The 115,343-nt window shown below is 52.2% G+C and carries 90 protein-coding genes and 1 tRNA gene (2 of these 91 running past the window's edge); 47 read left to right on the top strand and 44 right to left on the bottom strand.

What is annotated here, in order from left to right; genetic code table 11:
* The 5 genes from IPM50_03485 to IPM50_03465 all read left to right on the top strand — a co-directional run.
* On the top strand, positions 1 to 717 hold the end of the coding sequence (locus tag IPM50_03485) for a hypothetical protein (GenBank protein QQS33658.1). 1,404 nt of this gene lie to the left of the window's left edge; 717 of the gene's 2,121 nt are visible here — the last part of the coding sequence; the start codon falls outside the window, past its left edge; the stop codon is at positions 715 to 717.
* A 108-nt stretch (positions 718 to 825) separates the two neighbouring features.
* Positions 826 to 2,496 (top strand): bacillithiol biosynthesis cysteine-adding enzyme BshC, encoded by a 1,671-nt coding sequence (bshC, locus tag IPM50_03480; protein QQS33657.1) that lies wholly within the window; start codon positions 826 to 828, stop codon positions 2,494 to 2,496.
* Complete coding sequence (gene mutL / locus IPM50_03475) at positions 2,493 to 4,403, top strand: DNA mismatch repair endonuclease MutL (GenBank protein QQS33656.1); 1,911 nt, start codon at positions 2,493 to 2,495, stop codon at positions 4,401 to 4,403. The genes bshC and mutL overlap by 4 nt, the downstream gene beginning before the upstream one ends.
* 138 nt (positions 4,404 to 4,541) lie before the next feature.
* Positions 4,542 to 6,224 (top strand): sodium:solute symporter, encoded by a 1,683-nt coding sequence (locus IPM50_03470; GenBank protein ID QQS33655.1) that lies wholly within the window; start codon positions 4,542 to 4,544, stop codon positions 6,222 to 6,224.
* 11 nt (positions 6,225 to 6,235) lie between these two features.
* Positions 6,236 to 8,818, top strand: coding sequence for a PIG-L family deacetylase (locus IPM50_03465; GenBank protein QQS33654.1), 2,583 nt, complete (start codon positions 6,236 to 6,238; stop codon positions 8,816 to 8,818).
* 1 nt (position 8,819) lies between these two features.
* Here the strand turns inward: IPM50_03465 and IPM50_03460 are convergent, their stop codons facing one another.
* Genes IPM50_03460 through IPM50_03445 form a run of 4 tightly spaced genes read right to left on the bottom strand, consistent with a single transcriptional unit; the run spans position 8,820 to position 13,882 of the window.
* Positions 8,820 to 9,320 (bottom strand): biotin/lipoyl-binding protein, encoded by a 501-nt coding sequence (locus tag IPM50_03460; GenBank protein QQS33653.1) that lies wholly within the window; start codon positions 9,318 to 9,320, stop codon positions 8,820 to 8,822.
* Positions 9,321 to 9,361: 41 nt separating this feature from the next.
* Positions 9,362 to 10,663, bottom strand: coding sequence for an HlyC/CorC family transporter (locus IPM50_03455; GenBank protein QQS33652.1), 1,302 nt, complete (start codon positions 10,661 to 10,663; stop codon positions 9,362 to 9,364).
* Between the two features lie 42 nt (positions 10,664 to 10,705).
* A complete protein-coding gene (locus IPM50_03450) occupies positions 10,706 to 13,300 on the bottom strand; it encodes a serine/threonine protein kinase (protein ID QQS33651.1) in 2,595 nt (864 codons plus the stop codon).
* A 6-nt stretch (positions 13,301 to 13,306) separates the two neighbouring features.
* Positions 13,307 to 13,882, bottom strand: coding sequence for a sigma-70 family RNA polymerase sigma factor (locus tag IPM50_03445; protein ID QQS34446.1), 576 nt, complete (start codon positions 13,880 to 13,882; stop codon positions 13,307 to 13,309).
* A gap of 120 nt (positions 13,883 to 14,002) precedes the next feature.
* On the opposite strand from IPM50_03445, the gene IPM50_03440 reads away from it, so the two are divergent.
* On the top strand, positions 14,003 to 21,991 hold the full coding sequence (locus tag IPM50_03440; GenBank protein ID QQS33650.1) for a carboxypeptidase regulatory-like domain-containing protein: 7,989 nt from the start codon (positions 14,003 to 14,005) through the stop codon (positions 21,989 to 21,991).
* Positions 21,992 to 22,081: 90 nt separating this feature from the next.
* On the top strand, positions 22,082 to 29,119 hold the full coding sequence (locus tag IPM50_03435; GenBank protein QQS33649.1) for a CSLREA domain-containing protein: 7,038 nt from the start codon (positions 22,082 to 22,084) through the stop codon (positions 29,117 to 29,119).
* 3 nt (positions 29,120 to 29,122) lie between these two features.
* Here the strand turns inward: IPM50_03435 and zwf are convergent, their stop codons facing one another.
* Genes zwf through IPM50_03420 form a run of 3 tightly spaced genes read right to left on the bottom strand, consistent with a single transcriptional unit; the run spans position 29,123 to position 32,110 of the window.
* Entirely contained in the window at positions 29,123 to 30,700 is a 1,578-nt protein-coding gene (zwf, locus tag IPM50_03430; protein QQS33648.1) for a glucose-6-phosphate dehydrogenase, read from the bottom strand.
* A complete protein-coding gene (gene ybeY, locus IPM50_03425) occupies positions 30,693 to 31,145 on the bottom strand; it encodes an rRNA maturation RNase YbeY (protein ID QQS33647.1) in 453 nt (150 codons plus the stop codon). Before ybeY ends, zwf begins: the two co-directional genes overlap by 8 nt.
* Positions 31,142 to 32,110: a PhoH family protein gene (locus IPM50_03420; protein ID QQS33646.1), complete on the bottom strand. Its 969-nt coding sequence runs from the start codon at positions 32,108 to 32,110 to the stop codon at positions 31,142 to 31,144. The genes ybeY and IPM50_03420 overlap by 4 nt, the downstream gene beginning before the upstream one ends.
* Positions 32,111 to 32,727: 617 nt before the next feature.
* Between IPM50_03420 and atpD the strand changes: the two genes are divergently transcribed.
* The 5 genes from atpD to IPM50_03395 all read left to right on the top strand — a co-directional run bounded on the left by atpD (position 32,728) and on the right by IPM50_03395 (position 38,933).
* The gene (atpD, locus tag IPM50_03415; GenBank protein ID QQS33645.1) at positions 32,728 to 34,239 is read left to right on the top strand and encodes a F0F1 ATP synthase subunit beta; all 1,512 of its coding nucleotides are present in this window, start codon (positions 32,728 to 32,730) and stop codon (positions 34,237 to 34,239) included.
* Positions 34,240 to 34,286: 47 nt separating this feature from the next.
* Complete coding sequence (atpC, locus tag IPM50_03410) at positions 34,287 to 34,682, top strand: ATP synthase F1 subunit epsilon (protein ID QQS33644.1); 396 nt, start codon at positions 34,287 to 34,289, stop codon at positions 34,680 to 34,682.
* Positions 34,683 to 34,944: 262 nt separating this feature from the next.
* Entirely contained in the window at positions 34,945 to 36,915 is a 1,971-nt protein-coding gene (locus IPM50_03405) for a choice-of-anchor J domain-containing protein (GenBank protein QQS33643.1), read from the top strand.
* A 68-nt stretch (positions 36,916 to 36,983) separates the two neighbouring features.
* Positions 36,984 to 37,877, top strand: a complete 894-nt coding sequence (locus IPM50_03400) for a carboxypeptidase regulatory-like domain-containing protein (protein QQS33642.1) — start codon at positions 36,984 to 36,986, stop codon at positions 37,875 to 37,877.
* A 156-nt stretch (positions 37,878 to 38,033) separates the two neighbouring features.
* Complete coding sequence (locus IPM50_03395) at positions 38,034 to 38,933, top strand: ChaN family lipoprotein (protein QQS33641.1); 900 nt, start codon at positions 38,034 to 38,036, stop codon at positions 38,931 to 38,933.
* Here IPM50_03395 and IPM50_03390 read toward each other — a convergent pair.
* Together IPM50_03390 and IPM50_03385 are read right to left on the bottom strand one after the other, a co-directional pair.
* Complete coding sequence (locus IPM50_03390; GenBank protein QQS33640.1) at positions 38,930 to 39,304, bottom strand: hypothetical protein; 375 nt, start codon at positions 39,302 to 39,304, stop codon at positions 38,930 to 38,932. The genes IPM50_03395 and IPM50_03390 overlap by 4 nt on opposite strands.
* A gap of 29 nt (positions 39,305 to 39,333) precedes the next feature.
* Positions 39,334 to 39,822 carry a YraN family protein gene (locus IPM50_03385; protein QQS33639.1) on the bottom strand — a complete coding sequence of 163 codons (489 nt, stop codon included), beginning with the start codon at positions 39,820 to 39,822 and terminating at the stop codon, positions 39,334 to 39,336.
* A 16-nt stretch (positions 39,823 to 39,838) separates the two neighbouring features.
* Here IPM50_03385 and IPM50_03380 point away from each other — a divergent pair, with 16 nt between their 5' ends.
* The gene (locus tag IPM50_03380) at positions 39,839 to 41,122 is read left to right on the top strand and encodes a sorbosone dehydrogenase family protein (GenBank protein QQS33638.1); all 1,284 of its coding nucleotides are present in this window, start codon (positions 39,839 to 39,841) and stop codon (positions 41,120 to 41,122) included.
* Positions 41,123 to 41,212: 90 nt separating this feature from the next.
* Here the strand turns inward: IPM50_03380 and IPM50_03375 are convergent, their stop codons facing one another.
* Entirely contained in the window at positions 41,213 to 41,380 is a 168-nt protein-coding gene (locus IPM50_03375) for a hypothetical protein (GenBank protein ID QQS33637.1), read from the bottom strand.
* Positions 41,381 to 41,569: 189 nt separating this feature from the next.
* Positions 41,570 to 43,243, bottom strand: coding sequence for a methylmalonyl-CoA mutase family protein (locus IPM50_03370; protein QQS33636.1), 1,674 nt, complete (start codon positions 43,241 to 43,243; stop codon positions 41,570 to 41,572).
* Positions 43,244 to 43,350: 107 nt separating this feature from the next.
* On the opposite strand from IPM50_03370, the gene IPM50_03365 reads away from it, so the two are divergent.
* Positions 43,351 to 43,851: a hypothetical protein gene (locus IPM50_03365; protein QQS33635.1), complete on the top strand. Its 501-nt coding sequence runs from the start codon at positions 43,351 to 43,353 to the stop codon at positions 43,849 to 43,851.
* 113 nt (positions 43,852 to 43,964) lie between these two features.
* Positions 43,965 to 46,469: an LPS-assembly protein LptD gene (locus IPM50_03360; GenBank protein ID QQS33634.1), complete on the top strand. Its 2,505-nt coding sequence runs from the start codon at positions 43,965 to 43,967 to the stop codon at positions 46,467 to 46,469.
* Between the two features lie 61 nt (positions 46,470 to 46,530).
* Here IPM50_03360 and IPM50_03355 read toward each other — a convergent pair whose 3' ends face one another.
* Both IPM50_03355 and IPM50_03350 read right to left on the bottom strand, forming a co-directional pair.
* Positions 46,531 to 47,496, bottom strand: a complete 966-nt coding sequence (locus IPM50_03355) for a branched-chain amino acid transaminase (protein QQS34445.1) — start codon at positions 47,494 to 47,496, stop codon at positions 46,531 to 46,533.
* A gap of 102 nt (positions 47,497 to 47,598) precedes the next feature.
* A complete protein-coding gene (locus IPM50_03350) occupies positions 47,599 to 50,193 on the bottom strand; it encodes a PD40 domain-containing protein (protein QQS33633.1) in 2,595 nt (864 codons plus the stop codon).
* A 282-nt stretch (positions 50,194 to 50,475) separates the two neighbouring features.
* Between IPM50_03350 and lpxB the strand changes: the two genes are divergently transcribed.
* Positions 50,476 to 51,621, top strand: a complete 1,146-nt coding sequence (lpxB, locus tag IPM50_03345) for a lipid-A-disaccharide synthase (protein ID QQS33632.1) — start codon at positions 50,476 to 50,478, stop codon at positions 51,619 to 51,621.
* On the opposite strand, the gene lpxD is transcribed toward lpxB, so the two are convergent.
* Genes lpxD through pdhA form a run of 6 tightly spaced genes read right to left on the bottom strand, consistent with a single transcriptional unit; the run spans position 51,593 to position 57,142 of the window.
* Positions 51,593 to 52,609 (bottom strand): UDP-3-O-(3-hydroxymyristoyl)glucosamine N-acyltransferase, encoded by a 1,017-nt coding sequence (lpxD, locus tag IPM50_03340; GenBank protein ID QQS33631.1) that lies wholly within the window; start codon positions 52,607 to 52,609, stop codon positions 51,593 to 51,595. The two genes, lpxB and lpxD, sit on opposite strands and share 29 nt — an antisense overlap.
* A gap of 32 nt (positions 52,610 to 52,641) precedes the next feature.
* Entirely contained in the window at positions 52,642 to 52,938 is a 297-nt protein-coding gene (locus tag IPM50_03335; protein ID QQS33630.1) for a hypothetical protein, read from the bottom strand.
* A gap of 32 nt (positions 52,939 to 52,970) precedes the next feature.
* A complete protein-coding gene (locus IPM50_03330) occupies positions 52,971 to 53,966 on the bottom strand; it encodes a DMT family transporter (protein ID QQS33629.1) in 996 nt (331 codons plus the stop codon).
* The gene (locus IPM50_03325) at positions 53,896 to 55,179 is read right to left on the bottom strand and encodes a pyruvate dehydrogenase complex dihydrolipoamide acetyltransferase (protein ID QQS33628.1); all 1,284 of its coding nucleotides are present in this window, start codon (positions 55,177 to 55,179) and stop codon (positions 53,896 to 53,898) included. Before IPM50_03325 ends, IPM50_03330 begins: the two co-directional genes overlap by 71 nt.
* Before the next feature lie 31 nt (positions 55,180 to 55,210).
* Entirely contained in the window at positions 55,211 to 56,194 is a 984-nt protein-coding gene (locus IPM50_03320) for a pyruvate dehydrogenase complex E1 component subunit beta (GenBank protein ID QQS33627.1), read from the bottom strand.
* An 18-nt stretch (positions 56,195 to 56,212) separates the two neighbouring features.
* Positions 56,213 to 57,142: a pyruvate dehydrogenase (acetyl-transferring) E1 component subunit alpha gene (gene pdhA, locus IPM50_03315; protein QQS34444.1), complete on the bottom strand. Its 930-nt coding sequence runs from the start codon at positions 57,140 to 57,142 to the stop codon at positions 56,213 to 56,215.
* A gap of 325 nt (positions 57,143 to 57,467) precedes the next feature.
* Between pdhA and IPM50_03310 the strand changes: the two genes are divergently transcribed.
* The 4 genes from IPM50_03310 to IPM50_03295 are packed head-to-tail and all read left to right on the top strand — an operon-like array spanning position 57,468 to position 62,642.
* Positions 57,468 to 59,417 (top strand): thioredoxin family protein, encoded by a 1,950-nt coding sequence (locus tag IPM50_03310; GenBank protein QQS33626.1) that lies wholly within the window; start codon positions 57,468 to 57,470, stop codon positions 59,415 to 59,417.
* 15 nt (positions 59,418 to 59,432) lie between these two features.
* Positions 59,433 to 60,518 (top strand): hypothetical protein, encoded by a 1,086-nt coding sequence (locus IPM50_03305; GenBank protein QQS33625.1) that lies wholly within the window; start codon positions 59,433 to 59,435, stop codon positions 60,516 to 60,518.
* Positions 60,519 to 60,554: 36 nt separating this feature from the next.
* Positions 60,555 to 61,124 carry a cysteine dioxygenase family protein gene (locus tag IPM50_03300; GenBank protein ID QQS33624.1) on the top strand — a complete coding sequence of 190 codons (570 nt, stop codon included), beginning with the start codon at positions 60,555 to 60,557 and terminating at the stop codon, positions 61,122 to 61,124.
* Positions 61,125 to 61,139: 15 nt separating this feature from the next.
* On the top strand, positions 61,140 to 62,642 hold the full coding sequence (locus IPM50_03295) for a glycosyltransferase family 39 protein (GenBank protein ID QQS33623.1): 1,503 nt from the start codon (positions 61,140 to 61,142) through the stop codon (positions 62,640 to 62,642).
* Positions 62,643 to 62,648: 6 nt separating this feature from the next.
* Here IPM50_03295 and IPM50_03290 read toward each other — a convergent pair whose 3' ends face one another.
* From IPM50_03290 to IPM50_03280, 3 genes are all read right to left on the bottom strand, one after another.
* Complete coding sequence (locus tag IPM50_03290) at positions 62,649 to 64,046, bottom strand: cysteine--tRNA ligase (GenBank protein QQS33622.1); 1,398 nt, start codon at positions 64,044 to 64,046, stop codon at positions 62,649 to 62,651.
* A 410-nt stretch (positions 64,047 to 64,456) separates the two neighbouring features.
* Positions 64,457 to 64,873, bottom strand: coding sequence for a hypothetical protein (locus IPM50_03285; protein QQS33621.1), 417 nt, complete (start codon positions 64,871 to 64,873; stop codon positions 64,457 to 64,459).
* Between the two features lie 75 nt (positions 64,874 to 64,948).
* Positions 64,949 to 65,506 (bottom strand): HNH endonuclease, encoded by a 558-nt coding sequence (locus IPM50_03280; protein QQS33620.1) that lies wholly within the window; start codon positions 65,504 to 65,506, stop codon positions 64,949 to 64,951.
* A gap of 168 nt (positions 65,507 to 65,674) precedes the next feature.
* Here IPM50_03280 and IPM50_03275 point away from each other — a divergent pair, with 168 nt between their 5' ends.
* The gene (locus tag IPM50_03275) at positions 65,675 to 66,253 is read left to right on the top strand and encodes a hypothetical protein (protein QQS33619.1); all 579 of its coding nucleotides are present in this window, start codon (positions 65,675 to 65,677) and stop codon (positions 66,251 to 66,253) included.
* On the opposite strand, the gene thiL is transcribed toward IPM50_03275, so the two are convergent.
* Positions 66,250 to 67,206 (bottom strand): thiamine-phosphate kinase, encoded by a 957-nt coding sequence (gene thiL / locus IPM50_03270; protein QQS33618.1) that lies wholly within the window; start codon positions 67,204 to 67,206, stop codon positions 66,250 to 66,252. The two genes, IPM50_03275 and thiL, sit on opposite strands and share 4 nt — an antisense overlap.
* Before the next feature lie 82 nt (positions 67,207 to 67,288).
* On the opposite strand from thiL, the gene IPM50_03265 reads away from it, so the two are divergent.
* From IPM50_03265 to IPM50_03250, 4 genes are all read left to right on the top strand, one after another.
* Positions 67,289 to 67,774: a MerR family transcriptional regulator gene (locus tag IPM50_03265; GenBank protein ID QQS33617.1), complete on the top strand. Its 486-nt coding sequence runs from the start codon at positions 67,289 to 67,291 to the stop codon at positions 67,772 to 67,774.
* 51 nt (positions 67,775 to 67,825) lie between these two features.
* A tRNA-Pro gene (locus IPM50_03260) sits at positions 67,826 to 67,902 on the top strand.
* Positions 67,903 to 68,172: 270 nt separating this feature from the next.
* Positions 68,173 to 68,427 carry a helix-turn-helix domain-containing protein gene (locus IPM50_03255; GenBank protein ID QQS33616.1) on the top strand — a complete coding sequence of 85 codons (255 nt, stop codon included), beginning with the start codon at positions 68,173 to 68,175 and terminating at the stop codon, positions 68,425 to 68,427.
* Between the two features lie 4 nt (positions 68,428 to 68,431).
* Positions 68,432 to 69,502 carry a site-specific integrase gene (locus IPM50_03250; protein ID QQS33615.1) on the top strand — a complete coding sequence of 357 codons (1,071 nt, stop codon included), beginning with the start codon at positions 68,432 to 68,434 and terminating at the stop codon, positions 69,500 to 69,502.
* Between the two features lie 93 nt (positions 69,503 to 69,595).
* Here IPM50_03250 and IPM50_03245 read toward each other — a convergent pair whose 3' ends face one another.
* Genes IPM50_03245 through IPM50_03235 form a run of 3 tightly spaced genes read right to left on the bottom strand, consistent with a single transcriptional unit; the run spans position 69,596 to position 71,427 of the window.
* Positions 69,596 to 70,390 (bottom strand): ImmA/IrrE family metallo-endopeptidase, encoded by a 795-nt coding sequence (locus IPM50_03245; protein ID QQS33614.1) that lies wholly within the window; start codon positions 70,388 to 70,390, stop codon positions 69,596 to 69,598.
* A gap of 4 nt (positions 70,391 to 70,394) precedes the next feature.
* Entirely contained in the window at positions 70,395 to 70,826 is a 432-nt protein-coding gene (locus IPM50_03240) for a hypothetical protein (protein QQS33613.1), read from the bottom strand.
* Positions 70,819 to 71,427 carry a hypothetical protein gene (locus tag IPM50_03235; protein ID QQS33612.1) on the bottom strand — a complete coding sequence of 203 codons (609 nt, stop codon included), beginning with the start codon at positions 71,425 to 71,427 and terminating at the stop codon, positions 70,819 to 70,821. Before IPM50_03235 ends, IPM50_03240 begins: the two co-directional genes overlap by 8 nt.
* A gap of 131 nt (positions 71,428 to 71,558) precedes the next feature.
* Between IPM50_03235 and IPM50_03230 the strand changes: the two genes are divergently transcribed.
* Genes IPM50_03230 through IPM50_03220 form a run of 3 tightly spaced genes read left to right on the top strand, consistent with a single transcriptional unit; the run spans position 71,559 to position 74,421 of the window.
* On the top strand, positions 71,559 to 72,761 hold the full coding sequence (locus IPM50_03230; GenBank protein QQS33611.1) for an SAVED domain-containing protein: 1,203 nt from the start codon (positions 71,559 to 71,561) through the stop codon (positions 72,759 to 72,761).
* Positions 72,762 to 72,765: 4 nt separating this feature from the next.
* Positions 72,766 to 73,671, top strand: coding sequence for a nucleotidyltransferase domain-containing protein (locus IPM50_03225; GenBank protein ID QQS33610.1), 906 nt, complete (start codon positions 72,766 to 72,768; stop codon positions 73,669 to 73,671).
* Positions 73,672 to 74,421 carry a hypothetical protein gene (locus tag IPM50_03220; protein QQS33609.1) on the top strand — a complete coding sequence of 250 codons (750 nt, stop codon included), beginning with the start codon at positions 73,672 to 73,674 and terminating at the stop codon, positions 74,419 to 74,421.
* A gap of 64 nt (positions 74,422 to 74,485) precedes the next feature.
* On the opposite strand, the gene IPM50_03215 is transcribed toward IPM50_03220, so the two are convergent.
* The 5 genes from IPM50_03215 to IPM50_03195 all read right to left on the bottom strand — a co-directional run bounded on the left by IPM50_03215 (position 74,486) and on the right by IPM50_03195 (position 80,812).
* On the bottom strand, positions 74,486 to 74,770 hold the full coding sequence (locus IPM50_03215; GenBank protein ID QQS34443.1) for a CHAT domain-containing protein: 285 nt from the start codon (positions 74,768 to 74,770) through the stop codon (positions 74,486 to 74,488).
* A gap of 19 nt (positions 74,771 to 74,789) precedes the next feature.
* Positions 74,790 to 77,042: a CHAT domain-containing protein gene (locus IPM50_03210; protein ID QQS33608.1), complete on the bottom strand. Its 2,253-nt coding sequence runs from the start codon at positions 77,040 to 77,042 to the stop codon at positions 74,790 to 74,792.
* A gap of 246 nt (positions 77,043 to 77,288) precedes the next feature.
* A complete protein-coding gene (locus IPM50_03205; protein QQS33607.1) occupies positions 77,289 to 79,112 on the bottom strand; it encodes a S9 family peptidase in 1,824 nt (607 codons plus the stop codon).
* A 98-nt stretch (positions 79,113 to 79,210) separates the two neighbouring features.
* Positions 79,211 to 80,119: a hypothetical protein gene (locus IPM50_03200; protein ID QQS33606.1), complete on the bottom strand. Its 909-nt coding sequence runs from the start codon at positions 80,117 to 80,119 to the stop codon at positions 79,211 to 79,213.
* A complete protein-coding gene (locus IPM50_03195) occupies positions 80,120 to 80,812 on the bottom strand; it encodes a sigma-70 family RNA polymerase sigma factor (protein QQS33605.1) in 693 nt (230 codons plus the stop codon).
* 329 nt (positions 80,813 to 81,141) lie between these two features.
* Between IPM50_03195 and IPM50_03190 the strand changes: the two genes are divergently transcribed.
* From IPM50_03190 to IPM50_03155, 8 genes are all read left to right on the top strand, one after another.
* A complete protein-coding gene (locus IPM50_03190) occupies positions 81,142 to 81,447 on the top strand; it encodes a hypothetical protein (protein QQS33604.1) in 306 nt (101 codons plus the stop codon).
* 3 nt (positions 81,448 to 81,450) lie between these two features.
* Complete coding sequence (locus tag IPM50_03185) at positions 81,451 to 82,809, top strand: toll/interleukin-1 receptor domain-containing protein (protein QQS33603.1); 1,359 nt, start codon at positions 81,451 to 81,453, stop codon at positions 82,807 to 82,809.
* Positions 82,806 to 84,332 carry a hypothetical protein gene (locus IPM50_03180; protein QQS33602.1) on the top strand — a complete coding sequence of 509 codons (1,527 nt, stop codon included), beginning with the start codon at positions 82,806 to 82,808 and terminating at the stop codon, positions 84,330 to 84,332. The genes IPM50_03185 and IPM50_03180 overlap by 4 nt, the downstream gene beginning before the upstream one ends.
* A gap of 426 nt (positions 84,333 to 84,758) precedes the next feature.
* On the top strand, positions 84,759 to 85,160 hold the full coding sequence (locus IPM50_03175; GenBank protein QQS33601.1) for a single-stranded DNA-binding protein: 402 nt from the start codon (positions 84,759 to 84,761) through the stop codon (positions 85,158 to 85,160).
* Between the two features lie 101 nt (positions 85,161 to 85,261).
* Positions 85,262 to 85,633 (top strand): hypothetical protein, encoded by a 372-nt coding sequence (locus IPM50_03170; GenBank protein ID QQS34442.1) that lies wholly within the window; start codon positions 85,262 to 85,264, stop codon positions 85,631 to 85,633.
* Between the two features lie 151 nt (positions 85,634 to 85,784).
* On the top strand, positions 85,785 to 87,401 hold the full coding sequence (locus IPM50_03165) for a hypothetical protein (GenBank protein ID QQS33600.1): 1,617 nt from the start codon (positions 85,785 to 85,787) through the stop codon (positions 87,399 to 87,401).
* A gap of 135 nt (positions 87,402 to 87,536) precedes the next feature.
* Complete coding sequence (locus IPM50_03160; GenBank protein QQS33599.1) at positions 87,537 to 87,980, top strand: single-stranded DNA-binding protein; 444 nt, start codon at positions 87,537 to 87,539, stop codon at positions 87,978 to 87,980.
* Positions 87,981 to 88,060: 80 nt separating this feature from the next.
* Positions 88,061 to 88,714: a hypothetical protein gene (locus IPM50_03155; protein QQS33598.1), complete on the top strand. Its 654-nt coding sequence runs from the start codon at positions 88,061 to 88,063 to the stop codon at positions 88,712 to 88,714.
* 11 nt (positions 88,715 to 88,725) lie between these two features.
* Here IPM50_03155 and IPM50_03150 read toward each other — a convergent pair whose 3' ends face one another.
* Positions 88,726 to 88,983 (bottom strand): hypothetical protein, encoded by a 258-nt coding sequence (locus tag IPM50_03150; protein QQS33597.1) that lies wholly within the window; start codon positions 88,981 to 88,983, stop codon positions 88,726 to 88,728.
* A gap of 383 nt (positions 88,984 to 89,366) precedes the next feature.
* Between IPM50_03150 and IPM50_03145 the strand changes: the two genes are divergently transcribed.
* The 3 genes from IPM50_03145 (at position 89,367) to IPM50_03135 (ending at position 94,822) form a co-directional block, all read left to right on the top strand.
* Positions 89,367 to 90,044, top strand: coding sequence for a ribbon-helix-helix protein, CopG family (locus tag IPM50_03145; GenBank protein ID QQS33596.1), 678 nt, complete (start codon positions 89,367 to 89,369; stop codon positions 90,042 to 90,044).
* Positions 90,041 to 92,422, top strand: a complete 2,382-nt coding sequence (locus tag IPM50_03140; protein QQS33595.1) for a hypothetical protein — start codon at positions 90,041 to 90,043, stop codon at positions 92,420 to 92,422. Before IPM50_03145 ends, IPM50_03140 begins: the two co-directional genes overlap by 4 nt.
* 345 nt (positions 92,423 to 92,767) lie before the next feature.
* Positions 92,768 to 94,822 (top strand): hypothetical protein, encoded by a 2,055-nt coding sequence (locus tag IPM50_03135; GenBank protein ID QQS33594.1) that lies wholly within the window; start codon positions 92,768 to 92,770, stop codon positions 94,820 to 94,822.
* Positions 94,823 to 94,863: 41 nt separating this feature from the next.
* Here the strand turns inward: IPM50_03135 and IPM50_03130 are convergent, their stop codons facing one another.
* The 10 genes from IPM50_03130 to IPM50_03085 all read right to left on the bottom strand — a co-directional run bounded on the left by IPM50_03130 (position 94,864) and on the right by IPM50_03085 (position 105,235).
* Complete coding sequence (locus IPM50_03130; protein QQS33593.1) at positions 94,864 to 95,652, bottom strand: nucleotidyl transferase AbiEii/AbiGii toxin family protein; 789 nt, start codon at positions 95,650 to 95,652, stop codon at positions 94,864 to 94,866.
* The gene (locus IPM50_03125) at positions 95,652 to 96,470 is read right to left on the bottom strand and encodes a type IV toxin-antitoxin system AbiEi family antitoxin (GenBank protein QQS33592.1); all 819 of its coding nucleotides are present in this window, start codon (positions 96,468 to 96,470) and stop codon (positions 95,652 to 95,654) included. The genes IPM50_03130 and IPM50_03125 overlap by 1 nt, the downstream gene beginning before the upstream one ends.
* Before the next feature lie 56 nt (positions 96,471 to 96,526).
* Positions 96,527 to 96,916, bottom strand: a complete 390-nt coding sequence (locus tag IPM50_03120) for a hypothetical protein (protein ID QQS33591.1) — start codon at positions 96,914 to 96,916, stop codon at positions 96,527 to 96,529.
* Between the two features lie 140 nt (positions 96,917 to 97,056).
* Positions 97,057 to 99,075, bottom strand: a complete 2,019-nt coding sequence (locus tag IPM50_03115) for a type IV secretory system conjugative DNA transfer family protein (protein QQS33590.1) — start codon at positions 99,073 to 99,075, stop codon at positions 97,057 to 97,059.
* 11 nt (positions 99,076 to 99,086) lie between these two features.
* Positions 99,087 to 99,815: a hypothetical protein gene (locus IPM50_03110; GenBank protein QQS33589.1), complete on the bottom strand. Its 729-nt coding sequence runs from the start codon at positions 99,813 to 99,815 to the stop codon at positions 99,087 to 99,089.
* On the bottom strand, positions 99,812 to 100,900 hold the full coding sequence (locus IPM50_03105; protein QQS33588.1) for an AAA family ATPase: 1,089 nt from the start codon (positions 100,898 to 100,900) through the stop codon (positions 99,812 to 99,814). The genes IPM50_03110 and IPM50_03105 overlap by 4 nt, the downstream gene beginning before the upstream one ends.
* Entirely contained in the window at positions 100,897 to 102,231 is a 1,335-nt protein-coding gene (locus IPM50_03100) for a hypothetical protein (protein QQS33587.1), read from the bottom strand. The genes IPM50_03105 and IPM50_03100 overlap by 4 nt, the downstream gene beginning before the upstream one ends.
* A 12-nt stretch (positions 102,232 to 102,243) precedes the next feature.
* Positions 102,244 to 103,521 carry a hypothetical protein gene (locus IPM50_03095; GenBank protein ID QQS33586.1) on the bottom strand — a complete coding sequence of 426 codons (1,278 nt, stop codon included), beginning with the start codon at positions 103,519 to 103,521 and terminating at the stop codon, positions 102,244 to 102,246.
* Between the two features lie 20 nt (positions 103,522 to 103,541).
* Positions 103,542 to 104,336, bottom strand: a complete 795-nt coding sequence (locus tag IPM50_03090) for a hypothetical protein (protein ID QQS33585.1) — start codon at positions 104,334 to 104,336, stop codon at positions 103,542 to 103,544.
* 152 nt (positions 104,337 to 104,488) lie between these two features.
* The gene (locus IPM50_03085) at positions 104,489 to 105,235 is read right to left on the bottom strand and encodes a lytic transglycosylase domain-containing protein (protein ID QQS33584.1); all 747 of its coding nucleotides are present in this window, start codon (positions 105,233 to 105,235) and stop codon (positions 104,489 to 104,491) included.
* A gap of 276 nt (positions 105,236 to 105,511) precedes the next feature.
* Here IPM50_03085 and IPM50_03080 point away from each other — a divergent pair, with 276 nt between their 5' ends.
* From IPM50_03080 to IPM50_03060, 5 genes are all read left to right on the top strand, one after another.
* A complete protein-coding gene (locus IPM50_03080) occupies positions 105,512 to 105,853 on the top strand; it encodes a hypothetical protein (GenBank protein ID QQS33583.1) in 342 nt (113 codons plus the stop codon).
* A gap of 11 nt (positions 105,854 to 105,864) precedes the next feature.
* The gene (locus IPM50_03075; GenBank protein QQS33582.1) at positions 105,865 to 106,200 is read left to right on the top strand and encodes a hypothetical protein; all 336 of its coding nucleotides are present in this window, start codon (positions 105,865 to 105,867) and stop codon (positions 106,198 to 106,200) included.
* A 98-nt stretch (positions 106,201 to 106,298) separates the two neighbouring features.
* The gene (locus IPM50_03070; protein QQS33581.1) at positions 106,299 to 109,064 is read left to right on the top strand and encodes a hypothetical protein; all 2,766 of its coding nucleotides are present in this window, start codon (positions 106,299 to 106,301) and stop codon (positions 109,062 to 109,064) included.
* A complete protein-coding gene (locus IPM50_03065; protein QQS33580.1) occupies positions 109,061 to 109,993 on the top strand; it encodes a hypothetical protein in 933 nt (310 codons plus the stop codon). The genes IPM50_03070 and IPM50_03065 overlap by 4 nt, the downstream gene beginning before the upstream one ends.
* Before the next feature lie 43 nt (positions 109,994 to 110,036).
* Entirely contained in the window at positions 110,037 to 112,271 is a 2,235-nt protein-coding gene (locus IPM50_03060) for a hypothetical protein (protein ID QQS33579.1), read from the top strand.
* A gap of 50 nt (positions 112,272 to 112,321) precedes the next feature.
* Here the strand turns inward: IPM50_03060 and IPM50_03055 are convergent, their stop codons facing one another.
* Together IPM50_03055 and IPM50_03050 are read right to left on the bottom strand one after the other, a co-directional pair.
* On the bottom strand, positions 112,322 to 112,528 hold the full coding sequence (locus tag IPM50_03055; protein QQS33578.1) for a hypothetical protein: 207 nt from the start codon (positions 112,526 to 112,528) through the stop codon (positions 112,322 to 112,324).
* Positions 112,525 to 112,731 (bottom strand): hypothetical protein, encoded by a 207-nt coding sequence (locus tag IPM50_03050; GenBank protein QQS33577.1) that lies wholly within the window; start codon positions 112,729 to 112,731, stop codon positions 112,525 to 112,527. Before IPM50_03050 ends, IPM50_03055 begins: the two co-directional genes overlap by 4 nt.
* Before the next feature lie 528 nt (positions 112,732 to 113,259).
* Between IPM50_03050 and IPM50_03045 the strand changes: the two genes are divergently transcribed.
* The 3 genes in view from IPM50_03045 to IPM50_03035 are tightly spaced (at most 26 nt apart) and all read left to right on the top strand, a layout consistent with a single transcriptional unit that may run on beyond the window.
* A complete protein-coding gene (locus IPM50_03045; GenBank protein QQS33576.1) occupies positions 113,260 to 114,273 on the top strand; it encodes a hypothetical protein in 1,014 nt (337 codons plus the stop codon).
* Between the two features lie 26 nt (positions 114,274 to 114,299).
* Positions 114,300 to 115,271 carry a hypothetical protein gene (locus IPM50_03040; protein ID QQS33575.1) on the top strand — a complete coding sequence of 324 codons (972 nt, stop codon included), beginning with the start codon at positions 114,300 to 114,302 and terminating at the stop codon, positions 115,269 to 115,271.
* A 15-nt stretch (positions 115,272 to 115,286) separates the two neighbouring features.
* Positions 115,287 to 115,343 carry the start of a strawberry notch family protein gene (locus IPM50_03035; GenBank protein QQS33574.1) on the top strand. The gene runs 3,303 nt beyond the window's last position, so only the first 57 of its 3,360 coding nucleotides appear in the window; the start codon lies at positions 115,287 to 115,289; its stop codon lies off the right edge, out of view.

The following is a 115,343-nucleotide window of genomic DNA, read 5'->3' as shown; positions in this document are numbered from 1 at the left end:
GCCTCCACCACACCTTCACCGGCTGCCGCCGCGCCGAAACTGACCCCTACTTTGACAGACAAAGTACGTGCATTTGAAATACTGCCTGAAGGCAAGGGTTATCTTGCGGGAACAGAAAAGGGACTATTCCGCTCGACGGATCTTACTAAGGGCTGGGAAAAGCTGAATTTTGGTGCAGGTCTCAGCGAGAGCATCTTTGCGATCCACGTCCCGCCTTCGAAACCATCGACTATTTGGGCAGGGACTGCAACGACTGGCGTGGTCGTTTCTAACGACGGAGGAAAGACGTGGGAACGTACCGGCGGAGCGGTGGATAATGTGCCGGTAAGTTCTATAGTTTCGGACCCGACGCGTCCGGATTATGTTTACGTCGGCACGACACAGACTTTCTATCTTACCCGCGATGGCGGGAAGAATTGGACACGCCGCGGCGGCAATCTTTCGCTCGGCAATTTCAATTCGATCCTCATCAACCCCCGAAATCCTGATGAGATCATACTTTCGAGCTCAATGGATACGGAAGGCGGACTCTATATCTCCACAGATGCCGGCAACCGTTGGAAGCGGCTCGACACCAAGGATGTGAAGCTTGCCAGCCATCGATTTTGGTCGGTCGCATTTGACCCGAGAGACCCAAACCGCTTATTCGCGGCGACGCACTCATCCGGCGTTTATCGCATTGAGCGCGACGCGGTCGTATCGCAGACCGACAAATAATGCCGGTTCAGTGTTTGTGTTTTTGGGCGGTGCACTAAGCACCGCCCTTTGTATTTGGTTTGTGCATCACCGAAATCTATAATCTAGCGTATAGGAGGAGCGGCAATAGTGAGACCCGAACCCGGCGGCGCCGAAAGAGTGGGCGGGCCATTCACCATCGGAGCCATCGAGCAGCGGGAACTGCCGGGCCAGTCGCGCCTCTATCTCGACCTATTAGCAGGTTCTCCGTCAGTAAACGAATTCTACCCGAACGCTGGCTCTCGTGTCTCAGATCTGGCGAAGTTCGTTCCCTTGATGCTTCAGAGCTATTCGACAGACCGCGGTGCTCTTGCCGATGCGTTGATGGAGTTCAACCAGCGGGTAGGTTCCGGGGAGCGGACGATCGAAAACATCGAACTGCTTAGTTCAGCCGACTCAGTTGCGGTCGTAACAGGCCAGCAGGCAGGCCTTTTCACCGGACCGGCGTATACCATTTATAAAGCCGTTTCGGCGATAAACATCGCCGCCGAATTGTCGCGGCAAGGCATAAGCGCCGTTCCCGTTTTCTGGATCGCTTCCGAGGATCACGACCTCGATGAGGTCAGCAAGACCTTTGTCCTGATCGAAAATGGGACCGGCGAAGTTTCGTATCAGCCCGTGAACATTAATTCGGATTCGCCAGTCGGTTCGGTCGTTTTGGATGAGGGCATAGTACAGGCGATCGACGCAATGTTTGCGGCCATACCGCAAACGGCATTTACGAAAGAGATGCGCGAGGTCGTCGCATCTTGTTGGCAGCGGGGGCGAAATTGGAGTGATGCTTTTGCAGCAACTATCGCTCAACTTTTTTCCGCATTTGGACTTGTTCTGTTCGATCCTATGCAGCCCGCAATGCGGCGGCTCGCTGCGGATGGTTTCATTGCGGCGATCGAGAACGCGGATAAGATAACTGCTGCAGTTCGCGATCGCAATTCGCAGCTCGAATCGGCAGGCTATCACGCCCAGGTCCTCGTCGAAGATGTTCATTTTCCGATGTTCTTTATCGACGACACAGGAGCACGGTGGGCATTGCAGCGTACTGATGTCGGATTCAAATTGAAAGGCAGCGGCCGCGAGTTTTCACGTGAAGAGCTGCTTGAAATCGCACGAACGTCGCCGCAGAGTTTGAGTCCGGGCGTTCTGCTGCGGCCTGTAATTCAGGATATGATCCTGCCAACAGCGGCTTATGTGGGCGGTGCGGCGGAGGTCGCATATTTTGCGCAGAATTCGGCGGTTTATGACACACTCGGCCGCCCCGTTACATCCGTTATGCCGCGTCACACCGCGACCGTCGTCAGCAGCCGCGTTCAGCGGGCGATGGACAAACTGGGACTGAGTTTTTCGGACATCGTAAACGGCAAAGGCTCCCTTGTTTTGACGGCGGCCGAACTCGAGAACCCGGAAATGGTGAACGATTTCGACGTCGCTGAGAATGAGGTGATCGAACAATTGGAACGGCTCGGCCGGATCGCCGCCGACATTGCACAGCCGGTTTCCGACAGTTTTGCCAAGCGCGGGCGGAAGATCAGGTATCACATCGATGCGATGCGTCGGCTAGCTCTCGCGACAAAGCTCGAAAAGGACGAAGCGGCGAAACGCCGGGTCTCGATACTGCAAAATGAGTTGACGCCCTGCGGAGCCTTGCAGGAACGCTCGATAAACTTTCTGACGTTCCTAAATGAATATGGACCGTCCGCTATCGACGGCTTGATAGCGGCTTTTGACGCTGATGAACGCCGTCATTTGCTACTGAGATTATGAACAAGATCCGAATATTGCCGGACAATCTCGCGAACCAGATCGCCGCAGGCGAGGTGGTCGAGCGGCCTGCGTCCGTAGTAAAGGAGCTTGTAGAAAACGCCATCGACGCGGGAGCAAGCCGGATCTCGGTCGAGATCGAGCTCGGCGGCCGCCGCCTGATGCGCGTCAGCGACGACGGGGAAGGAATGTCCCGCGACGACGCAGTTCTCGCGTTTGAACGCCACGCCACCTCAAAGATCACATCCGTCGAGGACCTCGGCCGCATCATTACGCTCGGTTTTCGCGGCGAGGCTCTCGCATCCATAGCGTCCGTCGCCGAGGTGGAACTTATAACAAATACTGCCGACGACCTGCCTGCGACATGCGTGGTCGTTGAAGGCGGGCGGCTGAAGGATGTTCGGGATGCCGCACGCGACCGCGGCACGACGATCAGCGTGCGCAATCTGTTTTTCAACACTCCCGCCCGACGCAAATTCATGCGCTCCGAAGCGACGGAGAATTATCATCTCACCGGCATCGTCCAGCATTATGCGCTCGCCCATCCTGAGATCGCTTTCAAACTGTCCAATAACGGCCGCGAGGTTTTACGAACCGCTCCGGCAAAGGATCTGAAAGAACGTGCGTTTCAGCTTTTCGGTTCAGGCCTGCTAGAAAGCCTGGTTCCGGTTTCGGGCGGCCGCGAGTTCGTTGCAAAGATCTCGGGATACGTTTCTGCTCCGCGAGAACGACGTACTACACGGGATTCGCAGTATTTCTTCGTGAATTCGCGTTTCGTCCGCGACAAGGTGCTGTCCGCCGGGTTGCAGGAAGGTTATCGCTCGGTCCTGCCGCACGGCGTCTATCCTGTGGCGTTCTTGTTTCTGGATATTCCTTTCGAAGAGATCGACGTAAATGTTCATCCCGCCAAGACCGAGGTGCGCTTTCGCCGAACGGAGGCGGTCAAAGAAGCGATCGCTGATGCGGTCCGAAATGCGTTGGCGAGTTCGGGTGTTGCGTTGCCGGCACGCGAACACGAGGCAGAGCAACCGGTCGCCATGGCTGCAGCCGCACCGTCGAGCGACCTCCGCGAATCAGAGCCCTTCGAGCTGCGGGCCGTCGAACCGCAGCCCCGACCCGTTCGTTTCGATTTCGAGCCCACACCTGCCGAGAGTATTCAGGAATTCATTTTCAGCGAACCGGAAGTATTTTCCGAACCGGAAGCAAGACAGGAAGAACCGGTGCGAGACGATCCGCAACCGAAAGCCTCGGCAATAGGTCGGGAGCCCGAACTGCCGCCCGTGAATACCGCGTCGCATCTCGCAAAGCCGGTCGATGTGGGGTCGGTCTCGTCGGCAAAGATCCGGCCGCTGGGCCAGCTTCACGAGAGCTTCATTATCGCTGTAGATGACGAAGGCCTGCTGCTGATCGATCAGCACGTCGCACACGAGCGCATACTTTTTGATAAGTTCCGAAAAGCTGAGGCTGATCGCCCCATAGGATCGCAGGCTCTGCTTCTGCCCGAAACTGTTGACCTGACGCCGGCTCAAACGGCGGCGTTTGAGGCGGTCGAATCGGAGCTTGAGATGCTTGGCTTTGAGACCATGCGGCTTTCGGGACGCACCGTCGCGATAAAGACGGTCCCGTCGGGTGTTCAGCCGGCAGATGCGCGGAACCTTTTTGCAGAGATCCTTGACGTGGTTGACGATGAGAAACGAGGCGGCGCTCGTGCGACGCTGAGGGACGAGGTCGCGGCCAGCCTCGCCTGCAAGGCGGCCATCAAGATCAACATGAAGCTGACGCCCGAAAAGATGCAGTGGCTGATCGACGGCCTGCTGCGTACGACATCGCCGACGACGTGCCCTCACGGCCGGCCCGTTATTCTGCGGCTGTCGATGAAAGACATCGAGCGAGGGTTTCACCGTACGTAAGATATGAGTAACGACACTTCACACAAAAACGAACGCGATGCGGCATTTTGGCGGCGGGTTTATGCGGCGGTCGTCATTTTCACATTCTTTGTCGTGACCGCCCTTTGGGCATTTTCTCGGTATTTCGCGTAGAGCACTATGAAATGGCTTGACTGGGCAATTGTCGCGTCCTACTTGGCATACGTCATATTCGACGGCATTCGCCTATCAAAACACAGCAAGACAAAGGAAGGGTTTTTCCTTGCGGATCGCGGTTTGCCGTGGTGGGCGGTCGGGCTTTCCGTGATGGCAACACAGATGTCGGCTATCACGCTGGTCGGGACGACGGGGCAGGCGTATTCCGACGGAATGCGGTTCATACAGTTCTATTACGGCCTGCCTTTCGCGATGATCATCCTGTGTGTGACGGTCGTGCCATTTTTCAGCCGCGCACAGGTCTTTACGGCCTACGAATACTTGGAACGCCGTTTTGATGTCCGCGTTCGCACACTTACGAGTTTCTTTTTTCTCATTTCGCGAGGACTCGGCGTCGGAACGATCATCTCGGCCCCGGCAATAGTCCTGTCGATAGTTTTCGGCTGGAATCTGATCGCGACGATATTCGCCATTGGGCTCTCAACGACGCTTTATACGATGTTCGGCGGCGTGCGGGCCGTTACCTGGACAGACGTCAAGCAGATGGTGATCATCCTCGTCGGGTTGGGCGTCGCATTTTATGTGATCGTCTCCAGCTTTCCCGCTGGCGTTTCTTTCTCAGATGGGCTCCACCTCGCCGGCAGCCTCGGCAAGCTCGACATGGTCGATATCAGCTTTGACCTGACCGAAAAATACACGATCTGGTCCGGGCTGATCGGCGGCATGTTCCTGGCACTGGGCTACTTCGGCTGTGATCAGAGTCAGGTGCAGCGTTTTCTGACGGCAAAGTCCGTAGATCAGGGACGCACCTCGCTGCTGATGAGTGCCTTTTTGAAAATTCCGCTGCAGTTCTTCATCCTGCTGATCGGGATAATGGTCTTCGTTTTTTATCAGTTTCAGACGCCGCCTGTCATCTTTAATCCGACAGAGGCAAGAAAGGTAGAACAAACCGCGGAATACAAAGCGGTAGAACAGCGTTTTGCTGAGGCCCACAGAGCTCGGCGCGATGCTGCATTGGCCTACGATGCATCGAATGACGCTGCACGAGCAAACTACGTGGACGCGAATAAGCGTTTCAACGAAGTGCGTAAGGAAGCGGTCGAATTAGTTCGCTCGGCGGGCAACCGCTCATTCAATGACGTCAACTACGTTTTCCCGACGTTCATTCTGCAGAATATGCCCATCGGCATCATCGGGCTGCTGATAGCGGCGATATTTGCTGCGGCGATGTCGTCAATTTCGTCCGAGCTGAACGCACTCGCGACGGCGACGACAATAGACTTTTATCGTCGGCTATTCCGCCCTGAAGGCACAGATCCGCATCTCATACTCGTCGGCCGCATCGCGACGTTCATTTGGGGAATATTTGCGTGCATCGTGGCGATATTTGCGACCAATCTCGGCTCGCTTATTGAGGTCGTAAATCGTTTCGGATCGTTCTTTTACGGTTCGCTGCTCGGCGTTTTTGTGCTGGCATTCGCGGTGCGGCGTGCGGACGCTCGCGGGGCGTTCGCGGGACTGCTCTTCGGCATATCATCAGTTTGGGTCGCGAGTTTGTACACAAATATCGAGTTTCTGTGGTTCAACGTCATTGGCTGCGTCGTTACGGTGATCGCCGGATATCTCGTCAGCCTCACGTCTAAGAAAGATCTGAACCGCGGAGTCGCCGAGGCACCGAGCAGCTAATTAGATTTCAAATGAAGTTCAAGAAATTCACTTTCGTTCTTATCTTGTTTCTCTACGTCTCCGCATTTCTGCGGTTGGAAGTTCCCGCTCAGGTGCGGCCGGTTCATGACCGCGGTGCAGCGGGGCTGATAAAGTCGCTCGACCGTTTGAACACATCGGCGAGCGTGCTGATGATCGGAGCTCATCCCGACGACGAAGATACAGCACTTCTCGCGTATCTTGCCCGCGGGCTGAACGCTCGAACCGCGTATCTATCGTTGACCCGCGGCGACGGCGGCCAGAACATCATCGGCCCCGAACTCGGCGAGGCTTTGGGCGTGATCCGCACGGAAGAACTGCTGCAGGCGCGTACGCTTGATGGAGCCGAACAGTATTTTACGCGGGCATATGACTACGGATTTTCCAAGACGCTTGCCGAGGCTCGCGAAAAATGGGACGAACAGGCAGTTCTCTGCGATGCGGTCCGGGTGATACGTACATTTCGCCCGTTGGTCGTTGTGTCTCAGTTCTCGGGAACGCCCGCCGACGGTCACGGGCATCATCAGTTTTCAGGCTATATAACGCCGAAGGCCATCGAGGCAGCCGCAGACCAAAGACAGTGTTCGGATGCGGGGACTGCGTGGCAAGTGCAAAAATTCTATCGGCGTCACGGTTTTCGTGCGACGGGCGAGCCGCAGTTGCGTGTCAACGCAGGCGTTTTTGATCCGGTCGTCGGACGTTCTTATTTCGAGATCGCTATGGAAGCACGCAGCCAGCACAAATCTCAGGAACAGGGCGTGTTGGAACTTCGCGGCGATCAGTTTTCGGGGTTGAACCGTGTGGGAAGCGATACGAGCGATGCTGCGTTTATGGACGGGATCGACCTGTCGCTGCGTGGTTATCCGCGGCTTGTCGGGATGCAGAATTCGGTCCTGGAGCCGCATCTCGAGGAGATGGCGGCGGCGATAGAAGAAGCCCGCAGCAAACTCGACGTCCGCCGGCCGTCTGCCATTTTGCCTTTGCTCGTCCGCGGATATAAAGCTGCGAATTCGGCCGAATGGTCGATCCGACATCCCATCCTGAAGGACTTTTTCAAGGACAAACAGGAGCAGTTTCGCGACGCCATCGCTCGTGCGGCGGCGATAAGAATTGACGCTCTTGCAGAACGCGAGGCCTTCGTTGCGGGCGAGCCGCTGATAGTTGACGTGCGGGCTTTTTTCGAAGAAAAGCTGGCGGTCAATGTCGATTCCATCAAGCTGACCACGCCTCGCGGCTGGACGGCGGAAATGACCGATCCTCCGGCACCGCCGACGCAACAGGGATTTTTCCGACGCGAAACGGGAGACGCTGCGAGACGTTTCACCGTGACCGCATCTGATACCGAGCCGTCGCAGCCCTATTGGCTCCGCAAGACGAGGACTCGCGATGTGTTCGATTGGGACGCGAAAGATACGGCTAATACGCTTTCTTTTCAATCGCCGGTAATGCAGGCCGAGCTGGAAATGACCGTTCTCGGCGAGAAGATAAAGCTAACTCAGCCGGTCGAATTCCGTTTTGCCGATGACATCCGCGGCGAAGTTCGCCGTCGAGCCGACGTCGTTCCCAAACTTACGCTTTCGTTGAACGAGAACCTGCTCTTTATCCCGATCTCGCCAAATGAGCGGAAACTGACGGTTACACTAACGATAACGAACCATTCGCGAAATGCGGTCACAGGTGCCGCCGGACTGACGATCAACGGCCTCAGCGGAACTCAGGTTTCGCCTCGCGCAGCCGCGTTCGAGATAAAGCGAACCGGCGAAAGGCTGAACATCCCATTCGAGATCATAGTACCTGCGAATGCTGCCGCGGGCAGGTTTTCGTTATCTGCGTCAGCGACGGCGGGCGATGCGAAATTCAGCTCACAACTGCAGCTTATCGAATACCCGCACATCACATCGCATCGTATCTATCGGCCTGCCGAGACGCCTGTCGTTGTTGCTGACATTAGGACGACACCGGTCAAGATCGGCTATATTCCGGGCAGCGGCGACCGCATTCCTGAAGCGCTAAGGCAAATGGGTTTTGACGTTACGACGATCACCGAGAGCGAGCTTGCCGGCGGTGACCTAAGCCCCTATGACACCATTGTTGTCGGTATCCGAGCGTATCAGGTACGGCCTGATCTCGTCGCGAATAACCGGCGGTTGACGGATTTTATGAATGCAGGCGGCACGCTCGTTGTGCAGTATCAGTTGACCGGTTACGCACAACAGAACCTAGCTCCGTTCCCGATGCAGATGGGGCCGCGAACGGCTGATGAAGACGCAAAGGTCGTTTTTGCACGCCCGGAACACCCGATCCTCAACACGCCGAACAAGATCACCGATGCCGATTTCGCGGGCTGGGTTCAGGAACGCAATCTTTACAATTTCTCGACAATGGACGAGCGTTATGTTGGGCTGTTGGAGACGCACGACCCTAACGAGGCAGAGAATTTCGGCGGGCTGGTGGTCGCCGACGTAGGACGCGGGAAGTATGTGTATTGCAGCTATTCGATGTTTCGGCAGCTGCCTGCGGGCGTGCCCGGAGCCTATCGGCTTTTCGCGAACATAGTAGGCTACCGCGGAAATTAGATCATTCGATAACAGCAAGAAGCTGACCGGCGCTGACCGTGTCGCCTTCGGCAACAGCGATCTCTTTGACGATACCGTCGCGTGGTGAGCGGAGTTCGTTCTGCATCTTCATTGCTTCGACTACGAGCACGCCGTCACCTTTTGCGATCTCATCGCCCACTGCAGCGATCAGACGGACTATCTTGCCGGGCATTGCGGACTTGATCTCGGCACGTCCGCCGGCGTCGTCGCCACCCGATGCTCCGCCGCGAAGCCGTTTCGGATCGATCAATTCAAGCTCGACCTCGACACCGCGAACGGTTGCCAAATAGCTGCCGTCGGCCTTCATCGAGATAGCGGCTTCATAATTCTTTTCGCCGTTCTTCAGCAGAAAAATGCCCGGCTCGACCTCGCTGGCATCGTATTGGACCTCGCGGCCGTCGATGACGGCCATTACGCTCCGGCCGTTGCGTTTTACATCGACGGAAATGTCTTTACCATCTACGTGTGCAGTTAGTTTCATAAGTCAGGAACAGAGACCGTGCTGTTGGATTCAGCAAATTACTAGCCTAAGATGGCGGCATTTTCCGCATGACGGATGCGTACAAGAGTGATGCGCTTTTCGTCGCGTTTCAGTATTTCGATGTCTAGGCCGCGAATGCTGAGGCGTTCACCTGTCTTGGGGACATGGCCCGTCTCGCTGGTGATCATGCCCGCGATCGTGGTGTAATCGTCGTCCTCGAGTTCCAGGTCAAATAGCCGCTCGATCTTATCGATCTCGGTTGAGCCGAGAACATCGTAATAGGTGCCGTCGCCTTCAATGATCTCAAGAATTTCTTCTTCGGTGGTGTCCTCGTCCTCGATCTCGCCAACGATCTCTTCGATGATGTCTTCGACGGTGATCACGCCCGCAACGCCGCCATATTCGTCAATGACGACCGCTATCTGCACGTGATTCTGCTGCATACTTTTGAGTAGTTCCGAAACGGATTTTGTTTCAGGCACAAAGAAAGCAGGCCGCAGCAGCAGCTCGACACGCATATCCTCTTTGCCGTCTGCCCACGCCTGCAGCAGGTCGCGGACATAGATCATGCCGTCTATGTTGTCGATGGTGTCGGTATAGACGGGCATGCGCGAGTATTTCTGTTCGATGATAAGGTCGCGTGCCTGCCGAATGGTCGAGCGTGCCGGAATGGCGACGATCTCGGTTCGCGGGGTCATGATCTCGCCAACCCGTGTGTCGGTGAACTCGTAAAGCGTTTCGATGAGTTCGCGTTCATCTTCTTCGATGATGCCTTCGGCCTCGCCAACCTCCATAAGCGCCTGAAAATCCTCATTGCTGTCCTCGGAACGTTCATCACGGTCTTCGGACAAAATGGTGGTGTCCAATTTGCCGGCTTCCTTTTTGCGTGATTCGTCTGCGATAGGACCCGCAAAAACCGAAGCCACGCGATAGAGCGGACGAATCGCGGGCAGCAGGAAAAGCAGCTTCCTCTCCGGTTCGCTGCGAACGAAAAGCCGCGGCAATATCTGCCGAAAAATGACCGTCGCTGCCAGGCCGATGCCGAGCGAGACCATCAACACCTCAGCTCTTCCGTCAAAGAACTCAGAGACGATGAATGTCAGCAAAACGACAAAGAAAACGAGAAGGACCTGAATTGTCGATGAAAGTGCGAAGCGGAAACGCTGGCGGTTCTCGATGATCTCACGCAGAAACCCGACCGACGCACGCGGCTGCGCGTCCTCGTCTTCGGCGGTGATGCGCCGCAGCCCGACGTCCGAGATATACGAGAATGCCGTATCTACCGTGGCTAGAAATATCATTGCCGCGAGCGAGATGACGGCGGTTGTTATGGCAATTTCCATATATGAGGGCCAAAATGTGCAGGCCCGCAATAAACTAATACTTTAGACGGATGCAAGCATCTTCTCAACGTCCGTAACGAGTTCGGCGTCGGCTCCGCCGAGCGAACCGGCAGCAGCGAGGGCGTCGAGAGCCGCTTTTGCTCGGGTCAGGGTCACGCGAGCCGCGGCGTTCTCTCCGACCAATATCTGCGTTTTGCCGACCGCACGCAGTGCCTGTGCCAGGTCGCGGCGTGCCATTTTGTTCTGTTCGTCGTCGGCTATCAGACGTTCGTAAATGACGGCGGCGTTCTGATATTTCAGCAGAGCATCCTGGCGGTCGCCCCGTTTTATGCTGGTATCGCCGAGACGTATGTAGAGCTTGGCAAGGTCGGTCTGATACAACTTGTTCTTTGGCTCGCGTTCGATCAGTTCTTCTAAGATGCGGCCTGCGCGAGTCAGTTGCGATGTGCCTGCCGAAGCATCGCCCACCTTTGTGCTCATTATCCCGACACGGGAAATAGAACGAGCCAAGTCGAACTTCGCCTGCGAATCTGCGGCGTCCAGTTCTGAACGTCTTGCCGCGACCGTCTCCGCCTCTTTTGCGTACTGAAGTGAAACGTCGTCCTTCGAATCCTCGTAAATGCTGCTTGCCAGCAGCAGCACCTGCCAACGCGTCGCCATCGTCTCGGTTGATGAAGCCTCTCGGCGAAAGAGTTCGTTCGACAGCTCTAATGCTTTCGCCATAGACGTCTCGGCCTCAGGCTGACGGCTGTCCCACGAAAGAGCGTTCCCGTGAAAAGCAAACAGCCGGGCGGTCAATATGTCCTTTCGCAGCGAAGGTGCGGTTATCTTGTTCAATTCGGCAATGGCCGCGTCGAATTGTTCGTTCGCCTCCTTGTATTGATTATTGAAAGCGAAGATTCGGCCATGATCGGTCGCGGCATCAACTGCCGCAAGCTGAAGGCCGGCATCGTTCGGAGATCGTCCAATCAGTTTTGCGATAGCGTTTCTAGCCATGCTGATGTCCATGAGCGAACCGGCGGTGTCGTTCTGGCGGTTGCGTATCGCGGCCGAGGTCTGCAGGTTTCGGGCAAGAGCGGCGAGATTATCATTCGAATCGGCAAGGGTCCGGCGCAGTTCGCGTGCCTTTTCAAAGCTCTGGATCGCACCGGCGTAATCGCTAAGGTTCGGCTTGTCGATGTTCCCCTGCAGATCGCCGACCTTTTCATACGCCGCGGCAAGCTCGGCACGCAATGCCTCGTCATCGACGGCCTCGGCGGAAAGGGAATCGAGATATTCCAGAGCACGCCGGACCAGCATCTCGCGTGCTTCGACCGAGCCCGGCAGCCGTTCGATCTTTGGAGAAATGTCAAAAAGAAGCGAATTCGAAAGCTGGCGCACGTCCTGAAAACGGCGTTCCGCACGGTCGCGGTCGCGGCGAGCCTGTTCGGCCTGCCAAAGTGCGACACCGAGCCCCGCAACAAGTGCTATCAAGATCAACGCCGCCGAGATGAAGGCTGCCTTGTTGCGTGCGAACGATTTAGCGGCGATGTAGCCGAACGTATTCGGCCGAGCTGCGATGGGCCGCCCATCGAGATGCCGTCGAATGTCGGCGGCCATGTCGTCAACGGTCTGAAAGCGCCTTTCCGGTTCTTTGCGTAACGTTTTGAGAACGATCACGTCCAGATCGCCGCGAAGCTCGGTTCTTGCGTTGTTTCCTGTCGCAATATCTTCGACAGAACTCGGCCGCAGAGGCTCGGTCTCTGTCATCGTTCGGATCATCTCGTCGAGGCTCTTGTCATCGATATTGTAGGGTTCGCGGCCGGTAAGCAGTTCGTAGAGCACGACGCCCAGCGAGTAAATGTCGCTTGCGGTCGTGACAGCGGCGCCTTTGAACTGTTCTGGCGAAGCATACGCCGGCGTGAACGCCCGAAACGCCGTCTGCGTTTTGTTCGTATCGAAACTCAGAGCTTTGGCTAGCCCAAAATCCAACAGTTTCGGCTCGCCGTCGGCGGCCACCATGATGTTCGAGGGCTTAATATCGCGGTGAATGATGAGGTTTCGATGTGCGAATGAGACCGCCGAGCAGACCTTTAGGAATAGTTCGAGACGCTCGCGTATCGACAGATTTTTGTCATTCGCATAGTCGGTCAGCGGCTTGCCTTCGATATACTCCATCGCAAGGAAAGGTTCGCCGGATCCGGTCACACCGCCGTCATGCAAAGCCGCGATATTAGGGTGATGCAGATCGGCGAGGATCTGCCGCTCTGCCAGAAAACGCTTCAGCGTGTCGCTGTCAACGACAGACTGACGGACGACCTTTAGAGCGACCCGCATTTTGAACTGCCCGTCGTCGCGTTCCGCCAAAAAGACCGCGCCCATGCCGCCGCTGCCGAGTTCGCGGATGATGCGGTAATTGCCGAATTGGCGCCCCGTCAGGTCAGGCTCGTTTTGTGTAATGTTTGCAGCGAGGTCAACAGCGTTTTCTTCGATTATGTTCTCAGGTTGATCGGCGGCGGCGAGCAGAGAAACTACCTCGTCGTGTAATTCGGGATCTCGTTCACAAAGTTCGTCAAGAAATTGGCTGCGTGCTTCTTCTTGCAGTTCGTAAGCCTTTGCAAATGAATCCTTTACAAGCTGCCAATCCAGTTCGGGCATATCGTATCAATTCGCGGCATCGCGCCGAAGTTCGCGTTGGAACCATGCTTTTGCGAAGGTCCATTCGCGGCGGACGGTCGATTCGCCCAGTTCCATCACATATGCCGTTTCCTCAATAGAAAGCCCACCGAAAAAGCGCAGTTCGACTATCTTTGCCTGACGCGGATCGATCTTTTCAAGAGCGATCAGGGCATCTTCAAGAGCGATCAGGTCTACCTGTTTGTCGTCGGGGATGCTTATCGCCTCGTCCAAGACAAGACGTTGGCTGGCGCGTTTTCTTGTATTGCGGGCACGGGCGTGGTCGATCAGCACTTTACGCATGACCTGCGCCGCTACCGCGAAGAACTGAGCGCGGTTCTCCCATGTGACATTCTTCCAATCGACCAGCCGAACATACGCCTCGTGTACCAGCGCCGTCGCCTGCAGCGTGTGGTCGGGACGCTCGTTCTGCATGTACGCCGCGGCAAGCCGCCGAAGGTCGTCGTAAACGAGCTCCAGCAGTCGGTCGGGCGCAGACCTACTACCATCCGTCATCTGACGAAGCAGCAGCGTTACATCTGATCTGTTGCCCTCAGCCGGCATATTTAGCGGAAACAACGACATTATAGCAGATTCCAATTTCGCAAAAACTCTTTTCTTATGAGCGCTTTTGCCTCAATTTAACGCCCTATTGGGTGAAAGACCAGTCCCGAGGCAAGAATTATGCGAAAAACAGCAGTAATGTTCGGAATTTTGTTGATTGCAGCGGCGGTGTTCGCTGCCTCAGGCGTTAGTTTTGAGTTTCTATCCACAAAGGCGAAAGCAGCGGCCGAGTTTGAAACAGCCGCCGCTTTGCCGGATCAAAAGGATCTGCCGGAGGTTAAATATACGGCAGTTTCGTCCGGCGTAGGAGTTGCGGAATCGATGTTTGGCGGCGCGGCGGTCGCCGGCGCATCAGCGGATTTCGATTCGGACGGCGTTAAAGACGTCGTGACCGTCGATACGACCGGCAGAATGCGGCTTTTCCGCGGCAATGCCGACACGATCTATCCAAATCATCCCGAGGCGGTCGCTCGACGTGCCGAACGCGGCGAACCGATGCCATTTGAGCCAACTGACGTCGAAGTTTTGCTGCCGACCGTTCCCGATCTGCTATTCTCCGGTGACCTAAATGGCGACGGTTTTACTGACATAATTGCCGTGACAACGGGCCTCGATCGCCTGAATTTGGTGTTCGGCGGCGGTTACGGTGCGTTCTCACAGCCCGTTTCAATCCCTGTCGGCGGACGCATAACGGCGATGGATGTCGGCGAAATAGGTCGTAATGATAAAGTTGCCGACCTTGCTGTTGCATACCAGAACAAAGAAGGCTCTTTCGTCGCAATATTCGAGCACCGCGAAGGTGCCTTTCGCAGAGCTCCTGAGCGATTTCGTATCGCGGCCCCTGCAAATGCGATCGCCATCGGCAAGCTCGACGCGGACCCTTACGGTGATGTTGCCGTTGCTTCGGGAAGTTTGCTGACCATCATCCATGGCCGCGGAAATCCTTATCCGCTGGATATGTCAACCGACATCAAGATCGAACGCCCAAAGGCGGTCTTTCAATCGCGGCAGATCAATTTCCAGATCTCAGATCTGGTTGCCGGAAATTTTGGGGAAAGCTACGGCGAAGGCCTAGTCCTGCTTGGAACTGACGGACGGCTCGTTCATATGCAGCCGCGACGTGAAACCGTCGAACCATCACGTCGAATGACGCAGGAAGAGCGTTCAAAGACAGAGACGCCGCAGTTCCTGCCGATAGATGTTGACGCTGAAACCTATCGCGTTGCAAAGGAAAGTTCCGGGATCACACCGGAAAATGCTGTGGAATTCTCACAGTCAATGATCGATTACGGCAAATATGATGGGAATCCCGAAGAATTGATCGAGCAGCAGCGTCGTGATTATTTGGATAAGCTCAATGCAATGGAGCCGTCGGCCCGTTCTCGCTACCTTTCCGAGAAGGCAGATCAAACACGCCGACAGGAAGCGCGCCGCAAGGAGCTTTTCGAAGCAATGCTCGCTGCAAGGCCGATCCCGATCGCATCGTTTACGTCCGAAATGATCGCTCAACCTGGCGGCCTTGCGTCATCTGCCGCTGCTGCGGCACGCTCAAAACTTGTTCGGGGCCGCTTTTCATCTTCAAACTCCGACGATATAGCCGTCATCGGCTCGTCGAACGAGATCTTTATCGCCGGCAAATTCCGGCGCGATGTTGACGGCCTGCAGGCCGGCTTCGGGACCGTCGCGCTGGAATCCGGCGGCCCTGTTTCCCAGGTCATCCCGATGCGGCTCAATGCTGACGGCCTGAATGACCTCGTGATCCTCGGCGCGGGAACAGCTGCTCCGCGAGTTGCGACGTCGGAAGGGACAGTAGTTCTGGTTGTCAACACCACCGACGATCAAACATCGGGTGATTGCCTTGGCGGGCCAGAGCCTTGCGGGCTGCGGCGTGCTATCCAGCAGGCGAACTTCTTTGGCGGAAATGTGCGTGAAATACGCTTCAATATACCGGGCAATGGCCCATTCAAATTTGAGCCGGCAACCAACTATCCTTCTCTTTTGCGTCCGGTCATCATTGATGGCACGACGCAGCCCGGATTTGCCGGAACGCCGATCATTGAGATCGACGGTACGAACATAAGCGGGTCTGCAGAAGGAATAAGGGTACAGTCCTCGAACACAGTCATTCGCGGCCTGGTCATCAACAATATGCCTGCCGTCAATTACAACGGATCCCTGATCGGCGGCAGCGGCATTGTGGTGTTGAGTACCAATCTCAGGCCGAATATTCAGAATGTCACCATCGAGGGCAATTATCTCGGCACTAACGTTGACGGCACTGCAAGAAGGCCGAATTGGGGGAACGGCGTTCAGATCTTCGACGCTTATCTGAATACAGTTGGCGGTACGGTTGCCGCGGCACGCAACCTGCTCTCGGGCAATGGCGACACTTCTCAGAGCAACAGCGCCGGTGTCGGCCTTGCGATCACGGCGGGCCACGAGAACAAAATATTCGGAAATTATATTGGGACCGATACCGCTGGCAACGTCAAGGTGCGCAATGAAACAGGTGTGTTCCTCGCGGGTATTCAAAACGAATTCGGCGGCGACGGCTTCGGCGAAGGCAATGTCGTTTCCGGCAACGGAGGCGAGCCGAATCAATTTAACCAATGCGGCGGCGGAGGAATGTGGCTGACGGCGTTGTTTCGCGATTCTAATGGAGAACTCGTTTCTTATGACAATCTGATCCGCGGCAACCTGATCGGGACGCGTGCCTCCGGACTTTCAGGTTTGGGCAATTGTCATGTCGGCATTTCGACCATCGGCAATATCAATACCGAAATCGGCTCGAGTGCCGCATCCGGCAGGAACACGATCGCCGATAACGGACTGGATGGACTTTACTGCGGATTCAGTGAGTACAGCTTCGAGTTATTTAGCGGATTCTGTTTCATAGGCGGCAATAATATCGGGACAAATGCAACAGGAACATCCGCGATACCGAACGACTGGCGAAATCAGCCGGGAGGGTTTGTGATGATCACCGGAGTAGTCTGGCTTACGCCTTCTCAGAATGATTTCGCAATATTTGGGGCTCCGGGCGGCACAACGCCAAATGGGGCTTGTACAGGATTTTGCAACCTGTTGTCAGGGAATGCCAGTCAGAGTGCGAGTCCGGGCGGTGCACTGCACAAGACCGGAGGCGGAACTGTCTTGGTCCACAACAACGTTGTCGGGCTAAATAAGAATGGCACCACAGAATTGCCGAACAACATCGGGATCGTGACCCGATTTAACACGACCGTCGTAGGCGGACCTCTATTTGACGGCCAGAATTTCATCGATGGTGGGAACACCGTATCCGGTAATCGCCTTAATGCAATTGTTCCGCAGGCTGAAACGCCCGGATCATTCACCACAGTTCGCGGGAATCGTGTCGGTTCTTCAACGGATGGATTGTCAGGCATTGGAAACGGCGTCGGAGGCACCGGATCGACCGGTATCAATGCGTTTTCCGCACCGACCGCGACCGTGATCGTGGGCGGCACGACGCCTTTTTCTCGAAACTATGTCGTAGATCAAAAGAGCGATCTGATCTCAATGGGCTCTCGCGGTACAGGCATCGGCGTTTCGACATTTGGGCGGTCAGAAGTGGTCGGAAATTGGGTCGGGCTCAATGTCCAAGGACTTCCGCTTGGCAATTCAGGCGTGGGCATAAACGCAAGCGGCAATGGCGATACCCGTATTGGCGGAACGGGCGTCGGTGAAGGGAACGTGATCAAAAACAACGGCAGAGCGGGCGTCACCGTCGTGAATTTTGCAAATGTAAGCCAAGGTGCCACAAAGCCCGAACGAATACAGATCCGCGGCAACACCATCGCATTCAATGGCGAACTTGGCATCGATCTGATGAATGCCTTGCCGGGAAACAATTATCCTAACGGCGTGACGCCGAACGACTGTGATGACATCGATACCGGGGCAAACGATCTGCAGAATTTCCCTGAGCTTTTCACGCCTGTCCCAAATCAGGACGGCACGTTGCGGATCGACACGATACTTCGCAGTAATCCGTCGCGTAATTTCACCATTGATTACTATTTGAACACGCAGGGTGATCCGACAAATCACGGCGAGGGCGAGAGCTATCTCGGTTCTATCAATGTCATGACCAACGGCAACGGGTTTGTTTCGGCGGCTTTCAACACGCCGATCCAATTGGCACCGACCGCCTTGATCACGGCAACGGCAACCGACCAGAACGGCAATACGTCAGAATTCTCATGCATCGCGGGTGTATGTCATCAGAGCGCCAATTTTGCAGAGGCTTTGGAAAGGTCCGAACTCGGGCTGCAGTGCATCGAGCCTATCGTTGTTAATGTCGAGGGCAATGAAGATGATCTCGATGGCGACCTGCCGATACAGCAGCGTGACGGACTCTGCGATGTCGATCTCGATACGCCGGGTGAGCAGTGCACGCTTCGTGCGGCCATTCAGGAAGCGAACGCCCGTCCGGGATTTGACCAGATCAATTTCGATATTCCCGGCGGCGGCATTCGAACGATCACGATCCCGAACGCGGGGCCGCTGCTTCCGGATGTAAAGGGCGACGTTGATATAAACGCCATAAGCCAGCCCGGATGGTCAGGTTCGCCTATGGTCCAGCTTGTCGGCGAAGTGATCAACCAAACGGCACCGGCACGAGGCGTCACGATTGCGGGGAATGATGCTATCGTTCGCGGGCTGTCGATAAGTAGATTTGCGATCAATATTGATATCGCGAACGCATCGGGAACAGCTAACAACAACCGCGTCGAGAATTGCTACATCGGCGTCAATGCAGACGGCACCTTCGATCCGAACACGCCATCTGTCATCGGCGTGGCTCTTGTCGGCAATCCGCAAACGGTGCGAGACAACAAGATCGGGAGTGTCTTTAACGGAAACGTGATAGGCAACAACTCATCAGGTATCGTCATAGCCGGCTCAAACGCGCGTTTCAATCAGGTGCTGGGAAACAAGATCGGCACAAATCAGGCAGGCACGTCCGCGATACCCAATGAGGTCGGTGTCGTCGTCGGCAGCGGTGCACGTGAGAATACCGTCGGTGCAGAGCTATATAACGGCGGCAATTTGATCTCCGGCAACATCGGACATGGAATCGCCATCAGCAGCAATGCCACGCTGAACAAAGTGACCGGCAACCTCATCGGAACCGCACAAAATGGCATGGATCGCCTTGCCAATGGTTTCCAGGGCATTTGGATAACCGGCGGTGCGAACAACAACACGGTCGGCGGAGCGAACGATTTTCGTAACATCATCAGCGGCAACAACGGCAGCGAACAGCCCGAGACGGCGAGTGAGATCTTTATTGACATCAATTCGAACAACAACAAGGTCGTTGGCAATTTTATCGGGTTGAAATTGAGCTGGAATGCAGACTTCGGTGTTCCATTCGGCGTTACGATATCGAGTTCGGGCAATACGATCGGCGGCGAGGTAAATGCCCAAAATGATTTCGGCGTCAGCCAATCAGCTGTGATCATAACGGCAACAGGCAGCAACAATGCGATGAACAACACCATCTCCTACAATCGCATAGGGACCTACTCGGTTGGCCAATCCGCAGGTAATGCAAACGCAGGCATCACGCTGCAGGGCAATACTTCCGGCACGAACATCACACACAATCAGATCTCGGGCAATGCGGCCGCGGGCATCCTTATTCATCAGGGAGCTTCGGGCTCGAATATTTCTAACAACAAGATCGGCACAACGAACGACGGGAACGGCGACATTCCGAACGGCGTCGGCATTCTGATGACCGGTTCGTCCGGTAACAGCATCTTGGCGAATGTCATTTCAGGCAACAGGTTCGCGAACGTTTACCTCGGTGACGATTTCTCAAGCAATTTTGCAGCTGTGGGCAATGCGGTTAGGGCGATCGATGCGTTCTTCCCAGACGTCAAGCGGCGTGAGGGTGCAAATTACACGCTAGCCAACATAATTCAGAATAATCGCATTGGTACCAATACCGCGGGAACGCAGGGGCTCAACAATGGCGGCGTCGGTGTACAGATCGGCGAGAACGCCCGCGAAAATCAGATCGGCGGCAGCCGAAGCGGCAATCAGGGGAATATAATTTCCGGACATCTGAATCAGGACAGAACACCTTTCGGTGTCTATATTGGATCGATATTCGATGAGCCGGGCGATGACCGTCTGCCGCGCGATAATTACGTCCAGGGAAACACGATCGGGCTAGGTGTGAACGGTTTGTTTATAGGCAATGGTGTCGGCATAAAGGTGGCGGGAGGTGTGAATAATCTGATCGGAGCGGAGCAGGGCTGCGTTCCAAAGAACAACTGTGACCCGTACGACCTTTCAAATGTCATTGGCGGCAGTTTGAATGAAGGGGTGATACTGGAATCGCAGGGCACGTCAGACACGCAAATAAATGGAAATCTGGTCGGCGTAAAAGAGGACGGCTCGGCCGCGGGCAACGGAAGTACCGGCGTCAAGCTTTCATCTGTCGGCTATACCGAAGCTACCGGAAATATTGTCGGCAACAACAACGGCGACGGATTCGTGGTAGAGGACCCGATAAAGGTTATGCCTAGGCGAACGGAACTTCTTGGAGTCAATGTGAAGATCACGGGCAATTTTATCGGGGTTTTCAAACGATTCGAAGGGCAGAACGTCGTTACTGCAATAAATCAGGGCTCGGGCCTATTGATCAACAACGTTCCCAACGTGCTGGTTGGTGCCTTCAGTAGCGACGAGGCAAAGAACGTAATTGCGGCGAACCGCGACCACGGCATCAAGATACTCGGCCCTGATTCGCAGAATAATATCGTCAATCATTCTGTCATTGGCACGGACGAGGATTCCACATTGAATATCGGCAACGGCGAGGACGGGATCAATATCGAATCCGCCGGCAACAATACCATCGGCGATCCGGGCGGCGATCCCGACCGGGCACCGACCGTCGGTGGTAATCAGCGCAACGGCATCGCGTTGATAAACAACTCCGTTTTCAATACGGTTCAGGGGGCACTTGTAGGTGTTAACCGGCTCTTCAAATCGACACTTGCTGTTCCAAATCAGCAAAACGGCGTTCGCATTGAAAATAGCAGCAACAATCGGATTGGAAACGCACTCTTGCCTATCCGCAACTTCATCGGTGCAAATCAGCGCAATGGTGTTCTTTTGAATGGCGTAGGAGCTCAGTTGAACCAGATCTTCAATAACAGCATAGGCGGCAGCGGATTGGGCAATCAACTTCATGGTGTTCACGTTACGGGCGGGGCAAACAACAACGCCATTGGAGGAGAGCAGGCCAATCAGTCGAATCAGATATTCGAGAACGGCGGCAACGGCATTCTCATCGACGAGTTTGAGGAAGGCCAACGCAGCAAAGCGGGCCGCCGCGAAGGCACACAGCAGTCGGTCAGGAACAGTATCGGGCAGAATGAGATATCGGGCAATCTTTTACTCGGTATCGATATCGGCGAACCCGGACGAACCGATAATGATCCCGAAGACGCGGATGAGGGGCCGAATCGCGGCCAGAACTATCCTGAATTGGAAAATCTGCGCATTGACGAATTCGATCGCGTATTGGTCGAGGCCCGCGTAGATTCGCATCCGGATAATCAGAATTATGGTATGAAGGGAATTCGCATCGACTTCTACAAGTCTGACCTCGTCGGTCAGGGAAGCGAATACCTTGCGACCTACTTCTGGACCGAAGGCGATTTCTTTGGCGACAACTTTGTCGAATATGACCTCGGCGACGCGAACGAGATCGGCATTACGCTGCTTGACAAGATCACTGCCGTTGCCACCGATGCGGATGGAAATTCTTCCGAGTTCTTCCCGGTGGAATTTGGGCCGACATCGGCAGGCGTGAGCGTTTCGGGGCGTGTGATGACGGCAGATGGGCGGCCTGTGCAGCAGGTAACGATCGAGATCGCGGATACTGACGGCAACGTACGTCGTGTGCTGACCAACAGCTTCGGCTACTTCGTGATCGAAGGCGTTGCGGCTGGACGCAATTACGTGCTTTCGGCAAAAAGCCGAAGATATCGCTTCTCGCCGGCGGATATTTTGCTGTCGGTAACCGACCCGATCGAAAACGCCGACTTTACGGCTGTCGAGTGAATTTGCGAATGAAAATTTTTCGTCGTAGGCCTTAGCGCATCCTCCGAAAATTCTCGCCCTATTAGGTAAGAGACAGTTTCGGAGGATGTTATGCGTAAGTTTTTATCGGCAATAGCGATTGTGACGGCTTCATTGGCCGTTTTGGGGTCTTTTTCATACGAAAACCTGAGTTCTATTGTTTCGGCGACAGTTTCTGACGGCAGCACGGCGAAAGTCGGTCCTGTTGTCGCAAAGGCCGCTGACGGCAGCAAGCCCGGCTTTCCGCACGTTAATTTCGAGGAACCGCGTTTTGCCGCCGCGGCTGAAAGTGCGCTTTCGGGCGTGAAAGCCGCTGCATCGGCGGATCTCGATTCCGACGGCGTTACGGATATCGTCGCGGTCACCGCGTCAGGGGCAATACACATGGTCCGCGGCACTGCGGACACGATCTATCCGAATTCTCCGGAAGCTAAACAAAAAAGGCTCGCAGGCGTCGCCGCTGACTCGCCTTTCACCGAAACTATAGCCGAGGTAATGCTCGGTTTCGCCCCTGATTTCGTTGAAACGGGCGATGTGAACGCCGACGGTCACGCCGATGTTGTAATTGCCTCAAGAAACAGCGACAGGTTTTTCGTCCTCGCGGGCGACGGCCGCGGTAATCTTGGCCTGCCGCAGCCGTTCGAGGTTGGCGGACGTATTACCTCGATCACCATTGGCGAGATCGGTCGTCCTGACGGACAAGCTGACCTGGCGGTAGCCGCCGTTACGAAAGAAGGCCCGCGGCTGATGGTCTATGAGCATCCCGAAGGAGCCTTCGCCCGCAAACCCGAAATTCATCAACTTCCTGCCGAAGCGACATCGCTGGCCATCGGCCGTCTGGACGGCGATTCCTATTATGACGTCGCCGCGGCGTGCGGCAATGTGCTGGCGATTCACCACGGACGCGGGCAACCATATCCGCTTGATATGTCTGCAGGTGTTCGCCGCCCCGATGCCGTAACACAGTCGATCCGTTTGAACTCAAACATCCGTGCGATCTCAGTAGGCCGTTTTACTGAAGGTCGCAATGACAGCATCGCGATCCTCGATGGAACGGGAAACATCGAACTCCTCGAACCGCGACCCCGTGCGCCGAAAACGCGGCCCGACGGTGCGGCCTTACCTGACAACGCACGAGGCACGAACTTTGTCCCCGCCGGTGATCAACTCGAATCGAATGAACGCGTGCGCGATGTAGCTGTTCTCAAATCAACACTTCCGCAAACCGCAGAACAGGCCGAAGAAATGGGATTGTTGATGGGCGACCGCGGCCGCTACGGCAACGACATACAGAAATTGGCCGAGGAACGCATGGCTGAACGCAATGCCCACCTCGGATCGCTCAGCGAATCCGAGAAAGATGCTTATGTCACCGCCGAGACTCAAAAGACGAAGGAACGGGAACGGCTCCGCAAGGAACTATTCGAAAAGAACCTCGCCGCTCAGCCCGTTCCGTTTCGTGAATTCGTCCGCACGACGCTCGTAACGGACGCAAGGCTTGCGATCGCATCATTCGCCGGCAGCGGTGCGAAACTGGTGAAAGCCGCGGTTTCTGATTCCGGTTTCGACGATCTGATCTTCGCGGATGCCGCTTCCGGGCAACTCCATATCGTCGCGAAAACGGGAGCACGCGAAAACGCATCGCGGGCGAATGTGTTCACGATCGAGAGCGGGAACTCGCCTTCCGCCGTCCTGCCGATGAGGCTAAATCCTGACGGACTTAAGGACTTGCTTGTATTAAGCGAGAACGGCAACGCTCAGGTTCTGATGACCGCTCCGGCAAATGTTTACGTTGTCGACTCCAACAGCTCAGGGGGCGGCGATTGTAATACACCGGGACTCTGCACTCTGCGTCGAGCAGTGTTTCTGGCTAACGTTGATCTCGGACCAAGTGTCATTGCGTTTAACATCGGCGGCGGCGGTCATCAGACGATCAATTTTGTCATCGACCTGGAAGATATCTACGGAACCGTGACGATCGACGGCACAACGCAGCCTGGTTTTACTGGTTCGCCGATCATCGAGATCCGAGGCGACGCAGGGCCGGGAACGAAGAACGGCCTTTCGATGAAAACAACAAACTCTGTCGTTCGCGGCCTTGTCATTAACAGTATGCCCGCGACAAATGGCGGAAACGGTCAACTGATCGAAGGAAACGGCATCGCGATATTTACGACGAATAGCTTTCCCAATGTGCACAGCAATCTCGTCGAGGGCAATTTTCTAGGGACAGACGTCACCGGGTCAGTAGAGCAGCCGAACGAAGCGACGGGCGTTCTAATTTATGATTCTGACCTGAACACTGTTGGCGGCAACCTTCCCGCATCTCGCAACCTAATTTCCGGGAATGGGCTTGCGGGCAGCATTCCGGGCTCGCTGTCAGGCGCAGGCCTTGCGATCACAGCCGGTAACGAATCGGAGGTAAAAGGAAATTTCATCGGTACGGATATAACTGGTTTGCAGCGGTTAGGCAACGATCAGGGCGTCTTGCTGATGGGTATCAACAACGTCGTTGGCGGCGATGAGCCCGGTTCATACAACGTCATTTCAGCCAATGGATTCGACGTGCCTGTACTAAATCGATGCCTTGGTGTTGGTGTCGGTATCGAGACCCTGATCGAGCTGGAATTTGGCCAATTGATCGTCGATAACAACCGGATAAAGGGTAATCTGATCGGAACGAACCTCGCTGGTAACGGTCCGCTTGGTAACTGTGGTACCGGTGTTTCCTCGGCAGGAAATTTGAATACATTCATAGGCTCCATCACAGCTGAAGGCAGAAATACTATCTCTGATAATGGCGAAAATGCGGTTCACTGTGCGTTCAATTTCTCCTACGGCACCCCGCAGAGTGGCTCGTGCATCGTTGCCGGGAATGAGATAGGAACCGATATCACAGGCAATATAGCGATCCCGAACGATCAGCGGAATGGATGCTCCGGTTTTTGCATCGTCACCGATACGGTCTGGATGGGAACGAGTTCGATAGACTTTTCGGTCGTCGGTTCGCCCGGCGGCACCTCGGATTGGGAGGCCTGTACGGGTTTTTGTAACTTGGTATCCGGCAACCGCACGCAAAATCTCGGCGGCGGTGGCGTCTATAAGTCGGGATTCGGCCCCGCGTTAATTTTTAATAATTACATCGGCACCAATAAGGCAGGAACTGCTGCACTTCCCAATTTCTTTGGGTTCAATTCGTTCTTCGGATCATTCTTGTTTGGAGGAAGCTTTCCGGATGGAAACGGAGGTTTCATTTCCGGCGGAAATCTGGTTTCGGGAAATTACGTCGGCGGTGGATTTCACCAACCCCAAGAGGTTGGCGGGACATTTCGATTCACAGGTAATCGTTTCGGCACTTCGTCTGACGGGTTGTCAGCGATCTCAAACGGTGTCGGAGGCACGCAATCAGCCAATATCAATGTATTTGTCGCTCTCGGAACATTTGTCGAAATAGGCGGCGGCCAGCCGGGCGAACGAAATATCATATCCGCAGCGACCAGCGACACTTTCAATCAAGGAACTCGGGGCGACGGCGTATTCATCCGTAATTTTGGCGGTACGGTAAATATCTTTGGTAATTTCATTGGACTAAACCGAGATGGCGATGCTCTCGGTAATAGCGGCTCGGGCGTCGTTGTAACCGGTCCGGGCAAAACCAACGTCGGGGGTGTGGTTGGGGGAAATCCAAACGCGATCGCCCATAACGGTCGCGCAGGTGTCTTTGTTTACGACATCGGAATTCCAAACGCTCCCGTCGGCGACGTCAGCATTCGCGGAAATTCCATACGCGATAACGGCGGCCTTGGTATCGACCTCGCCGACACGGCGACGCTGCCCGATGGAGTAACGCCAAATGACTGCGGCGATCTCGATACCGGTGGGAATGGTCTGCAGAATTTTCCCGAGCTCGACGAACCGACTTTCAACGGCGACGGCACGGTCACGGTGACAGGAACCATCAGCGCACAGCCCGTTTCGACATATCTGATCGACTTTTATCAGAACGTCTTTGCAGATCCTACAAATTATGGCGAAGGCCAGGGCCTGATCGGTTCGGTGGTCGTCACGACGGACGGGAACGGTTTTGCCGAAATAAACTTCACATCGCCCGGAATCGTCCCGCCGGGACAGAAGATCAGCTCAACGGCGACTGACGAGAACGGCAGGACATCGGAATTTTCCTGTATAGCGGGCGAATGTAACCAGCGTGAGCTCATTGAGGCACGCAAGGAAGGCGGCCAGTGTCTGACATCGATTGTTGTGAATTCGACCGGCGATGAACCCGACGAGAATACGGCGGACGGCGTCTGTGATATCGATACGTCGAACACCGGCCTGCAGTGTACGCTGCGTGCCGCCATTGAACAGGCGAACGCGAGCCCCGGCTTCGACATTATTCTTTTCGATATTCCCGGAACAGGAGTCCATACTATTTCGCCTTTGACACTTCTCCCGACGATCAGTGAAAAAGCGTCGATCCTCGGCCGCTCTCAGCCCGGCTACAGCGGCACGCCGCTGATCGAGATACGCGGCGACGCCGGTTCTTTGGGCACGGGAATCCGTGTCGGGGCAAGCGAGGTCAAGATCAACGGACTGACGGTGAACCGTTTCAGCAACAGCATGATCCAGCTCGGCGGCGGAACGGATCAGTATCGCGAGTTAACGGTTGAGAACAGTTATATCTGCATTAACTCGGACGGCGAAACTTCGCCGGGAGCGATCGCGGGTAGCGGTATTCTGGTGGGTGGCAGAGTGCAGGGAGCCTCGATCAACGGAAATACAATCGGCGGCTGTAGCAACGGCGTTCAGCTCGGGTCCGCGGCATCGACCAGCATCCAAAATGTTGTGGTCGCGAACAATAACATCGGCATCAGCCGTTCGGGCAGCGTGACCATACCGAATGATGAGGGAATACTGTTGACGACAGGCTCCTCCAACAACGTAATTGGCGGCAGATTTGGCGATGGCGGCAACAACATTTCGGGCAATCTGCAATACGGGATCGACATCCGTTCTAACGGCAATCGCATACTTGGAAACCTGATCGGCCTGCTCCCCGACGGCAGCACGAACGCCCGCAATCAAATTGCCGGGATCCGTCTGTTCTCCGGCAGTTCAAATCAGATCGGCGGTTCATTTGAGGAGCGGAACGTTATATCGGGCCACCGATCGACCGATTCGTCGGGCAGTGCCGGAATTGCGATCGCGCCGGGAGCTTCCGGCAATACCATCATCAACAATCTCATCGGCACCGATATAAATGGAAGCTCCGGCTCTCCTTCACGGGCCAATGAATTCGGTATATGGCTACTCGGCGGCGCGTCGAATACCATTGGCGGGTTGCCGAACCAGAGAAACGTCATTTCAAACAACGAAATAGGCGTAGCTGTCTCGCCGCCTTCAGGGCAGAGCGTTTCTAATACGACGATATCGTTCAACCGTATCGGCACAGACATCAGCGGAAATTCGACAATGCCGAATGTGACCGGGATCCTGGTCGAAGAGGGATCAGACATATCGAACCTGAATGTTTCGCAAAACCTGATCTCCGGCAATCTGGACGGTGTGCATATCCGAGGCGTTCAATACGGCATCACTATCGACGGCAACCGTATCGGTACGAATGAAAGCGGACAATCCGCCCTTCCGAACGTACGCGGCATCCTTATGCAAAGTGCTTCCGGACATGAAATACTCAGCAACTTGATCTCCGGCAACAGCGGCATCGGTATTGAATTGAACGACCTCGGCAACGGGCCGTCTGACAGCAATACCATCGCAGGAAACAGCATCGGAACCAATGCATTAGGGACCGCTGCAGTCCCGAACGGCGTGTCGGGAATCGCCATATTGGGAGGTTCTTCAAGTAATACCATCGGCGGAACGCTGTCCGGCAACAACGGTACAAATGTCGGAAACACCATCTCGGGCAACACAAGCGGTCCGGGGCTAACTATATCCGAAGGGTCGTCAGGAAATCTTGTTCAGGGAAATCGTATCGGGATACAAAGAACGGCACCCCTCGTCCTTCCAAATGCTTCGGGTATCGTCGTTGAGAACTCGAGTAATAACATCATCGGCATCGACCCATCGAACTGCACAGGGCCTTTGTGTTTTGACTACGCGAATATCATTGGCGGCAATTTCAATGACGCTATCCGCATCAGCTCGGGCTTTTCGAATACAGTTGTCGGCAATTTCGTCGGCGTAATGCCGAATGGGACGCCAATCGCAAACGGTGGTTCAGGGGTCTCATTGAACTTCGGCTCCGGCAGCAACATCATCGGCGGTGTCAGCGAAGAAGAGCCGGGACGCAACCTGGGCAGCGCTCCCGTTTCGTTCGGCAACACCATCGCTCACAACGGCCAAAACGGTATCGTGCTGCAACCGACCGCAGGAACCGGGAACAGAATTGAAAGGAACAATATCTTTTCGAATACTCTGCTGGGGATCGACATAGGGCCGGCCGGACTGACGCCTAACGATCCCGGCGATCCGGACGAAGGGCCGAACCGGCTGCAGAATTTCCCCGAGATCAGCAATTACAACATCGACGGCAGCGGCGACCTGATCGTTACGTATCGTGTTGATTCCAACCCGGCGTTCTCTAGCTACGGCGCCGATGGGCTGTATATCGAGTTCTTCAAATCCGATATGACAGGAGAGGGGAAGTCGTTCCTCGGATCAGCCCGTTACACGGTGGCCGATTTCGGAGGCGGTTTCAAACAGCTAAACCTCGGCAATGCGGCCGCAATTGAGTTTGCGTTCGGCGACTACATCACAGCGACCGCAACCGATGCGGGGAACAATACGTCGGAGTTTTTCCCTGTGAATTTCACGCCGACATCTGCAGGCGTGAGCGTTTCGGGGCGTGTCCTGACCGCGGACGGACGGCCTGTGCAGCAGGTTACGATCGAGATCGCCGATACCGACGGCAACGTGCGGCGTGTGCTGACCAACAGCTTCGGTTACTACGTCATCGAGAACGTCGCAGCAGGACGGAATTATGTTCTGTCCGCAAAGAGCCGTCAGTGGCGATTCTCGCCGGCGGATAGGATCCTGTCGGTTACCGATCCGATCAATGACGCTGATTTTACGGCGATCGAGTAGCTGCTATTTCAGCTCGTTGATCCAGCGTCGGCCGTCCGTATTCATGAACGCGTCGGCCTCCGCGGGGCCCCAGCTTCCCGCGGCGTAGTTCGGGAAATCGCGTGCGGGCAATGCCTTCCAGACGTCGATCACAGGCTGCACGATGCGCCAGCCGGCCTCGACCATATCGGCACGCTGAAACAAGGTCGCGTCGCCGATCATGCAGTCGTAGAGCAGGCGTTCGTAACCCGTCGAGACCTGCTCGCCGAAATGATCGAGATAATTAAAGTCCATATCGACCGGGCCCATATTCACCACAGGGCCCGGTATTTTCGCACCGAAATGCAGCGTGATGCCTTCGTCGGGCTGTATATGTATGACAATGCGGTTCGTGGTCAGACGTTCGATGCCCGTTTCACGAAATAGCATGAACGGAGCCTTTTTGAACTGAATAACGATGCTCGAATGCCGCGTGGAAAGCCGCTTGCCCGTGCGAACGTAGAAAGGTACGTCCGCCCAGCGCCAGTTGTCGATCGAAAGTTTGAGCGCGGCAAAGGTCTCGGTATTCGACGCCGGAGCGACGCGCTCTTCATCGCGATACGCCGAAACCGCAGTTCCGCCGATCTCACCTTCGCCGTATTGGCCCCGAATGGCACATTTCAAAACGTCCTCAGGTGAGAACGGCTGTATCGCCTGCAGGATCTTCGCCTGCTCGTCACGCACAGAATCTGCCTCGAACGAAACGGGCGGTTCCATCGCTGTTAGCGTGACAAGCTGCAAAATATGATTCGGGATCATATCGCGCAAGGCACCCGCCGAATCGTAATATCCGCCACGCTGTTCGACGCCTAGCTTTTCTGCCACGGTTATCTGCACGTGATCGACGAAATTGCGGTTCCAGATCGGCTCGAAAATGCTGTTTCCGAAACGGAAGACTAAGATGTTCTGCACCGTTTCCTTGCCCAGATAATGATCGATGCGGTAGATCTGGCGTTCTTTGATCAGCCGCAACAGTTTCTGGTTCAGAGCTTCGGCAGAAGGCAGGTCCGTTCCGAAAGGCTTCTCGTAAACAAAACGCCGCCAGTTACCGTTCTCCTCTTTGCCGAGGCCATTCTTCACGACCTTTTGCGTCACATTCGCAAAAAGGTCGGGCGGCGTCGCCATATAGAAAAAGTAGTTGTCCGGTATCTGATGTGCGGCCGTAACTTCTCCCAGCAATTCCTTCAGATCGCCAAATAGCTTCTTATCATCGTCAAAATCGCCGCCTGTGTAATACGTGCGGTCGAGCAGCCAATTGATAAGTTTGTCGTCGAATCGCAGACTGCCAGTCTGCTCCTCTTTGTCTTCCTTTTGCAGGCTGGCAGCCTGCGTCCCAACTGATTGCTTTCCGACGAATTCTTCCAGATGCCCCGCCATCTGTTCGCGAAATTCCTCGGTCGTCATCTCCTGACGCCCGACACCGACTATCGCAAACGAGTGCGGCAGAAAATCCTGCCTTGCGAGGTTATACAACGCGGGCAGCAGTTTGCGTTTAGTCAGGTCGCCGGTCGCACCGAATATGACCATCACGCAAGGTTCTGCGGTTTTCGTTGATTCAGCCATTTATTCCGAGTCTATCACGGAGCTCAAGTTCGCGGGCGTTCATCTCGCCGTTGTCCGTCTCGTGGTCGTAGCCGCAGAGGTGGAGCAAGCCGTGGAGTATAAGCTGTTTGATCTCGAGTTCGAGGCTTAGTTTGTTTTCTTTAGCTTGTCGTTCCGCCTGTTCGGCGGAGATGACGATGTCGCCCAAGAAGTCAGGGGTAGGCGGTCGGTGGTCGGTGGTCAGATCGAATTCATCAGGTTCGTGCGGGAACGACAGCACATCGGTCGTCGCATCTTTGCCGCGAAAGAATTCATTCAACTGCCTCATTCTCTTGTCTGAGACGAACGCAACGGTGAAGGTCTTGCCGCTCGCTTCCGAAGCAAAGTCCGGCAGGGAAGCCGCGAATGCACGAATGCCGGCGGTGTCGAGTTTTACTTTGCGTTGGAGATTTACGACGTCGATCATTCCGGCGGCTGATTTTCGGCGGAGTGTTTCTCATATGCCAGGACGATCATTTGGACGAGTTTGTGGCGGACGACATCCTTTTCCGAAAAGTAGACAAAATCGATGCCCTCGAGCCCGCCGAGCACGTGTTCGGCCTCTTTCAGGCCGCTCTTTTGGCCGCGCGGAAGGTCGATCTGCGTTTTGTCGCCGGTGACGACGGCCTTTGACCCGAAGCCGATTCGCGTCAGGAACATTTTCATCTGCTCGCTAGTGGTGTTCTGTGCCTCGTCGAGGATGATGAATGCGTCAGACAGCGTCCGGCCGCGCATAAATGCCAGCGGGGCGATCTCGATAATGCGTTTTTCGAGCATTTTCGTGACCTTTTCGGCGTCAACAAGGTCGAAGAGTGCGTCGTAAAGCGGCCTTAAGTAAGGATCGACCTTGTCTTGAAGGTCGCCCGGCAGAAAGCCGAGCCGCTCGCCTGCCTCGACGGCGGGCCGCGTCAGGATGATGCGGCTGACCTGTTTTTTGAACAGAGCGTCAACGGCCATCGCGACCGCCAAAAAGCTCTTGCCCGTGCCCGCCACGCCGATGCCGAAAACGAGGTCCTTGCTTGCGATGGCGTCCAGATATTTGCGTTGATTCGCCGTCTTGGGTGCGACCGTTTTCTTGCCCGAAGGGTTAAAACGCGAACGCTGAAAATGGTCCTTCAGCGAATACGCACGGTCCTCGGCGATCTGTTTGAAAGCGTCCTTCAGTTCCTTGTCCGAGAACGTGTTGCCCTCGTCAAACAGATCGCCGAAATCCGAGAGTATGCGTTCGACGGTCTCGATATCGCGAGGGTCGCCGTCGATGAGCAATTCGTTGCCGCGTGCGCCGATGTTCACATCGAGCAGCGACTCGAGGTATTTGATGTTCTGGTCGTGGACGCCGAAAAGGACGTTCAGGCCCTGCGGCGGGAGTTCGAGCTTTTTCTGATCGCGCAAATTAAAACACGCCTCGTCAAGTATGGTGCTTGAACTGACGATACTTCAACGCCCGCCAACCGTCAAGAGAGAGGAGAGCGGAGAGTCGGGTTGCAGGCTGCCAGCCTGTGTAGCGTGTGGGGCTCGCGGCACTACGTTAGGCCGGCTTTGCCGAAGCCCGCGCGTCAGCAAGGGCGATAGCGAACCTCGACCTGGGACGAATGAATGCAAGTACCTTCTCCGAGGCGTCTTTTGTCTCGGTCTGTGTTCCGGATATCGCCCTTGCTCACGCGCGGGCTTTTGCAACTCCGCAGATCAGATGCAGGCTGGCAGCCTGCGTCCCGACAACCGACCATTGACCACCGACCACTCATCACTCATCACTCATCTCTATTCGGCTTACGTGACATAATCTGAGATCTCCGCTTACAGCGCGAAATACGAGATTCGAAAAATATGCGGTACAAATTGTGGGTGTTTTCGGTAAAAATATCGCTATTCTGCGGTCAAGATCGCGGCGGCGGCGGTCAATTATTTTGCCGTGCGGTCAGTTTTGCGTGTCGTTTGGTCGTGTGTTATCCTTACTGCTTTGTTATTTTAACGATATTTACCATCTATTCAGGAGCATTCTATAAATAATGGCTAACGAAAAAGCAGGGCCCGTGGGCAAGGTCGTACAGATCATCGGACCCGTTGTTGACGTTGAATTTTCAGACAATTATCTTCCGCCTATATATCAGGCACTCCGCATCGTAAGCGAAGGCTTTGACGGCGAAAACATCGACGTCGTCGCAGAGGTTCAGCAGCACCTCGGCGAGGGCCGCGTGCGCGCGGTGTCGATGCTCCCGACGGACGGTATGGTCCGCGGAATGAAGGTGATCGACCTAGGCGGACCGATCAGCGTGCCCGTCGGTGCACCTACGCTTGGCCGCGTGATGAACGTCATCGGCGAGCCTGTGGATGAACTCGGCGAGGTATCGTCTGAGGTCACATATCCGATTCACCGCCACGCTCCGGGCTTTGACGAGCAGTCAACACGCCTCGAGATGTTTGAAACGGGCATCAAGGTCATCGACCTGGTGCAGCCATTCTTACGCGGCGGCAAGATCGGCCTGTTCGGCGGTGCCGGCGTCGGCAAGACGGTCCTCATCATGGAGCTGATCAACAACGTCGCAAAAGGACGCGACGGCTTTTCGGTCTTTGCCGGAGTCGGCGAACGCACCCGCGAAGGCAACGACCTGCTCCGCGAAATGGTCGAATCCAAGGTCATTACATACGGCGACGCCTTCACGCACCATTTCGAAGAAACCGGCGCCTTCGACCTCTCAAAGGTCGATATGGAGGCCATCAAAAATTCGAAAGTGTCGCTCATCTACGGCCAGATGACCGAACCGCCGGGAGCACGCCTTCGCGTCGCGCTGTCGGGGTTGACCGTGGCTGAGTATTTCCGCGATCAGGGCAACGACGTGCTGTTCTTCGTGGATAACATTTTCCGATTCACGCAGGCAGGTTCCGAAGTGTCGGCACTGCTCGGCCGCATGCCGTCCGCTGTGGGCTACCAGCCGAACCTCGCAACGGAAATGGGCGAGATGCAGGAACGCATCACATCGACCAAGACCGGTGCTATCACTTCGATCCAAGCCGTTTACGTGCCCGCCGACGATTATACCGATCCCGCACCGGCAACAACGTTCGCTCACCTCGACGCTGTCACGGCTCTGTCGCGTCAGATCGTGGAGCTGGGTATCTATCCCGCGGTCGATCCGTTGGCGTCAAACTCCCGCATTTTGGACCCGCAGATCGTCGGTGATGAGCATTACAACACCGCACAGCAGGTCAAGAAGATCCTGCAGCGGTACAAAGACCTGCAGGATATCATCGCCATCCTTGGGCTCGACGAACTCAGCGAGGACGACAAACTCACCGTTTCCCGTGCTCGAAAGATCCAACGCTTTTTCTCGCAGCCGTTTACGGTCGGTGAACAGTTCACCGGTCTTAAGGGCGAGTACGTAAAGGTCGAAGATACCATCAAGGGCTTTAGAGAGATCCTCGAAGGTGAATGTGACGACATGCCAGAGCAGGCCTTCTACATGGTCGGCACGATCGAACAGGCACGTGAAAAGGCCAAGAAAATGGCAGCCGGAGCCTAGTCCTGATAACAAGTGCGATTGCGCCGTAATCGCCGGCGTTCGGATATATGTTGAAATTAGAGATCGTAACACCGGAAAAGAAGGTTCTTGAGGCCGAAGTGGACACCGTCAGTGTGCCTACGGTTTCGGGTGAGGTGGGCATAATGCCGGCTCATGCTCCGTTGGTTTCGGCAGTGCGTCCGGGCGTGGTCAGCTATTCCGGCAAGAGCCTCAGCGGAAAATTGGCCGTGGCCTCAGGATTTGTCGAAGTGAACAGCGACAAGGTTTCTTTGCTTGTTGATGCTGCGGCGACGTCTGATGATGTCGATCTCGATGCAGCACGGCAGGAAAAGGACGCTGCGGAAAAGGCAGCGGCCGCGTCTGCCATGACCGCCGAGGACGCGGAGGCGGCAAGGGAGGCTATCGATCTCGCATCGGCAAAAATGTCGGTCGCGGCGAAATAGGTTTTCGTCAGTACAACCTCTTGGACAAATATAAGGGTTGCCGAACGGCAGCCTTTTTTATGTCAAAGCAACTAAAGGGCTTATTCACGCGGCCATTTGACATGCATAGGTAAAACAGTCTAGAATTTACCGTTCTTTGGATTAAATTTTCTGAAAATTCGCAGCAGAATCCGATGCGTTATGGCATCGGGCTACGTTCGGAACAATATCAATTTCGCCGCATTTCAAGCGGCAGGATCCTAAAGTGAGGGAAGAGTCAATTATGTCTAACAAAGTTCAGTCCAGAAATAAGTTCCAATTTAGGTCGGTGCTTCTAATGATCGCCGGTCTGTTGGTAACTGTTGGTATGGCCTCGTTTCCGATGTTTCAGTCGGTCACGGTCGAGGCTCAGGGAGGCTGCCAGCCGCTTGCTGAGGGTTTTGATACCATCGCGGATAGCGTGCCCGGCCCCGGATGGGCGTTTCAAAACCTTTCGGATCCCGGTCCCGGGACAACCAATTGGTTTCAAGGAAACCCAACCGTTTTTCCGTCCCACGCCGGAGCGGCGAATTCCTACATTGGAGCAAATTTCAACGCCGGTACAGGAACTTCAACTCTCAGCAATTGGCTTTTTACGCCCGTTGTCGAGCTACAGAATGGGGCTCAGTTGAAATTTTGGACAAGAACTACGACAAACAATCCGTTCCCCGATAGATTGCAAGTACGCATGAGTACGAACGGTACGAGCGTAAATGTTGGGTCGTCAGCTACTTCGGTCGGTGACTTTACTACCTTACTGCTCGACATTAATGACACGTACAGCACCGGCGGTGTTTACCCTGAGGTATGGACCGAGTTCACGGTCAATATTACAGGAGTGCCGACCGCAACGAACGGACGCCTCGCGTTCCGTTATTTTGTCGAGAACGGCGGACCGACCGGCGACAACTCGAACTTTATAGGAATCGATTCTCTTACCTACACTTGTGCTACAGGCGGAGGCACGCCAACTCCGAGCCCGACGCCGACACCGTCCCCAACACCGACACCGTCACCGTCAGAAAGCCCAACGCCGACACCGACGCCGTCACCGTCACCAACACCGTCACCGAGCCCGTCACCTGGGCCGTCGCCGTCCTGCACGCCTTTCACTCAGGGATTCGAGGATGTTGGAACACTTCCGGGTGGTGGTTGGTCACTGCAGAACCTGTCAGAACCGGGTCCAGGGACGACTGGTTGGTTCCAGGGCAATCCAACGGTGTTCCCGTCGCATACAGGAGACCCAAATTCATATATCGGAGCGAATTTCAACAACGGAACGGGCGTCGCAACGCTTAGCAACTGGCTACTTACACCAGTGGTCACGCTTGAGAACGGCGTGCAGATGTCCTTCTGGACGCGTACAACAACCAACAATCCTTTCCCCGATCGCCTGCAGGTGCGTATGAGCACGGCGGGCACAAGCACGAACGTTGGCTCAACCGCCACATCGGTTGGTGATTTCACCAACCTGCTTCTTGATATCAACCCGACGTATCAAACCGGCGGTGTATATCCTGAAGTCTGGACGCAGTTTACGGTAACTGTAACGGGACTTGGCGGGCCGACGACCGGACGGTTTGGATTCAGGTATTTCGTAGAGGACGGCGGACCAACCGGCAACAACTCGAACTATATCGGCATAGATACGGTCGAGATCAGCTGCCCGACAGGCCCGACGCCTTCGCCGACGCCTAGCCCGTCACCTGTCGAATCGCCGACGCCAACACCGACGCCAACACCGACGCCGACGCCAACACCGTCGCCAACACCGACACCGACGCCGACACCGACACCGACGCCAACACCGACGCCAACACCGTCGCCAACACCGTCGCCAACACCGACGCCAACACCGACGCCGACACCGACACCGACGCCAACACCGACGCCGACGCCAACACCGTCGCCGACGCCAACACCGACGCCAACACCGACGCCAACGCCGACACCAACTCCTTCGCCGTCGCCGAGCCCGTCGCCAACGCCGACGAACTTCGTGTTCTTCAGCTCGCCGACGTATATGGATGACGAGCCGAATACGGCAGTGATCACATTAAACCGATCAGGTGACACGTCGGGAGCGGCAAGTGTTGATTTCAGCACGTTGCCGGGAACGGCATTTGGCGGAGCGGCTTGTGGGCTGCTGGTGGATTACATCACAGTAACGAACCAGACGGTCAACTTTGCCGCCGCCAGACGACTGCGATCGTAAACGTACAGATCTGCGGAGACATCTCTGCAGAAGGCCCTGAGACAGTCATCCTGCAGCTTTCGAATCCTGTGGGAACAGGCATCGGGCCTGCAGGCGGTGCTCCGCCGCTCGGTCCGGGCACGGATGCCGTTCTGACCATCAATGACACTGCCAACCAGTTCAGGAACACGCAGTGCATCGATATCTTCGAGAACAGCATCGGTCTGCCATATCCGTCGCAGATATTCGTCAACGGCGCTACGACGAACCTGTTCCGCGTACGTGTGACGCTGTTCGACTACTGGTCGAATTCACCGGACAACGTTGACATCCTGCTTGTAGGCCCGAACGGAGCGAAATACATCCTGATGGCAGACGCAGGCGGCGTGGTCCCGATCAATCCGAACGACGCGAGGACGCTGACCTTTACTGACTCCGCTCCGCAGGTCGTGGCGAACAGCACTGCACCTGCAACCGGCGTCTATCAGCCGACGAACTGGGAGACCCCTGTAACGACATTCCCGGTACCTGCACCTGCAGGACCGTATGTCGAGCCGGGATCGACCGTCGCACGGCCGGTCAGCCAGACGATGTTCGGTAACTTTGGCGGCATCAACGCCAACGGAACATGGAGCCTGTATGTGAGAGACGACGGCGGCTTCCCGAGGCCCGACACGCAGAACGGCGGTATCTGCGGCTGGGGACTCGAACTGCTGCCGGTCACGGCTGCGGGAGTCGAGGTATCGGGACGCGTATTCACGTCGACCGGTGCTCCGCTCCGCAACGCAGAGGTCACGATGACGGACGCTAACGGTGTGGTACGCCGTGCGGTAACTTCGAGCTTCGGTTACTACCGATTCGACGAAGTGCCGGTTGGCGAGTCGTTCGTGATGACGGTCAATTCACGCAACTTCCGCTTTGTCCCGCGTGTCGTCACCGTCAATGACACTCTCACTGACGTGGACTTCACGGGTCTGGAATAGAGGTAAAGGGAAGGCTGACGACAAACAATGTCAGCCTTCCGAACATCTATTGACAAAAATATTGACGGCGGCTTCGGTAAACCGGAGTCGCCATTTTTTGTTATCTGTAGGCATCGCAGCTATACGAGTTGCGCTATTCTTAACATTAATTGGTTTATGCGAACGATCATTTTTGCGGCACTAATGTTAACCTCTGTAAGCACTTTTTCGCAGATCGCCTACGATGAGGCACAATTTCGAGTTTTTGACGCTCTGGGAAACAGCCGTTCGGTCACAGATATCGTAGCGGCAGGTGAATCAAACGAGGTTATTTTCTTGGGCGAGATGCACGACGACGCCGTCGGACACGCAGTCCAAGCAGAAATCTTCAGACGGATAGTCCAAAGATTCGGCTCTTCGAGAGAGATCGCTTTATCTCTGGAGATGTTCGAGCGAGACGTTCAGATCGTTGTCGATGAATATTTGTCTGGCCTGATATCGGAGCAGCATTTTCTGCTGAGTTCGAGGCCGTGGGGAAATTACAAGTGGGACTACAGGCCGTTGGTTGAATTGGCGAAAGAGAAGCGGCTTCCGGTCATTGCCGCAAATGCTCCGCGGCGATACATAAACATGGTTTCCCGCAACGGCAGGACATCATTGAACGGGCTTTCAAAAGATGCAAAGCGATGGATGGCCCCATTGCCCTATTCCGAGCCTTCTGAGAGATACGCGGCCAAGTTCAAAGCGTTGATGGGGCCGAGCCCCGAGGCACAAATGGGTTTGGGCAACATTCTCTCGTCGCAGGCCCTTTGGGATGCAACGATGGCCCATTCGATCTACGGTTTTCTCAAATCTAAGAAGCGTCCACTGGTCGTTCATTTGGTGGGGGCCTTTCACACTGAGAGCCGGCTGGGCACCGTGGAATATTTGCTTGAATATCGCAAAAAAACTAAGGCGGCCGTTGTGACCGCCCGATACGAGGATGAATTTACGATGTTCGTTCCCGAAAAACACAGGGGCATCGGTGATTTCGTGATCCTCACCGACGGTAAGCAGCCCAGAAGTAAGAGAAATTAGTCCTTCGCTTTTGTCGCTGTGAACGGTACCGAGCCGAAGTTTGAGTTCGTGAATGTACCCGACATACCGTCCTTCGTAATGGTTCCTTCCATTGCGAATTCATAGATGGCTCCCATAACCTCAGTTTTCAGTGTCGCCGTGAACTTGTCGCCGGTTACCTTTCCGTTTAGGATCTGGCCCGTACCAATATCGGACGCCGTCGAACCGGTAAAGTTGTCTCCGTCAGCATTGATCGTCGCGGTTATTCCGATCGTCTGGCCGTCGGCCTGTGCGAGGATGTTCCACTTGCCCGCAATATTGTCCGAAACATAAGCCGATGCGATCCCGGCTGCTAACAGGAAAACTGCAAAAACAACTATTGATCTTTTCATAATTACTCCTTTTGATTCATTAGAACTTACTAAAAGCTATCATTCACAAGGCCTTCGTGCCAACGCTTTTTGTTGAAAACAGATTCGTTCCAATAGTCCTTTAGATATTCTATCGTCGGGGGCGATCCTTTCGGCCATACGACTGTAAGTGCGTCGTACCTGAAAGAAACACCACGTATGTTGAAAATGCGTCTGTAAACACGCGCAGCCCGAACTATCTGCCTCTGCTTTCTAAGATCGATGTTCGCCGTTGCAGGAGCGAACTCGGTGCTTCGCCGGGCCTTAACCTCAATGAAGCAGACGACGTCACCGTCAACCGCGATAATGTCGATCTCGCCCGTTCGCTGAACGCCGCGTCTGTTGCGTCCTACCGGCACGGTAAAATTTGTCATTACTAAATGCAGCCCTCTCTCGATCAGGTATTTTACCGCCCGATCCTCTGCAGCCGAGCCGAAGCGAGTTGTTCCTGCGGGTGAACCGTCATTTGGCAGCCTGCTAATTGAGAGGTTTTCGGACATTGGTATAATTGTATATATGAAATTATATCGCAATTTCTTTTTGACGATAACCTTAATCATGTTCTCGGCAGCGATGTTAGCCGCCCAGCAGCCGACGCCAACCGCTCCGGCGGTAATCCCGCCGCTTCCGCAGATCGTCGAGGTCGATCGCCCTGTGGTGCGTTCGGTCGATCCAAAGGCCCTTCCGTCGCCGTTTCACACCGAAAGTGCCCGACGCCCTTCGCGGCAGGTGCCCCAACCGGCAGATGCGAAACTATATGTTCCGAAAGGGTTTCGCATGAACGTCTTTGCTGAGGGAGACCTGGTCTATTCTCGCTGGATGGCCTTAGCTCCGAATGGCGATGTATTTGTAGCGGATTCTCGAGCTAACCGCATTGTTGTATTTCGGGATACCAACAAGGACGGCCGCGCTGATCAGCGTTGGATCTGGTCAGATAAGCTGGATCAGCCGTTCGGCATGGCGTTTCATAAGGACTGGTTCTATGTTGCGAATACGGATGCGGTTGTACGGTTCAAATACAGTTCGGGACAGACCCAAGCAGCGGGAGATCCCGAGCGGCTTGTTGAACTCACACGCGGCGGTTACAACCAGCATTGGACCAGGAATATTCTGTTTTCCAAAGACGGGAAGAAGATGTACCTATCCATTGGATCTGAGTCGAACGTCTCGGTTGAACAGGACCCTAAGCGTGCAGCCATCTCGGTTTACGACCCGGACGGCAAGGGCCACAGGATATTTGCATCTGGCTTGCGCAATCCAATCGGTCTTGCCTGGAATCCTGTCACAGGTGAACTCTGGACAGCCGTGAATGAACGTGATGCGATCGGCGACGACCTGGTTCCTGATTTTGCGACGTCAGTCAAGGAAGGAGGTTTCTACGGCTGGCCATATGCGTATATTGGACCGAACGAGGAGCCGCGGCGGAAAGGTGAGGCACCGGAATTGGTGAAAAAGACCATCGTTCCTGACATCTTGTTCAGATCCCATGTAGCAGCACTCGGGATAGTATTCTACGAAGGCAATATGTTCCCGAAAGAGTACCGGAACGATGCGTTCGTAGCTCTCCACGGCTCGTGGAATCGTTCAAAATTATCGGGCTATAAGGTGGTTCGCATTCCCTTCAAGGACGGAAAGCCGGTCATGAACGCGTACGAGGAGTTCGTTTCAGGATGGCTGCCTGATGAGAGTTCAAACGAGGTTTGGGGCCGTCCGGTCGGCCTGTTGGTGCTTCCGGACGGATCCCTTCTGGTTACTGACGATGGTGCCAAGAAAATATGGCGTGTCAGCTACGGAAAATAATACGAGCTGAGGTCATTTGACGGGTCAAATAAGAAAGGCCTTCTTCCCTAGCGGAGAAGGCCTTTTTCCTGATCGAAGACCGGGAAACAACTAATTGTTGCTCGTCCCGGGAACCTTTATATCAACTTCGATCTCTTGTTTTTGCGGTTTTGTCTTGAACACACCACCGTAGTACAAAGCGCCCATTATTATCCCTACGATTATTATCAGAGCCAGAGCCCAAATAAGGTTGCTAGCAACACTCTTTCCATCTTCCATGGTGAAGGTCCTCCTTAAGATAATATTGAGATTAGAACACCATAATTATTCGTTGGTCGTGTGCAAATGTCAAAAGTTCCGAATTTGCAAGAAAAATGTCGAAACACCCGGAAGTCATCCTGATCAATGCTGTCTTGCCAAATTTCTAAAGTCCTTGATCAACTCAGTAGTTGCTCTCAAACCGAAGACTCAAAAGGCAGGTTCTTCATAAATGCCGTAAACATCGCGCAGTGCAGCGCAGATCTCTTCTACAGTCGCATACGTAGCCACTGCGTCAATTATGGACGGCATAGTGTTTTCATTATCACGGGCTGCAAGCTTTAGCCTGTCCAGTGCCATTGAGACGGCTCCGCTGTCTCTGGTCGCCTTTACGCGGGCAAGGCGTTCAAGTTGATGATCGCGGACCGCCTCGTCGATCTGGAGGATATCCACTTTGGTTGGCTCATCTTCCATCACATACTTGTTGACCCCTACGATCGTCTGCTCGCCCCGCTCGACCGCCTTTTGATATTGATATGCTGACTCCTGTATCTCACGCTGCGGGAATCCGGCTTCGACCGCCTCAACCATGCCTCCATAACCGTCGATCTTGTCGAAATAATCAAAGCAGCCCTTGATCATTTTTTCCGTAAGCGATTCCAGGTAATAGCTGCCGGCGAGCGGGTCGACAGTATTAACCACACCGGTTTCTTCTGCGATGATCTGCTGTGTGCGCAGGGCGATCAACGCTGCTTCGTCCGTAGGCAATGCGAGAGCTTCATCATATGAGTCCGTATGCAGCGACTGCGTGCCGCCAAGCACGCCGGCAAGGGCCTGGATCGCAACCCGTGCGATGTTGTTCAACGGCTGCTGTACAGTAAGCGAAACGCCGGCCGTCTGAGTGTGAAAACGAAGCTGCATTGTCCGCGGGTTTTTGGCCCCGAAACGCTCTTTCATGGTCCGAGCCCAAACGACACGCGCTGCCCGATACTTTGCTATCTCTTCGAAGAAATCGTTATGAGCATTAAAAAAGAATGAGAGCCGTGGCACAAATTCATCCACGTCCATTCCTCGATCGACACCGTATTGTACGTATTCGACGCCGTCGCGCAGCGTAAAGGCGAGTTCTTGAAGGGCCGTAGCTCCTGCTTCGCGAATGTGATAGCCTGAGATCGATATTGGGTTATATTTGGGAACGTATCTTGTCGTGTACTCGAATGTATCTATGACAAGCTTCATGGCAGGCTTGATCGGATAGATCCATTCTTTTTGAGCGATGTATTCTTTGAGAATGTCGTTTTGGAGGGTTCCGGAGATCTTCTTGAAGTCGGCATTCTGCTTTTCTGCGACCACCAGGTACATGGCAAGGAATATCGGGGCCGGTGCATTTATGGTCTGCGAGACAGTCACCTCATCCAGCGGAATTCCGTCAAACAAAACCTCGAAATCCGCCAAACTCGAAACCGCGACGCCGCATTTGCCGACCTCGCCCTCAGACAACGGCGAGTCAGCGTCTAGGCCCATCAGAGCGGGAAGGTCATATGCTACAGAGAGTCCTGTTTGCCCCTGAGACATAAGATACTTGAAGCGGCGATTGGTATCTTCAGGCGACGAAAATCCGGCAAACTGCCGCATTGTCCACAGTTTTCCTCGATAGCCTGTCGGATGAATTCCGCGTTTGTATGGAAACTCGCCGGGAAACCCGACCTCGATATCAGAGCTGTCAGAGTCAGTATAAAGCCTTTCAACCGGCTCCAACGAGACCCCTGCGAAAACGTCTTTACGCTCAGGTGATCGGTCGATGACCGGCTTCAACGTCTCATTTTCCCATCTGATCTTTTCGGCTTCTTTTTCAGTTTCTATTTCCAGCAATTGCGTATCCATAGTGTGTCGAAATGAAAGACTATATTACCATAAACACATGCCCTCATTGCCAAAGGCCGCGGTCTTGACCGTTGCATTTGGCACGGCTTTCTCACATACTTGCCACAATGCGCGGAGTTTTATTTCAGAGTCCCATTGCGTTGCTTCTGCTTGCTTTCGCCCTTTTCGGCTGTTCTGCGAAACAGGAAGGCCCGGCAAATTCTCCCGCCTCGCCACAGACGGATCAAAGTGCGGCTCAGGGTGTTCCAAGCGACCGCCTCGAAGACCTAAAGCTTCTTGTGCGTGTTCCGTTCGAGGCTGAGGACGGAGTTTGGCGGATCGATCCGCGTTCAAAAAAGCTGACTGCGGTTCTCATCTTCACACCGGAGGATGCCCGGCTGCTGCTCGATGAACTTCGAAAGGGCGGTGAGGGAAATGATGCAGAAATAGCGCTCGAGTCATGGTTCCCTGAGGAGCTGATCGCGAAAGGGGAAATGTCCGGTGATGCGGAGCTGCGCGGCAAGTCGTATCCAGCAGACGTTTTCCTGATGGAGAGTTACAAGAGCGGCCGAGTGATACACATCGAGGAAACGGAAATATTCATTTTGGAACTCAGGTCCGGAGAATGAGTCGGTCAAGGCGGTCGAGAAATGTGCGGATCGTTGAGATAAAGCCTCGAGAGAAGGCAAACTTTATTGAAGTTGCCCTTCGTGTTAGCATCTTCTTATAAACTCCTGATTTAATGAGGGTTAATCGAGTATTTCCGATCGCTGCCGTTGCCGTTTTGTCGGTATTTTCTTCGTTCGGCCAACAAACCAATCCCGTTGAACGGCAGGTCGCAAATCCGATCGCCGATACACAAAATATAAATCCGGTTTCAGCGGAACAGGTTACCGCACCAAAACCAAAGCCGAAGACCTCGTTTGAACCGGAAGGCGGCGACGGCGAAGTGGTCGTCTATTCAGACACGCAGATAGTTGAAGAAAAGGACGGTAAACGCATTGTCCGCCATATTGGAAACGTTGATGTCAGGTACGGCATCTATCGACTGCAGGCTGATGAAATTGCGGTCGATCAGGCCACAGGCAACATTACCGCCAGAGGGTCGGTCATTTTTGATCAGGGCGACGACCAGCGAATTACGGGCGTCAATGGGATCTGGAACTATCGAACACGCCTTGGGAGTTTTGAAGATTCCACCGGCTTTTCCAATCAGACGAATGACGGAACTGTCATATTTTTTCGTGCAGATCGCGTCGAGCGCGTAAGTGTTGACGAGATACTTGTGGTAAACGGGATGTTTACTGCCTGCGAAGAGGCGGTGCCCAAATGGAGCTTTACCGCTGAGAGCGCACGCATCAAGACAAATGACCGGATCAGATTGAAAGGGGCAAAATTCCGGCTCCGAGATGTACCTGTCGTCGCCGTGCCTTTCGCATCCATCCCGATCAAGAAAAAGGATCGCAGTTCGGGATTTCTCACCCCGACAGGAGGCTACTCGCCCCGGAAAGGGCTTCGACTTTCGGGTGCCTATTTCCAGACGCTCGGCGATTCGGCAGATGTGACACTGCGGGGTGATATTTATACTTCTCGAGGTATCGGCTACGGCCTTGATCTGAGGACGAGGGCAAACTCGCGGTCGTACCTGAACGCAGGGTTTTATGCGGTAAAGGACCGCATTTTCGGTAAGAAGGCGGGTCCGCAAAATCCCGATCAGGGCGGCTCTCTGATCTATGCGGAGGGAGTACATTATTTCCCAAATGGATTTACGGCCGCGGTGGATGTGCGTCTGACGTCCAGCCTGGCGTTCCGTCAGGAATTTTCTGACGGCATCCAACAGGTGATCTCCCCGATAGAGGTGTCTCAGGTCTTCGTAAATAAGAGTTGGGATGATTACACGCTGAATCTCCTATCCCGTTCGCAAGTGATCTCGATACCGAACGTGCGCGAAAAAACGCGCAATTTGCCGAGCATCAATTTTGAAAAGCGGCCGTCGATGCTGAAGTTCCTCGATGGCGTATATTTCTCGTTCAAATCAAGTCTAGAAGGTGTATCCCGCCGCGAAGAAGTTGACGATATAGAACTTTATCGCAGGCGAACGGGCAGCGACCCGGTGATCACACCCGCTCTTTCGCAGCGTTTGGACGCATTTCCGCAGGTAACCGTTCCCATTAGCACAAAGTATTTCAATTTCACCGCCACTGCCTCAGGGCGCGTGACCTACTACTCAGATTCCTTCAATGATATGAGGCAGGTCGTCGGGCGCGACCTTTTGAGGACCTATGGAGAGTTTGCCTTCGACGTTCGTCCGGTCGCGTTGGCGAGGAATTTTTACGGCTCGAATGACAGGTTTCGTTTTCGCCATGTGATCGAACCATTTGCGACGTATCGGGTCGTTAAAGGCATCAACAACTTCAATCGGCTGATCAGGTTCGACCATTTGGACACGGCAACGAATACCAACGAGATCGAATTCGGCGTCACTAACCGTGTTTATACCCGACGATATTCTGAAGCCGTCTCAGAGGAGGCCAGAAAGGGGCTGAGTGCGGATCCGTCGGCAGGCCTCAAGTCGCTGAGTATTCAGCCCTACGAGATCTTCACGCTGACGGTACGGGGAAAGTACTTTTTTGATAATACCTTCGGCGGAGCTCTGGTTGCCGGCCGCCGTAATCAGATCGAGCCAATTACGGCAATGAGTTTCTATACATTCGGCGGGGCCCCGCGTCGATTCTCGCCCTTGAATATTGAGGCGGTCTATCGGCCCCAAAAGGATATCGATATCAGTACGCGAATGGACATCGGTATGAAGGGCGACGGCCTGAGAGCGATATCAGCGACCGTTGGATACAAAAAAGATATCGTCAATTTTTTCCAGACTTTCTACTACACGAGGGCTGTGACGTTGATCCCGTCTCTTGCTCAATATGCTGACGAGAACGGGAAAGAGCCGGGTACGCTTCGCGGCTCTCAATGGAGCCCTGCCCTATTTCTCGGCGACCGCAGACGCGGCCTTTACGGAGGGGCGTCTCTGTTTTTTGATTTTCAGAATCGGCGTTCATCGCGCACATCGCCGCTGATAAGTTCACTTTATACAGTAGGTTACGCGTCGAACTGCTGTGCGGTCGCGGTGCAGTACTACACGTTCAATGTTGGCACCCGGAGTGAGAACCGTTTTGTTTTCAGTTTCCGGTTGAACGGCATAGGTGCTTTTGGGACGGAACAATTCGGACAGGGACTGCGATAAGAAATAAAAAAAAGCGGCGATAGGTCTCGCCGCTTCTATTTAAACCGAGAAAGGCTAAGCTTCAGGCATTAGCCGTTTTTTTTTCATCGCCGGCGTTCACGAATGTAAGCCAATCCGCTCCGAACGGTGCCGGACGTTCGGCCGTAATGACCTTGAAAAACTCTTCCTGCAGCCGTTTGGTGACCTCTCCGCGGCGTCCCTGGCCGACCGTGATGCGGTCAACGGATCGAATAGGAGTGATCTCGGCAGCCGTGCCGGTGAAAAATGCCTCGTCGGCAAGGTAAAGAGCTGAACGCTGGATCTGCGTCTCAACGATCTCAATACCCATTTCCCGAGCGATCTGGATCACAGAATCTCGGGTGATGCCGGGCAGAATTGAAGCTCCGAGCGGCGGCGTGAATAACTTGCCGCCGTTGACCAGAAATATATTCTCGCCCGAGCCTTCGGAAACGTAACCTCGGTCGTCGAGGGCAATTCCCTCTGAAAAACCGCCTAAGATCGCTTCCATCTTGATAAGCTGCGAGTTCATGTAATTCGCACCAGCCTTTGCCATTGCGGGCATCGAATTGGTCGTTATTCTTGACCAGCTCGATACACAAACGTCGATACCGTTCTCGATGGCCTCTTCACCCAAATATTTTCCCCACTGCCACACGGCAATGTAGCAATCGATCGGATTCGGGAAAGGGTTTACGCCGAAAGCAGGCTTTGCTTCGTCGAGGCCTCGAAAGATCAACGGCCTGATGTAACAGTGCTGCAGTCCGCTGTCCCTGATCAATTGGACGGTCGCATCGCAAAAAGCCTCGCGGTCAAATACGGGATCCATCCTGTAGATCTTGGCCGAATTGACAAGCCGCTGCATATGTTCTTTGAGACGGAATACGGCCGGCCCCTTAACGGTCTCATAGCACCGAATGCCTTCAAAGACGCTGGAACCGTAATTCACGACGTGAGACATGACGTGAATGCGCGCATCATCCCAATCCAGGAATTCGCCATTCTTCCAAACCATTGAGGCTATCTCCATCGTTGCAACATCTTTTCCTGCCATAGATCTCTCCTTTTTCGACAGCGTAACACTAGAACTAAACCACGATTACGCCTGCGTTTCTAAAATTGTCCAAAACCGCTAAAGTATGAACGTCCTGGATGCAGTGTCGTCCAACCGCGAACTGAAGTTCACGCCATCAACATTTATTGTTATCACCACGGGTTTGTCACCAGCCCCTGCGAGGCTTTCGGGAATATCGAAATCCAATGCGTAAACACCCGGTTCGATCAAAGTCGCCGCAGTTACGATCTGCGTTCCGGCCACGGTTACGTCGCCGATCCTAATAAATATGAACGGCGGAGCAGCCCGGGCGATACCGGTGGCGTAAACCCTGAGACGGGATGGCACCAATTTATTGCCTTTTACCTTCACCGTTCTGATCACAAAGGGTTCTGTACGCCAGACGGTGTTAGTTACGTTGAACATCTTCGTTCTGCCGCCGGGGCCGATCAAGCTTTCGCGGTTAAAGATGTCCGGCTGACCGGGAACGACACGGATCCAATCCCTCATTACGGTGCCATTGTTGTAAATAACTAACGGATAGATCGTTCCTTGAGCTGTGTTGCTGAGGCCTTCAGGGGCCACGAATTCGATCCGACGCTGGCTCACCGACTTCAAGCCGCACGAGACCCCATTGATCGTTACCGACACGCCGCTAAGTTCAAACGGAAGCGTTGGACGGCGTTCCAGTGAACCGATCGCTTGCCTGGCAATGATCGGCCGGTCGTCACCCGCCTGGAAATTCATAATGGTCAGCATTCCCGACGAAATGCCCGGCACCGAAGGCGGCGTCTGTGGCGTCGGCGTTGGCGTCGGCGTTCCGGTTGGGCTCGCCGTCGGGGAAGGTGATGGTGACGGTGTCGGCGTAGCAGCAGGAGACGGCGTAGGTGTCGGTGACGGAGTTCCGGTCGGCGTAGGAGAAGGCGACGGCGTCGGCGTCGGGGATGGTACGGGCGCTTGGTCGATCGGCATTCGGCTCGCTCCGGTCGCCAGGGATGTCACCACAGGAGCCTCGCGTTCGAAATTCGGGGTCAGAAGGTAATATACCTCCGGCTGACCATCAGAGTTGCCTGTACCAAACTCAGTGAAGCCCATGTTAAAGGTCATTCTCTTTGACGAGTCACTTGGGATCAGCTGAACCGAGACAAGGATGCCGCCCGGGACGGGAAAATTCCCGATCCTCTTGAACCGCGCTGTTTGAGCCGGTTCATCCAGCGGATATGTGTAGACCTGAGCCTGTCTGAATACGCTTGGATTCAAGCCGTCGGATGTTGTCGTCGCGACGGTGCCGTCGGGCTTGATATTCATTCTGGTCTCAAGAACCAGTGTTTCCGGAGCTCCGGACATTGAATAGTCTGTGAATCCCGGATAACGAGCAATATCGCCGCCCGTGGCATCGGTGTCGGCATCGCTGCGTGCGAGGATGCGGCGGAAACTGTTGTCCGTAGTGTCAAAGAGATACGTTGCAAATGACGTATAATTCGTTCCGCTATTCTCATTTGCCAGATCCGCATAGGAATCAAATGCAATATAGCGGCCATCACGGCTCATCCGCCTGCCCAGATCGAGTATGTTGACAACATCGCCGGGATCTGTCGGCGTGGTTACCGTCACCTGCTTCCTCGTGCCTGTCGGGGCTCCTTGCGAGTTCAGATCAGAGTAGAAGATCTCTTCATTCCGGCTGCTGAGCGGATTATTGCCGCCGGTCATCCCAATTATCGGATTGTCCCCGGTACTTGCGAAAACGACTCGCTGACCGTTGCCGGAAATGGTTGGATTCTTATTATAGATCGGATTTGAGATCGGCCCTCGAGGTGTTTGTGTGACCTGAGAGATCAAGCCGAGCGAGCGTACGAATGTAAATATCTCGTCATTGTCCTCAGTTGGGAAAGAATTCCCGCCGGTCACAAGGTCCCTTGTTGAGGCAAACGCAATGACATTTCCGTCATCGCTGATACTAGCGTCGTGGTTGTCGTCAGCCACATACGGCCCTGTGGACGCTGTACCTGCTCTCGGCAGCTGACTCGGGAATGTATTCGTCACACGAATAAAATTGCCGGCCGAGAGATCCGAGAACGGGATCTCTTCGCCCGCCGACAGGTCCGAAACCGGTGTATACGCCGGGATCTCGTAGAGCCACATTTCAAGGTTCGCGTCCTGAGACAGCGGATTTGCGGGCGGCGTAGGCGTCGGCGTTGGCGAACCGGTCGGCGTAGGGCTCGGTGAGCCTGTGGGCGTAGGCGTTGGCGACGGGGTCGGCGTTGGAGCCGTAAAGGCATTCCCATCGAACGAGCCCGGGTTTGTTGCGTCCGGGGCGGACGGCGTCGACGTAGTTGCATTGGAACTGAACGCTATCCATCGCCCGTCTCTACTGATGACCGGCCTTGTGTTGACTATCGCGATTCGAACATTCGAGAAAAAGCCCGGGATCGCGGTGTTGAAAAGAACGCTCTTTGTGTCCGTCAGCTGGAAGATCTGACGCTGAGCATAGTCGAAAAGGAAAATTTCGTTATTTCCGTCCTCGTTCCGGGGATTGACCGTCGCGAGGTTACCAAATGATTCAAATACGATGAAGCGCCCGTCCCCGCTTATGCCGCCTGCATACGTTTCTGCGGGAGAATCGCTAATTTGAGCTATTATGGAGTCAATTTGAGCAAGGCCGGGAACGGCCAATACCAAGGTAATAAGAAATGATAAAACTAAGGGTCTTCGAGACGTCACAAATTCCTCCGATATGCGCCTGTGCGGACGTAGGTCGTCCGCTATCGGTCGCGGAGTGCCCGTTGGCTCAAAACATTAAATTTTATTTTCTCAAGCCGCTTTCTGCAAGCAAGTAACTCATTTAGTGGTGCCAAACGGCCCCGAGCACATAGGGTTTTGATGCGGCCGCCGACCGCTGGGGTTGTCAAATCGGTAAAGGTATATATCATTTATTATTAATAGCTTACGGTCACAATGGAAAAGCCTGCGGATATAATGATCGTCGCCGGAGAAGCTTCAGGAGACGCTCACGCCGCGAAGCTCGTAACAGCCCTGCGTTCGAGCTATCAGGGCGAGATCACGTTCTTTGGATCCGCCGGTCCAAAGATGCGAGAGGCCGGTGTCGAGGCCATCGTTGAGGCGGATGGGCTCTCTATAGTCGGCTTGCCGGAGATCGCTGTCGCCCTGCCCACATTCATTGCCGCGTTTCGCAAACTAAAGCTTGCAACAAAAAACCGAAAGCCCGACATCGCGGTCCTGGTAGATTTCCCTGAATTCAATCTCAAGCTTGCTCGTGCATTAAAAAAGCAGGGAATTGCTGTTGTTTACTACATCTGCCCGCAGCTGTGGGCGTGGCGAAAATACCGCAAGAGCACGATAAAGAGATACGTTGATCTGCTTATTTCGATACTGCCGTTCGAGAAAGAGTGGTTCCATCGGCAGGGAATTGAGAATGTAGAGTACGTCGGCAATCCATTAACTCGAGAGGTGCATGCCGATGTGACCCGAAACGAGTTTCGATCGGAATTCGGTATTTCTCAAGACAGCAAACTCATTGCTCTTCTTCCGGGAAGTCGTTCTGCTGAGGTAAAGAGGATCCTTCCGGTTCTGTCGGCCTGTGCAAGCCTAATAAAAAATGGGTCGCCTGACACCGTTTTTGTGATCGCACTGCCCGGCAAACAAAAGACGCCGGACCAAGGGTTTACTGCGACAGATTCCGGAATCAAATGGGTTTTCGGAAGAACCTATGACGTTCTGAATGCGGCGGATGCGGCCGCCGTCACCAGCGGGACAGCAACCCTCGAGGCAGGAATGATAGGAACACCGATGGCGGTCGTTTACAAGACCTCTGCACTAAATTACAAACTGTTGCGGCCGCTGATCGACGTTGAGCATTTCGGGCTGATAAATCTGGTAGCCGGAAAGCGGGTAGCTCGCGAAATGATCCAAGATGAGTTAACGCCTGAAGATCTGGCAAAAGAGCTGCAGCGTTTGCTGGTGCCCGAAACCAATAGGAAAATGAGGAGGGACCTTGCCGAGGCCGTAGAGAAACTCGGGCATGGCGGTGCATCGAAACGCGCCGCAGAAGCCATTATTCGTCTGCTTGAGAGCCGAGGATAAGTTTGCGAAGCTCCTTGACCTCATCCTTCAGTCGCTTAATGCCTTTTACCATCGCATTTTGCCGTTTGTATTCATCAAGCGGCTGCACCGGCGTACCCCACCAAACACCAGGACGTACTATTTTGCCCGGCAGAACACCGGCCTGTGAGCCGATCACGGCACCGCTCAGAACACGTGCATGGTCGCCCATGCCGACCTGACCGCCAATAACGCAATCGTCCTCGATCACGGTGCTTCCGGAAATACCTGTCTGAGCGGCTATGACAACATTCCTGCCGATCTCCACGTTGTGGGCGATCTGGACAAGGTTGTCGATCTTGGTGCCATCGCCAATGCGGGTTTCGCCGAGAGCTCCGCGGTCGATGCATGTATTTGCACCTATCTCCACATCTCTGCCTATCACTACTCGTCCGACCTGCGGGAATTTCAGATAGCTGCCGTTATGCATTACGAACCCAAATCCATCAGCTCCGATGACGGCACCCGCGTGGATAACGACATTGTCCCCAATGATGCAGTTGTCGTAAACGGAGACGTTGGAATTTAGAACACAGCCTTTTCCGATCCGGACATTGTCTCCTACGCATACACCATCGCGAATTTCAACGCCATTCGCGATCTCGCTTCCATTTCCAATAGAAACGAAAGCTCCTATGCTCACGTTTTCGCCAACCACCGCATTGTCGGCGATGACTGCTGTCGGGTGAATGCCGGGCGAACTCTTTGAAGGCACCAGAATTGCACCCGCAGCGATACAAAATGCCGCTTTCGGGGCTGCAACGACGATAACGCACCCGTCGTCGGGAATGGGGAAGCCTTCCGGTGCGAGAACGCAGCTTCCGCGAGCTCCCGCTCCCGCATCAGCGTTTTCAGTGAAAACAAGTGCTCCATGGCCGGCTTCGGAAAATGAAGCGACTCCTGATATCTCGAGCCCGCCGTCACCGCGCACTTCACCGCCGACCAGTTCTGCAATTTGGAACGCTTTCATCGACTTAAATCTACAACGAATTCCGAGGAATGTCAGGTGGTGTGAATGCCGCGTCCTTCGGCGCGGTCGATAGCGGTTTGGACAAACTCGTCGATCCCGGCTACGTCGATCCGCCCGGCGGCCTTCAAACGCAAAAGTTCTGAGGCGGCATCACCGTCCAATAGATCCAAGTCGGCGAGATCCACAACTACAACGCCCTGCTTTTCGTCGGTTATCTGCTCAGCGATACGTCCGACCAACTTGGCGTCGTCGATGAACATTTCGCCATTGACGCGAAGGATCGTGCGTCTATTGAGGTCATCGTCAAATTGTGTGATGCGCGTAGGCATTAAGGAACAAGGCTATTACGGAGGAGAGAGTATTATGTTTCACGCCGCAATTGACGTTTTGTTGCCAAAAATAGCCCGGCGAATATCAAAGCGGCTGCGAACGCAAAAGATATCGTTACCGCTTCACCTAAAAATATGACCGCCATCACGAAACCTATAAGCGGCTGAAGATAAATGAAAACGGCGACAGTCGAAGGATCGACGCGTGCCAGAGCCCAGGCGTTGAGCAAATAGGGCGTCGCGGTACCCGCGATGGCGATGTAAATGATAAATGCCCAGGTCATACTTCCGATGGATGCGGCATCGATAGATGCGAATGAAATACCGCCCAAAGGAACGCAAAAAACTGCTGCGAAAACGAAAACCCACATCATCGAACGGAACGCGCCGTTTCGAGTGAAAACTTGTTTTGAAAGAGCAACATAGACTCCGTACGAAAAGGAGTTCAGGACGATCATCAGATCTCCGATGGTCGTTTCAGATGAGAACGATGCTTTTCGCGGGTCGATCAGAATGACAACGCCGATCAAAGATAGGACAATACCTGCCGCCTTTATTCCTTTTAGTTTTTCACTGCCGATCGCTGCACCGACCAATATCGTAACGACCGGGATCGTGGCCGCAAGCAGGGAAGTATTAGAAGCTTTGGTCAGCGAAAGCCCGCCAATGAACAGAAGCTGATTGAAGGTCACGCCCAGAAAGCTGAGCACAAAAAGGTGGAGGTAATCACGCTTTTCCGCAAGCCACAATCGGCGGCGATATGCCTGTATCACGAAAAGCACGCCGGCGGTTATCCCTACCCGAAAGCCGACCAAGGCGACGGCCGGAACAACCGCGAGGACGGATTTCGCAATGACGGGGAGCGAACCGAACAGAGCCTGTACGGCGAGGAGGGCACCGTACGCTGCCGCTGCACCCTCTCCGGACCTTGTTGCGTTGTGAGGCGTAGAAATCGTTTTACACCAGCAGGATCGCCGGCTGTTCGAGCATCTGTTTAAAGGTCTGCAGGAACTTTGCTCCGGTCGCACCGTCAACGACACGGTGGTCGCAGGACATAGTGACGTTCATTATGTTACGGACCACGATCTGGCCGTCCCGCACAACGGGCGTAGGCGTTGCACCGCCGACGGCAAGAATACCTGCCTCAGGCGGATTGATGATCGCCGTGAATTCTTTTATGCCGAACATGCCGAGGTTCGATATGGAAAATGTCGCTCCCGTGTATTCTTCGGGCTGGAGCTTGCGCGATTTCGCCTTGGCAGCGAGGTCTTTGATCTCAGCGGCGATCTCCAGGAAGCCTTTGAGATTAGCCCCGCGGACGACCGGCGTGATCAGGCCTTCCTCGACGGCGACGGCAACTCCGATGTCCGCCTGCTCATAAAACCGTATCGCCTTGTCCTGATAAGATGCGTTGACGAAAGGATGCTTAACCAAGGCCATGGCCGCGACCTTGACGATGATGTCATTGACGCTGACCTTCTCGCTTTCATCAACTGTCGCATTGATAGCCTTGCGGAGTTCGAGGGCGTTGTCCATCTCGATCTCAACAGTCAAGTAGAATGTGGGGATCGGGCCGATCGATTCCGCCAGACGGCTGGCGATGACCTGTCGCATCTTTGAGGTTGGTTCGTCGCGAAACGGCGAAGCACCGACAACCGTCGAAGGAGTGAAAGGTTTGACCGCCGCCTTGGGTACACCGCCGGCAAGGGCCTTTTCAATATCACGCTTGATGATGCGCCCGTTCGGTCCTGATCCTGCAACTAATCCCAGATCGATACTGTTTTCGGCCGCCATGCGAGCCGCGATCGGCGACACTATCAGCCTGCCGCCGTTAACGGAAGAATCGTTCGAAACCATTGTCGGAGGCGTTTTCGCCTCGGCGGGCGGCTGTTTTTCCGATGTAGAAGCTGGGGTCTCGTCTTTGGGGCCTGCTGAGGCAGGCGGTTCTGCCTTGGCGGTGCCATTCGTGGAAACTTCGCTTAAAAGTCCCGATATGTCCTCACCAGGCTTGCCTATAATTGCTATAACTTCGCCGAGCGCAGCGGATTCGCCGGCGCCTTTAAGGATCTTCAGGAGCGTGCCGCCGGAAAGAGCGGTCATTTCCATCGTTGCCTTGTCCGTATCGACCTCAGCGAGCGTCTCATTGGCTTCGAAGGCATCGCCTTCGTTTATCACCCAACGAGAGATCTGGCCCTCTTCCATCGTGGGCGACAGCTTCGGCATTAAGAATTTTTCAGCCATATGCGTGGAGAGCGGACATCATTGCCGCCGACTAGAGATAACAAACTTCCTTTACTGCTTCGACTATCTTCTCGACGCTCGGCAATGCGGCCGCTTCAAGGTTCTTTGCATACGGCATCGGGGCCTCGACGGTCGATATACGCTTGACCGGAGCATCAAGATGATCAAATGCCGTGTCCATTACCTGATATGCGATCTCAGCACCGACAGATGCGAATGAATGCGATTCCTCGGCAATCACGAGTCGATTGGTTTTCTTCACCGAACCGACGATCGTATCGATATCCAGCGGCTTGATCGTCCGCGGATCGACCACCTCGCATGAAACGTCGAATTCTTCCTTGATCTTTTCCGCAGCCTGCAACGCAAGCGGAACCGTCATCGATCGGGCGACGATGGTGCAGTCAGTGCCTTCGCGCTTTACATCGGCGACGCCGAGCGGAATGGTAAAGTCCGCTTCTTCAGGGACCTCGCCCTTCATGCCGTACATGCGCTCCTGCTCCATGAAGATCACGGGATTGTTGTCGCGAATGGCGGACTTTAAGAGGCCCTTGGCATCGGCGGCAGTTGAAGGCATTACGACCTTCAGACCAGGAAAGTTGGAATACATTGCCTCAAGGGCGTGAGAATGCTGCGACGAAACTTGAAATGCGGAACCGTTAGGTCCGCGGAAAACTATCGGTACATTGAACTGCCCGCCTGACATATAGAGCATCTTGGCGGCGTGGTTGATGATCTGATCCGACGCAAGAACGGAGAAATTCCACGTCATAAACTCCACGACCGGCCGGAGTCCAGCCATTGCGGCACCGACGCCGACCGCTGCGAAGCCGAGTTCCGTGATCGGCGTATCTACCACACGCTTGCTGCCGAACTCCTTCCAGAGCCCGCGCGTTACTTTGTAAGCGCCGTCGTATTCGGCGACCTCTTCGCCGATGATAAAGACGTTCTCGTCTCGTTTTAGTTCCTCGCGCAAGGCCTCGTTCAGCGCGTCACGAATTGTAAGTAAAGCCATATTTGAATTCTTTTTGGATCAAACCAAAACGTCCGTCAGCAATTCACTTTCCGGCGGAAAAGGACTCTCTTCCGCAAACTTAACTGCCCGCTCCACAGTTTCTGCGGCTTTTGCCTCAATGGCATCGAAATCTTTGTCGCCCAACACTTTCGCTTCTTGGAGGCTGTCCTTGAAAAGTACGATCGGATCGCGTTCCTGATATTTTGCGATCTCTTCGCGGGTGCGGTAGTTTCCGGGGTCCGACATCGAGTGGCCCATGTAGCGATACGAACGAACTTCGAGAAGCGTCGGAAGTGATTCGTTTCGAGCCCGCTCGATCGCGCGAAGCGCCGCGTCGCGGACCGCCATGACATCCATGCCGTCCACGAACTCGTTCGCCATTTCATATGCGTCGGCCTTCTTCGCAATGTTGCGGGTACTCATTGCTCGTTCCTGCGATGTGCCCATACCGTAATGGTTGTTTTCACAGATGTAGATGACCGGCAGTTTCCAAAGCTGTGCCATGTTAAGAGATTCGTGGAAAATGCCCTGATTTACTGCCGCTTCGCCAAAGAAACATAGTGTGACCTGGCCGCTTTCTTTGTATTTTGCAGCGTATGCCATGCCGGTGCCGACGCCGATCTGTCCGCCGACGATCCCGTGACCGCCGTAAAACTCATGCTCTTTTGAGAACATGTGCATCGAACCGCCTTTGCCTTTCACGCAGCCGCCGATCTTTCCATAAAGCTCGGCCAAAACCGCCTCCGGCGCGATGCCTTTCACCATTGCCTGAACGTGGTCCCGATACGATGTTATGACCATGTCGCTCGGCTCGAGAGCCATCATCGCCCCGGTGGCGATGGCCTCCTGACCGATATACAGGTGGCAAAAGCCGCCGATCTTGCCCATTCGGTAGACCTCGGCGCACTTTTCTTCAAATCGCCGGCCCAACACCATCTGATAGAGCATTTCGCGCAGCAGTTTTTTGTCCGTACGCTTGATGGATTCGATCTGGGAAGCTCGCCGAGCTTCGTATTCAGCTTGCGCGAGTTCGACCTTCTCTTTCTCAGCTTTTTCGCGAGCCAAAAGGTCTACGACATGTTCATTTTCTGCCGTTTTGCCGTTCGATCCGTTCTGTGTTTTTTTTGCTGATCCTTCGGTCAGCGTTGCGGTCTTTGACAAGTTTGTGTGTTCCTCCGTTCGAAAACCGTAAATGCTTCAAACTTTTATTATAGGCGAGCCTCAACAGGTCTGTAAAATTAGCGGTTTTCAATAGACGCGGGATATTGGCGTAATGTTAGAATCAAAGTTTGCGACTGTTGCGATGATCGAACGAAGCCTAAATTGTTTATTTGTGTTGGTGTTCGCTGCCACATTGGCGGCGGCTCAGCAACTGCCGATCAAATGGTCATTGAATGCACCGAAGGAAAAGGCTCAACTCGACGCCGGCGAAAAGGTCACGGTCGAACTTCGCGCGGAGCTGGATAGCGGCTGGAAACTTTATGCTCTCGATCAGCCGCCCGGCGGCCCGATAGCGACAACTATCAAGGTCCCGGAAGGCAAGAGCTATTCTATCGACGGAGAAATTTCCGCTCCAAAGCCGATCGAAAAGATAGATCCACTTTTCACCGGCGACGACGGTAAACCTCTTAATACAAAATTTTACGATTCGGCGGTCGCGATCCCGGTTTCCGTTAGGGCCGACGCAACTTTGTCTGCGAGCGATATCGCATTGGACGTTCGATTTCAGGTCTGCAACGCCGAGGTCTGCCTGCCGCCGAAAACACTACGCGTTTCATCTTTAGGCGCCGAGGAAGTGCGCAGTTCCGGCCAGGCCAAGCCCGCTTCCGATCCGAACGCCGGGCAGCAAACGACAGGCACAGCATTTTCTCAACAGCCTGCCAATATGGACATTTGGCCGTTCATTTGGCTGGCGATCACGCTCGGGGCATTATCGCTGCTGACGCCTTGCGTCTTCCCGATGATCCCAATCACGGTCTCTTACTTTACGAGTCATTCTGCCGGGAGCCGTTCCAAATCAGTCAAGTTCGCGACGATCTACTCTCTTGGTATAGTTGCGACATTCACCATTTTGGGTATGCTCTTGGCGATCTTCGTCGGAGCCGCAGGGATAAACATTTTTGCCGCCAACCCTTGGGTAAATCTCCTAATAACAGCGATCTTCCTCTTTTTCGCATTTAACCTGTTCGGTGCTTACGAGATCGCAATTCCCGCCGGAGTTCTGACCACGCTGGACAAACTGACGCGGGCAAAAGAAGGCGAGGGCGGCGGCATTGTCGGTGCGTTGCTGATGGGCCTGACGTTTACTCTAACGTCGTTCACCTGCACATCACCTTTTGTCGGCACGATCCTTGTTTCTGCATCACAGGGCGACTGGCAGATGCCGCTGATCGGGATGCTTGCATTCTCGACGGTTTTTGCATTGCCATTCTTCGTTTTGGCACTCGCGCCGCAACTGTTGTCACAGCTGCCGAAGGCCGGCGGCTGGATGAACTCCGTCAAAGTATCGATGGGTTTCCTCGAGGTTGCGGCGGCGATGAAATTCCTATCGAATGCGGACCTCGTATGGAAATGGGGCATTTTCACGCGCGACGTCGTACTTGCCGTCTGGATCGCCATCGGCATTGTTTTGACGGTCTATCTTTTGGGCAAATTCCAACTAGCTCATGATTCACGGCCGGAACGCATCGGCTCGATACGAATGATCTCTGCCGTGATCAGCTTAGCAATCAGCTTCTATTTGTTGACCGGCCTTTTCGGTGCAAAGCTCGGTGAACTTGAGTCATTTCTGCCCCCGGATCTAAACAAGAATTCAGCCCGGTTGTTCGGCGGCGGAAAGGAAGAACTCAAATGGATCGTAAACGATTTTGACGGGGCAATGGCCAAGGCACGAACCGAGAACCGCCGCGTATTTCTTGATTTCACAGGATACACCTGCACGAATTGCCGCTGGATGGAAGCCAACATCTTCCCGCTGAAGGAGGTCGAGGACGAAATGCGAAATTTCATTCTCGTCCAGCTCTACACGGATGGCAACGGCCCTGTTTACGAACGAAACCAGCAGATGGAGCAGGACATGTTCGGAACCGTCGCCTTGCCGTTCTATGCTGTATTGGAACCCACGGGTGCCGTCGTCTCAACATTCCCGGGCCTGACCAGAAACTCTTCTGAGTTCGTTGACTTTTTGCGAAAAAGCCAACAAAATCAGAGCGTTATTCAATAACAGTTCCGAAACAATATGTTCAAGTATCTCGTCGGTGCAGCGCTGATGTCGGTGTTCGTTTTTGCGTCCGTCGCTTTTGCCCAGCTGTCCATTCAGGCTATTGACGTCTCAGGCGACAGCATTTCTAAAGGCTTCAATGCGGGAAGCAGTTTTCCTTGCTCAAACGGCGACCAAGAGCAGTTCAACTGGCTGACGAGCAGCACCAGCGGATCGAATCTTTGTTCGGCCGGCAGCGAAGGCGTCTTCAGCATCCGCGAACGGCTTCAGTGTCTGTCGGGCACAGGCATCTTGGCACGAACGCCTAGCAGTGCGGCATCCGGGGCGACGCTGTTGAACAATTTTGCGTCGCAGGCAGCGAATGTTCGCACCTATCTTGACGCTCAATCGGGGCAGAAGCTGGCGGCGGTATTCCTCGGCCATAACGATAATTGCTCGGGAACGCTGACGAAGATCAACGCTTCATGCTCAAGTGCCGATCTCGATCCGAACAACCACTGCAGAACGCGCGACGAGGCGTTCGAACGCGAGTTGCGCAAAGGCCTCGACATTTTGATCACCATCGCAAACACTCGGGTGGGTGTTGTTGCTCCGGTTCGTGTTTCGCAACTTTGTAATTTCACAACCAAATCAAATTGCCAACTCAGCGGAACCTGCCAATTCCTGTGGGGCGCGGTCAACATTTGCGGGTCGCTGACACGCGGCTGTTCCAATACGCAGATAACCGATGCGTATAACACGATGAAGAGTTATCGTCAGATCTTGAAACGTGTCACCGAGGAGTATGCTGCGATACCGATCGGCGGTTCGTCGCAAGTGATCTCGATCGGCGGCCAGACCGTCGGCGGAGCGATGAAATCTTTCGGTGTCGATGTTGTCTATACCGATGCTCCTTGGTTCTACAAGTTCAGTTCAAATCAGTTGTCCTGCTGTGATTGCTTTCATCCATCGGGAGCAGGGCAGAATACACTTGCGAGGCTATTGACGACGGGCTTAACGTGTTCGCGCCTAAATCCATGTTGCCGCGATACGGGCGACCCATTAACTGAAGGCCGATGTTCGCAGACCGAAAGGAAAATGGTGCACTACCGCGGGTTGTTCTAGTTTTTTCGGCGTACACTCTGATATTATTTCACCGAAATGATAACGATAGACAGATTGGTCGAAGGCCTCAAGAAAATACCGGATTCTGATTTTACGTGTGACGGCGTTTACGGATTTCTGGCAGCAAATCCTATTGAGACAGGTTCGCTCGAACGATTTCTTCACTGGAGCCCGGATTTTTATACACGAAATCTCATCTTCAAAGATGATCGGTTTGAGATGATGGCGATCTGCTGGGAACGAGGACAGGCTTCGCGAATCCACGACCATGCAGGCCAAATGTGTTGGATGACCGTCCCTATCGGGAAACTGTATGGCCAAAATTTCGCCGTCTCTGAGATCGACGAGGCCACGGGCCGCTGCTGTCTGCGGGAGACGACGTCTTTCGCCCTGTCGGACTGTTTGACCGCGAAGGTAGAACTCGAAGAGCCGATACATCAGATCTTTAATCCCGTTGAGTACGGCGAACGTGCAGTAAGCGTACATATCTATTCGAAACCCTTCGATACCTGTCTCTCATTTTGCCGTGACTCGGACACCTACAAGGAAGTTTCGCTTTGCTATACGAGTATCGATGGCGTCCTCTGTAATGGTGTAAATCTCTAGCCTCAGATCAACTAGATGAATCGAAACTCCACGGTGATTATCGGCGTCCTCGCGGTAGCGTTCGTCGCTTTTCGCCTGTGGGGTTTGTCGGACCAGTGTCTTTGGTTCGACGAAATATTCAGTGTCCATGCCGCTGAGACCGCCTTTCCCGGGTTTTTTTACTTCCTTGCAAAGGACCTGATCCATCCGCCATTTTTCTATCTTTTACTGAAATCGTGGATGTTCGTTGGCGGCGATGGGCTGTTGTCGCTCCGTTTGTTTCCGGTCGTGATCGCCTGTCTGGGGTTGATACCATTCATCGCCTTGTGCAGGGAACTCAAACTTCCAATTGCGACACAGGCTCTCGCATTGTTCCTGATCGCCGTCAACGGCACGCTGATCAAATATGCACAGGAAGTGCGAATGTACAGCCTGCTTATGACGCTGTCGCTGTTTTCGCTTTGGCTTTTCGTGCGGCTCGTCAACAGCAGTAAAGGCATCGCAGTTTTGACCGTGGTGAACATTCTACTCGTTCACACGCATTATTTTGGTTGGTTCGTCGTTGTTGCCGAAGCGGTGGTGCTCGTTTGGTATCGGCGTGAAAAGCTTGTCGCTGCGAAAGCAATGTTCGGCGTTACCGCGATCGCCTTTGTTCCATGGACCATAGCCGTGGCAAATGCCGCTGCCGGCGGATCATCGCTCGGGCAAAACATCGGCTGGATGTCGCGGCCCGGTGTCGTCGAAGTTTTCAACTTTGCGTTCGACGTTGTTGAACCATTCTACTATCAGATTAGCAGCGGAGAACCGAGCACTTTGCTCTATATCTCGGTGCCGATGCTCCTGCTGATAGCTGCGGCAAAGTTGGGATACTTTATCGGCGAAAAGGACGCGGAGAGCAGACAGGCATTTTATATGCTTGGCTTTCTCGCCGCAATACCTGTTTTTGTAGCATTCGCCGTAAGCTGGCTGATGCCGCATTCGATCTGGGGCTCGCGTCACTTGATCATAGTTTATGCGCCGATGCTGATACTGACTGCGATCTTCTTTACGGGGATCAGGTCGCAGAAACTCAGGATCATCGCAGTCGGGTCACTTGCCGCATTGACCGCTGCGGCTTTTGTAGTGCAAACAACGCAGCCGCGAGCGGAATATGCCTGGTGCGTGATGGACGATGTTTCTCGCGATGCGGAGGAACTTGGGGCGAAGGAGATCGCAGTTTTCGAAGATCTGCTTGCGTATCATCTGTGGTTCGAGAACCGCAGAGCTCAGCCCGATCAGATAAAGGCAACTAAGGTCTCCGGCGTTGACGGTATCAATGAGGACGCCGCCTATTTTCTTCCGAGAGGATTCGACGGCATCGGAAAGAAAGATATTTCAGAGGTCTCGGCTGAAAACGTTTGGCTCCTTTTCCGTTCAGAGAATTTGAGCGAAACCGAGCCGCCGCTTCGCAATTTCCGTACTCGCGGCTACAACATCGCGAGAAAAAAAGAATACAAGGTCACGGGTGAGACGGTCTTCGTCGTCGAACTCACTAAGTAGATCCCGCTACTTCCGCTTCCATCGCACGCCGTCTTTTGTGTCTTCCAGAATGATGCCCCTCGCGGCGAGTTCGTCGCGGATCTCGTCAGATCGTGAGAAGTCGCGGTTTGTACGTGCCTGTTGACGTTCTTCGATCAGAGCTTCGATGTCGGCGTCGAGTAGTTGATCGTCCTCGGGCCCAAATATGCCGAGCACCGCGTCGAATTTTGCGACAGCATCTATCACGGCGTCCTTTTCTTCGGCCGATATGCGGCGAGAGCTCATGATGATGTTCACTTCGCGGACCATGTCGTGAACGGCGGCGAGAGCAGCGGCGGTATTGAGGTCGTCGTCCATTGCGACGGTGAATTTTCGCAATGCCAGCATCACTAGTTCGACCGCCTCGCGTTCATCGCAATTGCCGTTGCTTTCCTGCACCAGCGAACGGAAGTTCCGCAGCCGTTCGACCGTGGATTCGGCGCCTTGCAGGCCTTCAAACGTGAAATTGAGCTGCTTGCGATAGGGAACTGAGAGCAATAAATACCGTATCGCAAGCGGCGAATAGCCCTGTTTTGCTAAGTCCCGGAACGTGAAAAAGTTTCCTTTCGATTTCGACATCGTGACGTCGTCGATCTTGAGAAACTCGCTGTGGATCCAGTATTTTGCGAACTGCTTGCCGGTCGAACCTTCCGATTGGGCGATCTCGTTCTCGTGATGCGGGAACTGCAGGTCCTGCCCACCGGCGTGAATGTCGAACGTCTCGCCGAGATATTTCATCGCCATTGCGGAGCATTCAATGTGCCAACCGGGCCGACCGCGGCCGAACGGTGCGTCCCAGCCGGGCTGCTCGTCTGTGCCTACAAGTTTCCACAATGCAAAGTCGCGGGCGTCTTCTTTGTCGTATTTATCGGTGTCGATGCGTTCACTGCCGCCGGTGATATTGCCTTCGAATTTGATCTTCGACAGCTTGCCGTATTCGGGGAACGCCGTGATGCGGTAATATATCGAGCCGTCGGATTCGTAGGCGTGGCCGTTTTCAAGCAGCCTAGCGATAATTTCGATCATTTCGGCGATGTGATGGGTCGCCCGCGGCATAATTTCGGGCCGTTCGTTGCCGAGAGCGTCGAAATCCTCAAGAAAATACTGCGTAAACGGTTCGGTAAATTCATCTATAGAGATATTTCTCGCCGCCGCTTCGTTGATAATGCGGTCGTCGATGTCCGTCAGGTTCATTACGTGCGTCAGCTCATATCCCTTGAATTTCAGATATCGCCGCAGCACATCGCCAAAAACGAACGTGCGAAAGTTGCCGATGTGTGCAAAATTCCACACCGTCGGCCCGCAGATATACATCCGTACCTTGCCGTCCTCAAGCGGCTGAAATTCCTCGATCTGACGCGATAAAGTGTTGAAAAACCTGAACATAAGATATCTTCCGGCGAATTGGCCGACACGGTTGCGAAAACTGCGTCTCCTTTCCAGCTTTGCGTTAAATTTTCACGCAAACCCGCCAATAACGCAATCCCAACGCTCGATACACCCTCAAAACAAGGCAAGGAAACATTTTTTTAGTATCAGGAAACATTTTCTAAGTGCTTAGAAACATTCTCTAAGTGCTTAGAAACATTTTCTAAGCGTTTAGAAACATTCTCTAAGTGCTTAGAAACATTTTCTAAGCGTTGAGAAATATTCAATAAACGTGTAGAAACATTCTCGAAGTGCTTAGAAACGTTCTTTTAGTGCTTAGAAACATTCTCTAAGCGTGTAGAAAGATTCTTTTAGTGCTTAGAAACATTTCTTAAGTATCAGGATATCTGCTAAGGACGTCATATTTGCTAGTTTTTGATGTCCGGAGGCAGGAATTTCGCCCTCGCGGCGTCTGAAAAAAGCAGTTCGCGGGTATAAAACCTCAGCGGAAGGTCCTTATCGTGCGTTTTGATCAGCTCGTTCGCCTTTTCGAGCAGCGAAAGGCCCTCATTTGCGGCGTTGAACTCAGCAACTGTCTTGATCCAGAACACCGTAAGCGTCTCGTGATAGGGCATTTCCTTTGTCAGATCTAGTCCGAAACCGTTTTCGAGCAAGTTTAGTATGCCTGAACGCATTCTACCGACCGCCGCCGTTTCGCCGAGATCCTCGACGTAAACCAACGCAACGGCGAGGTGTTCGGCGTGTTTCCACGCATTACGCGCGATCGCTGCGGCTTCAAATTTCTCCGCCAGCTCGCGAATTTCTTCCTCGGTATTGAATCTCATAGCTTCAGAATCATAAAAAAACGACCGCGGGTCGTTCCCCGCGGCCGTTCTTATCCCATGTTTTTGACGTTTCTGCTACGCTGCCATCACTTCAGCGTCATCATCAACGTCGTCCATGAACAGATATTTTCGCCACTCGGGCCGGTTTTCCGCGTAATGACACAGCAAAACGTGGTCGAGCCCCAACCGCAGCAGTTTTTGGCTCGTCAGCAGCGGCATTCGAGCCTGTTCCGGCGTGCGGTTGCCTTTACGCTGATTGCATTTCACACACGCGGTCACGAGGTTCTGCGGCGTCGATTCGCCGCCCTGCGCCCGCGGGAAAATGTGATCCAGCGTGAGGTCTTTTGCATGCCGATGCTCGCCGCAATACTGACATCGGTAGCGATCGCGAATATAAATTCGCGCACGCTTCATCGTCGTCTCGCGGTTGTTGCGGCGAACGTGAATGTAATGCCGCAGACGGATAACCGACGGTACAGGAAACGTCGTCGAAGGCGAACGCAGGACGTTATCGCCGTCGTTCTCTTCTACAAAGATCGCTCCGCGAAACCACAGACACACCGCTCTCGCGACACCAACGGTGCCGAGCGGCTCGTACGAGAAATTCAGTAATAGTACCCTGCTTGTCAGCAACTCTCAGCCAAAACCTCCTATTGCAGATATTTAACAGTAATTCTTCGATTCTGTAAAGCACAATATTTTGTTGCTTAAGAAAGATTTAAGCCTACATCTCGTCGCATACATCTGCGGACTTGGGAACCATCGGCACAATTGCACGCGGGAGTATGCTAAATTGTCGGCATGCCATCGCCGCTTGACAGGTTCATTCCGCAGTTCGATGTTCGGGAGAGATTTGAAAGGGAACTGCACGCCCCGGCTGATGTCGTAATGCGAACCGCGAAAGAATTCGACCTGCAGTCGATCGGCCTTATCCGGCTGATAATCAAAGTGAGGAAATTTATTTTGCGGGGAAGTCCGGACCCGCCGCGGCGTCCCGTGGGGCTTTTTGAGGAGTCGCTTGAGATGGGCTGGGGATTGCTCGATGAGGTTCCTGACCGAGAGATCGTCTGCGGAGCCCATTGTCAGCCGTGGACGGGAGATGTTGTTTTTACACCTATTCCGCCTGAAGGCTTTTTCTCATTTGATCGACCCGATCAGGTCAAGATCGCTTGGACGCTGGAGGCAGAGCCGCTATCGTCCGATCGAACATTATTCATCCACGAGGTAAGGGCGGTGGCAACGGACGAGTCTGCTCGACAAAAATTCCGCAAGTATTGGAGATGGGCGAGGTTCGGAATTACCGCAATAAGACTGCTGCTTTTGCCGGCCATTAAGAAAAAGGCTGAGAAAGAATGGCGGGTAGAGCAGAAGAAAGCCTAAAAATGGGCAAAGCCCTTCGGTGCCAGATCATTTGATCTGCCTTCGTTGAGAAGCTTCATTCCATTCTCCAATGGAGTGATCACGCCTACCTTTGTTAAATTTCGAGTGTCCAGCAGGTTTTCCTTTTCGGGCGGAACCGTAAAAAGAAGTTGAAAATCCTCGCCGCCGTTCAATGCAAGTTCTAGAGCCTCAATTGAGGAGACGAACTCCAACAGATCCGGATCGATCGGAAGTAGGTTAACCTCAACCAGGCATCCCACCATACTTTTTTCACAGATGTGGAAAAGATCTGTGGAAAAGCCATCACTTATATCAATTGAAGAGGTTGCTAAGTTATGTTTCTGCAGATAGTTACCCAGATATATCTGAGGTGTCGGATCGAGTTGATATTTTATAAGCCGGCTCTCAGGACGTGCGGCATTTGCCTCAGATCTCAACCCTTTTTCCAGTAATTGTAAGCCTCCGGCCGAGCCCCCTAAAGTCCCCGACACATAGATCAGGTCGCCGGGCCGAGATCCGCTTCGCATCAATGCATCTCCCGAGGGGACATCGCCGCTGACGATCGAGTCAATTACGAGCCTATCAGGCGAGCGTGATATATCGCCTCCGATCAGCGTGACGCCGTATTCATTGGCCTGCGAATGCCAGCCTTCATAGAATGCATTAAGAAAATCACTCTTCCACAGTATTTCCGGGACCGCGATCGACAGCATCGCCCAAGTCGGGGTCGCCCCCATAGCGGCTATGTCCGAGAGAGATACACAAAGAGCCTTTCGGCCCAAAAGGAACGGATCGGTCCATTCCAGGCGGAAATCTACGTCCTCAACCAGCATATCCGCGGTGATGACCATGTCAGCTGCGGCATCCTTAGGTATCACTGCGCAGTCGTCGCCGACAAAGTTAAGGGAATACTTTGACTTGAGGTCCAGTATGAAGTCCGTTTCGCTCTTCATGTGTGATTCAATTGACACAAGTGTCGTATATGCATAAAATAACGACTCATCTTAAGATTAAACTTTAACACGTTCAACCTCTATGAAAAATGAACCTGTGGAAATTCCGGACAAGCTGTTTTTCAAGATCGGCGAGGTTTGCGACCTTGTTGGTGTCCAGGCACACGTTTTGCGTTACTGGGAAACGGAATTCTCAATGCTTTCGCCGCAAAAGAACAAATCCGGTCAGCGAAGCTACCGTAAAAAGGATGTTGAAACGGCACTGCGAATAAAACAGCTGCTCTATGACGATATGTTCACTATCGCAGGAGCCCGTAAGAAATTGATCTCAGATCAGCGTGAGTCAAATCGTCCGAAAATGCCGGTGGCGGCTTCCGCAGTCAGTTCATTGCATGATAGTGAGGCACCGACGCTATTTGATTCGCTCCCGACGGAATTCGCGCACGCATCGTCAGCCGCCGGCGGCTTGGACGAGAAACAGGCCAAAGCCTTGCAGGCGATATCGAGCCATCTGCATGAACTAAAAGAAATGTTGAACCGAGACCCGCTTGCAAACGAGGCCCTCTAAGCAAAGGGTTTGACAAAAGCCCGATGCCAACTTAACCTGAAAACTGTATTTCGGGACGTAGCGCAGCCTGGTAGCGCGTTCGCTTGGGGTGCGAGAGGTCGTGAGTTCAAATCTCGCCGTCCCGACCAATAAACACGGGGCTTTCAGCGATTGCTGGAAGCTCCATTTTTTTGACTTGGTTGCAGGTTGGTTGCAGTATTCTTTTTGTCATCGATTTTCCGCTCAAAACTCCCATAAATCATCACCTTAGATCACGCTGGTTCAGAAACATTCTAGGGCTGGTGCAAAACTGGGCCGAGTGGCGCATTTTTGCCGTTTTAGCCGTCGAGGCGGGCCTTTTTAAGGCCTTATGAGCTGAGGCACGTACATTGCAAAAAGGGTGATCGGAGGATCGGGGTATGGTTGAAATAATAACGATAGAAAAAGCTGAACTGATTCGCTTGATCGATAATTCCGTCGCGGGGGCAATCGAGAAAGCTATTCATTCATCGCAGCCGCCACAGATTATGACGAAGTCCGAAGTCGCGAAGTACTTGAAAAAATCTAGTGCAACGATCAATCGATGGATGCGAAAGAATGGTTTACCGTTCCACGGAGTCGGCCGGCCAACTTTTAACAGAACTGAGGTGGATGCCTGGTTAGCGAATTACTAAGCGTATGTCAGTTTTTAAGAAATATAACGGTAAGCGGATCAACGCTAAACATCCAGCCTATTCGACCGCTCGTTGGTGGGTATACAGACGAGTTAAAGGGCACAAGACGATTCATCAGGTTATTCCGACAGCCCGCACTAAGGAAGAAGCTGAACTCGCCGAGCGGCAACTGGTCAAGCAACTATTCGACAGATCATTCGGACTAACAGATACGACTGTAACTTTTGGAGACTTTGTAGAAACAACCTATCGAAAGTATGTAGAGCAAAACAACGTCAATAAGGGAGCGAAGAATCTTTACATTAAGCTTCTTTTGAAACACCTAAAGGATCAACCTCTGCACACCATTACGCCACAGGATTGTCGCGATTGCAGGAACAAACTTCAGTATGGGAAAAACCAGCGAAAAAAGAAAAGTTCGATATCTCCTTCCTCGATCAATAGGATCATGTCAACTTTGTCGAAGATCTTCAGTCTCGCTTGCGAAGAGGACGTTCTTGATCGCAACCCAATGCAGTATGTGAAGGCCTTACCAGAACCACCGCCAAGAAAGCGCCTACTCACGACCGAACAAAAGAAAGCTCTTTGGAAGGAACTTGAATCCGATCAGCTACTTTACAGGCTTGTCCAATTAGCCGTTAACATGCCGTTGCGCCGAGGCCAACTATTGGCTTTGAACGAGGAGGTGATTGATTTTGAGAATCAAAGAGTGTGGGTAATTGGTTCGAAGGGACGACCTCCGCGATCCGTTCCGATCAATGCAACTGCGGCATCGGTATTACGGGACCTAATCGCCGATAAACAACTACCATTTCCAATTGTCGATTTTCGAAAACGCTGGCATCCGGTTCTCATAAGGGCCAAGATCAACAAGCCAGACGGAACAAGAGAAGAAAACTATCATTTTCACGATCTTAGAACCTACTTTGCCAGTGAGCTTATTCGAAGGAACACCAATCCTCTAATAGTTCAAAATCTGTTCGCTCACTCAGACATGAGCATCACAAACATTTACGCCGAGACGGATGCTGATTTGATGCTTGACGCAGTTAAGCGGCTCGACGACGTGCAATAGACTTTGCTATCGGCAGAACTCGGCGAGCAATCGTTTCGGATTCCAATTTATTTCACGTGACACTTGCTCATCGTCAAGCTAATAGTGGGCGGCTCAACTGTCTTCAAAATCTAGTTCCTCGGCTTCTTGATCGAGGTCGACCAGTTGCTGTTCATTCCTCCACCAGAGGAGTGACAGGACCGTGTCGTCGTACACCTTGACCGAGTCCTCGCAAACCTCGTAGTGTTTCGATCTTGGGTGGGTGAACCAGTCGCTCGCTTGGATGTCTACGGGGTTTGTTTGCGGCGTCTTCTGGTTAAGCATCTCTGCTGCGTTTGTGTGGGCGCCTGGCTCGTCGTGGAGTTGGATCCCGTCCGGAACGTCGCGATCGCGAAACTTCCATTTCACACCATTGCTTGTCGAGCATACCAGCATCGACGAGAACGATCCGCTTTCTACTAGTCGGATCGCTGTCGCGGTAAGACTGGTTCGAAACTCTGCGCACAACTCCCGCACAGAATCGAAGGTGATCGGCCGGTTCTTCGCGGCGGGAGCAAACAGAAACGAGGGCATCAGCAGGTCAGCGGCGAAGCGGTTGGCGCTCCGCTCAGGGTCGTCAACCTTCCAACCGGTCAATAGATCCCTTTCGCTACAAATTAGCGTTGAAAGCTTTCCACGATGGATCATCCAGTGACCGAGCTCGTGCGCGACCGAGAATCGCTGCCGAGCGGGCAAGCCCGAACTGTCGACCGTAATGAACGCACGATCGCCCTTACCGATGATCCGTGCAGCACTGCCGTGCAACTTCTCCTTTACAACCAAAGCTCCGTAGTAGTACGCGATCGCCTCGATGTCGATCTCCGCCGGGGAGTCGACCGGCAGGTCTTCGAAGATCTTCTTGACTGACACCGGCTTATTGCTCAAGTTTCTCCGTATCGGACTGGAGTTCCAGTAGCTGTTTCAGCGCCCCATCGAGGTCTTCGTCGGGCATGCTTTCGTATTCGCAGAACTGCAGGGTCAACTCCTGTTGGCCAAAGCTCAGCGACTCGATCAATTTCTGGATCAGACCCCGTTTCTCGGCAGGGGTTTGGGGTAGTTCGTATGTCTGTGTCCGCAACCGCTCACTCTCTGCTTCATACTCACGGCGCGCCTGTTCGAGTGCCAGTTTCCTTCCCTCCTTGATCGTGTCCATCAGAACCGTATGGATCTGATCGACATTGTCGCCGTCTCCCCGAATCGCCTCTTCGACCTCTTCATCGGACATGTCGATGACCGAGTCCGCCAAGGAGCTCATCAGATTGAAATATTGTTCGTCGTAGTTATTCGGCATCAATCGATCACCCACGTTGGAACGCCTTGCGCAATTTTCGAAGCATCCATATCCGCTGTGTTTCGTACTCCTGCTCGCTGAGCTCGAGAGCCTCTGCGATCTCCGATCCCTTTAGCCCCTCGCATATTCCGTCGAGGATCAATACGGCGACGTCGCGCTCTTCGATAACCTTTCTTGCCATTTCCAATTTCTCACGTTGCTCAAGTTCCTTTTGTATATCAGGAGACTCTCCGGCGACTTGCTCTATGGAAAACGACGTCCGTCCTTCGTCATCAACGGAAATGAGCTCGGCCTCGACAATCGCTTCGCTATCGTGGACGGCTTCCTTCCAGTTTGAGGCGACGCTTCGCATGTTGAGCAATAGCGTTCGCATTAGGTCGACCCGTTCCTTGTACCACTTACGCCCGTCGGGCCGGTAGAAAGCCAGGATCGTTTCCCTGAGCAGATCTCCCCAATTTCGACGGACCGCCTTCCGCCCGAGGCCGTTGATGTAATACCTGGCCGCACGTTCAAGCCGTTTCTTGTCCGTACGCGTCAACGCATTGATTGCTGCCGTGATCTCATCCTGAGTCGCTACAGTCTCATTCGGATCGTGGCGGGAGTCGTTCATTGCCATCTAATTTATAGCCTAATCAAGCGATCCCGAAATCTAATACTGATTTTTTTGCAGCTTTCCGACAAAAAAATGTCGGGAATCGGCCGCAAACCCAGTATTAGAGCATGGGAGTAGAAATTCCTTTGTTTTTTATGAGATCAACTAAACCAACAGCGAAGCCAAAAGCTTCCACAAAGGCTAAAACGCCCGATTCTCCGGTGATCGATGTCACCCGCAAGATCAAGGTGCCTGTTCAAATTCTGCTTTTTGTCCGTGCAGGCGGCCGATGTGAGTTCGATGGCTGCAACCGGTATCTCACCGAGCACCACCTGACGCACAAGCGTGGCAACTTTGCTCAGATGGCCCACGTCGTCGCCTTCAGTAAGAACGGCCCTCGGGGAAACGTCTCGAACCGACCAGAAGACATTAACGAGGTCGACAATCTGATGCTCCTGTGTCACCCGTGTCACAAGCTGATTGACGACTCACCCAACGAGCATCCTCGCGAAGTGCTTGAGGCTTACAAGAAAGCTCACGAGGACCGCGTGTTCCTGCTCACCGGCACTTCGCCGGACCGGCAGACGACAGCGGTCGGGATCCGGGCGAAGATCGGCACAAAGCCCACGAAGCGGGTTTCGCCGGGTGACATCAACTCCGCAGTCGCACCGCGATACTCCGCGACTCGTGAAGGATTCGATATCGACCTCAACGCAATGCCGGACGAAGGGCCGGAGTTCTATGAGCTTGCGAAGAAGAAGGTACAGAACGATCTGGAACGTGTGGTCGAGACGACGATGAGCGAGGACAAGACTAGCCACCTGTCGGTGTTCCCGCTGGCTCCGATGCCGATCTTGATCTACGCCGGCAGTATCCTCGGCGATAAGGTCGGATGCGACTTGTATCAGAAGCACCGCGACACTCAGGACTGGACGTGGAAGAAGGACGGCGAACCGGTCCGGTACAAATTTCACATGCTGCGCAACGGCAAGGATCGCAAGAATGTCGCCCTTCTGATTTCGTTGAGCGGTACGATCGACGTGGCTGCCTTACCGGCGGACGTCGTAACTGACGCGACCGTTTATGAGATTACGCTCGACGGCGTCGATCCGCATCCCGGGTTTCTTCGCCGTAAAGACGACTTGGACAATTTCCGCGAGGTGTATCAGCGCGCCCTGCGTGCGATCGGCACCAAACACGGCAAACTCGACTCCCTTCACTTATTCCCGGCCGCTCCGGCACCGATCGCGTTTACATGCGGTCGCGGGCTGATGCCGAAGGCGGACCCGACCATTATGGTCTACGACGAGGACAAGCGACTCGGCGGTTTCACAAAAATATTAGAGGTAAACAACTAACACCATGACTAACGAAGAATATCTGAACGAGATTCTCAAATCTCAAACACTTGCAAACGACGGCGACGAGCTGAAATTGCTGCGGCAGCGACGAACGGACGTGGAAAAACTTCTCCGCGAGAAGTACGGTAGCTCACCAAGCATCCGCTACGGCGGTTCGAAGGCAAAAGGCACGATGATCAAAGATTCTTATGATCTTGACGTGATCTGCTACTTCGACAATGACGACGGCACTGCCGGCGACACGCTTCAGGAGATCTATGACGATGTCGCGGAGACCTTTGAAGGGGACTACTATCTCGAACGCAAACCGTCCGCTATCCGCCTGAAGTGCAAGGCCTCGGACGAAATCGAGGACTATCACATAGATGTTGTACCTGGCCGATACGTCGACGACGACCGCGACGATGTTTTTCTGTATCGTCACTCCGGTGAGAAGGGCCGACAGAAGACGAACTTGAACGTTCACATTGGCCACGTCAAGGATAGCGGCGCGATCCCGGCGATCCGTCTCGGCAAGCTTTGGCGAGTACGGAACAAAATGGCGGTCCGCAACTTCATCCTCGAGTTGCTTACTATCGAGCTGCTCAAGGACAAGAAGAATAAGAGCCTGACCGATCAGCTGATTCACCTTTTGACCCAGCTTCGCGACAACATCGACGACATCACGATCGAAGATCCGGCGAATCCGACGGGCAACGATCTGTCCGAGCTTTTCAACACCGCGATCAAATTCGAGCTGTCCGATGCGGCACGGTTCGCACTTGAGTTCGTCGATGACGACAACTGGACCGCGATCTTGGGCGAGGTGCCGGAGTCCAAGTCGCAGTCAGCGTCCGCCGGGCACTCGAACGGCACTTCCTCCGGTCCGCGGATCTTTGTTCCTCGGCCGGCTTTCGGAGGCGAATAGATGTCTCAGGCCTCCAGACGTCTCGATGCGAGCATAAAAGCCATGGCGGACCGCTACCCGGCTCTGACCCTGATCAGGGACGGAAGCGATGCGTCCTGCATGGCCGTATGGGAAGGCTGGCTCCAGCCGATCGGCTCACTTCGGAACTTCGACCTGATCATCTACGATCTGCACTATAACCGTCCCATCATGATCGGCGAGGACGGCGAGATCCTGCACAACCCGCGATGCAAAGGGCCGCACGACAAGCCGTCGATCCGCAAGTACCTGAAACGCCCCAACCGCAGTTTCAAAGTGCGGATCGAACACGCAGGCGGCTCGAGACATCCTCGGGCCTTCATGCTAGACCCGATACTCGTGCGGCGACCGGGTGATCACACTTTTGGCGACGGAGCGAGCTGCGCCTATCCCGCGTGGGAAGACGTATGGGAATGGCAGCGAGATACAGTTGCAGACTTCACGGATCATGTGCTCGTATGGCTCGTGAAATGGAATTTGTTCGACGAGACGAACGGCAAACTGTGGTTGGGGCCGGAAATGAACCACGATGCGTTCTTCCTAGCTGCCACCATCAACTCAAATAGCCAATGCTGGTGCGGTAGCGGCAAGTGCTACGTCAGCTGCCATCGTGCGGAAGACATGGTCAGAGCGGAAGACGAACTTTGTGCCATGCTAAGAGCCAGAAGTTCTTTAATTCAGAACTCCCGCATCGATAAAAGGAATATTAAGACACTTCTTCGATTTATTTAGATTACAGTGATCGGCGGATTAAAATATATAGGCCGCTCGCGATCGTCGGTTCTAAACATCGGAATCATCTGAAATCTCCAAGAATAGTAAAGCCTGCCCAGAAGTAGGGTTCGTGGTATCCATATTCCTTAGTTTGAATCATTGAAATTGCTGCTTTCTGTAGGGCGATTGACGTTGAGCGACCACTTAGGTACTCACGGTAAAAAGTCTGGGCGAAGATACTTGCTGACCTGTCATTTGCTTCCCACTGCGAAGATACTACTGAAGAACTTCCAGAAGCCAGCAACGCCCAGGGAATACTAATCAATCCTTCACCGTTATGAACTTTACTGGTGTCACAGGACGCCAGAAATGCTAAGTTGTTTGGCTTAAGGCGAACCGATAGGAGATCGTTGGGTCAACCGGCCAGAGTCTGCGGCATTCTGCTGAAAGGCAAGGAATGAAGATAGAGAATTTTCGCTATCGAGTTGGGCGTGCATGGAGAAATGAAGGATGTCAGCGTCCGCGGAAGATTTGAGGAAATCCGATTTAGTGGCATTCAGCCGAGGTGAACTTCCGAATAACTTTCCAATACTTATTGCCTCGCTATTTACATAGACTAGCATCTGGCGGTTGAAAGTATCATTCGCAAAAATCTGAATAGTCCGTCTTCGTGGCGGTTCGGATGAAAGCTGCTGCTTCAGCAAATAAACTGAAGGTGAATACGAAATCGTATTCGTCTCGATCAAGTATTTATTACCGTCTTGGCTTAGGGCATGGAATGGTATTCTCCACAATTGTTTGTCGGGAACGATAACTATGTGACTTGAGTTCAAGTCCAACGGTTTCAACAATAGATCGTAGATTTTTTTCCCATCGATTTTGAAGAAAATGCGATCCTTTATCTTAGTTTGGTTTTCTGAGGCGAGTTTTACCACCTGCTCTTCGTTAATGAAAAGCTTAACCGCACGTAGCGGTTTTCCTGATTCGAGAACAAATGCGAGGAGCTGACCGGACGGCGTGAATTCGTAGGAAACGATCGTCACGTCGTTCGGAAGTTTTAAATCCTGCGTCGAGAAATCCTGAGTTTGCAGCCTCGCTGTTTGCTTATCGGCTACGATGCCATTTTCAAGCTTTATTAGAGCCGATTGATTTTCCTTTCCGTCAATATAGTTTCGAGAAGTCGTGAGAAGTTGGTTCCGAATAGAATCGGATAGATCTGGACGAGGCTTCAGCATGGACCGTTCAATTCTGTCTCTGAGCAGATTCGCTTTAAGTAGTTCAGAATATTCAAAGGCTTTCGTGGGAGAGCTGGTCACGTCAATCTCGCTGAGTAGCCGATAGACGGAATGGTGGACTTCCATCATTGCAATCGAAAGATCCACTCTCGTTGCGTTTCTAAATGGCTCGAACAATGAGAGTGATTTTGCCGCATGTTCTCTCGCCGATTTCTCTTCGCCTAGTCGCCATGAAGCCAATGCGAGTTTGTAATAGATCCGGGGAAGGTCGTCTTGAAAATTCTCATCCTCCGTCAATTTACGTAGATGATGCGCATTCTTGATAAGTTCTTTCCAATTCTGATCTCGCTCGGCAATCGTACTTTTCCAATAGGGCACAATGAAGTCGGAAGTGCCTTTCTCGTTTGCTAGCGTTGAAAAATACTCCTCGGAAATCACTCGGTTTCCCTTGAAGTTCTCGACCAAGGCCCTTCCAAGAAGACGCTCAAACTTGAATTGCTTTTGTTTATCGATTGATTCCAATCTTACGAGGTAGTTCTTAGCGGCTTCTATATCATTCTCGTATAACGATCGCAGTAGTAGGCTAGAAAGAAACTGTCCGGAGTGATAGTTCACTCTAGCTCGAGTCGAAAGCTCAAGACCCTTGAGATACAGATCCTTCGATCGTTGTGGCTGGCCAGTTACATCTAGCAGGTTCGCTAATTCAAGATGTGCGATTCTGTTTCGATGTTCGAATTCTCCTATCGAAGATTTCTCGACTAATTGTTCCGCATAAGTCAGGGCATTGGCATAGTAGAATTTCGCGGTCCAAGCTAAGCTCAAAAATCGTAGTGCGTCATAGTAAATTGACATGTGGCCGTTCGCCAGAGCCTCTTTCTCAGCTTTTTCCAACCATATGATCGCTGCAAAATCATGACCCGCTGAATATAGAGTCCGACCGACCTCCAACTGGTAAGCTGCGAGCGATGCTGAGTCATTTGCCGATATCGACTTCGCTAATCGTAGGTTTTCAAGCGCCGCTCCAAAATCGCGCTTCGAGCGAGAAACTGCGGCCTTACACAGGTAAAGAGATGTGACAGATCCCGGCGAGCGAGTCCGTAGGCTGGAATCGGAAATGACTCGCTCAACGATTTGAGCAGCTTCGTCAGGTTGCCCCAATTGTATATAGGTCCGACAAGTTAAGACGGCTAGATCAGACGCCTTTGCGACCCTTCCCGATTGAGAGAGTCTTGAAATCTGAGCGGGTGCAATTTTGGCTAATTCTTCGAAGTAACCTTTTGAATAGAGCGTAGATATGCTTTGGCGGTCGGGCTGGCTTAGAGATGTTTCCGACATGAGAACTAATGCGAAAATGACCAAGATCGACCTTTTCGCATTAGCCCACATGTTCGGTATGTTTCTCATCAACGTTACTCCTAATCCGGTGTAGGTCGACAATCACCGCTGTCTCCGCCCTCATTATTTGGCCTACAATTTGTACATTGCCGCAGGGGACATTGATCGTTGCCGCTCGCGAGCGAGAGCAGAGCCGTCAACGCATATGTGACGATGCTGTTGGCCGCTGGCAATACCCCGCCTGTCGCGAAAATGTTGCCAGCCAACAAAGTTGTCATGGTCAACGCCAAGAGAAGTGCTTTAGTTCGTTTCATTTCATTTCCTCCTTAGGTGAGTCTTAATAAATTCATACATAGCCGCCGTGACGAAGCGTCCCGAGACGCCATGTCCCGCCTCATTGGCAAATATGAACCACACATCGGCCCCTGCATCTCGAAGTTGAGATTTGAGACCAAGAACGTCCCCTTCCGGGACCCTTGAGTCGAGTTTTCCCCTGGTCAAGAACAACGGCGTTCCTTTCCATTTCGAAGCATTGTTCAGCGGCGAAAGCTCATCAAGCTTTTTCATCAAGATTTCGTCTTTCGGATCTCCGTATTCATTCTTTGCAAATTCATCAATCCAACTTTGCTGCAGATAATTCCTGATCGACACGAGCGGATATTCGGCGATGACCGCCCGGATTCGGGAAGATTCCTTAAGCCCCGTCGCTAGAGCGACGAACCCGCCGTAGCTTTCGCCACGTATAATTACGTTATCCGCATCGAGGTCCGGCTGCTTCTTTATCCAATCGAGAAGAGAGCTAATGTCGCGAACGGCATTCTCTCTTTTGGAGCCATTGTCCGCGTCCATAAAGTCGTTTCCGAATCCCCTAGATCCTCGGATGTTGGTGTGGATAATGGACACTCCGAGAAACGTCGCAAACCGGACATCGAGAGAACTAAATGTCGGACGGTCAATTACTTGGGGCCCACCATGGATGAAAACAAGTACTGGACTCTTCTTTTCAATCTTGGCGGGCTTTACGATGTAACCCGAAATCTCCTTAGAGTCAAAAGATCTCCAGCGTATTGTCTCCGGAGGCTTTACTGTGCCGGAAAGCACATCTGGCAGTCTGGGCTTCGTCCAAACTGTTGTCTTTTTAGTTTTTAGATCGAACGACTTTATGAACGCGGGTTGACCAATGTTCTCGACTGTGAAAAGAACTTCGCTACTAGAAAGCCAACGGGTGTTCCAAACAACGTACGAACCGTTTAGAAAGTTTGGAACGACCGGCACAATACTTCTGCTCTTCAGTTTTCCGATCCATAGACTGTCGATTCCGTCGAACGCCTCCTGAATCAATAGCGATTTTCCATCAGGCGAAGGTTTTAGGTCGCCCAGATGTCCGTGCACATTTTTAAGGTTGATAATCTCATTGGTTCCGGTGCGCGGATCAACCGAGATTAGGCACCGACCTCCACCACATTCGGGGGAGTCTTCGCTTAAAGCAAGTGGCTTTCCGTCGAAGAAAAATGCCTTAGTTGCATTTCCTGATTCGGAGAGGGGGGTGAGTTTCCCGCTTCCTGTCGAGTATACGTAGATGTGTTGGTTGCTTGAAGATTTCCAGTACTTAAGCAATACGTTGCCACGGTCGTTGTCAATTACATTCCAAAGGCCCTTAAGATCCACTGCAAAGCACTTGCTCGCGTTTAGATCGCTTTGACAGAGCTTTGTCGTTTTTGCCTCATAGTCGTTCAGGGTGAAATAGATGCTTTTTCCGTCACGATCCCACACAAACGAATCGACTGAATCATCCTTGCCGTTAAAACTCGATAGCTTTCTAGCCTCAGATTTTCCGTCCCAAAGGAACAGGGCATAATTATCCGGGTCTTCCTTGTCATTGTTGAAGGCCACAACGGACGAAGTTGGATTGACTCGAAGAGTGCTTGGTACCCTTCCGTCGAGGACCAACTTTGGTATGGCTAAGGGAGAATCCACTGAGTAAATGGCGTTCTTCTCATCGGTGACAAGTAGTTTGCGAGCCGTTCGATCAACGTCCCAGATCAAATTGCTCTTTATCGCAGACGGTTCGAAGAATAGGTGTTTAACATCATCATTCTTGATGAGCGGAATACCCTCTAAACGGAAGCTGGTTGGCACTGGAAAATTGTCAGATTGCTGCGCCCGCACGGAGCTGAGCAAGCAGGAAATGATAACCGCCAGCGCATGAATCTTCATTTGGTTGTGACTTACTCTGTTCATTTTGATTCCACACACCGCATTTCAAACGATCCTCGTTGTCTTTCCATAGCTCCGGATTTTATGTTGTCTTCCGTGGCTGTTCCCGAGGTAAGAGTTTGGGCCGGACCAACGATCTTTTTGCCGTTCTCTAGCGTAACGATCAGCTTCCAGCGATAGGACTTTGCCGGATCAAGCCTCACCGCAGAACGGTAATATGTTTGAGATTTCGATTCGAAATGATCGATCATGTTCTCATCGAGGTCGGAAATATATATGTCGTAGGACTCAGCCCCTTTTACAGAATTCCATCTAAGAAAGACCTCTTTCCCATCGGATTTTGATTCAAGACTGATCCTGGCCCCGCCCGAGCAAGGGTTTTCGCTTCCGCGAGTTTCGGCGTTCTGCAACTTTGGCCCGCTTGCTGTAACGCCTGCCACTTTCCTTTGGTCGGTTTTTGTCAAAAGGGGCTTTGGTCTCGAATCTTTATTTGGCACGTCCACACTCTTTATCGATAACTGTTCCTTCTCGTGAGTTGTCTGATTGGCAACGGTGTCCGGGACTGGATTTAACTCATTCGTGACTGCGTTATTCTTGCTTTTTGCAACAGTATTCGACGTACTGAACTTTTGAACACCAACAAAATAGATCCCCGCCAGAAGCAGAATTGCGAACCCCGCAAATGCTGTTACCCTCGCAAAGGACAATATCGGAAAATCGAAAAATTGGTACTTGTATTCAGATTCATCCAGTCCTAAGCCGTCTGCACCGAGAACACAGTTCCGGAACTCCTGCGGAGTTACTGATGGCAGTTTTGCTCGACATTCTTTGCAGGCGAGGAGATGTCGGCCGATCTCGATCGATCGGGAAGAAAAACTGTCTTCACGAAACATGGCGACTTCAGCAGCTGATAAGTGATCTTGATTCATTTATTTCATCAACTCCTTAAGTCTCTTGCGAGCGTCAAATCTCGCCTTCTTAATCGCGCCTGCGGTTGTCGATCTTTGGCCATTGGCCGAATTCGGATTTGCTATCTTAGCGATCTCAATATCGGTTAGAGGCATTTGTGTTGAAATCCTTTCCCAAGACTTCTTTGTCAGTTCGAGCTTTGCTAACAGTTCATCCTCTTCGATTCCAAATTGGAAAAGATAAAGCACGAGATCTACCGAATTGAAAATAAGCGCTTGGCGTTGATAAAGACTCAGCTTGCAAATACCCTGCCAAACCGTTTTGACTAAAACAAAAGTTTCTGCGGACGAAGCATCGATCCCGCCATCGAGCGCCTCAGTTTCATCGAGAGATACCTCGATCCGTTTATTTCGAGTTGAGAGGTTTCGGTTTACTTCGTTGTGAGCGGTACGCGCGGTGAATGACTTCCAATCGCCTTCTGCCATTTGCGAGCTTTTCTCATCAAACTTCGTGCTCCATTTCCAAAGCCTTAACGCAGCCTCTTGCGAAATATCCGGCATGTCATTCGTTGGGACGGATTTTCGACCAGCGATTACCTTGCGAATCAGCTTTAACGATTCCGCAAAGAAGCCCTCCCGATCAAACGCACCGTCAGACCCACTCGGTGGGTCGCCTGGTGAGGTTTGCAACTTGGAAAGGATCGGGTTATCCACAACTTTATTCGTTTTACTGGACTTGTTAGGACAGGATCAATTTAACTACTGGCGTTATCCAGCCTTCTTATCGATAACTAGCATTATTCGTAGAGACGCTTTTTCAGAGGTTAGAAAAGTTACCTTCTTTCTAACCGGCCATTAAACTCCTGTTCTGCTTAAGTATTGACTGTTATACAACTTACGACGCGCAAATGTAAACAAAAATTATCTAGCACGTCTCGAATTTCTCGATCTGTGTTTGCTCGGTGAATAGCCTGGTGCAAGATGTGTGCCGCGCAACCTGTTCACGCTATGCCGGCGATGGGATCGGATTGTATCTTAGGGGAATGGAACAAGATCTGCGCAGAAATGCCCTCGCGATCAATAACAACAATCGAACAAGGGCGGCTTCGCAACTAGGAATCGGTCATTCCGGATTGATGAGGACGTTGAAACGTATTGCTAATCGGATTGGTGCATTAATCATCCAGCATTGGTTTATTTTTGCACCTAAATGGGTATTTTTGAACCATGCATTTGTAAACCTGTCTCGATGGTCCGTGCACTGCGATCCTGCTCTCCAATTTGATTTTGATCTGTCCGATTTTTTCGACCTGCTTCCCGGTCGCAATTTGGCTATAATCAAAACCTAAAAGATGAGAAAAACCCTATTCATTAGCCATGGCGATACGGTAATCGACAATGAATTCACCAAATGGATCACGTTGAAACTTATCGCATTAGGCTATGAGGTTTGGTGCGATCTTAAATTCTTAGACAAGGGGGTTGATCATTGGGCAGCCATTGAAAGGGAAATACGTGAGAATAGCATAAAAGTCTTGCCCGTTTTATCCGTCTTCTCGAATCGAAGGGAAGGAGTCCTGAAAGAACTTGCGGTAGCCGAGAAGGTTAAGAAGGTGTTGGATGACGACGCGTTTATCATCCCGCTGATGATTGATCAAAATCTTTCGTTCGACGATATTAATATCGAGGCCGTTAGACTAAATGCTGTAAATTTTAGGACTTCTTGGGCCGCTGGATTAAGGGACCTGCTAGAAGCTCTGGAAAAGCAAGAGGTTCCGTGCAGTAGTCCAAATCCCGAACTAACTTCCTTGCTATACCAGCAAATATTTTTACACGACAAGGGAGCTATTGCCGAAGAAGAAGTTTACCAATCCAATTGGTTCCCGATCATTTCATTTCCTGAGGAGTTACGCTTTCATGAGTTTCCACGCCGCGTAATCGAAAATCGTAATTCGCCGGGGATTAAATATCCCACTGCCCGATACGGTAAATATCTTGCTACGTTCGCGTGGGAATATGATTTTATTGATGAATTTCCGGAAACGAGTACTTACCTTAGCAGTTGGAGCGTCAGAATTCCCATGATTGATATTCTTACGGGTACCATTAAAGAGACGAATTTTATTCGTCCCATTGAATGTAAGAGACTTGTCGTCGATTTACTTAACCAAGCTTCTGCTCGATTTATGGTTGAAGCAGGTTTACGCGATTACGAGATGTCAAATCGCGTGGCTTACTGGATTGAAAAGGACACTTTAGAACGGGATAAGTTCAATAAAGTACAGTTACTTGGTAAAGATCATGAAAATACATGGCATTACGGTGTTTCGCCATCAGCGAAGCTTTACCCATTTCCCGTTTTCGTCTTCTCATCTCACATTTTCTTCACAACTAATGGAATAGATCTCATAGATTCTGAGGCCGCGCAACACTCCGCGAGGCGACGACTGGGTAAGAACTGGTGGAATGGAAAATGGCGCCGACTTCTTATGGCTCTTATTGGCTATCTCGGAACAAATTCGAGCGAATTGAAGTTTGACGTAGGGAGCGAAGAACAAATCGTTGTCGGAACCGAGCCTGTAACTTTCCTCGCACCTGCAACTTATAAGAAACCCATAAAGAACACGTTGTCCGAGGAAGTCGAGATTTCAAATATAGGAACCGTTGATGAGATTGACAATGCCCTAGATGATATTCCAGAACCCGAATGAAACCACTTATTTATATTCCCGAACCGAAACTTTTATTTGCTTACGACCAGAAATGTACGGACGTGAGGGATGGATTGGCGATGTACGGCCCAGTAAACGAAATATATGGTATTCGTAGCGGTGTTGTCGCGACTCAGCGAGGCCTGCAAAGTTTTAAAGACTTTCTCGATGGATTGCAAAAGCCAACATATAATGCAAACAACGTAACCCGGCCAATGTTTCCTGGGTTTGAAGCCGTATTTAATTGCAAATGGGAATCCAATAATCTGTATTATCAAGAAGTTCGGAAAGAAGAGATCGATCATTTTCTCTATAACGAGAATACTCATAAACGGACCTATGACCTTGTCTCCTTGTTCTTAGAAAAAATTGTTACAGCGAATAAGAATACCGATGAGACTGTCGATGTTTGGTTCGTAGTCGTTCCAGACGAGATTTACAAGTTTTGTCGTCCGAATCAAACGTTGCCAAAGTATCTTGTTCAGACAAAGCGAACTATCTCAAAGGCTCAGGCAAAGAATTTTCGATTTACACCAAGTCTCTTTTCCCAGTTGGACGAGGATAATCGAGCAAAAGAAGAGGAAGCTCTCGCTTACACTTTTGATGCCCAGTTTCATGACCAATTAAAGGCTCGGCTCCTCACCCACACAATTCCAACGCAGATAGTTCGCGAAAGCACACTTGCTTGGCGAGAGTTTACGAACGGCCGGGGTGTCCCGATTCGTGACTTCTCAAAAATCGAAGGGCATTTAGCATGGACGTTTTCGACGGGCGTCTTCTATAAGGCGGGAGGGAAGCCATGGAAGCTATCAGACATACGAAGTGGAGTATGTTATTTGGGACTTGTCTATAAACAACTAGAGAAAAGCAAGAACCCGAAAAATGCTTGTTGTGCTGCTCAGATGTTCTTGGATAATGGCGATGGGACGGTCTTCAAAGGTGAGATAGGTGAGTGGTGGAATCCTGAAAGAGAAGAGTTTCATTTAGATCCGAAGGAAGCTAAGTCTCTGTTAACCCAAGCCATCGAATCTTATCGCGAGCAAAATAAGGGACAAAATCCGGGAGAAGTATTCATACACGCTAAAACGCGATTCAATAGGGAGGAGTGGGATGCGTTCCAACAAGCTGCTCCTTCTGGTGTCAATCTAGTGGGCGTATCGATGTCGCGGTCCAAACCATTGAAGTTATATAGACAAACTGGGGATTATCCAGTGATGAGAGGCCTCGCCTACCTTATTGACGACAAAAGCGCGTTTCTTTGGACTGTCGGGTACGCCCCCAAAACGCAAACCGCAATGTCAATGGAAGTGCCTAACCCGCTCTTCGTTGAGATAAACAAGGGATCAGCCGATATCAAGCAAGTTCTCTCGGATATCATGGCTTTGACCAAGCTGAACTATAATTCCTGTCAGTTCGCAGATGGTATGCCTGTAACTCTACGATTCGCCGACAAGATTGGGGAAATCTTAACTGCAAGTGCCGACATTAAGGCACCTCCTCTTGCGTTCAAATTCTATATTTAAGTTGTCTTGGAAGCAGGAATTTACTGCTAACCTGCGTTCAAACGAAGACGTTTCTAGCTTCGTGAGCATCCCCGGTGACGAGCCTCCGCATCTACGTCACTACGTAGAAAAGCAAGACTGCCGAACGCAAGAAATTCAGCGGGTACTATCCTCATCAAGGGTGTCGACTACGATATCATCCCTGAATTCTCGCCCTTAATTTCCTCTCGAAAACGAATATCCCTACAAGACGAATAGCTCAGTTTGACAGCTAATGCCTTTCGGCCGGTCAGACGCTGCCGCGATTCTCAAAGTCCTCTCATTCCCATTGTCACTCGATAAACAAATCAAATAAACAGCGGCTGAAAAGGTGTGCCTTCGGAGAAGGATTGAGGGTGTCACTCAACGTGATCCTCAGAAAATTAAACACACAGGAGAATTAAGAAAATGTCAGCAAATATTTCGATCATCGGCAACTTAGGGAAGACCCCGGAAACAAAGATCACGGACAACGGCACCCTCGTGGCGAGCTTTTCAATGGCCTCGAACTCGTTCAGGAACAGCGCGGAGGGACGCGTGGAGAAGACCGACTGGTTCCGCGTGACGGCATTTGGCAAGCAGGCGGAGACACTTGCTCGCTACGTGCGAAAAGGCAGTCGTCTTTACGTTCAGGGCCGTCTGACCTTTAACCCGTGGGTGGATCAGAACGAATCTCCGCAGGCGGGAGCAGAGATCGTGCTTCAGGAGTTCCAATTCCTGTCGGGCCGCCGCGATGAGGAAGGAGACGGAGTCGCAATGCAGACGGCACAAACCGCACCGGTCGAACTCCAGCAGGCCGCCGCATACTAAGTCACAATATAGCTTTTAACTGCCGTCTAGAGATCGCCCTCTTTAGGCGGCAGTGCTTATTTGAACTAGGAACGGCAGCTATGCGATATCGAGTCGTAAGAATGAAACGGATCTCCAGAGAGTTTGTAAGAGCCAATCGCGACCGCATATTCCTGTTCGGTGACAACGTCGCGGGCAAGGGCTTCGGCGGCCAGGCCGCAGCCATGCGGGGCGAACCGAATTGTGTTGGGATACCGACCAAGAAATTCCCGAGTAGTCGAGACGGCGCGTTCTTTACGGATTTAGAATTCGAGCAAAACAAAGCGGCGATCGACCACGCATTCGAGGATCTATTTCACAAAATTTCGAAGGCTGAACAGACCATTGTTATTCCTGCGGACGGCCTCGGTACGGGACGGGCTCAACTTGAGAGCCGGGCACCGCAAACGTTCGCCTATCTACAAAAGTGTTTAAGAGTTCTTTCTCACAAATGACCTGATCTCGTTTCCCCAAACATACTTCTCCCGCAACTTGAGAGGGATTTTCAAGCCTGAATGAAAGTGATTTTATTCAGGGTTTTGAAGATGTGGCCCTTAAATACACGCGTCTTCGATTCGGCAGGTCGCCGATCCAATAGAGGAAGTTATGGCAGAAAGAATAAGTATCGAACAACTCAGAAAGCACGCTCCTAATAATCAGATGCTGGCGTTCATGCCGGTCAATACCGGTTCGCCGATGCAGGACTGGTGTGCGCATCTTTCATCGAATCCGTTGCGAAGGCGAGAGCTCGAAGAGTTCTCGATCTTGGGCGATGTTGTCGTTCGGATCGCCGACGAACTTGAACCGGAAGCGTTGGACCGTGTGCGGATAATGTCGCTCGAATACGCGATGAAGGTTTTGTCCGACGAGACAGATGCTAAGGAATTCGTCAGATGCGTAAAAGCAATCGCGAGCCCGGACGCCGGGCAGTTTGAGTATGAGCAAATTGCCTCGTACTACTACGGCGAGATTAGACGAAGAAGCGTAAATGAGGTTCTTCACGAAATGGGCCTGCTCGGTATGCAGTTAGAAGCTGTTACGGCGACTACGGCAGATCGCGAGATCAGCTTTGAAGAGTCGCGAATGACCGAGCAAAAGCTTTGTGTCGCAGACCAAAGGCGAGTTCAGGAAGCTGCCAAGAATCGCAGTTCGCTACCGCCAAAATGCCCGAACTTCGATGATGAAATGCAGGCGGTTCTGCGGCGTGTCGGACGCCAAAAGATCAGCCGCATGATGTTCGACGACTTTGCCGAATTCTATCTGGAAGACGGCGATAAATCGATCGAAGAACTCGACAGAGACTTCACGACTTTCGATCAACTTGAGCAGTTTGATGAGAACGGACTGATTGGCATAACGATGAGTTCAAGCCAGCGTTCGGTGGTGGTCTTTGATCTCGATTGTGAGATCGATGCAAACTGTCTTCCATACGAATCAAGAGAGCTTTCGTCACAGCTTCCTAAGCTCTTTGTAGGCCATTCTTTAGGCGGCAATGCCGTTCAGGAAGGACGCCGAATGATCAGCTGTGCTGGCTGGGCAATGCCTTCGAGACATCCGTTCTCGGATCGAGAATTCGAGGAATGGCTGGCACTTTCCCTTGATCAGATCTACGACAGCAAAGTCATCCGTTCGGTACGCCGTATCTACTCATTTAAGCAAGGTAGTTTCGAGATCCTTGTAGATCAGGAAATCAACCCTGACTTTGAAGAGATGCAGTACGCCGCTTCTGTCCTGCGCCTAATGTGGCAGCGACAATACTCAGACTTTCATCTGCGAAGCCTTCGTCACGATTCGTATCAAGAAACCTATCTTGCGATTCGCGGAACGTCGGACACGGCAGATTTAGCCGAACTTAAGAAAAAAGCGTACGCAGATTTTAAGGAACACAAAAGCCTTTCCCTTAAGGAGTTCACGGCTCTTAACACCGTCGCAAAATCTCAGGAAGTTAGGTTGAAGAATCAACTTTCAATCGACGCGAAACGCTGGCTCCGAAAGATCGAAATGGCGACTCTTGGACAGCTACGTTTTCTGAAATTCGGTCTCTATAACGACCCGGCGGCGAAGGCATTTAAGCGGCAGGAGAAACAGAAATTGTGGGACGCGGTGAGGGCACGAGACGCAGAACTAAACGAGACCGTTCGCGCGAATCGCACGATCCAGGCGAGCCTCTTCACGCAGCCCAATGTACAGCGAACACAGGTTAAGGTTGTGCATGCGGCCTGAAAATTGAAGAGCAATATTCAACGAAAGGAGCGGCGGCCAGTATTTTAGGCACAACGCCTGGAAAAACTCTCGCAGATGGCGAAACGCCGTTCCGTTCGGAGAACAAATAAACCAAAAAAGGAGCAAGAAAAAACCATGTCAGCAAATATCTCGATACTAGGAAATGCGGGCCGCGATGCGAGCCTGAAATATTCGGAAAAGGGCACGCCGGTCGCGAGCTTTCCGATCGCTTCAAACTCTTTCAAGAACGGCCCGGAAGGGCGCATGCAGGTCACACATTGGTTCAATGTGGTTGCCTTTGGCAAGACTGCGGAGACGCTCGCCGAGCATGTAAAAAAGGGAACGCATCTGCTTGTCCACGGCAGGCTCTCGTTCAGCCCGTGGAGCACAGATAAGGGCGAGCCCAGATCAGGTGCCGAGATCTCGCTCTTCTCATTCGAGTTTGTCGGATCGAACCGTTCGGGCGGCCAAACGGACCAGGAACGTACTGCTGACAGCCCCGAGCCGGACGTTCCTGAATTCACGGGCACGGCTGTTCCCGAGGCACCGGTCAATGAGCCGTTCATCGATCAGTTCTGAGGTAGGTTGTTTTTGCCAGTTGGGGGCATAGCGTCGGTGCCGTGCCCCAGTTTCCTATAGAGAAAAACGAGAGGTGGACAATGAGCGTTACCAAGTTAGTTGAGAATAAAAGCGCGATAGAGAGTGCGGCGGAATATGCGCCTCTTGTGACGATCTACGCGGATGCATCATGCATTAGGAATGGCTCGATCGACTCGTCGGCGGGCTGCGGTGTGGTTATGCTTGATCACAACCGACTGGAGGTAAAACTGGTTTCAAAATATTTGGGACAGATCACCAATCAGCAGGCCGAGATCCTTGCATGCACGTATGCGTTGGAGCAGCTTCGCAGATGTTGTCGTATAGAGATAGTGTCAGACTCAAGATATGTAATAGATACGATGTTGGGCCGAAACCACATGCGTGCAAACCGCACGTTTTGGTCGCGTCTGGTCAAAGCATGCTACGGGCATCATGTCTCCTGGCGGTGGGTAAAAGGACATTCGGGAGTGCAGTTTCAGGAAGTTGCAGACCGTCTGGCCCGTGCTGCGGTAAGAATATGCTGTGACGTTTCAGCTGATGATATGGAGCAACTGGGCGGGCTTCTGTGTCGCGGCTCAGACCGGTTGGATATCCGCGAATTTGAGATGAAGCTTGAATTGATTCTGTCCCAATACGAGTCATCTCATCCGTCGTTTGTTTCCGGTGCAAATTTCGATGGGATTGGAACACTTCCTTCTGCTTTTTCCGCCTAGCTCATATTCTTTTAACCTCTAGTTTTAAGCCAGCTTTTGAATGCCGGATCGCGCTCAAAAAGGTGGTTTAGCGCGTACTCGACAACATCGTCATTGGTGATATCGGTATTCATGCTGATGGACGCGAACTGAAGATATTGTTTCAGTTTGCTGTCGGTCGCTTCGAGTACACGTGTGTTCAATTTTACGAAGTTCAAGCGGTTGATCTGCAGCAGCGGACGCTCGAAATTCTGCTTTGTAGAGGGGGTGATATTGCGCTGATCGTTCATTAGTATTTGGTCTCCTTACGTTGGCGAATTTACTGGCCTGGTTGGTAAATCAATCGGCGTGCCGCGGCAGAGAACTGCGGTATTTGTGGCTACGGGCGGCGAATAAACGAACCGCTTTTGGCGTAGAAAAAGAGGCGGATCGAGGGGGCTCGTAAAAAAACAAAAATTACAGCGGCGGGTGTATGACAGGATAGACCAAGAACCGACCATTGTAATTGGCGTAAGTCTCACACTGTCACTAAGTTAGGCGGTGTCATCAAAATTACAAACCGCAGTTCTCGCCATATTTCTCGCAAAAGGCACGTATTTTGCTCATGTCCAAATGGTCGGAGAAATTACAAGCCGACGAATTGGTGACAAAACGCCGCCACAAAAATCGAGAGATGAGAAAGCGAGACAGAGAGAAAATAGTAAAAAACATCGAGTTGGGTATCGAGTCAAAGCAGGGACGGCCGATCAGCGTCAGGCCCTACGAAGACGACCACAAAAAACTTGAAGAGATCGCAGCCGAAACCGGTGAGAATAAGTCGGCGATTGTGCGTCGAATGATCCATTTCGCCTTGACCGATAGACACCAGCATTTTGCTTCGGGTCGCTGTCAGGAAAAGCTCGATTGGCTTGTGCGAACCGGCCGCCAGAACGAGACGGTTGATCTTGCTGTAAGCGGCAACATCGGCGAGATTCGAGAAAGCATTGATCGAATGGAATCGGACTTCGAAAATGCACTAGAACTGCTACGTCAAGCAAGCTCGCTGACTACCGAAATCTACTCGATGTCGAGCATGTCGATTTCCTCGTTAAATCTCGTTTTCACAAAGCTCATCGAATATACGTCGCCGGAGACCAGCGACCGCAAACAGAGTGTTGTTATCGCCTCTACCGCAATGGCTGAGCTGATCGAACACGCCGTGTCCGATCTTAAGAAATGTCTCCTGTTCCACGAGCACGTCTCAGGAAACGAATCCCTTCACAACAGCTACCTTGCAACCAAGGTACGAATACTAAAACAGCGAATCGATTCCTTGCCTAAACCCGCGAATCAAATAGCGAGCGAATCATGAGAGTTATTGCCAGCGTTCAATCAAAAAGAGGCAGTTCTCGCGGTCTCATTCATTATCTAGCGCACAGTAAGATCGACCGGAATGCAGAGCCCGAAAAAGGTCGTGAACTTTTTAACGAGTTTACCGAACATCTTACCGTACGAAGCGCAAACAACTTTCTTAAATCCGATTGCGGCAAAGGGCGTCCGTCAAACAACGAGCTTCACCACCTTGTTCTTTCATTTCGGCGGGAGGATTTTCAACAACTTGGTTCGACTGATGAGGAACGCCAGCGGCAAGTAAAAATCGTCACAAGATTTGCCATCGGACAGCTAGAAAAGAGTCTCCAAAGCGAGCGGCTTGCGTGGGCAGGCGCCGTTCATCTCAACACAGCAAACCCGCACGTTCATATCGCAATTCAAAAGCAATATCTGACCAAAGATCTTCAGGGTAGATCGCTGAACAAAATTCCGCGTGAGGCGCTTCCGCATTTTGAAATCATCGATGGAGAGAAACGGATTGTCGACGGTATTCTGATCGAATCCGCGAAGAAAAAACTTCAGGAGTTTGTTGCGAAACGGACACCTTCACGGGAACATGCCAATGACAAGCAGCACAATCGAAATGCTCTACAAATACATGACGCCATTAAGTTTCAAAAAGGCGACGGAAATATTCACGAACGAGAGATTCTACGCCGGGGTATTCTTGCCGAATATCAACTCAAATTTAAGGAAGAAAAAATTGCCTTTCTAATAGAAAATCGTGAGAGCCTCAAGTTTCCGATCAGGGATCCGGAGAAAGCAATAACGCTAAGAGTCTCGCTCTTGGAGCTGAGGCAATCAGCAACCAACTCCGAAGACTGGAGCAAAACACCGCAATCACGTCAGATCATAGCGATAACCAACAGCATACTCGCCCGGGAAGAATCGGAATTTTTCAAGCTAAACGAGGAATCTGCGTCTATTCGTGGCGAAGCAAATCTGATCCGAACCGACTATAAAAAAAGAGGAGTAAAATTACCGCCGCCCGCATTCAATAAACAAGAACTCGATGAACTTCAGAGCGAATGTCTAGCGAACACGAAAACGCGTGAATTTCGCTATCTTGAGCAGGTGAGAACCGACCTTGAGAACAAGAAAGAAATCGCACCTAGAACTGTTTCTGATCTTGGACTTCTCGCTGGACAAAAAGCGGTTTCTGAAATGAGGATGCAGCTACATCAGCGGCAGCTCTCGGACTTCAAAGACAACGCGTATTACCGAAAGGTGAAGGTTGGAAACGATCGAGTCTCTTTGGCGATGATAGCTCGTCAAAATGATGTCAAGAACAACGGTCGCTCTGTTCTCCAAAGCATTCGCTCGGCAATCGAATATCTGACCAACAAGCCCTCAAGCCGAAATTCCAAGTCAAGGGAAGTTTTTCTATTTGATTCGGTCAATAGTTCTCTGAGTGAACAATCCTTGCAAATGCACAAATCGATGCGGCAGGAGCAAAAGATTGTTGGGGTTCTGAGTGAAGTCCTTGATCGAAGCAGCACCTTCGATACAGTGAAGCCAGTGTTTTCTGCCGATCAGATCATCGAAATTGACACACTCTCAAGAAAACTCAAATTTCCCAAAGAATACGCATCCAATTGGAATCTCCAAAAGACGTCGATTCAAGGGGCGGTGGCCAGCCAACACGGAGCTAAAGGAAAGATCGGCCCCGCAGAAGCCGGGAATCTTTCTCACGCGATCGTTCGCCGCACATTGGCAAGAGAAATTCTTTGCAATATCGGATTGAATAAGACAAAAGAAGACCTGGCATTCTACCGACGCTCGAAGCGTTTTCACAGATTTGCGATCGAGGACAAATCGAACGGCTCGATGAGTTATCTGAGTCTCAACGATGTCGATCTACCACGAAAAGGTTCGATTCTGGACCAAGCACTGAATCTACTGCTAGAGGGCAAAGATCACAGAACCTTGAGACGCGAGATCGAAGGCCGCGCAAAGGATCGCGAGAGATGTCTCAAAGCGGACGTGGCGGCCGCCAAAGAACTGTCGCTGAATGCGGCCAAAGAGGCTTCGGAGTTTAAGCAACTGTCCCTGTTGGGTAGTGCTGCGGATCTCACTTACCAGCCTATCTTCACAACAAGCGAGATCACTGAGATCGAGAAACGCATCACAGTGACATCGAGCAGCCGGGAAGCAAAGCGACTGAACTCAATACTCAAACACTCGGTCGGAATTGATGGGACGAACTTCAGGGAGCTTCTAGCATCGGTCGTCGATCCAAAAACGAAAGCAGAGTCTGGCAAAGGACGAGATTCGACTGCCCATGAAAAAGGAGGATGGCCCGAGAGGGAAGATGTGACGATTGGTCGAGGTATTAGGACCGGAATCGAACGGAGTTGATATCTAAATGTATAGAAAGCCAAACCATAGTTGGTTGGCTGACTTCTAGGCACATGATTTGCCATTTCTTCGGGGGGCGGTTAGCCAACGAGCCGAAACGGGGAGGGGCGAGTTATGAAATATGATCTGAGCAATAAGGTAGTTGCTCGCTTGAATGAAGCAGAGTCTACGCTTCCAAACAGGAGTCTCGATCTCGGGAATATTAGCACTCCAGAATTGGGGCTTCTTTCACCCAACCGGAACGAAATTGCACCACGGGGTAGCGGTCGCGAAGCCGCGCTTTTCGCTTACTCCGAACGGCTGCGAAACAGCTACAAACAAAATGATGGCGGGCTGAGGGATGGTATGGTTTTGCTTAGCGATGCCTTCCGCAGCGGACAGCCGATTTCGATCACGTGTTTCTGTCGGGCAGGGCAGACGTGTCACGCAGATGTTGTTAAGCTCGCGATTGAGAAAGTTGCGAAGGCAATTGAGGTCAAAGAGCTGAATCGAGCCTCACGTCATACGCTTACCCAAGATTCAAACTTTCATCCGTCGAATCCACGCACAGAAAGAGCGATCAACGAGATCCTTTCGGTTAGCCGAGCAGACCTTGAGCTTTCAAAACTTGACGACACAGATGGCCGCAACAGGAGCGAGCACGCTTCGTTCTTGAACAGCAGATCACAGTTTCTCCGTGACACATACGAGCGTGGAGGAACCGTTCAGAATGGCGTTCTGATAATTCCGAAGGAGTCGCCCGATCTAAAATCACCGCTCGAACTCGCAACTCTTAACTACGGAGTAATCCGGCTTGAACCATTGGTCGGGTTCGACAAAGCTCGCGAAGTCGCACCACAGATCCTTGACTATGGAAAAGCCATCGCCGGCAGCAATGCAGATCGAGAGACCGAGGCAAAGGTCTTTCGTTGGATCTATGACGCGCTGGACGGGAAACGAGAGTTTTTGGATCGGGATCGCGATCAGTCGAAAGCAGAATCGACGACAGAGCGATTCGATCGGACTCTAGCAGAAATCGCAATTGTTGCGGGTGAGATGGAGAAGCTCGAACCAACTGACCGTTCGATCCAGTATGAGCCGCTTCTCGAGCCTGATCTCCACGATACGGAACATCAATTTCGAGGATCGGTCGAAGAGCCTGGTGAAACCTTCGAGCATCTTGCAACGGGACGAGATTCTGAACACGTTAATAGTACTCTCGGGTTTGAGCGCATCGAACTTGAGAGTACACATCTAAACTTTCTCGCTTCCGAAATTTCCGTGGAAGAGATGAAGCACTGGGCTGAGGTCAAATTTCCGGCACTGGACGATGCCCTGGAAAATGGCATTACGCCCTCCATTATTCTAAAACTTTTTAAGGCAAAAGCTGATAAGCCGATCGAGAACGATGTGAAAGGAAAGGAGCTAAATTACGAGGACCTGCGAATCGCATCCGCATATCTTGAGTACCAGCTAAATCAACCTGAAACGAGACTTCGACATTTCAACGAACGGTATCGAGACTACGCCCAGATGTTAGATCGCTGTCAGTCGCGTGAGGAAGTTATCGAAGCGTCATCAAGGATACGGATTGAAAATGCCTCTGTTGGGCTTCAAAGGCTGCAGAATGCCCAGAATCGAGATTCTAAGAACCTTCCTGCTCTGACACAGAAGGAGATGCAAATGTTGTTTACCGAACAGTCGCCTCGGCACTACACATCCGAAATGATCGTCGCGAAACTAAACTATGCGGGTGACCGCGAGACAACAAAAGCAAGAACTGAGGCTTTGAAAAGAGGCGAGATCGCACGCAGCCCAGAGGCCCAACAATTGATCGAAAGTCTGGAATCTCGAATGGAAAGAAAGTACTTGAACGATTCCTTATCAGCAACAAAGCACTTTCTACAGAGTCTCAAAACCCCGAATGAGGAACTCCGCTTCAAAAACAACTTCGACCACAGTGAACTTTACAGCAAACTGCCGCCTGCGGAGAGGGATTTCGTTTATCAAGTGGCCACCGAGCAGAAGGAAAAGCTAGAAACAACGGCCAGACTGACCACCCAAGAATCGAAAGGTCCCGTCATCGACGGAACTAACCAATCCACGCCCGATCTCCAACCAGGCAAGCTTCAAGCAGCGCTGAAAACCGAGCTGCTAGAATTGTCGCTCGCAAACGCCGATCCGAAGTTTGTTCAGGAACGAACCAATATGATCCTAGACGATCATTTGAGTTTAGTTGGAGCAAGAAGTGCGAATAACGACGCGAGACAATTGCTGACTTCCGAACTCAGCAGCATTGTTAATCAATTTAATGACAAGGAGCTATCCAAAGATCGTTTTCCATTCTCCACGCGTTCGGTGTCCGCAGGCGTTCGAAGTCGGGATGACCATTTTCAAACTACGTCCCAGCGTGTTCGGTAGTCTAAGTGCCCTTGGGTTTTTATGGCTGGCAAACCAGAAGCCTAGAGCTTTTCAACAAGTTCATCCTTTATGAAATTAAATGCCTCATGAGCATCATACTGTTCCGTTGGTCTCAACAACGCCCTTGTATCGCCAAGGAACTCGTCGTCCTGCATCTTGGTTTCGAGGTTCCTTAGAAACTGTTTTCTAGTTGGCGGATTGTCTACGGAAAAAGCGATATACTTTCGATAAACTTCAATGATCTGTTGAGAATCTGGCCGTTGCTCTTGATACGCCTTGTAAAGATCGTAGAGGTCGCGCCCTTTGCGACGCTGATACAGAGCCCTAAGCTTCGTTCCGAGAAGCTCTTCGATCCTGTATGTAACAATATCGGTACTTCCGCTAAACCAGTCAGATTCCGTTGCAAAGGGAAACTTCTGCAAGCCCATCACGTTAAAATGTTCGCGGCAGTTTATTTCGACTTTTAGTTTCAAAGGTTGGACCGGAGGTATTTCCGATTCGAATCGAAAACGGAGAGTATTATTGTCTTTCTTCTGAGCCACAGATGCCGGACCGACGAATTCAAGCCTGCTTTGAAGGCGGGCGAGCGTTTCTTTAATTGGTTCGGGTCTGATCTGAACGAGATCGATGTCTTCGGAATACCGAGGTTGCGGATTCAAATAAAGTTTATGAAGAGCGGTCCCGCCGCGAAACGCGAGGCGTTCGCGTAGGAAATCATCCGAAAAGATTTCCACAATGGCGCGTGTGATCACAAGGTCCTGCTCGACCTGTTCATTTGTCTGCCATGGGACGAAATTGGCCCATTGGGTGATATATGCGGCAGGAATCACTATTCGGTATCTATCGTTTCATTTACAACTACATTCCATCTCGTTTCAACCGGAAATCCACGTTTCCTTTTTGTTGTACTTAATGGCACAGGAAAGAACTTTTCGACATTTAACGCCGCGGCTTTATAGAGCCCGTCGGCGAGTGACTCTGCACCTGTTGCTGTTTCGAGCAGATAACCGAGCCGCTGAATTACGGCAGTTGGAACGAACTGAATAAACTCGTTGTTTAGTTTCTCGATGCGGATCGCTTCGGTCAGCTCTGAGAGCACTTCAACTACTCGGTTCAAACCGCCGACTCTTTTATGGTGCTGCACCAAATCGGCGGCGGTAAGTTCTGGCGAGGAAATCTTCACAACTCCAGTTTCGGTCTTTCGGTCTTCGAGAAGGTCATCTGGGATCTCTTTTCTGGTTATGTAATTTATCTTTATCCCCTTCTTCACGGTCGGCCTCATGGGCGGAAAACTCGTAAAAACAAAGAACTCTTGAGGCACCTGGTGTGCCGCGCCGTAAAATGCAGCAGCGTTTAAAAGGCCAACGTAATATGAACGCTCCAAGAAACGCATTAGTCCGTCAATAAATAGTGCCGGAGGAAGAATCCCGCGTGAAGAGTATTGAGGCGTGACAATAACGTAATAGCCCTTGTGGGCGGAAATTATGGTGCCCTTTCGTGATAATCGGTTCAGAGAACGTTTGATCGCGGTTTCAGAATACTGCGGCAGCTCACTCTCAACTCGATCCAGAGAGAAAGCGCTCCGGCCGAAAGCAATTTCCTTATCTACCCATTCTTCGACTCTAAGTTGCGAACTTTGTGATCTCATGAAAGTAATCCTTTGCACAAAGTACCACTTTTCGGTACTTTTCGCAAAGAAATACTTTACTTCGAATTCGAGGACATCGTTTTGTGATCTACCTGCTCAACCATTCCTCTAAGAGCCAAATCCTGTTCGACCGGTAACAACCGGGGTAGTTTGCCGACATCTTCTACAGTGAGAGCGGCTCCTTTCCATGTTCTTTTTTTCATAGGCGTTCCTACTAAAAATAATGTTGATGCCTCCTCACGCTCTTTGCCGATTGGGATGGCCCAGAGAGTGAACCGATTTTGGTCAATTCTTGAGTAAAGATAGAAGTAGTTTCTGTGGATCATTGAATGTCCGTCCGAAACGTAATTTCGATCCTTCTTTTCCCAGACGACGCCTTCGAGATCTTTCAGCGTTGCGGGGAACGAACCGCGTTTTTGGTGGAACTTCACCAGATCTCTGTTCATCGCTGCGGTTGCGTCAACGGGGATTTCTGAGCTTCGTTTTCGTTCCTGCGACCAAAGGGAGTAGACATAGACGCCGATCAAAATTGTGATGGCCAGCGGGGCTAGGATGAGCGAGATCTTGAGTCTATTTAGCATGCGTTTTAGATCGATGCGTGTTCAATCACCAAAGAACCTCCATTACCTTGGGCAGAAAAGTATCCCACCTCGACAGGAAGGTTGTTGAGAGCGTTGTAAACTGGATCCTTTTTCGCCGATTCACCGTCTAATTGATGTTCCAGCGAGTCAAGTGCTGGCTCTTTTGCAGATGGAAAAGCCAGTTCTGAAAGACGTTCCTTCGAACAGATTCGATCGACCTCAGATGAGATAACTTCTTTGAGAGCTGCCTTGTCATGTTCGGCAGCCTGGTTAGCCTGGCCCGAGTCTGTAAATGAGAATTGAGGATCAATATCTCCAAGGTGGATTTCGCGGGGTGTGCCTTTAATCGCGGCGGAATAAGTGTTTTTATGAACCGCAAAAGGCGGGTATGCAGCGCGGATCGGCGGGGCGGTGTCGCTGATAATCAACACTTCGGAATGGGCTGCTGTTTGTCGAATCTCATTCGGCAGCATGAGGGCACGCTTTTGCTCCGCGTATCTGGTGTTGTCCTGTTTCTTTCCCGGAAAGTCCTGAAATGTTTTTGAGAAGATCGTCGTTTCGCCCAGCTGCTTTGAGGCGTACTCGGCAGTCACATCGTCAAGGCCAGGCAGAAAGATCTTGGTCATTATGGTGCCGAGTATCGCATTCGCCTGCTCACGACCGTATTGGTCGTACATTTGAGGTAAGTCCTGATATCCGAGACCAAGTCCAACACCACGTCCGCGCCCGATACCCGATATTCTTTTGACCTCCGATACATTCAACTGGTAAGCCTCGTCTATGAGAACGAAGCACGGATGCTCTGGTTCATTTACACCATCGAGCCTCATTTCCATAACGGCCTGTCCGATGAAGGTAGCGATAAACTCTTTATAGACGTCGGCGGCCCCTTCCGAGACGACCAGGTAAATTGCTGTACCGGGTTTGCGAAGGTCTGCGAAGTTTATCGAGCGGCAGCCAAGTGCCGCTTCGTCTTTGGTTGGCGGCAACGTTACCATCCGAGCAGGTGCAAGTGTGAACGGTCGAAGCTTGTTGTACAAACCTATCAAAATGGATCCGCGAGTCTGAACCGGTGCCTGTCGAAAAGCTAAATACGCTTGTTTCGCGTAGAGGCTTGGCGAATTCATCATCGCATCGTTGAAGGCCTGATCGCCGTCACCGCTCAGGAAGAGAAGAAAGTCTGCAGCAAAGGCGGGAATTGCCTTCTCGCGAAAAACTTCTGCGATATGAAGTAAAATTGCGGTTAAAGCTATCTGCTCGGCGTCGCCCCAGAACGGATCGGCATTTGAGCGGCGTCGGCCTTCTATCCCGATCATCATTCCGGCAATCTGACACGCAAATGCCGGATCGTTTCTGCATTTCGGAATGAAGTTCCATCGATCGCTTCTTTTCGGTTCGTTGAGGTCCAGACGATAAATCGTTTCGGCGGAACGGGCAGTCTGGGCGAAAAGCTCGCCTTTTGGATCGTAAACCAGACATGACGACTTGTTCAGGATCGCCCGGATCATGGACATGAAAAAAGTCTTTGATTTACCGGAACCGGTCGGGCCGAACATAACAAAGTGGCGAAGCCACTGACTTGCGGGAAGAAATACATCGCGACCCCAAAACGCTTTTGCGAGAGGAAGCGCATTTGCAGGTAATGGCAATCCTCTAATCCGATTCATCAGACCGCAGCGAATCAGATCGGATGCCTTCGCCCACCGCGCTGAGCCATGAGCGGTACTCATTCGTCGAACGCGGTACGCCCACATTAGTGAATAGGAATCTACAAGCGAGCCCGCAATACAGATCAGAGCCATCGCCCAAAAGACCAAAGTTATCAGACCATAAACGTCTAAAAGATATCCCGCAAACAAGCAGACTATTGAACCGAGTAATCCCAAAGCAAAGAAGAAAACACACATGCCAATGTCAGCCGACCACTGCCAAAACGCTTGATACGATGGCAGATACTGCTCATTTGCTTTCCTTGGAATACCGTAGGAAGCGTCGAATTTCTCAATCCATTCACGCGAAAACATAGCTTGATCGGTTACCGTGTGTTACGAAGATAATCACTCTGTTCTTTCAGCGAATCATATGTCGCCGAAGTAATGGACGATACATCACCTCGCCAATGCCGGATCCTCCAGCCTGACGCACTCAATTGTTCAACAGTTGAAAGAGCTGCCGGAAAGGGTTTATCGCGGAGCGCTTCAAAATACAGAACGGTATTGGGTTCGCTTTGAGGGAGCGGAAATCTAAAAAGTAATTGTGAGCCTAGATCGGATTTTGGTACGGCCAGTACCTCAAATGAAAAGGGTTCGCGTCGATATATGATATGAAACGTGCTTCGCTCTGAAGTAATAGTTGCTGAATTTGATTGAATCCCGGGCGGCAGTAGTCGGGCGGCATTAACGTGGCGAATTATCCGATCGACATTCTCTGGGAGTCTTCCGTTTTGAGCATTCAGCGATAACACCGACAACGAGATCGCCATCCCCAGAGCCGACGTTTCTCTGAGTCTTACCGCATTATCATACTCGAGGCCGGAGAATGGGTCTTCGGTCTGCGATCCGGTCGGCGAAGACTCTTTTTCAGATTCAGGCCCACGAGTTTCAACAAATCGAACCTGGGCCGTTTCGCTCTGCGGCATCAATATTCTGACAAATCCGTAGATGCCGACCACGCAAACGACTACCAGTAGGCCAGCGTATTGACTGCGAACCACCGACTGTTTGATCGTCGAAAAAAGCCCCAATTTGGATTCTGTTCTATTCATAGGGAATTGTCGGCGAGCTGCGGCCACCTAATCTTCCAACTGGCATCACGCGAGCCTAGCCAAGAATCGATGTCCGGGTGGAAGGCGTGCATCATCCCCAAGAGATAGTCGAGTTGAAGAGTCAGCAGTTCTCTGGATGCTCCGGTCTTTACGAAATAGCAAAAATATCGGACCAAGTTTTTCGAATTCAGAGACTCAACCAAGTCGCGTTCGAGAGCCGCAACGATGTCGATCGACTCACGGACACTCGGATGATCTTCCATTCCGGCGATTCCGCGAACGGCGTCTATCAGCTTGGTTGTAAGTGCTAAGTGGGCTGAAGTCGCGCTTTTATTTCTTGTCGATAAGATCTCAAGCTCCTTTTCCAGCGAAGGACTCGCGAACCGGCTGTAAACGTGTCTCGAAATGAACGGCGAACTGAGTTTGTGGCGCAGATCATTTGAGGTCGTGATCACGATCGGTCTCGAATTCCAGTCGGGAACGCCTATCGTTCCGCCTTCGTATCGTGGAATGTAGATCAGTCCACGTTCGAGCGGCATAAGAAGTGAATCTTCAATGCTGGCCCCAAACTTATCGCTTTCATCAAGGATCAACACCGGCGGTGGTTTCATTGGAGTGCTCGACGCCGCGCTTGCCGCCAAGTCGTATGCCATTCCTACTTCACCAAGAATCAGAAATCGGCGCTGCCACTTAGAGCGTCGGGCATTGTCGAGAAACTCGGCCTGCTCGTCAAGTGGCAGTTGTTTTGCGAGAGCCAGGTGTTCTCTCATCCACACGGCTTGCTCTTCATTATCCCAGTCATAGAGGATCTCTTCCTGTTTTAACCCATCGCGTCCGGCAACAACACACATTGAAAGATTGCAGGCGGCGGCTAACGCTTCGGGAAATGCAGTCTTCCCGCTGCCGCGCGTACCGGAAATAAGCCATGCCCGTCCAGACTTAAGACTCTCACAGAAGTCTTCGAATACTTGCTCGTCGGGCACGTATCCGTGTCCAGCCATCAGTTGGAAAAGCTCACCGTGCTTTCCGTCTGAGACAAGTTCGCGGGGGTTGATCTGTGGACGGGATGCGTCAAACGGAATCATTCCTTTTTTGCTCCCGTTTCTGCGTTGGCAATTGAAGAGTTCGGTTCGGGTAGTTGCGTTACAAGTACGTATCCGGTGGTTCCGGCTAAGACCTCTAGGAACGTGTCCTCGGGTTCGTTTCCAAACAGTGACTGACTCGTGTCCTCGGAGAGTTTTTCGGACCCTCGGCGCAGCGGCTCAGATATTACTACTGTTCCCCCTGAACGGATTGAACCGACCGATCCCAATATCGAGCCGGCAGTATCTTTTATGCCTCGAAAGAATCGGGTCCACTTTCCGGTGACTCTTTTCCTGTTTCCGGGAATCCCTGAGGCACCGTCAGTTCCCAATAGTTCGCCGGTGAACTTCACCAGTTCACCAGAAACCGGATCGATCAGGCCGATAATGTTGACGAACGCTCTTACGGATTCACCGCCCCGTAGATTACCAATTAGAGTCGTGCCGGCCGGATAGGAATAACCCTTTCCTACAACCGGTTGTGTCAATTCCATACGGACGACCCCTCCGGAATTTCTAAGCGTGTAGATCGCTCCAATAAGACGGACCGTAAGCAGTGAGCCAAACGGCAGTGAGCCATTTACTTTTGGCTTCGGTGTGTCCGAGGTTGGCGCTGTAGTTGCTGCACTATTATTGCGAAATTGCTCATCTCTGACCTTTGTGACTCCAAAGAACAGCGAGCGTCCTAAGGGTTCGGTTGACGATACAGATTTTGACAGGGGAGTGTCGTTACCTTGTGGAGAATTCTTCTTTGTCTCCAGGTTGGTGGGCTGATCCTCTCGTTTGAGAGCGTCCCGGGAGGAGATATCAGTGCCAAGATTGAAGGAAGGCTCGGTTCTCGTTCGCGATGCTGACATCGAAGAGATATCGTTTGACTCGGTGTCAGCAGGAGCGGGTTTGTCGATCGATATCGGTTCATCGGATTGCCCAACCACAGAGTCCTTGCTTGGTATTGGCTCTTTTGACGCAACCATTGTGAGGGCAGCCTTAAGTTTCTCATCCTCGGTCATTGGAGCCGGAGATGAATCCTTTTGGCTCGTTCGATTGACGGCCTGGGGATTCGGCGTAGCGAACCAGCCCATACCGAAGAACCAGGTGATCGCTGTACCCATCAGTAACAAGAATACCGTGAACGCGGCAGCGGTTTTTAGTACCTTCGCGGTTCGGGAAGTTTTTCGTTCCGATCCGGTTTCAAGATCCAATTCATCATCATCAACTTCATCGTTCGAAAGTTCATTCTGATCAGCCAGCAACATTTTCTCGCGTTCTTCGTCCGCCTCGATGTCCGGTAAGGCAGTCGGAATATCGGAATTTGTAGTTAACGTAGTTTGCATCGCGTGTCTCCTTTATTTCGATCCGTTAAGAGTTGCCGAGATTGGGGCGTCGATAGCTTCGGTTTGAGCAACGGCGACTCGAATCTTCTGATTAACCCCGAGGAGCGGAGATTTGTAGACAAGAGCATAGAACGTCGTAGAGCCTGGTTGGACAAGGCCCTCAAACGCGGTTGTTTCCAAATAGCGGAGATCGAGTTTGGTGGTGAGAAGGCTGTTGCCGTCCTTGTCGAGCGTCTGGATCTGAAGTTCAGGGGAACCTCGAACGAGCCTTAGATTTGTTGATGCAGAATTGCGAATCGCAATAACAACAAGACGGTTTCCGGAATCAAGATCGGTGACGCGGGTCAGTGATAGTTCCAAACCGTGAAGAGGTGAAGACCACGCGGAGAGGTGCTTCTTTTGATCTCGAAGAACGTCAGCCAACCGCTTGTTTGCAGCCTTCGATATCTCAGCATCGGTCATTGCTCGCTTCGAACCCGCCCGCTTTGATTCGGGTATTTCGGCGAAAACAGCGTTTGAGATAGAGTTCAACTCCGAAATTGGAGAATCAGAAATCTTCTCTTCGGCGGGCCGTGCTGAACCGACCAGTTTGGATAGTGCCCGTGAGTTGATCGGAGGCGGATTCTTGGTGTCACCGCCAAGGTCAGACGCGAGTCCTGCAACCCTACGCGCCGAGACAACTGCTTCGCGGTCATATGAGATAACGCATCTGTGAGCATTCTTTTTAAGGTCGCTGACCGGTACCAGTTCGAGAATCAAAACCAGGCCGGACCGCATCTGCAGGCTGATCGCGGCAGAGGTCGCCCCGTCTTTTGAAGGGACGAATCCTTCTCCCGGGTAAATGGTTATCGATCGGTCGGTTTCTTTTGTCGGAGACTGAAACACTGACGCAAGCTTGGGGTTTCCCTCATGGATGTAATAGATTCCGTCCGATGCGGGAAACTCGACAATAGAAACTGCGTTTTGAGCCAGTCCCAGACGCACAACGGTAGGCTGCTTCGGGTTGACCGTTACATTTGCTTCTCCCGACAGGAAATCAGGGAGCGAAGCATTAACCACGGCAACGGGCTGTATTTCTTTGGAGACCGCTGAAATGTTTACGACCTTTTCATTTGAGGTCTGATTAGTCTCGTTCGAGATCGGGCGAACGACTTTCCTTATTTTAGGTTTGTGTACAGGCTTCCGGCTCTGCGGATAAACATTGACAACAAATGCCGACAGGACGACGAGAGAGATTCCAATTATCCTCGTAGTGTATTTTCCCAGATTTGAAATGCTTAAAGTTTTCATGATTCAGATGAGGTTCCTTCCTAATTACCGCCAGTTGTTTCACTGCCGGGTTGAATTGCTGATGATGTTTCCTCCGCATCGCCTATGAGCGATAAAGGCGAGATGGTCTTGCCGTTTACGGGTTCGACGCGAAACCGAAGAATGGTGAAGCCGGTTCTCAGGTTATTGTCGTTTCGGATCGGGGTCGCAGGGCTGTCCTTCAACAGAAATTTACATTTGAGCTGAACGGACTCTTCCACATCCTGGCCTGAGGCTTTTCGCCTTATCTTGCGCGTGCCGATCGCTCGCAGAATATATGGGTCGCTTTCATCGACGGATAAGTCCTGTAGTTCCCATGACGAATTTACGCTTTCTGTCTTCTCGGCGGCGAGAACGCCGTTCTGCTTTAGTCGATTGGCCATCGCCATCGAAAGATCAGGGTCGAGCATTCGGAGCAGTTTGTTTACTTGCGCCTCGCGCGTCGTTTGCTCGACTTCGTAAAGAGCGATTAGAAATTCCTTGACCAAATACTTCTTGTCAGTTGATGTAGGAACGTCCGGCGTGATGCTGACGGTTTCGGTTGCACCATAATCACGGTTGTTTAGTTCGACAACTCGTCCGCTCGATTTATCGACCACAATCCGGTCTGCCTTTCTAAAGATCAGGAACATGTTTATGCAGCCGCTCAGAACGAGGGCAAAAAGCAGCACGGCGAGGATCTTCAAAAGCGACGCGATCGTAACGATGTCGTCCGGGTCGCGAGTAAGGTAAGTTGGTGAACCGTTAACCATTTTCCCTGTATCGGGCGTTTCGATTTTTGTTTCATTTGCTTTCATAAGATTTCGGTCTCGAAAGGGCTAATGGCAAACGCAGTGCCAGACGCGAAATAGCCACTCTCGGGTCAATAGCCGGTTTCTAACTCCACATCGGCAGAAAAATTTGCCGAACGGTGCGAAAGTCGTCCGCAGTTGACTCGAAAATTCGCCGACTATCGATCGTGGGTTGATAAAACAATTTCTCCGGCAAAAGTTGAGCGAGCTCGCCGGGCCGAATTTGTTGGAATGTTTTGTCCGACAATAACAGGGCCGAAACTGAGTTGTCGCGGCTCGTCTGAAGTTTCACGAGAGATCAGGCTTCGTCTACCGGTTCGCGGATCATAGAAAACCAAAATTGCTTTGCTTTCCTGAACCTCCGTTGCCTTGATCTCCCTTTCACTCCTGGGATATTTCTCGGCGGCGAATGGCGTCGGAGCCGTGCCAAATCTGCCTTGCTGCTTGAGCCAGCGATACACCTCGACGCCTTGCGAAACATATCCCAGAGTTTCCTTATACGGCGGGACACCGTTGACCGTCCTCCGTTGGGAGGCATTGATCAATCGTCCGTTCGACTTTAGATTTCGCCCATAAAGATACGCAGAAACGGTGCCTTCGCCGGCGTTATAGGCGGCTAAAACAGACTCAAGTTTCCAATCAAATAGCCGTCCCAGATACTTCACATACTTCGCCGCCGCATACAGCGATGAGGTCGGCTCATACGGGTCTTTTAACCCAAACCGGGCAGCAGTCGCGGGCATGAACTGCATCAATCCCTGAGCGTTCTTTGGACTTGTCAGCCATGGCCGGAACCGCGTTTCGTTATAGGCGATTGTCCATAGGATGAGCGGGTCGACGCCTTCGCTTTTTGCGACCTTTTCTATCGTCGCCTCGAACAATCTGGCACGTGAAAGTACATCCATTCTTCCGAGTGAAGTTCGAGAAACCAGTTGTTTTTCCTGCGCTGTAGCATCTAAAGGGAAACCAGCAAAAAGTAGCAAGAACAATGTGATCGGGTGTGTGATTCGTTTTTTCATATCACCCGTCCTTCGCAACCGATGTGCCACCCATGCGCCGCCCAATGTGCCACCGAGCCCGATCATCGAACGGCACGAACCTTGCAGAGCGGTTGAAAGTATTGACGTATCTGGACCCTTTTTCCGGGTTCGTCAACGAAAACTTACAAAGCGAGGACGACTATGAAAAAACTACTGACATGTGTCAAAAGCCATGTACCTGCACTGGCGCCGCTCGGATTAATGTTGCTTTTCACGCAAATGACTTCTGCACAAGGCCCGATCTTCACCGGAGATGCAAGTAACCTCTCCAACATCATTCGTGAAGCCCTTAAGCTCATGGCGATCATTCTGTTTTGTCTTGGAGCGGTCGGCGTGGCTTGGTCGATCTATAACAAGATGACCGGAAAGGAATGGGGCAACCAAGCGTTCGGTTCGCTCCTGTCGTTTGCGTTCGGAACGATAGTCGCGGTGTTCTGGCAGCTTGCACAGGGACGTGCGGTTGGAGTTGATACGAACTTCTAGGAGGAAGCCACATGAGAAAACGTGCAACACGACCTAATGTTTTCCGTGGCCTGAAGCGGTTCGGGGTCTACTCTACCGACTGGAAGTTTATCCTGATCCCCACTGCGATCGCCTACATCGTTCCTTTTGTTTTCGGGCTTTGGGTGGGCTACGTTCCGCTGGGATTCCCCATGGGACTGCTAGTTTTTCTGATTCTTTTGGGAATCTTTAACTATCTTCGTTTGAGTAAGCCTTCCTACTGGCTTTCTCAAAAGTTTGACGCCGAGATAGACCGATGGACTGAGTATCGACCGCCGCTCCGAGGCGAACTCGAACCGACAAGTTGGAAGACATCGAACAGGAAATAAGCATGGACACAGCAAACCTAACATTCGCGCAAATCGCAATCTCTCTTTTCGGAGGACTTCTTTCCGTCGGTCTTGGATTGGTAGCCGGATTTCGTTTCATGCCGGCAGTGAGATCGCTATCGAGCCGTACTCCATTGGACCGCGGGTCTCGAACTCAACTCATCGAGAATGCAGAAGCAGGTCGGATATTACCGACCGAGATCGCGGGCCTAGATGGGAACACTATCCGTTACCGAGACGGCAGCTATGGGAAGGCCTATATTTTCGAACCGTCGAACAGTCTTTACATCGATGGTTACGTGACTGAACAACGGATCGACGAGCTGAAAACGATACTGAAATTCGAGAAGCCGAAGAACACTATCATTCAGTTTCGGTTCCTAAACTCGCTCGACACAGGTGAGGTGCTTAGGTCACATCTCTCATCCAGAGACACCGCATCATCCGATCCGGTCGCCGGTGTCCTTCAGGCCACCAATCTTGCGCTCCAAGAGGAAGCGATCAGATCCGGCGAAGTTATGCGACAAACGGCAACAGTCTGGATACGAGTTCCGGTACGTGATGCAGGGGAAAAGGGAATAATGTCTTTGCTTTTGCCTTCTATCTCAAAAGACATAGGGGATCACGGGTTTACACGACTATTCCGCTTTCCCCTCAGAAGGATAAGAAATCGCGAAAGTGAATTGATGGTGCAGAGAGAGGTGCAAAGTGAAGCCGCCTGCAAACTAAAAGCTTCACGAGTATTTCAATCATTCGAAGCCAATTTTCCTCGCAGCTTGCACCTTCGGGAGATGAACCGAACAGAGATATTTGAATCACTCTTTATCAGTCATCGCCGGGAGCACGGTCCTTTCCCTGATCTGACAAGCTCAGATTGCGTCGATCTGCGGCGCTATCTTTGCAGTACAGAAATTGAGACAAAACGCGAGCAGTACATCCGTCACAATGGTACGCCTGCAAGTTTAGTCAGTCTCAAAACTCTCCCAAATGGCTTTGTGACCGCAGATATCATGCGCTATCTAACTGCTACGAGAGCTCTAGGATTTCCGCACGAGATCGTCGTTGATTTGATGACAACTGAAAAACAGGCTGCAAAAAAAGACCTGCAGAAGCGAATCGATCGTATCGACGGCAGCCGCAACACCTGGCTTGGGTTCCGGAATCTCAAAAAGGACGCGGTTGTTATCAAGTCAGACCTTGAGGGCCTGCTCGAACAGGTCGAAGGGGACAATGAAGAGATCTGCGATCTCAGATTAAACGTCATTGTCTTTGCGGGCCGTTCAAAAGGGCTTAAGGAAACGCGTCGCCAGCTTGAAATTCTTGACGACCGATGTGATGCGGTAGTCTCAGCGATCCGCAAGAAGATCGGGGCGGACGCAATTAGAGAAGACGCAGTGCGGCAACGCGCGATCTATCCGCGAATGCTTGCCGGCGAACTTTCCTGGAGGCCAACAGGTCAGGAACTTACGGAAACGGCCGACTCGGTAATCTCATTTGTCCCGACCGAAACTAGCTGGCGCGGCAGCCGAAGGCCGCATAGCGTCTTTACAACCCCGAATGGCCAGATGTTTGGTCTTGATCTCTACGATCGGGCACTGATCAAATCTCCAACGGTCATCGTCACCGCAGCGTCCGGTGAAGGCAAATCATTTCTTGCGGCTATGCTGATCACGGACATCCGGGCACACCGCGGGAACGTAAAGGTCCGCGTGATGGACTACAGGCATTCGTTCAAGCCTATCTGTAAACTTTTTGGCGGCCGTCACATCGAATTTAACGAAGCCGATCCCAAACCGATCAACATCTGGAACTATCCGGGAATCGAGGAAGGTAACCGTCCCACGAAGCGCCAGCTTTCAATGGTGTTGATGGACATTCTCATTCTAAGCAAAACAGCAAAGACAGACGCGATCACAAGTGCTATTGCCGCCACCGTTATCGATGAGGTCTACAAGATGGCGATCTCTCGCAATGGGGCCGGCAGACCGAAATTCCAACCAACGCTTGGACACTTTCTGGATGTTCTAAAGACCTATCACTGGGAGCCTGCGCAACAAGCACAAGCCAGCGAACTCTATTTGAAACTTAATGTTCACCGAAAGGATCCGTGGCTTAATTCGCCAACCCATCCTGACTACGACGTTCCGTCTTTGTTCGACGTATTTGAGCTCTCAGGTATCAGCGGCCTTGACGAAAAGATCCGTGAAAGCGTCGGCTTTCGGATCAGCGCCCAGATAATGCAGGAGATAGGCGAAGAAGACGAGCGGAAGCAAAAGACCCCGATCCTATTCCTTTGCGACGAAATGCGCGAGATCAACAAACACTTTCCGGCGATACAGGAACTCATTGCCGAGGCAACTGTGACAGGACGCAAGGAAGGATTAGTAACGGTGCTCTTCTCCCAGGCCTACGAGCATTTTACCGGAACTGCGGAGCGTCCGAATGAGATCGGAATAGATCTTGTGAAGAACTCCGGCGTAAAGATGATCGGCAAACAGATCGGAGGTTTTGACCGACTGGCGTCGGATTGCGAGCTTGCCCCTGAGACAGTTGCCGCGATTCGTGCGATCAGAAATCAATACGGGCGATTTACACAATGGGTTTTTGTCATCGGCAGCGGAGCGGACAAGATCGTCCAGATGGCCGAGATCCGTCTTTCGCCGGCGATGCTTTGGGCTAACACCAACGACACGAACGAAGCGAATGCGCGAAGACTTGTCGAGAATATTCGGCCCGACCTGCCACCTGAGATCGTCGTGTCCTGGCTGGCCTCAAAGTACCCGAGCGGATTGACCGCAGTCGGACTCACGGAAATATCTTCTTTTGACCTGAATGAATTGAACGGTTTGGAGGTATCAGCATGATCGGAAGTAACGGAATAGTAAGACATCTCGTTTTCGGGGCAGTTCTTTCGTCGATCTTTATTGGTTTCGACGTTCGCCCGGCCCGGGCACAGTGGACGGTATTCGATCCGTCACAGTATATTCTCCAGGTTGAGAAGAGGGTCGAGGAGGCAGCACGGTGGGTGGAGACCATCAACCACTATATCGATACCTATGAACAAGCGGTCAAGCAGTACGAAAAGATGGTGGAAAGCGTAACTAATCTGAGAGGGATCCTCGGTAAGGTTGAAGAGCAAGTCATGCGGCACAAGCAGCTGATAACTACATATGCGACCATCGGCCGTCTGATACGGGGCACCTTTGAACTAAAGAAACGAATTGAGGCGACCATCACGAGCCAGATTCATTCTGTCGTCAATATCGCACGACGCCTTAAGAACGGCATCTTCGATATGGACGCAAACAAGCGAGACCTTGACGATTTCCTTCGGCATTCGATCGGTCGAAGCGCCGATGCCCACCTCAAGAATCTTGAACGCCTCGCAAAGCTCGATTCTGAACTCGAACGGATGCTCTTCGACCGTGAAAACATGCTTCTCGATCTAGCCAAGCTGTATGAAGAACGAGAGAAGATCGCAGATGAAACCCGCGCGATAGAAGCTAATCCGGCAGCCAATCGGGATGGTGTTCAATCTCTGATCGATCAGATGCTCGCGATCAATCTGCGTATTTCAACAGTCGAAGGACAACTGCGCGAGCTTGAAGCGAAGATCCAGGCAAAATTTATTGCCTACGGCCTCAAGATCGAGCAGATGACAGAATTCGGAAAAGAGATTCGACGAAGCACTGAGATGATGACCGGGATCACCCGAGCCTCGGACGAGTTTCTTCGCGAACTCGAACGCTATGAAGTATGGAATGACGACGTCTATGAAAGTCCCCTTCCATAACCGCCAAAACGATCGAATCTAAAGAAATAGAACAAACAAAGCCATGAGAAACGCGACTCCATTTCGCCACGCTTTAGCGACAGCTCTAATCGTTCTCGCCTACCTCGTCTCGCCATACCTCCTCGCCGATACAGCGGCCGGGCAAACCCGGCCGCGCCCTCCTCGCGTCGAGGGCCAGACTCCGGTAGGAACGATGAACGGACAGCCTGTGACGGCGAATGACCTAATAATGACGATCAACTCGGATTCTCCGTTTATGCCGCCGCTGGATGGGAGTCCGGCACCGGCACTTCGCGAATTCGAGAATAGATACCCCGCGAACCCGATTGCGACACCGTCTCCCGGCCCAGTTGTTCCGCCAAAACCGCCTGCACCCAGTTTTAGCGAACAGATCAAGAATCTCATGCGGACTGGACAGGAATGGCTATTTCAGTCCGTTCTCAATACGATCATAAAGCCGCTCATGCCGATCCTTATGTTTCTTGCGTGGATCATAGCGAGTTTTGTCTTGATCTTTGCTTTTATTCGCCGGTTCCATGACAACCGCGGCCTTGGACCCGAGCAACTCGTTGCCTGGGCGATCCGTTCGATCATTTTCATGGTGTTGATCGGAGCGAGCCCGTTCATCATTGATGGCCTTACGATAACGGGTAAGTTTTTCGCCCGTCCTATCCGGGCTTACAACCGTTCGCTAGTGACAGAATTCGACGACAAGATGAAAAAGTTTGTGAAAGCAAACTTTGCAGTCGAGGATCCTAATTCATTGCTCGCAGAGCGACTTCCGAACGGCGAGCCCGGACTTGTCGGCATCATTATGGATAAGGAATCGACGGTAAAGGACATTACCGGTGAACTTAATATCCTTGGCTGGAGTCTGCCCCGTATGTTCACATTTATGGTGATCGGACAGAACATCATCAAGTTCGGCGGACTCTTTCTTGCGATCGCGGGGCTATTTATCTTAATAGGACTGAAACTCGCCGCGCCCGTCCTCGCAGCTTTTGGTTTTGACGAGAAATTTGCCGCCCAGATGTTCTATCCATTCTGTTGGGGCGTAGCTACTTTTGCGCTTGCATTTCCGATAGTAAAGGAAGTGACCCTATATGTTTGCTATGGCCTCGGCGTTCTTGCGCTTTCTATCTACAACGGGGAGAGTACATTTTCTCTTGATCCAGTAACCGCGAAGATCATAACCAACGGTGCCTATGATCCAGCTTCAAGTGCTCTGATCGTCACTGCGTTGTTCTTCGTTTCCAGCCTCTGTTTCATTCTCGTTCCGTGGCTCAGTTACAGAGTTCTGCGAGGTCAGGTCTATGAGAGTGTCTCTCAGATCTCGATGGGCTGGATGCTTTCGAGTATCGGAACGGCGCTTGAGACATACGGATTAGTTGCGGGAGCCGCCATCAATCGACAAGCCGAAAACACCCAAATTCAGGGCATCTACAATGCCGAGCAGACGGCCGCAAGAAAATCCCTAGAGGCCGCAAACCAATCAACGGACGCCCGATTGGTGTCATCCGTTGCCGGAGTCGAAGGCGGCCTTACCACCAGTTTGGGACAAATCCGGGCAAATCAGGTGACGCAGACATTGCTGGCCGAGGCGACCAAGAACTATGGCCTGAGCAGCAGTGCAGCGGCAACCAAGCGGGAGATCGCAGGAACGTTAGCGGAAGCTCAAGGAACTAAAGAAGCTCGAACCATCGACGGAATGAAGGAAGTAGAACTGCGTGGTCAGGGCAACCTTGAGCGATTTGGGATGAAGACCTACGAATTCACCCCCGGCGGCTCCTCGATCGCCGGAACTTCCGTTCCGATACGCACGGGTCAGGAACTTTTTGACTGGTCGAGAAATAAGCATCCTATTCAAGAAGTAAACAAGCAGATGGACTCAACGACCAGAAGTAACATCGCACTTCAAAACAACAACACCGGCATCGTCGGAGACACGAAGGTAGAGGCGAGCAATGTCTATCAGGGTGAAATCAATCAGGCGCTCGAAACGCAGGCGTTGCAAAGCAAGCAGGCTTTCAATACGGGAAGTTCGATCGCCTCTTCAAGCACCAGACAAGGTGCCGGAATCCAGCTTTCCGGCATTCGACGTTCGGCCGACATGGAGAAAGTATCAAATCAACTCAACTTTGAAGGCCGAACTGAAGCCGCATTGATAAATCAAACAGCGGCGACGGAGGCTGCCCGGCTAAGGATGGTTTCAACAGTTGTGACCGGCTTTTTCCGCGATATGGACAGGCGGCTGGAAGAGATGAAGCCAAAATACTAGCGGAAAAGGTTATAACTTACATAAATGTAGTAAGATGATCGTTCGGCCAGTTACTCTTCGCCCGAAGATGTGCTGTCCGAAAGAGGGCTGCGGTGTGGGAGACGCAGCCCTCGCTTGTAGATCGCGCCTGTTCCCGCTCGATAGCCCTGGCGGATGCCCTCGTATAAAGCCGTTTCCAAATTCTGAAACGGCACACCGATCTCAACATTCAGGTTTATGAGCCTTTGCCGCACTGAAGTTTGCGCTTTGGTGGTCATGGCACGATGACCTCTAAATGTTTGGCCAGTACCGATTCAAGCTCAAGTTCTCTTGCTGCTTTTACAAGCTTTGCTTCCGTGGTCTTTCTTGTTGCAAGAGCTTCTCTGGCGGCTTTAATGGCCGTTCGTTCTCCTATTTTCGTGATAAATTTTAGAGCCTCCAGCACCGCCCGTTCGACTGTGACGATTCGATAGCCCTTCATCTAATTCCCGCAGCCTTGCCCTGAGCGAGCGTGAAGACTCCAAGTTTTTTAATATGTGGCTGCTGTCGCTTATCCATCACTATTAGTGATGCGGTGTAAAGTGACATTTGTCAATGACAAATGTCGCGATACACCAGAACAGCGTGGTGAGTCTACGTTGAAGTCAATTGAGATGATGTAGCCTTATTCTTGTAGGAAAAAAACAGTACTTTTTCCTACGGGAGTGTTGGTGGGAATATGGGCAAAACAGTTTATCAGCAAAGAGTTGCGAGGGTTTACGGCCACTGTAAGGGTTGGGCCTTTTCCCCAATAGATTTCCTGCACTTAGGCCTCCGCAAAGCAGTAGATGTTACCTTAATCTGCCTAACTAACGCAGCTACGAAATAACAAAGAAGCGGTAGGAAACGCTGGAAAGTTATGATGACTGGATACCAGCGAGTCTCGAGAAGATCTCCGTGCCGAATTTGCGGAAAACCGGACTGGTGCAGCACGACTAAAGATCACAACATCGCGTTCTGTGCTCGTTCCGTGACAAACGCCGACAGACTTAGCAGCAAAGGTTGGGGAATTTTTTATCACGATTTTCGGAGCCCATCAAGAATCCGTCATGCTCTGCCACAAAAACATCTGTCTCGCTCGAAACCACCTTGTGTAGCCTCCCTCGAAGTCAGGAATAAGATCTATCAGAGCCTAATTAAGCTTTCGCCCTTACCTGAGAACGGCAATGGAATCCTCGGCAACGAATGGTTAACGATTCAAGGTCATGGCGTCGAAAGCTTCGGAATATTGCCAAAATTAGTTGTCGACAGGCACGCTTTAGCTCTATCGCTTATCAAGTTACTCGTAAGAGAGACAAGAGCTATTCCAACCTTCAAAGGTGTACCAGGATTCTGGCAGGGATCGAATGGAATCCTGCGACTTGGTAGTGATTTCGACTATGATGATGACCTTCTTTTGATTCCGTTCTTAGATTCGAACGGTTTGATTCAGGCCTGCCAGATCAAAGCTATCGGAAAGACTAAGAATACGCCCGGAAAGTATAAATGGCTGTCGTCGATCGGAAAGCGTGAAGGATGTAGTTCTGGAACGCCGCTTCATTACGAAGGCTCCGTGGGTTTTACAGGAAATACGACTAGGACGGTGCTTGTTACCGAAGGTGTCTTCAAAGCTGTGGCGGCCCAGCACTTCTTGCGGGATCGATATGTCGTCGCCAATGGCGGAGTCGCAACGTCGCATCAGGAAATTGTTAAAGTCGCGCGGCGAAGGATTCTGGAAATCGCATTCGACGCAGATTGCTTCACAAATCCACATGTAGCGAGAGCAATGGCATCATTACTCACTCTGCGAATTCGGGAACAGCAGTTCTTGTCCTGCGACGCACCCATAAAAATTCTCGCATGGGATAGACATTTCAAAGGAATTGACGATGCTCTGATCGCGGGAGCCTCTCTTAAATATCTGCAAGTTTCCGAATGGCTTGGATTGCTAACTCCTGAATGTTTCGAAGAGGCTAGCCATCAATTCGTTGGAATCTCGCCATAAGAAATTAGCGGCTGACAGTTTGCGTCATGTGCGAGCCAACCGTTTCCTATACCTCATTCCGAGATCTAATCGAACAAGTCGCAGGCATAATTGATGGCGATCGAAAGATCTCCAACAAAGAACTTATTGAGATCTGCAAGGAAAGTGGTGTCTTTGATTTCAACGTCGATGCTCATATCTATCACGAGATAGCTGAAACTGCGTTGAACCTACTTATTCTGAAAAAGTACGGGCCCGATCTGCTCGCATCAACGGATCCAATCGAAGCAGTCTCTGCTGTCGTAAGACCTTTACAAAAACGACTTCCAACGCAGACGTGGAGAAGTGAAACTCAGATCACCTATCAACAGTTCTCGACGCCGGCAACGATTGCGTATCTAGCCGCCTATCTTTTGAACATTAAGCAGGGCGAGACAGGGCTCGAACCTTCCTGTGGTACGGGTTGTCTTGCGGTATGGGCGTCTGCTTCTGGAGCCAAACTGATAGCTAATGAGATCGACCCTAGGAGGAGAGGCTCCGCTTTGGCGTTGGGGTTCCAGCCATATTGTTTCGATGCAGAGTTCATCGACGATCGTCTGCCTGAGGATCTACTTCCCGACATCGTTCTCGCCAATCCGCCATTTTCTTCGACTGGCGGCCGCGTGAAAAATAACAGTCGGGACTTCGGCTTTCGTCATATCGAATCGGCATTACGAAGGCTAAAGAAAGGCGGGCGATTCGCGGTGATCCTTGGTGAGAGCGGTTCTCCGAAATCCCACAGTGGAAATCGGTTCTGGGAATATCTTTCCCCTGAAATACAGGTAAAAGCCTCCATCGAACTGCCCGGGCGGGAGTTCTACGGCAACGGCACGAGCGTCAAGACAACGCTCATTCTCGGGACAAAGTCGCTCATGATCGATTCACCTTCGATGTCCGACCTTGAAGCGGTTCCGCATATTGCTGCTCGGTCGGTCGAGGATGCCTTTGAACAATCCATTTCGTTAGATCTCCGTTTTTGATCAATAGAAAAAGCAATGTATTCCATTCAAGAACGAAGTTCGGAAGGGCTTCCTGCGACTGTACTAATTCCG

The organism is Acidobacteriota bacterium, assembly GCA_016700075.1.
Classification (GTDB): domain Bacteria; phylum Acidobacteriota; class Blastocatellia; order Pyrinomonadales; family Pyrinomonadaceae; genus OLB17.
Note: the sequence above shows the minus strand (reverse complement) of the source record. Positions and strands in the feature narration are given on the sequence as shown.

Bases quoted from the DNA above. Each gene is read 5' to 3' on its own strand.
- pdhA (QQS34444.1), bottom strand. From the start codon at position 57,142: ATGCTCTATCAGATGGTGTTGGGCCGGCGATTTGAAGAAAAGTGCGCC.
- ybeY (QQS33647.1), bottom strand. From the start codon at position 31,145: ATGATCGACGTCGTAAATCTCCAACGCAAAGTAAAACTCGACACCGCC.
- IPM50_03445 (QQS34446.1), bottom strand. From the start codon at position 13,882: ATGCCGGCTGAGGGCAACAGATCAGATGTAACGCTGCTGCTTCGTCAG.
- IPM50_03465 (QQS33654.1), top strand. From the start codon at position 6,236: ATGAAGTTCAAGAAATTCACTTTCGTTCTTATCTTGTTTCTCTACGTC.
- IPM50_03170 (QQS34442.1), top strand. From the start codon at position 85,262: ATGAAACGGATCTCCAGAGAGTTTGTAAGAGCCAATCGCGACCGCATA.
- IPM50_03080 (QQS33583.1), top strand. From the start codon at position 105,512: ATGAAAAAACTACTGACATGTGTCAAAAGCCATGTACCTGCACTGGCG.
- atpC (QQS33644.1), top strand. From the start codon at position 34,287: ATGTTGAAATTAGAGATCGTAACACCGGAAAAGAAGGTTCTTGAGGCC.
- IPM50_03050 (QQS33577.1), bottom strand. From the start codon at position 112,731: ATGAAGGGCTATCGAATCGTCACAGTCGAACGGGCGGTGCTGGAGGCT.
- IPM50_03320 (QQS33627.1), bottom strand. From the start codon at position 56,194: ATGGCTTTACTTACAATTCGTGACGCGCTGAACGAGGCCTTGCGCGAG.
- IPM50_03075 (QQS33582.1), top strand. From the start codon at position 105,865: ATGAGAAAACGTGCAACACGACCTAATGTTTTCCGTGGCCTGAAGCGG.
- IPM50_03160 (QQS33599.1), top strand. From the start codon at position 87,537: ATGTCAGCAAATATCTCGATACTAGGAAATGCGGGCCGCGATGCGAGC.
- IPM50_03140 (QQS33595.1), top strand. From the start codon at position 90,041: ATGAGAGTTATTGCCAGCGTTCAATCAAAAAGAGGCAGTTCTCGCGGT.
- IPM50_03310 (QQS33626.1), top strand. From the start codon at position 57,468: ATGTTAGAATCAAAGTTTGCGACTGTTGCGATGATCGAACGAAGCCTA.
- IPM50_03200 (QQS33606.1), bottom strand. From the start codon at position 80,119: ATGAATCAAGATCACTTATCAGCTGCTGAAGTCGCCATGTTTCGTGAA.
- IPM50_03095 (QQS33586.1), bottom strand. From the start codon at position 103,521: ATGAAAACTTTAAGCATTTCAAATCTGGGAAAATACACTACGAGGATA.
- IPM50_03155 (QQS33598.1), top strand. From the start codon at position 88,061: ATGAGCGTTACCAAGTTAGTTGAGAATAAAAGCGCGATAGAGAGTGCG.
- IPM50_03285 (QQS33621.1), bottom strand. From the start codon at position 64,873: ATGAGATTCAATACCGAGGAAGAAATTCGCGAGCTGGCGGAGAAATTT.
- IPM50_03085 (QQS33584.1), bottom strand. From the start codon at position 105,235: ATGGATGTACTTTCACGTGCCAGATTGTTCGAGGCGACGATAGAAAAG.
- IPM50_03390 (QQS33640.1), bottom strand. From the start codon at position 39,304: ATGAAAAGATCAATAGTTGTTTTTGCAGTTTTCCTGTTAGCAGCCGGG.
- IPM50_03060 (QQS33579.1), top strand. From the start codon at position 110,037: ATGAGAAACGCGACTCCATTTCGCCACGCTTTAGCGACAGCTCTAATC.
- IPM50_03100 (QQS33587.1), bottom strand. From the start codon at position 102,231: ATGCAAACTACGTTAACTACAAATTCCGATATTCCGACTGCCTTACCG.
- IPM50_03450 (QQS33651.1), bottom strand. From the start codon at position 13,300: ATGCCCGAACTGGATTGGCAGCTTGTAAAGGATTCATTTGCAAAGGCT.
- IPM50_03255 (QQS33616.1), top strand. From the start codon at position 68,173: ATGGTTGAAATAATAACGATAGAAAAAGCTGAACTGATTCGCTTGATC.
- IPM50_03325 (QQS33628.1), bottom strand. From the start codon at position 55,179: ATGGCTGAAAAATTCTTAATGCCGAAGCTGTCGCCCACGATGGAAGAG.
- IPM50_03265 (QQS33617.1), top strand. From the start codon at position 67,289: ATGAAAAATGAACCTGTGGAAATTCCGGACAAGCTGTTTTTCAAGATC.
- IPM50_03070 (QQS33581.1), top strand. From the start codon at position 106,299: ATGCCGGCAGTGAGATCGCTATCGAGCCGTACTCCATTGGACCGCGGG.
- IPM50_03370 (QQS33636.1), bottom strand. From the start codon at position 43,243: ATGGATACGCAATTGCTGGAAATAGAAACTGAAAAAGAAGCCGAAAAG.
- IPM50_03290 (QQS33622.1), bottom strand. From the start codon at position 64,046: ATGTTCAGGTTTTTCAACACTTTATCGCGTCAGATCGAGGAATTTCAG.
- atpD (QQS33645.1), top strand. From the start codon at position 32,728: ATGGCTAACGAAAAAGCAGGGCCCGTGGGCAAGGTCGTACAGATCATC.
- IPM50_03250 (QQS33615.1), top strand. From the start codon at position 68,432: ATGTCAGTTTTTAAGAAATATAACGGTAAGCGGATCAACGCTAAACAT.
- IPM50_03440 (QQS33650.1), top strand. From the start codon at position 14,003: ATGCGAAAAACAGCAGTAATGTTCGGAATTTTGTTGATTGCAGCGGCG.
- IPM50_03295 (QQS33623.1), top strand. From the start codon at position 61,140: ATGAATCGAAACTCCACGGTGATTATCGGCGTCCTCGCGGTAGCGTTC.
- IPM50_03360 (QQS33634.1), top strand. From the start codon at position 43,965: ATGAGGGTTAATCGAGTATTTCCGATCGCTGCCGTTGCCGTTTTGTCG.
- IPM50_03055 (QQS33578.1), bottom strand. From the start codon at position 112,528: ATGACCACCAAAGCGCAAACTTCAGTGCGGCAAAGGCTCATAAACCTG.
- IPM50_03145 (QQS33596.1), top strand. From the start codon at position 89,367: ATGAGAAAGCGAGACAGAGAGAAAATAGTAAAAAACATCGAGTTGGGT.
- IPM50_03470 (QQS33655.1), top strand. From the start codon at position 4,542: ATGAAATGGCTTGACTGGGCAATTGTCGCGTCCTACTTGGCATACGTC.
- IPM50_03405 (QQS33643.1), top strand. From the start codon at position 34,945: ATGTCTAACAAAGTTCAGTCCAGAAATAAGTTCCAATTTAGGTCGGTG.
- IPM50_03210 (QQS33608.1), bottom strand. From the start codon at position 77,042: ATGAGAAACATACCGAACATGTGGGCTAATGCGAAAAGGTCGATCTTG.
- IPM50_03435 (QQS33649.1), top strand. From the start codon at position 22,082: ATGCGTAAGTTTTTATCGGCAATAGCGATTGTGACGGCTTCATTGGCC.
- IPM50_03355 (QQS34445.1), bottom strand. From the start codon at position 47,496: ATGGAGATAGCCTCAATGGTTTGGAAGAATGGCGAATTCCTGGATTGG.
- IPM50_03150 (QQS33597.1), bottom strand. From the start codon at position 88,983: ATGAACGATCAGCGCAATATCACCCCCTCTACAAAGCAGAATTTCGAG.
- IPM50_03365 (QQS33635.1), top strand. From the start codon at position 43,351: ATGCGCGGAGTTTTATTTCAGAGTCCCATTGCGTTGCTTCTGCTTGCT.
- IPM50_03120 (QQS33591.1), bottom strand. From the start codon at position 96,916: ATGAACAGAGATCTGGTGAAGTTCCACCAAAAACGCGGTTCGTTCCCC.
- IPM50_03395 (QQS33641.1), top strand. From the start codon at position 38,034: ATGCGAACGATCATTTTTGCGGCACTAATGTTAACCTCTGTAAGCACT.
- IPM50_03335 (QQS33630.1), bottom strand. From the start codon at position 52,938: ATGCCTACGCGCATCACACAATTTGACGATGACCTCAATAGACGCACG.
- IPM50_03040 (QQS33575.1), top strand. From the start codon at position 114,300: ATGTGCGAGCCAACCGTTTCCTATACCTCATTCCGAGATCTAATCGAA.
- IPM50_03225 (QQS33610.1), top strand. From the start codon at position 72,766: ATGACTAACGAAGAATATCTGAACGAGATTCTCAAATCTCAAACACTT.
- IPM50_03380 (QQS33638.1), top strand. From the start codon at position 39,839: ATGAAATTATATCGCAATTTCTTTTTGACGATAACCTTAATCATGTTC.
- IPM50_03455 (QQS33652.1), bottom strand. From the start codon at position 10,663: ATGGAAATTGCCATAACAACCGCCGTCATCTCGCTCGCGGCAATGATA.
- IPM50_03115 (QQS33590.1), bottom strand. From the start codon at position 99,075: ATGTTTTCGCGTGAATGGATTGAGAAATTCGACGCTTCCTACGGTATT.
- IPM50_03165 (QQS33600.1), top strand. From the start codon at position 85,785: ATGGCAGAAAGAATAAGTATCGAACAACTCAGAAAGCACGCTCCTAAT.
- IPM50_03065 (QQS33580.1), top strand. From the start codon at position 109,061: ATGATCGGAAGTAACGGAATAGTAAGACATCTCGTTTTCGGGGCAGTT.
- IPM50_03275 (QQS33619.1), top strand. From the start codon at position 65,675: ATGCCATCGCCGCTTGACAGGTTCATTCCGCAGTTCGATGTTCGGGAG.
- IPM50_03230 (QQS33611.1), top strand. From the start codon at position 71,559: ATGAGATCAACTAAACCAACAGCGAAGCCAAAAGCTTCCACAAAGGCT.
- IPM50_03300 (QQS33624.1), top strand. From the start codon at position 60,555: ATGATAACGATAGACAGATTGGTCGAAGGCCTCAAGAAAATACCGGAT.
- mutL (QQS33656.1), top strand. From the start codon at position 2,493: ATGAACAAGATCCGAATATTGCCGGACAATCTCGCGAACCAGATCGCC.
- IPM50_03305 (QQS33625.1), top strand. From the start codon at position 59,433: ATGTTCAAGTATCTCGTCGGTGCAGCGCTGATGTCGGTGTTCGTTTTT.
- IPM50_03090 (QQS33585.1), bottom strand. From the start codon at position 104,336: ATGAAAGCAAATGAAACAAAAATCGAAACGCCCGATACAGGGAAAATG.
- lpxB (QQS33632.1), top strand. From the start codon at position 50,476: ATGGAAAAGCCTGCGGATATAATGATCGTCGCCGGAGAAGCTTCAGGA.
- IPM50_03385 (QQS33639.1), bottom strand. From the start codon at position 39,822: ATGTCCGAAAACCTCTCAATTAGCAGGCTGCCAAATGACGGTTCACCC.
- IPM50_03105 (QQS33588.1), bottom strand. From the start codon at position 100,900: ATGATTCCGTTTGACGCATCCCGTCCACAGATCAACCCCCGCGAACTT.
- IPM50_03375 (QQS33637.1), bottom strand. From the start codon at position 41,380: ATGGAAGATGGAAAGAGTGTTGCTAGCAACCTTATTTGGGCTCTGGCT.
- IPM50_03190 (QQS33604.1), top strand. From the start codon at position 81,142: ATGGAACAAGATCTGCGCAGAAATGCCCTCGCGATCAATAACAACAAT.
- IPM50_03125 (QQS33592.1), bottom strand. From the start codon at position 96,470: ATGAGATCACAAAGTTCGCAACTTAGAGTCGAAGAATGGGTAGATAAG.
- IPM50_03460 (QQS33653.1), bottom strand. From the start codon at position 9,320: ATGAAACTAACTGCACACGTAGATGGTAAAGACATTTCCGTCGATGTA.
- IPM50_03185 (QQS33603.1), top strand. From the start codon at position 81,451: ATGAGAAAAACCCTATTCATTAGCCATGGCGATACGGTAATCGACAAT.
- IPM50_03235 (QQS33612.1), bottom strand. From the start codon at position 71,427: ATGGCAATGAACGACTCCCGCCACGATCCGAATGAGACTGTAGCGACT.
- IPM50_03175 (QQS33601.1), top strand. From the start codon at position 84,759: ATGTCAGCAAATATTTCGATCATCGGCAACTTAGGGAAGACCCCGGAA.
- thiL (QQS33618.1), bottom strand. From the start codon at position 67,206: ATGAAGAGCGAAACGGACTTCATACTGGACCTCAAGTCAAAGTATTCC.
- IPM50_03135 (QQS33594.1), top strand. From the start codon at position 92,768: ATGGTTTTGCTTAGCGATGCCTTCCGCAGCGGACAGCCGATTTCGATC.
- lpxD (QQS33631.1), bottom strand. From the start codon at position 52,609: ATGAAAGCGTTCCAAATTGCAGAACTGGTCGGCGGTGAAGTGCGCGGT.
- IPM50_03180 (QQS33602.1), top strand. From the start codon at position 82,806: ATGAAACCACTTATTTATATTCCCGAACCGAAACTTTTATTTGCTTAC.
- IPM50_03110 (QQS33589.1), bottom strand. From the start codon at position 99,815: ATGAATAGAACAGAATCCAAATTGGGGCTTTTTTCGACGATCAAACAG.
- zwf (QQS33648.1), bottom strand. From the start codon at position 30,700: ATGGCTGAATCAACGAAAACCGCAGAACCTTGCGTGATGGTCATATTC.
- IPM50_03220 (QQS33609.1), top strand. From the start codon at position 73,672: ATGTCTCAGGCCTCCAGACGTCTCGATGCGAGCATAAAAGCCATGGCG.